The organism is Arthrobacter sp. AOP29-A2-19 (assembly GCF_058138025.1).
In genome coordinates this window covers 3,277,844-3,390,724 of record NZ_CM176894.1, presented here as the reverse complement: position 1 = coordinate 3,390,724, position 112,881 = coordinate 3,277,844, and the positions used below count along the sequence as shown (strand labels likewise).

The 112,881-nt window shown below is 69.2% G+C and carries 104 protein-coding genes, 2 tRNA genes, 3 rRNA genes and 1 riboswitch (2 of these 110 only partly in view); of the genes, 67 read left to right on the top strand and 42 right to left on the bottom strand.

Annotation, left to right across the window (positions count from 1 at the left end):
• Both AC3ZJJ_RS15645 and AC3ZJJ_RS15640 read right to left on the bottom strand, forming a co-directional pair.
• Positions 1-287 carry the 5' portion of a VOC family protein gene (locus tag AC3ZJJ_RS15645; RefSeq protein WP_489892740.1) on the bottom strand. 91 nt of this gene lie to the left of the window's left edge, so 287 of the gene's 378 nt are visible here — the first part of the coding sequence; the start codon lies at positions 285-287; its stop codon lies off the left edge, out of view.
• A gap of 11 nt (positions 288-298) precedes the next feature.
• A complete protein-coding gene (locus AC3ZJJ_RS15640) occupies positions 299-550 on the bottom strand; it encodes a cell division protein CrgA (protein ID WP_489892739.1) in 252 nt (83 codons plus the stop codon).
• A gap of 182 nt (positions 551-732) precedes the next feature.
• On the opposite strand from AC3ZJJ_RS15640, the gene AC3ZJJ_RS15635 reads away from it, so the two are divergent.
• Both AC3ZJJ_RS15635 and AC3ZJJ_RS15630 read left to right on the top strand, forming a co-directional pair.
• Complete coding sequence (locus AC3ZJJ_RS15635; RefSeq protein ID WP_489892738.1) at positions 733-1,524, top strand: class E sortase; 792 nt, start codon at positions 733-735, stop codon at positions 1,522-1,524.
• Between the two features lie 173 nt (positions 1,525-1,697).
• On the top strand, positions 1,698-2,342 hold the full coding sequence (locus AC3ZJJ_RS15630) for an anthranilate synthase component II (protein WP_489892737.1): 645 nt from the start codon (positions 1,698-1,700) through the stop codon (positions 2,340-2,342).
• A gap of 74 nt (positions 2,343-2,416) precedes the next feature.
• Here the strand turns inward: AC3ZJJ_RS15630 and pknB are convergent, their stop codons facing one another.
• Genes pknB through AC3ZJJ_RS15595 form a run of 7 tightly spaced genes read right to left on the bottom strand, consistent with a single transcriptional unit; the run spans position 2,417 to position 11,786 of the window.
• On the bottom strand, positions 2,417-4,369 hold the full coding sequence (gene pknB, locus AC3ZJJ_RS15625; RefSeq protein ID WP_489892736.1) for a Stk1 family PASTA domain-containing Ser/Thr kinase: 1,953 nt from the start codon (positions 4,367-4,369) through the stop codon (positions 2,417-2,419).
• A 22-nt stretch (positions 4,370-4,391) separates the two neighbouring features.
• Positions 4,392-6,281 (bottom strand): protein kinase domain-containing protein, encoded by a 1,890-nt coding sequence (locus AC3ZJJ_RS15620; RefSeq protein ID WP_489892735.1) that lies wholly within the window; start codon positions 6,279-6,281, stop codon positions 4,392-4,394.
• Complete coding sequence (locus tag AC3ZJJ_RS15615) at positions 6,278-7,723, bottom strand: peptidoglycan D,D-transpeptidase FtsI family protein (protein ID WP_489892734.1); 1,446 nt, start codon at positions 7,721-7,723, stop codon at positions 6,278-6,280. Before AC3ZJJ_RS15615 ends, AC3ZJJ_RS15620 begins: the two co-directional genes overlap by 4 nt.
• Positions 7,720-9,150, bottom strand: coding sequence for an FtsW/RodA/SpoVE family cell cycle protein (locus AC3ZJJ_RS15610; protein ID WP_489892733.1), 1,431 nt, complete (start codon positions 9,148-9,150; stop codon positions 7,720-7,722). Before AC3ZJJ_RS15610 ends, AC3ZJJ_RS15615 begins: the two co-directional genes overlap by 4 nt.
• Positions 9,147-10,574: a PP2C family protein-serine/threonine phosphatase gene (locus AC3ZJJ_RS15605; protein ID WP_489892732.1), complete on the bottom strand. Its 1,428-nt coding sequence runs from the start codon at positions 10,572-10,574 to the stop codon at positions 9,147-9,149. The genes AC3ZJJ_RS15610 and AC3ZJJ_RS15605 overlap by 4 nt, the downstream gene beginning before the upstream one ends.
• 1 nt (position 10,575) lies before the next feature.
• Positions 10,576-11,058 (bottom strand): FHA domain-containing protein FhaB/FipA, encoded by a 483-nt coding sequence (locus tag AC3ZJJ_RS15600; protein ID WP_489892731.1) that lies wholly within the window; start codon positions 11,056-11,058, stop codon positions 10,576-10,578.
• Entirely contained in the window at positions 11,055-11,786 is a 732-nt protein-coding gene (locus tag AC3ZJJ_RS15595; protein ID WP_489892730.1) for an FHA domain-containing protein, read from the bottom strand. Before AC3ZJJ_RS15595 ends, AC3ZJJ_RS15600 begins: the two co-directional genes overlap by 4 nt.
• A 280-nt stretch (positions 11,787-12,066) precedes the next feature.
• Between AC3ZJJ_RS15595 and AC3ZJJ_RS15590 the strand changes: the two genes are divergently transcribed.
• The 5 genes from AC3ZJJ_RS15590 (at position 12,067) to AC3ZJJ_RS15570 (ending at position 14,974) form a co-directional block, all read left to right on the top strand.
• A tRNA-Leu gene (locus AC3ZJJ_RS15590) sits at positions 12,067-12,150 on the top strand.
• 170 nt (positions 12,151-12,320) lie between these two features.
• Positions 12,321-13,376 carry a M14 family zinc carboxypeptidase gene (locus tag AC3ZJJ_RS15585; protein WP_489892729.1) on the top strand — a complete coding sequence of 352 codons (1,056 nt, stop codon included), beginning with the start codon at positions 12,321-12,323 and terminating at the stop codon, positions 13,374-13,376.
• A 185-nt stretch (positions 13,377-13,561) separates the two neighbouring features.
• On the top strand, positions 13,562-13,747 hold the full coding sequence (locus AC3ZJJ_RS15580; RefSeq protein WP_489892728.1) for a hypothetical protein: 186 nt from the start codon (positions 13,562-13,564) through the stop codon (positions 13,745-13,747).
• Between the two features lie 36 nt (positions 13,748-13,783).
• Positions 13,784-14,482 carry a dienelactone hydrolase family protein gene (locus AC3ZJJ_RS15575; protein WP_489892727.1) on the top strand — a complete coding sequence of 233 codons (699 nt, stop codon included), beginning with the start codon at positions 13,784-13,786 and terminating at the stop codon, positions 14,480-14,482.
• A 60-nt stretch (positions 14,483-14,542) separates the two neighbouring features.
• Positions 14,543-14,974: a universal stress protein gene (locus AC3ZJJ_RS15570; protein ID WP_489892726.1), complete on the top strand. Its 432-nt coding sequence runs from the start codon at positions 14,543-14,545 to the stop codon at positions 14,972-14,974.
• A gap of 104 nt (positions 14,975-15,078) precedes the next feature.
• On the opposite strand, the gene AC3ZJJ_RS15565 is transcribed toward AC3ZJJ_RS15570, so the two are convergent.
• Positions 15,079-15,486 (bottom strand): DUF5997 family protein, encoded by a 408-nt coding sequence (locus AC3ZJJ_RS15565; RefSeq protein WP_489892725.1) that lies wholly within the window; start codon positions 15,484-15,486, stop codon positions 15,079-15,081.
• Positions 15,487-15,521: 35 nt separating this feature from the next.
• Here AC3ZJJ_RS15565 and AC3ZJJ_RS15560 point away from each other — a divergent pair, with 35 nt between their 5' ends.
• Complete coding sequence (locus AC3ZJJ_RS15560) at positions 15,522-16,310, top strand: LysR family transcriptional regulator substrate-binding protein (RefSeq protein ID WP_489892724.1); 789 nt, start codon at positions 15,522-15,524, stop codon at positions 16,308-16,310.
• A gap of 105 nt (positions 16,311-16,415) precedes the next feature.
• Here AC3ZJJ_RS15560 and AC3ZJJ_RS15555 read toward each other — a convergent pair whose 3' ends face one another.
• Positions 16,416-17,816 carry a GntP family permease gene (locus AC3ZJJ_RS15555; RefSeq protein ID WP_489892723.1) on the bottom strand — a complete coding sequence of 467 codons (1,401 nt, stop codon included), beginning with the start codon at positions 17,814-17,816 and terminating at the stop codon, positions 16,416-16,418.
• Positions 17,817-17,838: 22 nt separating this feature from the next.
• A complete protein-coding gene (locus AC3ZJJ_RS15550) occupies positions 17,839-18,366 on the bottom strand; it encodes a gluconokinase (protein WP_489892722.1) in 528 nt (175 codons plus the stop codon).
• A gap of 128 nt (positions 18,367-18,494) precedes the next feature.
• Here AC3ZJJ_RS15550 and AC3ZJJ_RS15545 point away from each other — a divergent pair, with 128 nt between their 5' ends.
• Entirely contained in the window at positions 18,495-19,214 is a 720-nt protein-coding gene (locus AC3ZJJ_RS15545) for a FadR/GntR family transcriptional regulator (protein ID WP_489892721.1), read from the top strand.
• A gap of 132 nt (positions 19,215-19,346) precedes the next feature.
• Positions 19,347-20,582: an ATP-binding protein gene (locus tag AC3ZJJ_RS15540; protein ID WP_489892720.1), complete on the top strand. Its 1,236-nt coding sequence runs from the start codon at positions 19,347-19,349 to the stop codon at positions 20,580-20,582.
• Between the two features lie 9 nt (positions 20,583-20,591).
• Here AC3ZJJ_RS15540 and AC3ZJJ_RS15535 read toward each other — a convergent pair whose 3' ends face one another.
• On the bottom strand, positions 20,592-20,738 hold the full coding sequence (locus AC3ZJJ_RS15535) for an MFS transporter small subunit (RefSeq protein ID WP_489892719.1): 147 nt from the start codon (positions 20,736-20,738) through the stop codon (positions 20,592-20,594).
• Between the two features lies 1 nt (position 20,739).
• A complete protein-coding gene (locus AC3ZJJ_RS15530; RefSeq protein ID WP_489892718.1) occupies positions 20,740-22,128 on the bottom strand; it encodes an OFA family MFS transporter in 1,389 nt (462 codons plus the stop codon).
• Between the two features lie 149 nt (positions 22,129-22,277).
• Here AC3ZJJ_RS15530 and AC3ZJJ_RS15525 point away from each other — a divergent pair, with 149 nt between their 5' ends.
• The 6 genes from AC3ZJJ_RS15525 to AC3ZJJ_RS15500 all read left to right on the top strand — a co-directional run bounded on the left by AC3ZJJ_RS15525 (position 22,278) and on the right by AC3ZJJ_RS15500 (position 28,074).
• On the top strand, positions 22,278-23,606 hold the full coding sequence (locus tag AC3ZJJ_RS15525) for a carboxylate--amine ligase (protein WP_489892717.1): 1,329 nt from the start codon (positions 22,278-22,280) through the stop codon (positions 23,604-23,606).
• Positions 23,607-23,693: 87 nt separating this feature from the next.
• A complete protein-coding gene (locus AC3ZJJ_RS15520; protein ID WP_489892716.1) occupies positions 23,694-24,500 on the top strand; it encodes an enoyl-CoA hydratase/isomerase family protein in 807 nt (268 codons plus the stop codon).
• Positions 24,501-24,530: 30 nt separating this feature from the next.
• Entirely contained in the window at positions 24,531-25,319 is a 789-nt protein-coding gene (locus AC3ZJJ_RS15515) for an alpha/beta hydrolase family protein (protein ID WP_489892715.1), read from the top strand.
• Positions 25,320-25,419: 100 nt separating this feature from the next.
• Positions 25,420-26,334 (top strand): carbohydrate kinase family protein, encoded by a 915-nt coding sequence (locus AC3ZJJ_RS15510; RefSeq protein WP_489892714.1) that lies wholly within the window; start codon positions 25,420-25,422, stop codon positions 26,332-26,334.
• 20 nt (positions 26,335-26,354) lie between these two features.
• The gene (locus AC3ZJJ_RS15505) at positions 26,355-27,158 is read left to right on the top strand and encodes an HAD family hydrolase (RefSeq protein WP_489892713.1); all 804 of its coding nucleotides are present in this window, start codon (positions 26,355-26,357) and stop codon (positions 27,156-27,158) included.
• 94 nt (positions 27,159-27,252) lie between these two features.
• Positions 27,253-28,074, top strand: coding sequence for a glycerophosphodiester phosphodiesterase family protein (locus AC3ZJJ_RS15500; protein ID WP_489892712.1), 822 nt, complete (start codon positions 27,253-27,255; stop codon positions 28,072-28,074).
• 9 nt (positions 28,075-28,083) lie between these two features.
• On the opposite strand, the gene AC3ZJJ_RS15495 is transcribed toward AC3ZJJ_RS15500, so the two are convergent.
• The 6 genes from AC3ZJJ_RS15495 to AC3ZJJ_RS15470 all read right to left on the bottom strand — a co-directional run bounded on the left by AC3ZJJ_RS15495 (position 28,084) and on the right by AC3ZJJ_RS15470 (position 34,786).
• Positions 28,084-29,082, bottom strand: coding sequence for a hypothetical protein (locus tag AC3ZJJ_RS15495; protein ID WP_489892711.1), 999 nt, complete (start codon positions 29,080-29,082; stop codon positions 28,084-28,086).
• A 33-nt stretch (positions 29,083-29,115) separates the two neighbouring features.
• A complete protein-coding gene (locus AC3ZJJ_RS15490) occupies positions 29,116-30,432 on the bottom strand; it encodes a uracil-xanthine permease family protein (RefSeq protein ID WP_489892710.1) in 1,317 nt (438 codons plus the stop codon).
• 84 nt (positions 30,433-30,516) lie between these two features.
• Complete coding sequence (locus tag AC3ZJJ_RS15485) at positions 30,517-32,115, bottom strand: bifunctional hydroxymethylpyrimidine kinase/phosphomethylpyrimidine kinase (protein ID WP_489892709.1); 1,599 nt, start codon at positions 32,113-32,115, stop codon at positions 30,517-30,519.
• Positions 32,112-32,807, bottom strand: coding sequence for a thiamine phosphate synthase (gene thiE / locus AC3ZJJ_RS15480; RefSeq protein WP_489892708.1), 696 nt, complete (start codon positions 32,805-32,807; stop codon positions 32,112-32,114). The genes AC3ZJJ_RS15485 and thiE overlap by 4 nt, the downstream gene beginning before the upstream one ends.
• Positions 32,804-33,634, bottom strand: coding sequence for a hydroxyethylthiazole kinase (gene thiM, locus AC3ZJJ_RS15475; RefSeq protein ID WP_489892707.1), 831 nt, complete (start codon positions 33,632-33,634; stop codon positions 32,804-32,806). The genes thiE and thiM overlap by 4 nt, the downstream gene beginning before the upstream one ends.
• A riboswitch (TPP riboswitch) is annotated at positions 33,626-33,727 on the bottom strand. Its footprint overlaps the gene before it by 9 nt.
• 54 nt (positions 33,728-33,781) lie before the next feature.
• Complete coding sequence (locus tag AC3ZJJ_RS15470; protein ID WP_489892706.1) at positions 33,782-34,786, bottom strand: zinc-binding metallopeptidase family protein; 1,005 nt, start codon at positions 34,784-34,786, stop codon at positions 33,782-33,784.
• Positions 34,787-34,906: 120 nt separating this feature from the next.
• Between AC3ZJJ_RS15470 and AC3ZJJ_RS15465 the strand changes: the two genes are divergently transcribed.
• From AC3ZJJ_RS15465 to AC3ZJJ_RS15455, 3 genes are all read left to right on the top strand, one after another.
• The gene (locus tag AC3ZJJ_RS15465; protein ID WP_489892705.1) at positions 34,907-36,115 is read left to right on the top strand and encodes a globin domain-containing protein; all 1,209 of its coding nucleotides are present in this window, start codon (positions 34,907-34,909) and stop codon (positions 36,113-36,115) included.
• Positions 36,116-36,186: 71 nt separating this feature from the next.
• Entirely contained in the window at positions 36,187-37,656 is a 1,470-nt protein-coding gene (locus AC3ZJJ_RS15460) for an aldehyde dehydrogenase family protein (RefSeq protein WP_489892704.1), read from the top strand.
• Between the two features lie 128 nt (positions 37,657-37,784).
• Complete coding sequence (locus tag AC3ZJJ_RS15455) at positions 37,785-38,339, top strand: NAD(P)H-dependent oxidoreductase (protein ID WP_489892703.1); 555 nt, start codon at positions 37,785-37,787, stop codon at positions 38,337-38,339.
• A gap of 91 nt (positions 38,340-38,430) precedes the next feature.
• Here AC3ZJJ_RS15455 and pgm read toward each other — a convergent pair whose 3' ends face one another.
• Positions 38,431-40,077, bottom strand: coding sequence for a phosphoglucomutase (alpha-D-glucose-1,6-bisphosphate-dependent) (pgm, locus tag AC3ZJJ_RS15450; protein ID WP_489892702.1), 1,647 nt, complete (start codon positions 40,075-40,077; stop codon positions 38,431-38,433).
• A gap of 106 nt (positions 40,078-40,183) precedes the next feature.
• Here pgm and AC3ZJJ_RS15445 point away from each other — a divergent pair, with 106 nt between their 5' ends.
• Positions 40,184-40,714, top strand: coding sequence for a DUF4190 domain-containing protein (locus tag AC3ZJJ_RS15445; protein WP_489892701.1), 531 nt, complete (start codon positions 40,184-40,186; stop codon positions 40,712-40,714).
• Between the two features lie 100 nt (positions 40,715-40,814).
• On the opposite strand, the gene AC3ZJJ_RS15440 is transcribed toward AC3ZJJ_RS15445, so the two are convergent.
• A complete protein-coding gene (locus AC3ZJJ_RS15440) occupies positions 40,815-42,272 on the bottom strand; it encodes a peptide MFS transporter (RefSeq protein WP_489892700.1) in 1,458 nt (485 codons plus the stop codon).
• Positions 42,273-42,324: 52 nt separating this feature from the next.
• The gene (locus tag AC3ZJJ_RS15435; RefSeq protein ID WP_489892699.1) at positions 42,325-43,722 is read right to left on the bottom strand and encodes an amidase; all 1,398 of its coding nucleotides are present in this window, start codon (positions 43,720-43,722) and stop codon (positions 42,325-42,327) included.
• A gap of 112 nt (positions 43,723-43,834) precedes the next feature.
• Between AC3ZJJ_RS15435 and AC3ZJJ_RS15430 the strand changes: the two genes are divergently transcribed.
• The gene (locus AC3ZJJ_RS15430) at positions 43,835-44,161 is read left to right on the top strand and encodes a rhodanese-like domain-containing protein (protein WP_489892698.1); all 327 of its coding nucleotides are present in this window, start codon (positions 43,835-43,837) and stop codon (positions 44,159-44,161) included.
• Complete coding sequence (gene pheA / locus AC3ZJJ_RS15425; RefSeq protein WP_489892697.1) at positions 44,158-45,099, top strand: prephenate dehydratase; 942 nt, start codon at positions 44,158-44,160, stop codon at positions 45,097-45,099. Before AC3ZJJ_RS15430 ends, pheA begins: the two co-directional genes overlap by 4 nt.
• A gap of 30 nt (positions 45,100-45,129) precedes the next feature.
• Here pheA and AC3ZJJ_RS15420 read toward each other — a convergent pair whose 3' ends face one another.
• Positions 45,130-46,185, bottom strand: a complete 1,056-nt coding sequence (locus AC3ZJJ_RS15420; RefSeq protein ID WP_489892696.1) for a diacylglycerol/lipid kinase family protein — start codon at positions 46,183-46,185, stop codon at positions 45,130-45,132.
• 38 nt (positions 46,186-46,223) lie between these two features.
• Here AC3ZJJ_RS15420 and serS point away from each other — a divergent pair, with 38 nt between their 5' ends.
• Both serS and AC3ZJJ_RS15410 read left to right on the top strand, forming a co-directional pair.
• Entirely contained in the window at positions 46,224-47,510 is a 1,287-nt protein-coding gene (gene serS / locus AC3ZJJ_RS15415) for a serine--tRNA ligase (protein ID WP_489892695.1), read from the top strand.
• A 129-nt stretch (positions 47,511-47,639) separates the two neighbouring features.
• Entirely contained in the window at positions 47,640-48,476 is an 837-nt protein-coding gene (locus AC3ZJJ_RS15410) for an HAD family hydrolase (RefSeq protein ID WP_489892694.1), read from the top strand.
• 20 nt (positions 48,477-48,496) lie between these two features.
• Here AC3ZJJ_RS15410 and AC3ZJJ_RS15405 read toward each other — a convergent pair whose 3' ends face one another.
• From AC3ZJJ_RS15405 to yczE, 4 genes are all read right to left on the bottom strand, one after another.
• Positions 48,497-48,916, bottom strand: a complete 420-nt coding sequence (locus AC3ZJJ_RS15405; RefSeq protein WP_489892693.1) for a DUF1761 domain-containing protein — start codon at positions 48,914-48,916, stop codon at positions 48,497-48,499.
• A gap of 87 nt (positions 48,917-49,003) precedes the next feature.
• Complete coding sequence (locus tag AC3ZJJ_RS15400; protein WP_489892692.1) at positions 49,004-49,729, bottom strand: HAD family hydrolase; 726 nt, start codon at positions 49,727-49,729, stop codon at positions 49,004-49,006.
• A complete protein-coding gene (locus AC3ZJJ_RS15395) occupies positions 49,726-50,358 on the bottom strand; it encodes a hypothetical protein (protein WP_489892691.1) in 633 nt (210 codons plus the stop codon). Before AC3ZJJ_RS15395 ends, AC3ZJJ_RS15400 begins: the two co-directional genes overlap by 4 nt.
• 3 nt (positions 50,359-50,361) lie before the next feature.
• On the bottom strand, positions 50,362-51,066 hold the full coding sequence (yczE, locus tag AC3ZJJ_RS15390) for a membrane protein YczE (RefSeq protein WP_489892690.1): 705 nt from the start codon (positions 51,064-51,066) through the stop codon (positions 50,362-50,364).
• A 60-nt stretch (positions 51,067-51,126) separates the two neighbouring features.
• On the opposite strand from yczE, the gene yczR reads away from it, so the two are divergent.
• Positions 51,127-52,554: a MocR-like transcription factor YczR gene (gene yczR / locus AC3ZJJ_RS15385; RefSeq protein WP_489892689.1), complete on the top strand. Its 1,428-nt coding sequence runs from the start codon at positions 51,127-51,129 to the stop codon at positions 52,552-52,554.
• 130 nt (positions 52,555-52,684) lie between these two features.
• Here yczR and AC3ZJJ_RS15380 read toward each other — a convergent pair whose 3' ends face one another.
• Entirely contained in the window at positions 52,685-53,257 is a 573-nt protein-coding gene (locus AC3ZJJ_RS15380) for an inorganic diphosphatase (RefSeq protein ID WP_489892688.1), read from the bottom strand.
• 129 nt (positions 53,258-53,386) lie between these two features.
• On the opposite strand from AC3ZJJ_RS15380, the gene dacB reads away from it, so the two are divergent.
• From dacB to panC, 14 genes are all read left to right on the top strand, one after another.
• Positions 53,387-54,823: a D-alanyl-D-alanine carboxypeptidase/D-alanyl-D-alanine endopeptidase gene (gene dacB / locus AC3ZJJ_RS15375; protein ID WP_489892687.1), complete on the top strand. Its 1,437-nt coding sequence runs from the start codon at positions 53,387-53,389 to the stop codon at positions 54,821-54,823.
• A 53-nt stretch (positions 54,824-54,876) separates the two neighbouring features.
• On the top strand, positions 54,877-56,022 hold the full coding sequence (locus AC3ZJJ_RS15370; RefSeq protein ID WP_489892686.1) for a zinc-dependent metalloprotease: 1,146 nt from the start codon (positions 54,877-54,879) through the stop codon (positions 56,020-56,022).
• Between the two features lie 47 nt (positions 56,023-56,069).
• Entirely contained in the window at positions 56,070-57,062 is a 993-nt protein-coding gene (tilS, locus tag AC3ZJJ_RS15365) for a tRNA lysidine(34) synthetase TilS (protein WP_489892685.1), read from the top strand.
• A 104-nt stretch (positions 57,063-57,166) separates the two neighbouring features.
• Positions 57,167-57,718 carry a hypoxanthine phosphoribosyltransferase gene (gene hpt, locus AC3ZJJ_RS15360; RefSeq protein WP_489892684.1) on the top strand — a complete coding sequence of 184 codons (552 nt, stop codon included), beginning with the start codon at positions 57,167-57,169 and terminating at the stop codon, positions 57,716-57,718.
• Between the two features lie 153 nt (positions 57,719-57,871).
• Positions 57,872-59,974 carry an ATP-dependent zinc metalloprotease FtsH gene (gene ftsH / locus AC3ZJJ_RS15355; RefSeq protein WP_489892683.1) on the top strand — a complete coding sequence of 701 codons (2,103 nt, stop codon included), beginning with the start codon at positions 57,872-57,874 and terminating at the stop codon, positions 59,972-59,974.
• A 54-nt stretch (positions 59,975-60,028) separates the two neighbouring features.
• A complete protein-coding gene (folE, locus tag AC3ZJJ_RS15350) occupies positions 60,029-60,604 on the top strand; it encodes a GTP cyclohydrolase I FolE (RefSeq protein WP_489895865.1) in 576 nt (191 codons plus the stop codon).
• A 6-nt stretch (positions 60,605-60,610) separates the two neighbouring features.
• The gene (folP, locus tag AC3ZJJ_RS15345; protein WP_489892682.1) at positions 60,611-61,543 is read left to right on the top strand and encodes a dihydropteroate synthase; all 933 of its coding nucleotides are present in this window, start codon (positions 60,611-60,613) and stop codon (positions 61,541-61,543) included.
• Between the two features lie 2 nt (positions 61,544-61,545).
• A complete protein-coding gene (gene folB, locus AC3ZJJ_RS15340) occupies positions 61,546-61,926 on the top strand; it encodes a dihydroneopterin aldolase (protein ID WP_489892681.1) in 381 nt (126 codons plus the stop codon).
• A complete protein-coding gene (folK, locus tag AC3ZJJ_RS15335) occupies positions 61,926-62,435 on the top strand; it encodes a 2-amino-4-hydroxy-6-hydroxymethyldihydropteridine diphosphokinase (protein WP_489895863.1) in 510 nt (169 codons plus the stop codon). The genes folB and folK overlap by 1 nt, the downstream gene beginning before the upstream one ends.
• A gap of 6 nt (positions 62,436-62,441) precedes the next feature.
• Positions 62,442-62,945 carry a DUF3180 domain-containing protein gene (locus AC3ZJJ_RS15330; RefSeq protein ID WP_489892680.1) on the top strand — a complete coding sequence of 168 codons (504 nt, stop codon included), beginning with the start codon at positions 62,442-62,444 and terminating at the stop codon, positions 62,943-62,945.
• On the top strand, positions 62,926-63,438 hold the full coding sequence (locus AC3ZJJ_RS15325; RefSeq protein WP_489892679.1) for a PH domain-containing protein: 513 nt from the start codon (positions 62,926-62,928) through the stop codon (positions 63,436-63,438). The genes AC3ZJJ_RS15330 and AC3ZJJ_RS15325 overlap by 20 nt, the downstream gene beginning before the upstream one ends.
• A 2-nt stretch (positions 63,439-63,440) precedes the next feature.
• Positions 63,441-65,024 (top strand): PH domain-containing protein, encoded by a 1,584-nt coding sequence (locus tag AC3ZJJ_RS15320; protein WP_489892678.1) that lies wholly within the window; start codon positions 63,441-63,443, stop codon positions 65,022-65,024.
• Positions 65,017-65,892 carry a Rossmann-like and DUF2520 domain-containing protein gene (locus tag AC3ZJJ_RS15315; RefSeq protein WP_489892677.1) on the top strand — a complete coding sequence of 292 codons (876 nt, stop codon included), beginning with the start codon at positions 65,017-65,019 and terminating at the stop codon, positions 65,890-65,892. The genes AC3ZJJ_RS15320 and AC3ZJJ_RS15315 overlap by 8 nt, the downstream gene beginning before the upstream one ends.
• Positions 65,893-65,923: 31 nt before the next feature.
• Complete coding sequence (gene panC, locus AC3ZJJ_RS15310) at positions 65,924-66,865, top strand: pantoate--beta-alanine ligase (RefSeq protein WP_489892676.1); 942 nt, start codon at positions 65,924-65,926, stop codon at positions 66,863-66,865.
• Here the strand turns inward: panC and AC3ZJJ_RS15305 are convergent.
• Positions 66,777-67,634 carry an aminoglycoside phosphotransferase family protein gene (locus AC3ZJJ_RS15305; RefSeq protein ID WP_489892675.1) on the bottom strand — a complete coding sequence of 286 codons (858 nt, stop codon included), beginning with the start codon at positions 67,632-67,634 and terminating at the stop codon, positions 66,777-66,779. The genes panC and AC3ZJJ_RS15305 overlap by 89 nt on opposite strands.
• On the bottom strand, positions 67,631-68,626 hold the full coding sequence (locus AC3ZJJ_RS15300) for an NAD(P)H-dependent flavin oxidoreductase (RefSeq protein ID WP_489892674.1): 996 nt from the start codon (positions 68,624-68,626) through the stop codon (positions 67,631-67,633). The genes AC3ZJJ_RS15305 and AC3ZJJ_RS15300 overlap by 4 nt, the downstream gene beginning before the upstream one ends.
• A 579-nt stretch (positions 68,627-69,205) precedes the next feature.
• Between AC3ZJJ_RS15300 and AC3ZJJ_RS15295 the strand changes: the two genes are divergently transcribed.
• From AC3ZJJ_RS15295 to AC3ZJJ_RS15275, 5 genes are all read left to right on the top strand, one after another.
• Positions 69,206-70,731 (top strand): 16S ribosomal RNA (locus tag AC3ZJJ_RS15295).
• Between the two features lie 556 nt (positions 70,732-71,287).
• Positions 71,288-74,419 (top strand): 23S ribosomal RNA (locus tag AC3ZJJ_RS15290).
• A 239-nt stretch (positions 74,420-74,658) separates the two neighbouring features.
• Positions 74,659-74,775: ribosomal RNA gene (gene rrf / locus AC3ZJJ_RS15285) — 5S ribosomal RNA — on the top strand.
• Together the 16S, 23S and 5S rRNA genes form the textbook arrangement of a ribosomal RNA operon.
• 81 nt (positions 74,776-74,856) lie before the next feature.
• Positions 74,857-77,322: a phosphoketolase family protein gene (locus AC3ZJJ_RS15280; RefSeq protein WP_489892673.1), complete on the top strand. Its 2,466-nt coding sequence runs from the start codon at positions 74,857-74,859 to the stop codon at positions 77,320-77,322.
• Between the two features lie 156 nt (positions 77,323-77,478).
• The gene (locus tag AC3ZJJ_RS15275; RefSeq protein ID WP_489892672.1) at positions 77,479-79,461 is read left to right on the top strand and encodes a M13 family metallopeptidase; all 1,983 of its coding nucleotides are present in this window, start codon (positions 77,479-77,481) and stop codon (positions 79,459-79,461) included.
• Between the two features lie 3 nt (positions 79,462-79,464).
• Here AC3ZJJ_RS15275 and AC3ZJJ_RS15270 read toward each other — a convergent pair whose 3' ends face one another.
• A complete protein-coding gene (locus AC3ZJJ_RS15270) occupies positions 79,465-80,352 on the bottom strand; it encodes an alpha/beta hydrolase (RefSeq protein WP_489892671.1) in 888 nt (295 codons plus the stop codon).
• A 107-nt stretch (positions 80,353-80,459) separates the two neighbouring features.
• Here AC3ZJJ_RS15270 and lysS point away from each other — a divergent pair, with 107 nt between their 5' ends.
• The 6 genes from lysS (at position 80,460) to AC3ZJJ_RS15240 (ending at position 86,222) form a co-directional block, all read left to right on the top strand.
• Positions 80,460-81,989: a lysine--tRNA ligase gene (gene lysS, locus AC3ZJJ_RS15265; RefSeq protein WP_489892670.1), complete on the top strand. Its 1,530-nt coding sequence runs from the start codon at positions 80,460-80,462 to the stop codon at positions 81,987-81,989.
• Positions 81,990-81,997: 8 nt separating this feature from the next.
• Positions 81,998-82,159, top strand: coding sequence for a hypothetical protein (locus AC3ZJJ_RS15260; RefSeq protein WP_489892669.1), 162 nt, complete (start codon positions 81,998-82,000; stop codon positions 82,157-82,159).
• Between the two features lie 125 nt (positions 82,160-82,284).
• Positions 82,285-82,581, top strand: coding sequence for a histone-like nucleoid-structuring protein Lsr2 (locus AC3ZJJ_RS15255; RefSeq protein WP_489892668.1), 297 nt, complete (start codon positions 82,285-82,287; stop codon positions 82,579-82,581).
• A 105-nt stretch (positions 82,582-82,686) separates the two neighbouring features.
• Positions 82,687-85,218: an ATP-dependent Clp protease ATP-binding subunit gene (locus tag AC3ZJJ_RS15250; RefSeq protein WP_489892667.1), complete on the top strand. Its 2,532-nt coding sequence runs from the start codon at positions 82,687-82,689 to the stop codon at positions 85,216-85,218.
• Between the two features lie 96 nt (positions 85,219-85,314).
• Positions 85,315-85,827 (top strand): amino-acid N-acetyltransferase, encoded by a 513-nt coding sequence (locus AC3ZJJ_RS15245; protein WP_489892666.1) that lies wholly within the window; start codon positions 85,315-85,317, stop codon positions 85,825-85,827.
• Positions 85,828-86,000: 173 nt separating this feature from the next.
• Positions 86,001-86,222 (top strand): Rv0909 family putative TA system antitoxin, encoded by a 222-nt coding sequence (locus tag AC3ZJJ_RS15240; protein ID WP_489892665.1) that lies wholly within the window; start codon positions 86,001-86,003, stop codon positions 86,220-86,222.
• A gap of 61 nt (positions 86,223-86,283) precedes the next feature.
• On the opposite strand, the gene AC3ZJJ_RS15235 is transcribed toward AC3ZJJ_RS15240, so the two are convergent.
• The gene (locus AC3ZJJ_RS15235; RefSeq protein WP_489892664.1) at positions 86,284-86,850 is read right to left on the bottom strand and encodes a hypothetical protein; all 567 of its coding nucleotides are present in this window, start codon (positions 86,848-86,850) and stop codon (positions 86,284-86,286) included.
• A gap of 87 nt (positions 86,851-86,937) precedes the next feature.
• A complete protein-coding gene (locus AC3ZJJ_RS15230) occupies positions 86,938-87,951 on the bottom strand; it encodes an HhH-GPD family protein (RefSeq protein ID WP_489892663.1) in 1,014 nt (337 codons plus the stop codon).
• A gap of 91 nt (positions 87,952-88,042) precedes the next feature.
• On the opposite strand from AC3ZJJ_RS15230, the gene AC3ZJJ_RS15225 reads away from it, so the two are divergent.
• On the top strand, positions 88,043-88,708 hold the full coding sequence (locus tag AC3ZJJ_RS15225; protein WP_489892662.1) for a hypothetical protein: 666 nt from the start codon (positions 88,043-88,045) through the stop codon (positions 88,706-88,708).
• A gap of 9 nt (positions 88,709-88,717) precedes the next feature.
• Here AC3ZJJ_RS15225 and disA read toward each other — a convergent pair whose 3' ends face one another.
• The 3 genes from disA to AC3ZJJ_RS15210 all read right to left on the bottom strand — a co-directional run bounded on the left by disA (position 88,718) and on the right by AC3ZJJ_RS15210 (position 92,454).
• Entirely contained in the window at positions 88,718-89,794 is a 1,077-nt protein-coding gene (gene disA / locus AC3ZJJ_RS15220) for a DNA integrity scanning diadenylate cyclase DisA (protein WP_489892661.1), read from the bottom strand.
• 101 nt (positions 89,795-89,895) lie between these two features.
• Positions 89,896-91,275, bottom strand: a complete 1,380-nt coding sequence (radA, locus tag AC3ZJJ_RS15215) for a DNA repair protein RadA (protein ID WP_489892660.1) — start codon at positions 91,273-91,275, stop codon at positions 89,896-89,898.
• Between the two features lie 51 nt (positions 91,276-91,326).
• Positions 91,327-92,454, bottom strand: a complete 1,128-nt coding sequence (locus AC3ZJJ_RS15210) for an FUSC family protein (RefSeq protein ID WP_489892659.1) — start codon at positions 92,452-92,454, stop codon at positions 91,327-91,329.
• A gap of 285 nt (positions 92,455-92,739) precedes the next feature.
• On the opposite strand from AC3ZJJ_RS15210, the gene pstS reads away from it, so the two are divergent.
• From pstS to pstB, 4 genes are all read left to right on the top strand, one after another.
• A complete protein-coding gene (gene pstS, locus AC3ZJJ_RS15205; protein ID WP_489892658.1) occupies positions 92,740-93,855 on the top strand; it encodes a phosphate ABC transporter substrate-binding protein PstS in 1,116 nt (371 codons plus the stop codon).
• Between the two features lie 190 nt (positions 93,856-94,045).
• Positions 94,046-94,978: a phosphate ABC transporter permease subunit PstC gene (pstC, locus tag AC3ZJJ_RS15200; RefSeq protein WP_489892657.1), complete on the top strand. Its 933-nt coding sequence runs from the start codon at positions 94,046-94,048 to the stop codon at positions 94,976-94,978.
• The gene (gene pstA, locus AC3ZJJ_RS15195; RefSeq protein ID WP_489892656.1) at positions 94,978-96,099 is read left to right on the top strand and encodes a phosphate ABC transporter permease PstA; all 1,122 of its coding nucleotides are present in this window, start codon (positions 94,978-94,980) and stop codon (positions 96,097-96,099) included. The genes pstC and pstA overlap by 1 nt, the downstream gene beginning before the upstream one ends.
• A gap of 30 nt (positions 96,100-96,129) precedes the next feature.
• A complete protein-coding gene (gene pstB, locus AC3ZJJ_RS15190) occupies positions 96,130-96,909 on the top strand; it encodes a phosphate ABC transporter ATP-binding protein PstB (protein WP_489892655.1) in 780 nt (259 codons plus the stop codon).
• Between the two features lie 167 nt (positions 96,910-97,076).
• On the opposite strand, the gene AC3ZJJ_RS15185 is transcribed toward pstB, so the two are convergent.
• The 3 genes from AC3ZJJ_RS15185 to AC3ZJJ_RS15175 all read right to left on the bottom strand — a co-directional run bounded on the left by AC3ZJJ_RS15185 (position 97,077) and on the right by AC3ZJJ_RS15175 (position 99,611).
• The gene (locus AC3ZJJ_RS15185; RefSeq protein ID WP_489892654.1) at positions 97,077-98,093 is read right to left on the bottom strand and encodes an inorganic phosphate transporter; all 1,017 of its coding nucleotides are present in this window, start codon (positions 98,091-98,093) and stop codon (positions 97,077-97,079) included.
• 6 nt (positions 98,094-98,099) lie between these two features.
• The gene (locus AC3ZJJ_RS15180) at positions 98,100-98,717 is read right to left on the bottom strand and encodes a DUF47 domain-containing protein (protein ID WP_489892653.1); all 618 of its coding nucleotides are present in this window, start codon (positions 98,715-98,717) and stop codon (positions 98,100-98,102) included.
• A gap of 234 nt (positions 98,718-98,951) precedes the next feature.
• Entirely contained in the window at positions 98,952-99,611 is a 660-nt protein-coding gene (locus AC3ZJJ_RS15175; protein WP_489892652.1) for a hypothetical protein, read from the bottom strand.
• 113 nt (positions 99,612-99,724) lie between these two features.
• Here AC3ZJJ_RS15175 and AC3ZJJ_RS15170 point away from each other — a divergent pair.
• From AC3ZJJ_RS15170 to AC3ZJJ_RS15160, 3 genes are all read left to right on the top strand, one after another.
• Positions 99,725-99,797: transfer RNA gene (locus AC3ZJJ_RS15170), tRNA-Lys, on the top strand.
• 100 nt (positions 99,798-99,897) lie between these two features.
• Positions 99,898-100,128 carry a toxin-antitoxin system YwqK family antitoxin gene (locus AC3ZJJ_RS15165; RefSeq protein ID WP_489892651.1) on the top strand — a complete coding sequence of 77 codons (231 nt, stop codon included), beginning with the start codon at positions 99,898-99,900 and terminating at the stop codon, positions 100,126-100,128.
• A gap of 204 nt (positions 100,129-100,332) precedes the next feature.
• On the top strand, positions 100,333-101,646 hold the full coding sequence (locus AC3ZJJ_RS15160) for an endonuclease/exonuclease/phosphatase family protein (protein WP_489892650.1): 1,314 nt from the start codon (positions 100,333-100,335) through the stop codon (positions 101,644-101,646).
• Positions 101,647-101,658: 12 nt separating this feature from the next.
• Here the strand turns inward: AC3ZJJ_RS15160 and AC3ZJJ_RS15155 are convergent, their stop codons facing one another.
• Positions 101,659-102,231, bottom strand: a complete 573-nt coding sequence (locus AC3ZJJ_RS15155; protein ID WP_489892649.1) for a hypothetical protein — start codon at positions 102,229-102,231, stop codon at positions 101,659-101,661.
• Positions 102,232-102,305: 74 nt separating this feature from the next.
• Between AC3ZJJ_RS15155 and AC3ZJJ_RS15150 the strand changes: the two genes are divergently transcribed.
• The 9 genes from AC3ZJJ_RS15150 to AC3ZJJ_RS15110 all read left to right on the top strand — a co-directional run bounded on the left by AC3ZJJ_RS15150 (position 102,306) and on the right by AC3ZJJ_RS15110 (position 112,345).
• Positions 102,306-102,932 (top strand): alpha/beta hydrolase, encoded by a 627-nt coding sequence (locus tag AC3ZJJ_RS15150; protein WP_489892648.1) that lies wholly within the window; start codon positions 102,306-102,308, stop codon positions 102,930-102,932.
• 88 nt (positions 102,933-103,020) lie between these two features.
• On the top strand, positions 103,021-103,893 hold the full coding sequence (locus AC3ZJJ_RS15145) for a hypothetical protein (RefSeq protein WP_489892647.1): 873 nt from the start codon (positions 103,021-103,023) through the stop codon (positions 103,891-103,893).
• A gap of 99 nt (positions 103,894-103,992) precedes the next feature.
• A complete protein-coding gene (locus AC3ZJJ_RS15140; protein ID WP_489892646.1) occupies positions 103,993-105,042 on the top strand; it encodes a M20/M25/M40 family metallo-hydrolase in 1,050 nt (349 codons plus the stop codon).
• A 96-nt stretch (positions 105,043-105,138) separates the two neighbouring features.
• Positions 105,139-107,211, top strand: a complete 2,073-nt coding sequence (gene pta / locus AC3ZJJ_RS15135; RefSeq protein ID WP_489892645.1) for a phosphate acetyltransferase — start codon at positions 105,139-105,141, stop codon at positions 107,209-107,211.
• Between the two features lie 2 nt (positions 107,212-107,213).
• Entirely contained in the window at positions 107,214-108,356 is a 1,143-nt protein-coding gene (locus tag AC3ZJJ_RS15130; RefSeq protein ID WP_489892644.1) for an acetate kinase, read from the top strand.
• A 9-nt stretch (positions 108,357-108,365) separates the two neighbouring features.
• Positions 108,366-108,926: a P-loop nucleotide/nucleoside kinase family protein gene (locus AC3ZJJ_RS15125; RefSeq protein WP_489892643.1), complete on the top strand. Its 561-nt coding sequence runs from the start codon at positions 108,366-108,368 to the stop codon at positions 108,924-108,926.
• Between the two features lie 53 nt (positions 108,927-108,979).
• Positions 108,980-110,746, top strand: a complete 1,767-nt coding sequence (locus AC3ZJJ_RS15120) for a dipeptide ABC transporter ATP-binding protein (protein ID WP_489892642.1) — start codon at positions 108,980-108,982, stop codon at positions 110,744-110,746.
• Between the two features lie 83 nt (positions 110,747-110,829).
• Positions 110,830-111,012, top strand: coding sequence for a hypothetical protein (locus tag AC3ZJJ_RS15115; RefSeq protein ID WP_489892641.1), 183 nt, complete (start codon positions 110,830-110,832; stop codon positions 111,010-111,012).
• A gap of 235 nt (positions 111,013-111,247) precedes the next feature.
• On the top strand, positions 111,248-112,345 hold the full coding sequence (locus AC3ZJJ_RS15110; protein ID WP_489892640.1) for a hypothetical protein: 1,098 nt from the start codon (positions 111,248-111,250) through the stop codon (positions 112,343-112,345).
• A gap of 37 nt (positions 112,346-112,382) precedes the next feature.
• Here AC3ZJJ_RS15110 and AC3ZJJ_RS15105 read toward each other — a convergent pair whose 3' ends face one another.
• Positions 112,383-112,881, bottom strand: the 3' portion of a protein-coding gene (locus AC3ZJJ_RS15105) for an ABC transporter permease (RefSeq protein WP_489892639.1). 467 nt of this gene lie beyond the right edge of the window; only the last 499 of its 966 coding nucleotides appear in the window; its start codon lies beyond the right edge, outside the window — the gene reads right to left on this strand; the stop codon is at positions 112,383-112,385.

Genomic DNA, 112,881 nt, shown 5'->3' with positions numbered 1-112,881 from the left:
TCGACGCCGAGCTCGCCGAGGCGGCGGTATTCGTCCCAAACGTCCGCGACCCCGAAGACGATCGCGGGAAGCCCGAGCCGGTGGACGCCTTCCATGTAGGCCCTCGCCACCGGGTTGTCGCTGGGTTCGAGCAGCAGGCCGGGCCCCGTGGGGTCGTCTTTGGCGCGGACGATGAACAGGCTGTGCTCGGGCATCGCCATCAACGTCTCGAAGCCCAGCACGGCCGTATAGAAGTCGTGTGCCTTTTCGGGGTCGGTGACGTGCACCGACGTTATTTTGATGCGCATTGCCGGTGCCGCTAGCGCCAGCGGGTGGTCATCACGAACCCGATCATGGCCAGGCCGAAGCCGACGACGATGTTCCAGCCGCCGACCGTCACGATGGGCAGCAGACCCTCGGAGATGTAGTAGACGATGATCCAGACGAGTCCGAGCAGCATCAGTCCGAACATCACCGGCTTGTACCAAACGGGCAGCGGCTTGTACTCGCCGGCAGTGGTGGCGGACCGGGCTTCGCGGCGGTCCTTGCGGCGCGTCCTTGACTCTGGCACTGCGTCTCCTGACCTCGGTCGACGGAACAAACCCCGGTTCCGGCCGACGGACGATATTGTGGCTGGTGGAGCCCGCCGACACAGTGGACGGACGGGCGCCGCCAATGCCTTCCATACTATCCGGTGCCGAACTTTCCGGTTCCGGGCGCGCCCTGGTGCGCCAACCGAGCCGAAGGAGAGACGTGCCCACCGACCCGAGCTCCCCTGCCGGCGCCGTCCGGCGTGTGGTCGGCGTCCTCGGGGAACTGCTGATCACGTGCGGGCTCATACTCCTGCTCTTCGTCGCGTGGGAGCTGTGGTGGACCAATCTGGAGGCCGACCGCAAGCAGGAGACCGCCACGGCGCAGCTCGCCCGGCAGTTCGGCGACGTGGTGGTGCCCGCCCGCCCGGCGGCTCCCGCTGAGCGGGAGCCCGGGGCCGCCGCGCAAAGGGACCGCGAGGAATTCGGGGATCCGCCGCCGGCAACCCTGTCCTTGGAGGGATCCACCTTCGCGATCATGTACGTCCCGCGGCTGGGGGAGAACTTTGCGAGGCCGGTAACCAACGGCGTCGGACTGGATGTCCTGAACAACCTCGGGATCGGACACTATCCGTCCACGCAGCTGCCCGGCGAGCCTGGCAACTTTGCGGTCGCCGCGCACCGGCAGACGCATGGCCAGGTGTTCTACGACATCGACAAGCTGCGCGAGGGGGACCGCCTCTACGTCCAGACGGCCGAAGGGTTCTACACCTACGCATACCGGGGCACCGAGATCGTCCACCCCACGCAAACCAGCGTCCTGCTGCCCGTTCCGAACCGGCCCGACGCAGTGCCCGAAACCTCCATGCTGACGCTGACCAGCTGCGATCCACCCTTCAGCACGGCGATGCGGATCATCGCGTACGCCGAGCTCGAGTCTTGGCGGCCCGCGGAGGCGGGGCCGCCCGCCGCAATCGCGGACACCGTTGCGGCCACCATGGCCGGCCGGGGATAGGACGACATGTACGCCTGGATATTCCGCCACCTGCCGGGGCCCCTGTGGGCCCGGGTACTCATTTCCCTCATACTGATTGCCGCCGTCATACTTGTCCTGATGGAATACGTCTTCCCGTGGGCCAACCAATTCAGCCCATGGACCGACTCGACGATTGGTTTGGTGCTCCCGCGATGACCGCCCCCGCACGGATCCTCGTGATCGACAACTACGACAGCTTTGTCTACACCCTGGTGGGTTACCTCCAGGAACTCGGCGCCGAGACCACCGTGGTCCGCAACGACGACGTAACGCTGGCGGAGGCGATCGAGCTCGCCTCCAGCCGTGACGGCGTCCTCGTCTCGCCCGGGCCGGGCAACCCCGCGGAGGCCGGCGTCTGCGTGGAGATGATCAAGTGGTGCGGCCTGGAGTCCAAGCCGATGCTCGGCGTCTGCCTGGGCCACCAGGCGCTCGCGGAGGCCTACGGCGGCGTGGTGACGCATGCCGACGAACTGATGCATGGCAAAACGTCCCTGATCCACCACGGCGGGCACCCGATCTTCCACGACATCGCGAACCCCTTCACCGCCACCCGCTACCACTCGCTGGCGGCGGTGCGGGACACCGTCCCCGACGAGTTGGAAATCATCGCGGAAACCGAGGGCGGAGTTGTTATGGGGCTCGCACACCGAGACGCCCCGCTCTGGGGGGTCCAGTTCCACCCCGAGTCCGTTCTCACGGAGGGCGGCTATCAGATGCTCGGCAACTGGCTCGAGTCGCTCGGCGTCGTCGGCGCCGCGGCCAAGGCGTCCACGCTCAGCCCCCTGATCAAGGAATAGCCCGGCACGAGTCGGCTCGGACCGCCGCGCCGTCCGCTGCTTCTGCGGCAAGCAGTCGAAGGCACGACGACGTTCTAGGGCCGCCGGCCGGGCGCGTCGTCGGACTTGCCCGGTCCGTCGCCGGAGTCGTCCGCGTCGTCAGACTCGCTGGGGTCGGCGGGATCGCTGCTTTCGCTGGGATCGGCGGGCTCGCTGGAATCGGCCGGCGGTTCGCTCTGGGCCGGGTCCGATACCTCCGGCGGGGCCTTCGCCACCGTGATGACCACCGTCCCACCCTGGGCTATGGCCTTGCCCGCCTGGGGCTCCTGCCGCGTGATGGTTCCGGGCTCCAGCACCGAGTTTTCCTGCTCGACGATGTTGGGGGTCAGACCCACGGCCTCGTCGGCCAGCGCCTCTCGCGCCTGCTCAAGGGTCAGGTCCATAACGTTTGGCACCAGCACCTCACCGGTGGAAAGCACCAGATCCACGGTGCTGCCGGCCTTGACCTGCTCGCCGAGCTTGGGATTGGTGGTGATCAGGCGATCCACCCGGACGCTGGCGCTGTTCTCCTGGGTCACGTTGCCGACCGTTAGCCCCAACTCCTGCAGGACGCGCGCAGCGGAGGCCTCAGACTGCCCGGCTAGGTCCTCCGGCAGGGTCACCTGCTCGGGGCCCTTGGAGATGAGCAGGCGCACCTGACTGCCCACCAGCGCCGGCTCGGTCGCGGCGGGATCCGTGCCGACCGCGGTGCCCTCGGGCACGGATTCGTCGTAGACCTCCTCCGCGCTGGGGACCAGATTGACCGCCAGCAGGGCGTTCTGCGCCTGCGTCTGGTCCATCGAGGCCACGTTGGGGACCGGGACCGTGGCCGTGCGCGCGAGCTCCTGCTGGTTCCAGGTCCAAAACAGCCAGGCACCCACCCCGACGACCAGCAGGGCGATCACGGAGAACACCGTGATCCACGCCCGGCGGCGGCTCGTCTCGTACCGGCGGCGCTCCTCCAGGGCAGACGGCCGGTTTTCGGCCAGCGCCTCCGGCGCGGCGATCAGGCCGAGCGCCCCCGTCTGCGCGAGGGAGTCGTCCTCCGGTCCCACGGCGTACGATGTCGGCGCGTCCTCGATCGTGCCCAACGCCTGCGTGGCGGCGGCGGAGACGGCCAGCGCGGTGGTCGCGTCGCCGAGGTCCTCGGGCACGGGCTGGCCGGCACCCGCCGCCTCAAGTGCCGCGGCGAAGGCGCCGGCATCCTGGTAGCGGTCCTCGCGGTCCTTGCGCAGGGCCGTTGCAACGACCTTGTCCAGCTCCGGGCCGACGGCGGCGTTCAGCGCGCTCGGTGCCGGCGCCTCCTCGCTGACGTGCTGGTAGGCGACGGATACGGGACTGTCGCCGATGAAGGGCGGACGCCCGGTCAGCAGTTCGTAGAGCAGGCAACCGGCCGAGTAGAGGTCGCTGCGCGCGTCGACACTCTCGCCTCGCGCCTGCTCCGGCGAGAGGTACTGCGCCGTGCCAACGACCGCCTGGGTTTGCGTCATGGTCGCGGCGGAGTCGGCGAGGGCGCGTGCGATGCCGAAGTCCATAACCTTGACCGCGTCGTCGGCGGTGACCATCACGTTCGCCGGCTTGATGTCGCGGTGCACAATCCCCTTGCGGTGGCTGTAGGCCAGGGCCGCCAGCACCCCCAGCGTGTACCGGACGGCCGAATCCACGGTGAGTTCCCCGGAGTGCACCATGTCCCGGAGCGTGCGGCCGTGCACGTACTCCATCACAATGAAGGGGGCCCGGACATCGTGCTCGTGCGCGTCCGGAACCTCCTCCTCGCCCGTGTCGTAGACGGCGACGATGGAGGGGTGGTTCAGCCCGGCGACGGCCTTTGCCTCGCGCCGGAATCGGCTCTGGAACATGGGGTCCCGGGCCAGGTCCCGCCGCAGAAGCTTGATGGCCACCTCGCGTCCGAGACGAACGTCGGTGCCTTGGTGCACGTCGGCCATGCCGCCGCGTCCAATCAGGTCGCCGACGGCGTAGCGGTCGTTGAGAATGCGGGCTTCAGTCACAGAGTTCCTTTGGATGCCGTTCCTAGCCGTCGGCCGGAGTCGAGCTGGATCCGGTCGGAGCGGCCGACGGCGTCGCGCTCGGGGATGCTTCTTCGCTGGCGCTCGGCGCCGGGGTAGACGAAGGGCTCGGGCTTTCCTCGGGTCCCTCGGAGATCGTGAGGGCGACCTCCGAACCCGGGTCCACGTCGGAACCCTCTCCGGGTTCCACCGAGACGACGGTTCCCTCCGGCTGGTCGCTGGCGACGCTGCCCGAGGAAACGGGGATGAGGCCGGCGCTGCGGATCGCGGCCGCAGCCTCCTGCTCGCTCTGCCCGATCAGCCCCGACGGCACGCTGACCGTTTCCTCCTCTTCGGCCGGCACGGCGTAAACCAGGTTGATGCTGTCCCCGGGGCTCCGCTCACCGGTGGGCGAGATGGCGATGACGGTGTTTTCCGGCTCCTCGCTCTCCCTCGGTTCCACGGTGACGTCGAAGCCGAGACCCACGAGTTCCGCGCGTGCGTCCTCGAGCGTCCGGCCCAGGTACTCGTTCTCCCGCACCGTGATGGTCTCCGGCTCGGACGAGGTGGGCGAGGCCGACGACGGCGGCGGGCTGCTGGACGACGAGGACGAAGACGAGCTGCTGCTGCTGGAGGACGAAGAGGACGAGGACGTGGCCGGCGTGTTGGTCGGCGAGGGTTCGTCGTCGCCCGGGTTGATCAGCGGCAACAGCAGGGCGCCGAGGACGGCGAAGACGATCAAGGCGATGAGGGCGACCAACGGCCAGGTCCACGGGCTGCGGCGCCGCTTCGCGGGCTCCTCGTCCGGGCCGTACTCGGACTCGTCGTTCGCGTCCGGGTCCCATGTCCGGCTGGCCCCGACGACCCCGTCGAAGTCGTCGGCCTTGGAGGCTCCCGCCGCTCCGGCTGCGGCGCCGGCGGCTGCCGCACCCGCGGCGACTGCCGGCAGCGCGCTGGTGCTGGGCTGGGATTTGTTTCCGGCGCCGGTTGTCGGGGTGGCCCGGGTGGCGATGTCCTCCGCGGCGACGGCCTGCGTGGGGGACGTTTCGGCCTCGAACAGGAGCATGCCGGGCACGGCGGCCTCGGCCGCGCGGACGTTTCCGGCTCGGATGGCCTCAGCGGCCTCGGCCAGCTTGGTGGCGTTGGCGGGGCGGTCGGAGGGGCTCTTGGAGAGCATCGACATCAGCAGCGCCCGCACGGGGGCGGGGATGGAGTCCGGCAGCGGCGGCGGGGCGTCGTTCACCTGGGCCAGCGCGATCGCGATCTGCGATTCCCCGGAGAACGGCCTGCGGCCCGCGAGGCACTCGTAGCCGATGACGCCGAGGGAGTAGATGTCCGAGGAACCGGTGGCCTGCTGCCCCGTCGCCTGCTCCGGCGCCAGGTACTGGGCGGTGCCCATGACCTGTCCCGTGGCCGTGAGCGGGACCTGGTCCGCGATGCGCGCGATGCCGAAGTCGGTGATCTTCACGCGGCCGTCCGGGAGGATCAGCAGGTTGCCGGGCTTCACGTCGCGGTGGACCAGGCCCTGGGCGTGTGCCACGGCGAGGGCCCGCGCGGTCTGCGCGATGATGGAAAGCGTTCGGTCCGGCGACATCACCTTCTCGCGCTCGATGATCGCGGACAGTGGCTGGCCGGGCACAAGCTCCATCACGAGGTAGGCGGAGCCGCCCTCTTCGCCGTAGTCGAAGACATTGGCGATGCCGCTGTGGTTCAGCAGCGCGGTGTGCCGGGCCTCGGCGCGGAAGCGCTGGAGGAATCCGGGGTCGCCCGTGTACTCCTCCTTGAGGACCTTGATGGCCACGATGCGCCCGAGGATCTGGTCCCTGGCCTTCCAGACTTCACCCATGCCACCGATGGCGATGCGGTCCGTTAACTGGAACCGTCCGCCCAGGGTGATTCCCGATGTTGGCCTCACTTGTTGAACACCGCCTCTAGGATCTTCTTCATGTTGGGACTGGTCAGGTTGTGACCGGTCTCGTAGTCGATTTTTTCAATAACGATCGTCACGGCAACCTGCGGGTTGTCGGCCGGAGCGAACCCCGTGATCCACGAGTTCACCAGCCCCGAGTCGCCGATCTCCGCGGTGCCGGTCTTGGCGGCAATGTCCAGCCCCGGGATGGCCGCGGCGGTGGCGGTACCGCCCTTGAGCGGGCCGCGCATCAGCTCGGTCACCTGGTCCGCGACCTCCGCGGTCGTTGCCGTGCTGAACTCCTCCGGCTGGGTCTCCTCGAGCACCCGAAGGTCCGGCGCCACCACCTTGCTGACGAGGTTCGGCTTCATGATGACCCCGTCGTTGGCGATGCCCATGGCCACCATGTTCATCTGCAGCGGCGTCGCCTTGACGTCGAACTGCCCGATGGCGGACTGCGCCAGCTGCGCGCTGGTGAGCTCCGGTGGGAACACGCTGGGGGTGACCCGCAGCGGAATCTCGAGTTGCTGACCGAACCCGAAACGTTCCGTGACGTCCCGCAGGGCGTCCTCGCCGACGTTCTGGCTGATTTCCACAAAGGGCGTGTTGCAGCTTTGGGCCATGATGAACGACAGCTTCGCCTGCGGCTGCTGCGTGCAGATACCCTCGCCGAAGTTGCTCAGTTTCGCGGTGGAGCCGGGTAGCGTGACGGTCGCCGGGTTGTCGATCACCGTGTCGAGGTCGTACTGCCCGGACTCGAGTGCCGCGACGATGTCCAGTACCTTGAACGTGGAACCCGGGGCGATGAGGTGCCCGATCGCGGGATTGATGTTGGGGCTCAACCCGGGCGTCTCGAGGATCTCGTTCATGTTGGCCTGGGCGCGGCTGGTGCTGTGGACCGCGAGCTTGTTCGTGTCGTAGGACGGCTTGGAGACCATCGCCTTGATGTTCCCCGTGGCGGGGTCGGACACGATCGCCGTCGCCTGGACGCCGTCGGGCAGGATGTCGTAGACGGCCCGCTGCAGCCCCGAATCGATGGTGAGCTCCACCGAGGCGCCCTCGTTCGTGCCCCCGGAGAGCAGCGCGATCATGCGGTCGTAGAACTGGCTGTCGCTCTGACCGGTCAGCTCCCGGTTCATAGCGAACTCAAGATGCCGGGAACCAAAGGCCAGCGAGTAGAACCCCGTGAGGTGCGAGTACAGCTCCGGGTCGTTGTAGACGCGCTGAAAATCGAACTGGCCCTCGGATTCGACCGACTCGGCGACGGGTTCCCCGTCGACCAGGATCGCGCCGCGCGCCAGGTCGAAGTCGCGGTAGAGCTGGCGGTTGTTCAGCGGATTGGCGTTGAGGTCCCCCGCCGCGAAGAACTGGATGTAGCTCAGGGAGCCGAGCACCAGCACGAAGAGCAGCATCACGGCGATCCATACGTTACGAATGGCCTGGTTCATGCCGGTCCTCGCTTGCCGACCGGCGAGCCGGCCTCTTTCGTGGTGGTGTTACTGCCCGCGGTGGAGGGGGCGGCGGTCGCCTGTTCAAGGTCGGTCATGGGTCCCGTGGCCGCCGGGCGCCGCGCGTTGTGGGACACAAGCAGCAGGAGGGCCACGATGATCCAGTTGGAGAGCATCGACGAGCCGCCGGCGGACATAAAGGGCGTGGTCAGGCCCGTGAGCGGGATGAGTCGGGTGACGCCTCCCATGACCACGAAACACTGGAGGCCGATCGTGAAGGACAGCCCGGCCGCCAGCATCTTGCCGAAGGCGTCGCGGGTCCCGAGGGCGGCGCGGATGCCCCGACTGACGAGCAGCACGTACAGCAGGACGACGGCGGTGATGCCGATCAACCCCAGCTCCTCGCCCAGCGCGGCGACGATCATGTCCGAGTTGGCCAGGGGCACGAGGTCCGGGCGGCCATTGCCGATGCCGGTTCCCGCGAGCCCGCCGTTGGCGAGCCCGAACAGGCCCTGGACAATCTGGCGGCTGCCGCCGTAGCGGCGCTCGTAGATGTCCGGGTCGAAGGCGTTCAGCCAGGAATCCATGCGCAGGGTCACGTGGGACATAAAGCGGGCGGCCAGCACGCCGGCGACGGCGATCATGCCCAAGCCGATCACGATCCAGCTGATGCGGGCCGTGGCGACGTAGATCATCACCATGAACAGGCCGAAGAACAGAATGGACGAGCCGAGGTCGCGCTGGAAGACCAGGATGCCGATGCTGACGAGCCAGGCCACCACCATGGGCCCCAGGTCGCGGGCGCGGGGCAGCTGCATGGGTCCGAACTTCCGCCCGGCCAGCAGGATCAGGTCCCGGTTGCTGGAGAGGTAGCCGGCGAAGAATATCGACAGCGTGATCTTGGCCAGTTCGCCGGGCTGGAAGGAGAACGGGCCCAGCCCCACCCAGATCCGGGCGCCGTTGATCTCGACCCCGAGCCCGGGGACGAGCGGCATCAGAAGCAGTACGGCGCTCAGCGCCAGGAAGATGTAGGTGGCGCGGCGGAGGACCCGGTGGTCGCGGATGGCCCAGAGGGTGATCATTGCGGCGGCCATGGCGACGCCGGTCCACAGGAGCTGGCGGGTCGCCGCGGTGTCGTCGTTGACCAGGTCCAGCCGGTGGATCATGGCCAGGCCGATCCCGTTCAGGGCGACCACGCAGGGCAGGATGATCGGGTCAGCGTACTTGGCCCAGATGCGCAGCACCACGTGCATGGCGACGGCGAGTCCGGCCAGGATGCCGCCCTGGGTCACGAAGTCGGGGTCGAGCCCGTCGGGGTTGCTCAGGCTGACCAGATAGTTGGCGCCGACACCCACGGCGAGGGCCAGCAGGAGCAGGACAAGCTCGGTGTTGCGGCGTGCGACCGGCGCGGTTTGGACGTCCGTCATGGTGCCACCTCCTCACAGTAGGACGGCAGGGTGGGGGGCCGTTGGCCGGATCCGGGCTGGCCCGGAACGACGACGGGGCAGGACTGCTTCGCGGTGATCGTCAGTTCGCCGACGATGTCCTGGGCGTGGCCGAGGTCCCGGGCGGGCAGGGAGGTCCTGAGGCGCTGCTGGGTGTACGCGGGCAGCGCGTCCAGCGGGATCTCGGTGACCGTGTCCACGTGCGAGAGCTTGATCGGCCCCAGATCCTGCGAGACCCCGTTGAAGATGGCGACGCGGCCGCTGTAGTTCCCCACGTAGTACTGGGTCTGGGTCCACGCGTAGCCGAACCACAGTACCGAGGCCAGGATCAGGCCCATGATGGCGAGGAACGCCGGGATGAGCCAACCCCGGAAGGGGGGACGACGCCGGTCGTCCGCAGTGTCCGTGGCGTCAACCGCGTCGCCGGACGCCTTCGTGGCCGACTTGTGGGTGAGGATTGCCGCGGCGCGCTTTTCCGCGGAGCGCTGGGTGACCACGGGAATCTGTCCCGTTCGGGTGGCCAGTTCGGCGGCCCCGACCAGGGCGTGCGGACGGTTGGAGAGCTCGTGGCGGATAACCGCGGCGCTGGCCTCGACGTCGCCCTCGCGTGCGATCTCGAGGGTGCCGGTGTCCGGGGCCGTCTCGTAGGTAGGCGACGGAGACGCGGGGGTGGCGCCGACGCCGTCGTCCTGGCCGACCTCCACCACGATGATGGTGACGTTGTCCGGCGAGCCGTTGGCGAGCGTGATCTCCACGAGGTCGTCGACGGTCTCCTGCAGCGACGCCGTGCCGCGCATGATCTGTTCGGTGATGGAGTCGGGGACCACGGCGTTCAGGCCGTCCGAGCACAGGAGCCAGCGTTCACCGGGCTCCACGGGGTACTGCTCGATGTCCAGCTCCGGGCTGGCGTCCGAGTCGCCCAGGACGCGCATCAGCACGTTCTTGTGCGGGTGGTGCTCGGCCTCCTCCGGGCGCAGACGGCCCTCGTCGACGAGCCGTTGGACGAAGGTGTGGTCCTTGCTGATCTGTTCGAACACGCCGTTCTTGAGCCGGTAGGCACGCGAGTCGCCGATGTGCGCGTACTGGAACCGGTCCCCGGTCAGCAGCAGCGCGGTGACGGTGGTGCCCATGCCGGAAAGCTTCGGGTTGGCGTTGACCAGCTCGTTGAGGATGGAGTTCGCAGTCTGGATCTCGTCCGGGAGCACCGTCTCGGCGCCCGTCGTCGTGTCCTGGTCCAGGTGCACCAGGTCCAGGACGGTGGACGCGGACGCGACGTCTCCGCCGACGTGCCCGCCCATGCCGTCGGCCACCACCGCGAGGTAGCGCCCGGCATAGCCGGAATCGTCGTTCTTGGCACGGACCTTGCCTACATCGGACCGCGCCGCGAACCGCAACGTGAGGGCCATGCTACGGCCTCAGCTCCATAACCGTTTTGCCGATCCGGATCCGCTGACCCGGCTCCACCGGCTGGGCGCGTGTCAGTTGGTTTTCGCCGAGGTAGGTGCCGTTCGTGGAGCCGAGGTCCTCGATGAACCAGCGGCTGCCCTGGGGGAACAGGCGCGCGTGGCGACCCGAGGCGTAGTCGTCCTCGAGGACAAGGGTGGCCTCCTGGGCGCGTCCCAGGAGGATGGGGCTCGCCGCGAGGTCCACGGTGGTGCCGGTGAGCGGTCCCTCGAGGACCGCCAAGGTGCGCAGCGGCTGCTTGGCGGGCTGTTCCGCCTCGGCGGCGGGCTGGGCGTTGCCGCGCGACTCGCGGGCAGTGGCCGCGCCGGTGCGCTCCCGCTTGCCCACAACGAGGTCCCGGCGCAGAGCGCCGACGATGCTGAGGACGAGGACCCACAAGAGGATGAGGAAGCCAAGGCGAAGCGCGGTCAGGACAAGTTCGGTCATGGGCGGCCTCCGTTGCGCTGCGGCAATAGGCGGAAAGTGATGCGGGTCCGGCCCATCGCGATAATGGAGCCGTCGAAGAGTTCCGCACGGCCGTTGACCCGCTGGCCGTTGACGTAGCTGCCGTTCGTGGAGCCGAGGTCGACCGCGTAGACGGATCCGCCGTCGCGGAGGATCTCGATGTGCCGGCGCGACACGCCGGGGTCGTCGACGGGAATGTCGGCGTCCGAGGCCCGGCCGAGGACGATCGAGTCCGCGTTCAGGGCGTAGCGCTGCCCATTCAGGTCCAGGACCGGCTGCAGTCGGGTGGGCTGGCGGGCCGGGGCGGCGGGGGCCGCCGCGGTCTTGGGAGGACCGGCCTCCTTGGACATGGTCGCGTCGACCGTGAAGTGGCCCTGCTTGAGGGCCTTGTCCTTCTTGAAGGAAACCCGGACCGGTCCTTGCAGCGTGTAGCGCTGGCCCTTGGCGTGCTCGATGGCCACGTCACAGAGTTCCTCGGCCAAGGTTCCACCCCATTGGCGCGCCTTGGCGAAATCGTCCTCGCTGAGCTGGATGGCGAAGACGTTGGGCGCGAGGGTGCGTCCCTGGGCCAGCGTGAGCGACCTTGTGTCCATCTCGTGGCGCAGCCGACTGGCGATCTCCACGGGTTTTACGTCGGAGGAGCCGGATCCCCGGAACACGCTGGTCACCAGCTTTTCCAGGCCGCGCTCAACGTTGTCAACCAAGCCCATCGGCGCCGCTCCTCTCGCTGTCCTTGGTGTGCTTTGTGGTCCGCCGCGGTGCGCGGCGGAACGGCGGGCCGGACGGCCCGTGCCTTTCCGATACTACTTGCCCCACCTTGGAATGGGTTCGAGGGTGGTCAATCGCACCCATATGGATATGTGCGGAACGAGGGTAGGGCGTCCGTCGGGCGGTGGTCCTCGGGCCGGCGGCACCCGATTAGGAATCGGGCGGTTCTGCTGGGTATGCTTAGTCTCGCTGTTCGGGGGGAAACTCCCGCTTCGGTGATTTGCGCGAGTGGCGGAATTGGCAGACGCGCTGGCTTCAGGTGCCAGTGCCCGCAAGGGCGTGGGGGTTCAAGTCCCCCCTCGCGCACACAGGAGAAAACCGGTCATCCCTTGGGGGTGGCCGGTTTTTTCGTGCGCCCGAGACGCTTCAGGCGATTTGTACGCGGCCGGGTGCGGGGCAAAAGAATCGTTGACAGGGGCAACGGTTTAAGGATTGACTGATGATGTCACTACCCTGACTCATCATGAGGAGAAGCCATGGCCAAGTCTCGACGCCCCCTACTTCATCGCACGGCCACGCTCACCGCGGTGCTTGCGCTCGCCTGCGCCGGCGCGTTGGGTGCCCAGCCGGCGTCGGCCGTGGGCAACGGGCCCGGATACGGCGGCAATGAGACGATCAACACTTCCATCCTGCACACGTACGACGAGCTGGTCGCAGAGCTAAAAAAGCAGGACGCCCGGCAGCAGGCCATGGAACTCGAGGTGATCGGGCAATCGGTCAAGGGTCGCGACCTTTACCTGGCCAAGTACATCTCGGACCCGGACAACCCAACGATCCTGTTCCTGACCCAGCAGCACGGGAACGAACAGCTGACCACCGAGGGGGCGCTGGAGTTCATCAAGCACCTTGGGACGGGCAAGACCGGCCGTGTGTTGGATGGCGTCAACGTGCTGATCGTTCCGATGCTCAACCCCGACGGCGCCATGGGCGACGTCGACTTCTCGCTGGACGACTACATTGCCGACGGCGGCCGGCACCTCACGCGGTACAACGCCAACGAGGTGGACCTCAACCGCGACCACGTGACGAAGATCGAGCCCGAGACGCGCGCGCTGCACTCGAACGTGATGCGCGCCTACGACATCGACTACATGGTGGACCTGCACCACCAGGGAACCCGGAGCGAGCGCGACGGCAAGCTGGTGTCCGGGTCGATCCTGTATCCCACCACGCCCAACGTCGATCCCGCCGTGCTGGAGGGCTCGAAGCGATTGGGAGGGGTGGTCTTCGATGCCGTGGACTCCACCGGCTGGGGCCACCTCGGCCGGTACGTCGGTGGCACGGCCGAGACGATCAGTCGCAACGGCATCTCGGTGGAATACGGCATCTCTACCCTGCTCTTCGAAATGCGCGGCATGAGCGACCACTCGAACCCCGACGCGGTTCTCGGCCAGAAGAGCAACGGCTACCTGATCACGCAGACCGTGACCACGCTGGACGCGACGGTGCGCGCCATTTCCGACGGGTCGATAGCCGACGTGGACACCACCTTCTGGGACACTCTCGCGGAGCAAACCGTCCGCGGGGAATGACGGGCCGGAGCGATCGCGTGCCGCGTGGCGCGAGACTCCGAGGCGGCCGCCGACCTGAGGAGAAGCCGGGTGCTCGTGGATCGCCTTCCCGCCCTCCCTTTCAGCGTCCCGCGCTCAATGGCGGGGCCTGCCGGGGAGGGGGTCTGGCCGTTCCGACCGAGCGCATTGAAGGCGAGCCCCATCCCATGGGCTCGGGCGACCCGGTTGCCCTGCGGCAACTCGTCGACGCAATCCACGGGTTGGACGTGGAACCGCTGTCCGCCCACACGGCCCAGCCCAGGTCCTTTTGCGGGGGCGCCGACTGGGAAACGGTGCTTGGCGACGGAGTGGTTCGGGCCGTGGGCGGCATCGGGCGCGTGTGCATAGACTAGTGACGCATCCGACATTCGATCACGAGGAGCGTTTGAGTGGCAGAGAAGACCCCGCACCAGAACACGACGTTTGAATCCGCCGGCGGACAGGCCCACGGCTACCTCGCCCTTCCCGACTCGGGATCCGGTCCAGGCGTCATCGTGATCCAAGAGTGGTGGGGCCTGACGGACCACATCCGCGACGTGGCGGACCGCCTCGCGGCCGAGGGTTTCGTGGCGCTGGCGCCGGACCTCTACGGGGGCTGGATCACCCACGACGGAGCGGAGGCGGGGAAGATGATGTCCAAGCTTCCCGCCGAGGAGGGTGCGCGGCTCCTTGCGGGCGCGGTCGACCATCTCCTGTCCCTCGACGCCGTCGCGGGCGACGCCGTCGGGGCCATCGGCTTCTGCATGGGTGGCGGATTCGTCCTGGCGCTCGCGGCGCAGCAGGGCGACCGCATCGCCGCCGCCGTGCCGTTCTACGGCGTCGGGCAGGGGGTTCCGCAGAGCTTCGCTGGCGTCAAGGCGGCCGTCCAGGGCCATTATGGCGAGCAGGACACGTCCTACCCGGCAGAGAAGGCGCGCGAACAGGAACAGCAGATCAGGCGCGAATCGGGCGCCGACGTCGTGTTCCATTTCTACGACGCGCCGCACGCCTTCCACAACGACGACAATCCGCAGGGCAACTACCGCCCCGAGGCCGCGAAGCTGGCCTGGAGCCGGGCCGTCTCGTTCCTCCGGGAACGCCTCGCCTGAGGGCACGCGCACATCCATCCCGCCGGCACCCCGCCGGCGCACCGCATCAGAGGAGTCACCATGTCAGGAACAGTCATCGTCGGGGTCGACGGCAGCGACACGTCGTTCAAGGCCGCGGCCCGGGCAGCCACCATCGCGGCGGGACTGGGGGCGGACCTCTCCGTCGTCACGGCCCACGCGAAGGACAACACCGAGGTCGTAAGGATCGGCAGCGACACGTGGATCCTCGACGACGCGGAGCAGGCCAAGAAGCTCGCCGAGAAGACGGCGGGCAAACTGCGCGAGCTGGTCCCCGGAGCGAAGATCGCTTCCGTCGCGGTGAAGGGCAAGCCACAGGAGGCGCTCGTCGACGAGGCCGTCCGCTCCGGCGCCCAGCTCATCGTCGTCGGAAACGTCGGCATGAAGGGCCTCGGCCGCGTCCTTGGGAGTGTGGCGAGCAGCGTGGCCCACTCCGCTCCCTGCGACGTCTACATCGTCAAGACCGCCCAGTAGTCCCAGCCCGGCCCAAACCGCCGGCTCCACGGGCAAAAGGGAAGCCCGCCGATCCCCGCACTGGGCGGGATCGGCGGGCTTTTCCGCGCGACGGCGGGAGGCGCCTAGGCGTCCTTCTCCGCCTTGGCATCCTTCGCGGCCTTGGCCGCGGCGGCGTCGCGGATGCGCTTCTCCTCCGCGCGGACGGCGGCCATGTTGGAGCGCTCCTCCTGCAGCCACTCGGGGCGGTCGGCCAAGAGGGCCTCGATCTCCGCGGTGGTCAGCGCGTCGGTGATTCCGCCGCGCGCCAGCCCGGAGATGGAAACGTTCAGCTTCTGCGCGACGACGGGGCGCGGATGCGGCCCGTTCTGGCGCAGGTCGACCAGCCACTGCGGCGGCTCGTTCATCAGTTCGTTCAGGGCGTCGCGGCTGACCGGATTCTCCTGGAACTCCGCAGGCGCGCCCGGGAGGTAGATACCGAGCTTCTTTGCGGCGGTCGCCGGCTTCATGGTCTGCGGGGTCTTCTGCGTCATCCCTCCAGACTACCGGTAACGGTAGGCTGGGCCGGGTGTCAGGACTGAAGATCGCGTACGTACCCGGGGTGACCCCCGGCAAATGGCTGGACCGCTGGCAGGAGCGCTATCCGGACGCCCCGGTCCAGGCCGCCCTGCACGACGCCGGCGACCCGTTGCCCCTGTTGGTGGACGGCCGGGCGGACCTGGTGTTCGTGCGCTTCCCCGACGGGCAGTCGCCGGCGGACACGACGACGCACGTGGTCCCGCTGTACGAGGAGCTCCCCGTGGTCTGCGCCCCGCGGGACCACGAGGTCGAGCTCTACGACGACGACGTTCCGCTGTCCGAGCTTGCCGGCGAGGCCTTCCTGGACCTCGCGGACTACCCCAACGACGTCGGCGGCACGGCCATGGCCATGGAGGTCGTCGGGACCGGGGCCGGGCTGCTGGTCGTGCCCATGTCGGTCGCGCGGCTGTACCAGCGCAAGGACGTTGTCAGCCGGCGGCTCCTGGGCGCCCCCTCCACGCGGATCGGGCTAGCGTGGAGCCGACCCCAGGGAGACGACCCCGAAAACCCGTTGATCGAGGAGTTTGTGGGCATCGTGCGCGGGCGCGCGGCCAACTCCTCGCGCCAGCCGTCCGTCCAGGAACGGCAGCAGCAGGAGGCCGCCAAGGCGCTCAAGAAGCGCCAGTCGGGCGGCGCCAAGTCCTCCGGCGGGGCAGCAAAGGGCGCCAAGTCGGCCGGCGGCCCCAAAGGCGGCACCCGCTCGTCCGGCCGCGGCGGCCGCCCGGGCAAGTCGGGCGAGGCGGGCAAGCCCGGAGGGTCCGGGCGCGGCAAGCGCTGAGGCACACCGAAGGCGCCCGCGGCCCCGATACGCCACCATACGACGACGGATGCCCGCCCCCTTGAGGGGCGGGCATCCGCCGTCGTGCGCTGGTTTTGCCGGTGCCTAGCCGATGGACGCGAGCGCGAAGATCGCCGCGGCGATGGCGAACCCGCAGACGCCGATCAGGGTCTCCAGGACGGTCCAGGTCTTCAGCGTGGTCTTGACGTCCATGTTGAAGAAGCGGCCGACCAGCCAGAAACCGGAGTCGTTCACGTGCGAGACGATCACCGAGCCAGCGGCCACGGCGATCACCATGGTGGCCAGCTGGATGTCGTTCAGCCCGGCGGACGCGACGGCCGTGGACAGCAGGCCGGCGGCGGTGGTCAGCGCGACCGTCGCCGAGCCCTGGGCGATGCGCAGGATGCCGGAGATGAGGAAGCCGGCGAAGATCAGCGGCACGCCGAGATCGCCGAGGACGTCCGCGAGTGCGTCTCCGATGCCGGAGGTGCGCAGCACGCCGCCGAACATGCCGCCGGCGCCGGTGATCAGGATGACGGAGCAAACCGGGCCGAGCGCCTTCTCCATGATCTGTTCGATCGCGGAGGACTGCATGCCGCGGCGCCGACCGAGGACAAACGCCGCGACGAGCAGGGAGATCAGCAGCGCCACCGGGGTCTCGCCGATGGCGCGGAGGATTTGGTACCAGTTGGCATCCGAGGTCCCCTCCGGCAGGACGCCGGAGGAGGAGAGCGTGTTGAGGCCGGTGTTCATGAAGATGAGGATCAGCGGCAGGAGGAGGACGGCGACGACGGTGCCGAACTTCGGCGGGTTGGCCTCGTGCTCGGCGTCGGCCTGTCCCAGGATGGAGGGGATCGGGAGGACCCACTTCTTGCCGGCCCACTTGCCGAACAGGTAGCTGGTGACGTACCAGGTTGGCAGCGCCACGATGAGCCCGATGATCATCACGTAGCCGACGTTTGCGCCGAAGAACTCGCTGGCGGCCACCGGTCCCGGGTGGGGCGGGACAAAGATGTGCATCACGGAGAACGCGCCTGCGGCGGGCAGGCCGTAGAGCAGGACGGAGCCGCCCAGGCGGCGGCCCACCGCGAACACCACGGGAAGCATGACCACCAGGCCGGCGTCGAAGAAGATCGGGAAGCCGAAGATCAGTGACGCGACGCCGAGGGCGAAGGGCGCCCGCTTCTCGCCGAAGACACGGATCAGGTAGTCGGCGAGCACCTTGGCGCCTCCGGACATTTCCACGATGCGGCCGAGCATGGCACCGAGGCCCACAAGCAGCGCGACACTGGCCAGCGTGGAGCCGAACCCGGTGGTCAGGACGGACACGACGCTGCCCGCCGGAATCCCCGTGGCGAACGCGGTCAGGAGGCTGACCATGATCAACGCGATGAATGCGTGGATCCGAAGCTTCATGATCAGGAACAGCAGCAGGAGGATTGCGGCGGCAGCGATGCCGAGAAGGGGTCCTGCGCCCAGGGTTTGGGTCCAGCCTTCGATGGTCATGTTCTCTCCGTTGAGTGTGGGGTTAGCGGCAGCCGAGGCCCGCGAGGGCGCGGGCGGCCAAGTCTTCGGGGGTGGTGTTGTTGACCAGCGTGAGCCCGTCCTCGTCCGCCTCCAGCGGCTCCAGCGTCTGGAGTTGGCTGGGAAGCAGGGTGGCGGGCATAAAGTGGCCCGAGCGGTGGTCCATGCGCTCGGTCAGGGTCTGCGTGTCCGCCGTGACATGGATGAACCGGACCACGCCGGGCGCTTGGCGCAATAGGTCCCGGTACTCTCGTTTGAGCGCCGAGCAGGTGACGACACTGCCGGTGCCGGCCTCCGCGTTGGAGCCCATCCAGTCCCGGATGGCGGCGAGCCAGGGCCAGCGGTCCTCGTCCGTGAGGGGCGTCCCGGAGGACATCTTCGCGATGTTCGCCGCGGGGTGGAACTCGTCGGCCTCCGCGACGGGGCAACCGAGGCTCGTACCGAGGAGCCCGGCAAGTGTGGTCTTTCCCGATCCCGAGACGCCCATCACCACCACGTGGGTGGTTGGCGCGGGTATTGCTGAAGTTTTCATGTCTGCTCCCGGAAGGACGTCGTTGGCCCCGTGCTGTGTGTCGTGCGTAACAAAAGATAGCACCTTTGGGATCGTAAAGGTAGCACCTTATTGCTATTTTTCGGTGGTGGTCTGTCTACGATGGGGGCATGAACAGGCCCGCCGGAGCAATGGTGCTTCAGGAACCCATCGTCGAGACGCTCGGCCGTGAGATTGTCGACGGATTGTTGCCCCCCGGGGAAAGGCTGACGCTGGAGAGCCTCCAGCAGCGGTTCGGCGTTTCCCGGACCGTCATGCGGGACTGCATGCGCGTCCTCGAGTCGCTTCGCCTGGTCTACCCGAAGCGCAGACTGGGGTTGGTGGTCCAAGAGGCCCGGTTTTGGAATCCGCTGGATCCGCGAATCATCCGGTGGAGACTGGCCGGCCCGGGAAGGGAGCGCCAGTATGCCGAACTCACCGAGCTGCGCGTCGCGGTCGAACCCCTCGCGGCGGCGCGGGCCGCGCTGAAGGCCCCGGACGCCGCGCGCGTGGAGATCGTTGCGTTGGGAGCCGAACTCCGCCGCCTCGGTGAGGCCGGGGAGCTCGAGGCGTTCCTAGCGGTGGACATCGCGTTCCACAAGCTGCTGCTGGAATCCAGCGGAAACACCATGTTCGCGGCCCTTAACAATGTGGTCGCCGAAGTGCTCGCCGGCAGAACCCACCAGGGCCTGATGCCGTTCAAGCCGCTCGCGGAGGCGTTGGACGAGCACGAGGCCGTGGCCGCAGCGGTCGCCGCTGGAGACCAGGCCGCGGCCGAGTCACACATGCAAAATCTCGTCAACGAGGTCCGGGCCGCCCTGGAGGAGGGGCTGGAACAGCCGCCGCGATAGGTCACCCGCGGACACCCGGTGGGTGATTGCTGATTTACTCGGGTTAAGCCGTTTTCGCCCAGAATGATTGCAGAGGATGTCATGTCGCTTGGCCACGCACTGCGGGGAAGCCACCTCCCAGAAGAGAACAGCGTGATCCAGACCGGCCCCGAGGCCGAACGGCAGCTCAGACTGGCCGCCTACGGCCTGCCCCACGGGAGGCGCCGCGGCCCCGGCACCGGCGCCGTGACTCCGGCGGCGGACGTGGCCCTTGACCCCGCGCTCGGCCAGCTGCGTGCCCTGGCGCGGACCGCCGCGAGGGCCGGCGGGCTCCCCTACGCGGTGGTCAACGTCATCACCGTGGACGAGCAGCACCAGGTGGCGGCCTTCGGCGTCGAACCGGGCGTGTGCTCGCGGGAAGACTCCATGTGCGCCCGCGTCTTCCTCTCCGGCCACCCGACCGTGGTCCCGGACGCCACCGTAGACGAGCGCTTCCGGGACAATCCGTTCGTCACCGGAGGCGGCGTCCGCTTCTACGCGTCGATACCGCTGGTCGCCGACGGCGTGCCGCTTGGCTCGCTGTGCGTTTTCTCCGACCGTGCGGGGACCTTGGAGGACGCGGCGCTCGAGGTGCTCGAAAGCCTGGCCAGCCACATCGTGGACGTCCTGGACCTGCAGCTGCGGACGCGGGAACTCGACGCGGCCATGGCAAGGGTGGTGGGCAACAACGAGAGACTCAGCGGATTCACCGGACACGTCAGCCACGATCTTCGCGCGCCGCTCACCAGCATTCTGGGCCACCTCGAGATGGCCGAGGACGAGGGGGCGGACGGCCTGGTCCTCGCGCACGTCTCCCAGGCGGGTAACGCGGGTCAGCGCATGTTGGGCATGCTGGAGGACCTCCTCGAGTACTCGACCGCGGGCCACAGCCTGCCGTGGGACGGCATCGACCTTCCGGAGCTTGTGCTGGAGGTCGTGGAGGACCTTGGCGGCATGATCGACCGTTCCGGCGCGAAGGTGTCCTGCGCCGCGGGGACCGTCCTCGGCAACAGGGCCCAGACCCGCGCGGTTGTGCAGAACCTGGTGGTCAATGCCGTCCGCTACTGCCCGACGGGCCGTGCCCCGTCCATCGTCGTACGGCCGGTCGACCAGGACGGGCTGACGGGGCTGACCGTGGCGGACAATGGACGCGGTATAGCGGAGGAGGACCGGGCCACCGCCATCGCTCCGATGTCCCGACTCCACCTGCCCGGAGATCCGCCGGGCACCGGGCTGGGCCTGTCCATCTGCGTCCGGGTTGCGGAGTCCCACGGTGGGTCGCTCACCATCACCGACGCTCCGGAGGGCGGCGCGGCGGTCACCGTGGCGTGGCCGGCGTCCGTCCGCTGACCGGGTGGCCTACTGAAAAAGCTGGGCCACGCGCGTGAGCGTCTGGAAGATTCCGTAGAGGAGTGGAACGCCGACCAGCAGCCACCCGGCCGCCAGCCGTCCGACCGCCGGATTCGTCGGAACGTCGTGGGCCATCGCTTCTGTCTTCGAGGCCATGTCAGGACTCCTTCGCATACTCGGGGGCGGGGTCCTTCTCGGGTTCGTGGAACTTCGCGTCCACCGGCTTGATCAGCAGGTTGGCCACGAAGCCGACGACCAGCAGTGCGACCATGGTCAGCAGCACCGGCTGGTAGTTGTGGGCGGCCAGCGTGCCCGGCTTTCCCTGGGCGTCGAGCATGCCGTTGACGATCATGGGCCCGGCGATTCCCGCGGCCGACCATGCCGTCAGCAGCCGCCCGTGGATGGCGCCGACCTGAAAGGTGCCGAACAGGTCCTTCAGATAGGCCGGCGCGGTCGCGAAGCCGCCCCCGTAGAAGCTGATGATGGCGAACGCAAGCAGGATGAACAGCAGTGTGGAACTGCCGCCGAAGAGGGACAGGACCAGGTAGAGCACGGCCCCGACGCCCAGGTAGACCATGTAGATGTTCTTCCGCCCGATCACGTCCGAGGTGCTCGACCAGATGAAGCGGCCGGCCATGTTGCCGATGGACAGCAGGCCCACAAAGCCGCCGGCGACCGCGGCGTTCATCGCGGAAGTGCCGTCGGCGGCGCGGAAGAAGTCCTGGATCATCGGCGAGGCCTGCTCGAGGATGCCGATGCCGGCGGTCACGTTCAGGAACAGTACGGTCCACAGGAGCCAGAACTGCCGCGTCTTGATGGCGTTGCCGGCCGAGACGTGGTTCCGGGTAACCAGCTCGGAGTGCTTGGTCATCGACGGGTCCCAGCCGTTCGGACGCCAGCCGTCGGCCGGGACGCGGATGCTGAACACTCCGTACATCATGACCAGGAAGTAGACGACGCCGAGGGTCAGGAAGAGCCGCCCGACGGCGTCGCCGCTGGCGACCCAGTCCTGCGCGCCCGAGTTCGGGTCGAACGCCCGCAAAAGCTGGGTGGACAGCGGCGAGGCGACCAGGGCCCCTCCGCCGAAGCCCATGATGGCCATCCCGGTGGCCATTCCGGGCCGGTCCGGGAACCACTTGATAAGAGTCGAGACCGGGGAGATGTAGCCGATGCCCAGGCCGATACCGCCGAGGAACCCGTAGCCGAGGTACACGAGCCACAGCTGGCCCGCGAAAATGCCCGCCGCGCCCACCAGGAAACCGGCCGCCCAGAAGGACGCGGCCGCGAACATCGCCTTGCGCGGGCCGCTGCGCTCCACCCAGGTTCCCATGATGGCCGCCGAGAGCCCCAGCATCACGATGGCGATGGAGAAGATCACACCGATCGCCGTCTGGCTGGTTCCGAAGTGCTCCACCAGGGAGATCTTGTAGACGCTGGTGGCGTAGGCCTGCCCGATGCACAGGTGGACCGCCAGCGCCGCCGGGGGTATGAGCCAACGATTAAATCCCGGCGGGGCGATTGAATGTGATCTGTCGAGCCAACCCATGGTGCCTCCTGCTGCTCCGCGTGCGAACGGCCGCGCCTGGCGCGCGGCCGATAGTTGCCTCTGGACATTGTGTTATGGATCACTCCGAATGCATAGCCGCCCCTCCGGTGAGTCGCCGCGGGTGCGCGCCGCCCAGTAGGTTGGATGCCATGCGCATTCCCGATTCACAGCCCTTCGTCCCCGTGATCCTGGGCGGGGACATCGGCACCTACTCCTTGGCGAGGGAGTTCCACGAGGCCTACGGCGCCGTCAGCGTCGCCGTGCCCGCCGGATCCAACGGCGTGCTCGAGCACTCGGTCGCCATCGATGTCCGCCCCGCCGGCACCATGGTGGACGACGCCGTTGTGGTCGCCCACCTGCTGGCCGTCGCCCGCGAGCTGACCGGGGACGGCCGGAATCCCCGGCCGCTGCTGCTCTGCGGATCGTTGGATCTCCAGGTCATGCTCATCACCCGGCACCGCGAGGTCCTCGGCGAGTTCTACACCATTCCGTACGTGCCGCTGGAGACCATGGAACGCGCCGCGCTTAAGCAGAACTTCTATGCCATGTGCACGGAGTTGGGTGTGCCGCATCCGCGCACCGTCGCCTACGACACCTCCGCCCACCCGCAGCCGCTGCCGGACGACCTGCCCTACCCCCTGATCGGGAAGCCGGCCGACTCGTCCACCTGGGTGCGGGCCAAGTTCGCGGGCAAACAGAAGATCCACACCATCAACGGCCGAGCCGAACTCGACGACTTGCTCGCTCGAATCGCCGGTTCCGGCTACGCGGAACCCTTCATCCTCCAGGAACTGGTCCCCGGCGGCGACACCAATATGCGCTTGTGCACATATTTTAGCGACCGCTCCGGAGCGGTTCGTTTCGCCGGTTACGGAGAGGTCGTCGTCGAGGAGCACGCGCCGATCGTGTTGGGAAACTCGGCGGGTATCGTCACCGCCGTCAACGACGAGGTGATCGAGCAGGGCCGGCGCATCCTCGAGCACCTCGGCTGGGCCGGATTCGGCATGTTCGACGCCAAACTGGACCCCCGGGACGGCGTCGTCAAGTTTTTCGAGCTCAATCCACGGCTTGGCCGGAACCACTTCTACCTGACGGCGGCCGGTCACAACGCGTCGAGGTTCTACGTCCGCGAATACCTGGGGGAGCGGTACGACGCGCTCGCGCTGCCGGGTTCAGGGGCGGCTCCGCTCGGCGCCGACGTCGAATCCGGGACGCCGGACGCGGCCGCATCCCCAGACGACTCCGGGTTCGACGTCGTCCGCGAGGAGGTGCTGTGCACGGTGCTGCCACTGGCGCTGTTGCGCCGCCACCTGCGGGGCCCCGTGGGGGAGAAGGCCGCGAGGCTGATCAAAGCGGGTCGCGTGGCCAACCCGTTGCGCTACAAAGCCGAACGGCACCCCCGGCGCCTGCTGTACATCGCCTTGAGTGCCGTCAACCAGTTCCGCAAGTTCCGGCAATACCCGCCGCGCGAGGCATAGCGGGGCGTACGCCCCCGGACATCCCGGCCGTCGCCCGCGCCGGGGCCGTCTGGCATGCTTGAGCGAAACGACGACGAAGGAGCGGACATGGACTGGGGCACGTACAAGACCTTGCGCGTGGAGGCGGATGGGCCCGCGCTGATCGTCACCCTCGACAGGCCGGAGGCGATGAACGCGCTGGCGGGCCAGATGGTGGACGATCTCCTGGCCCTGACTGGGCTCCTCGCCGCGGTGGGCCGCGACGGCGACTGGCCGGTGCGCGGCGTGGTCCTCACCGGGGCGGGCAAGGCGTTCGTGGCCGGCGCGGACATCCGGGAGATGTCCGCCATGGACGCGGACTCCGCCGAGGCCTACGGTCGGCGGATGCACGATGTGACGCTGCGGCTCGAGTCCCTCCCCGTTCCCGTCGTCGCCGCCGTGAACGGCTTCGCCCTGGGGGGCGGTTGCGAACTGGCGATGGCCTGCGACTTCATCTACGCCTCGGCCAACGCCAGCTTCGGACAGCCGGAGGTCAACCTGGGCCTGGTGCCCGGATTCGGCGGATCCGTCCGCCTGCAGCAGCGCGTGGGCGTCGGGCAGGCCCGCGAGCTGATCTTCACAGGTCGCCGGATCCCCGCCGAGGAGGCCCTGCGGATCGGGCTGGCCAACGCCGTGTTCCCCGACGCCGACGCGCTGCTGGCCGCGGCGAAGGCCACGGTCGCGGAGATCGCCGGCAAGGCGCCCTCGGCCGTGGCCAACGCGAAGGCGGCCATGGGCGACGCCTACGGCCTACCCGTCCGGGAGGGGCTGGAGGTGGAGGCGCGGAGCTTCCGCGCGGCCTTCACCACGGAGGACTCCGTCGTGGGACGCGCGGCCTTCCTCGCCAAGGAAACCCCCGACTTCCCGGGCCGCTAAGCGGTGCCCGCCGCCGAAGCCACGGGGCCTGTGCCGTCGCGGCCGTCTGTCCACCGGTACGGCGACGCCGCGAGCCAGTACGCGGAACTGACACTGCCCGCACGGCGAACCCGCCCCGGCGTCGTGGTGGTGATTCACGGCGGCTATTGGCGCGCGGCCTACGACGCGGCGCTGGGCCGGCCGCTGGCGGCGGACCTCGGCGCGCGCGGTTGGGTGGCCTGGAATCTGGAGTACCGCCGCACCGGGGCCCCGGCCGGGGACCGGGGAGGCTGGCCGCAGACCTTCGACGACGTTGCCGCGGGGCTGGACCTGCTCCCGAGCGCGCTGCGGGACCAGGGGCTCGAGACGGGTCCGATCGTCATCCTCGGCCACTCCGCCGGCGGACACCTCGGCGTCTGGGCCGCCGGGCGCCACACCCTGCCCCCGGGAGCGCCGGGGGCCGGCCCGGCGGCGCGGGTGGCCGGGGCGGTGAGCCAGGCCGGCGTGTTGGACCTGGGAATGGCGGAGCGGCTGGGACTCAGCGGCCGCGCCGCCCGCCTGCTGATGGGCGCCGGTCCGTCCGCCGATCCGGAACGCTGGCGCCTGGCCGACCCCGCGCGGATGCTGCCCATCGGCGTGCCCGTGGTCGCGCTGCACGGGGACGCCGACACCGACGTTCCGGCCGCGCTATCGCGGTCCTACGCGGATGCCGCCGCCGCGGCCGGGGATCCGGTGCGCCTGGAAACGACGCCGGGGGACCACTTCGCGCCGATCACGCCGGGCACCGAGGCCTGGGCGGCGTGCGTCCGGTCGCTCGAGGTCCTGACAGGCGCGTCCTAGGTCCTGTGCCGCAGCGCACATCGGTCCGGCCGGTGGCCGGCGGGAAGCCGCGCACCGGTATATTGAGTGCACCACGTCAACGCCGAGGTGAGGTTGAGTTGTGCTGACAGTCATTGGTGAGGCCCTAGTGGACGTCCTGTCCGGTGGAATGTCCGCACCCCAAAGTTATGTGGGCGGAAGCCCCATGAACGTCGCCGTCGGGCTTGCCCGTCTGGGCCACCCGGTCACGTTTGTTGGACGCTACGGCGACGACGAGTACGGCCGTATGATCCACGAACACCTCCGCGGCAACTCCGTCCAGGAGGTGCTCCCGCCGGACGGCCACCCCACCAGCACGGCGCACGGCGTGCTGGACCCCGTGGGAGCCGCAACCTACGACTTCGATCTGGTCTGGGACCTCGCCGGCTTCGGCGCGGTGGCCGGGCGGGCCCTCGACGACGCCCAACTGCTGCACACCGGATCGATCGCCACCATCCTGGAGCCCGGAGCCAGCACGGTCCTGGAGGCCGTCCGCCGCGCCCGACCCCACGCGACCATCACCTTCGATCCCAATGTCCGCCCGAGTTTCGTGGAGGACCACGCCGAGGCGGTCGCCCAGGTGGAACGGTTCGTGGAGCTCAGCGACGTCGTGCGCGCCAGCGACAGCGACTTGGAATGGCTGTACCCGGGCCGCAGCGTCGAGGAAACGGCGAAGCAATGGCTGGCGCTGGGGCCCGCCATGGTCATCGCGACCTACGGTTCCCGGGGGCCCTGGGGGCTGGTGGCCGGCGGGCCGGCGAAGGCCGCCGCTCCCGTGGTGGACGTGGCGGACAGCGTCGGCGCCGGAGACTCCTTTATGGCCGCGCTCGTGTCCGCCCTCGTCGACCGCGAGCTGGTGGGCGCCGCCCGCCGGGACGCTCTGCACGAGCTCACGCCGGGCCAGCTCGGGGAAATCCTTTCCTATGCCGCCCGCGCGGCCGCCATCACCGTCTCGCGGCCCGGCGCCAACCCGCCGTACCGCGACGAGATCCGCTAGCCGGGCACGGCCGACCCCCCATGCGACTCATCGCCTGCGACCTCGACGGGACCATCCTCCACCCCGACGAGACGATCTCCGAACGCACCGTCCATGCCTTCCTCGCGGCGCGGGACGCCGGCGTGGAAATCGTGTTCGTGACGGGACGGCCCTTCCGTTGGCTCGGTCCGGTCCAGCGGGCCTTCGGGCACCTCGGAACCGTGATCTGTTCCAACGGTGCCCTCGTCTACGATCTGGAGGAGGAGACGGTCCTCGAGGCCAAGACGGTGGACGGGGACCTGGTCCGGGACGCCCGGCGGCTCATCCTCGGCCTGGAGCCCGGCGCGCGCTTCGCCGCCGAGACCACGAGCGGCCTCTACCTTGAGCCGGGGTTCGTGGAGCCGGGCGAGGCGCGCCTTCTGGAGGGCGTTGTCCCGGCGGAGTTCCCCATGGACCGGCTCAGCGAGGAGGGCGTCGTCAAGTTCCTGGCCAAGTCCGACGAATACACGGCGGACGAGTTCCTGCGGGCGGTGCACCCGACGATCGGGCATCTGGTCTCCGTGACGCATTCCGCGCCGCGCGTCGCGCTGCTGGAGATGGCGCGCCACGACGTCAACAAGGCGGCCTCGCTCGAGGTCTACGCGGCCGGGCTCGGGCTGGAGGCGGCCGACGTCGTCGCCTTCGGGGACATGCCGAACGACGTCGAAATGCTGGCCTGGGCCGGGCGCGGCTACGCCATGGGCTCGGGGCACCCGCTGGCCAAGGCCGCGGCCGGCTCCGTCGCCGAAACGCTCGCAAACGACGGCGTCGCGCGCGTGATAGAGGACCTCCTGCGGCGGGGTTAGGACTCTCGATTCGCATATGCCTAGCTGGGAATGCATACAAGTCCGGCCGTGAAACGCGGTTCCGAAGAGTCCCGGCGCCGGTAGAGTCGGTTCCGTGAACGCCGCACCGCGGGACGAGGTCCCGTATCTGCACAGCACCCTCGACGGGCCGCTCCGCGGCTGGCCCCTCGCCTTCGCGCACCGCGGCTATTCGCCCGCCGGCGAGGAGAACACGATGGCGGCGTTCCGCGCCGCCGTCGAGCTCGGGTACCGCTATTTGGAACTCGACGTCAGGACCAGCAGCGACGGCGTCCTGATGGTCTTCCACGACGAGACGCTGGACCGCACCACCGACGGAACGGGCCGCATCGGCGACCACACGTTCGAGCAGTTGCGGACGGTGCGCGTCGCGGGCCGCGAACCCATCCCCACGTTCGACGAGTTGCTGGAGGCCTGGCCCGACGTCCACCTGAACGTCGACGTCAAGGACCCGTCCGGCGTCGTGCCGCTGGCGCGCAGCGTGGAGGCGCACCGCGCCCACGCCCGCGTGATGGTGGCGTCCTTTTCCGACGCGCGGCGGCGCAGCCTGGCCGCCGCCCTGCGCGAGCCGGTCGCCGCCAGCGGAGGGGCCTCCACGGTGGCGATGGTCACCCTCCTTGGCCCCGTGGGGCTGACGCGGCTGCTTCGCCGGCGGCTGGCCGGCATCGCCGCGCTTCAGGTGCCGGTGCGCAAGGGGCCCCTGCGCGTGGTGACCCCCGCCTTCGTCCGGCGCGCCCACGCGGCCGGACTGCACGTGCACGTCTGGGTGATCGACGACCCCGACGAGATGCGGCGGCTGCTGGACATGGGCGTCGACGGGCTGATGGCCGACCGCGCGGACCTGCTGGCCGGGGTAATGGCCGAGCGCGGCTACTGGCCGCAGCGGAACCCCGGCTGACGGCGCTCCCTAGCCGAGCGCGGGCCCGGCCAGTTCCGCCAGCGGCCGCAGGACGTGGTGGGCGTATCGTTCGACGTCGGACTCGTCGGCGCCGGCGAGGATGCGCATCCACGTCCCGTGAGCCTGCATCTTGCCCACGCGGAGCGCCGGTCCCACGTAGGGGCGGAGCTCCTCGACCGTCCCGTAGTCCCTCCACTGCTCCAGATAGGCGCTGACCACGCGGCGCACCCGGGGGTCCTCCGGCGTGGTCCGCAACTCCTCGCACATCACCCGGATGGGTATGCCGAGGGAGGAAAAGGGGTGCGCCCAGTAGGCGTCTCCCAGGTCGAGGAACCTCAGCGGCTCGTCGGGCGAGACGGGCAGGAAGGCCTTGCCCCGGTGCAGGTCGTTGTGGTCCAGGGTCAGCGGCACGGGCCCCGAGGCCAGGAAGAGGCTCGTCTCGCCGATAGAGCCCAGGCGCGCGTCGAGGTACTCCGCGTCGCGGGCGGGCAGGTGCAGCGGATGCTCCGGGGGCATGGAGGCGTGGAGCATGATCTGTCCGTCGATGTAGCCGGGCAGCCACGCCGGATCCAGCTGCAGCAGCCCGGCGTCGAAGAGCGCGTCGCCGAACGGGGCCAACTCGCGCTGCAGCCTCGCGAAGTCCCGCACGATCCGGCTCCACAACCGGTAGTCGTTGGAGGGCAGCGAGAGCAGCGTCTCGCCGTAGTCCGGGGAGATCATCCAGCCCCGTAGCGGCTCGATGGCCAGCGGCATCACCAGCTGCCCGGGCGCCAGGCTGGCCGCGGTGGACGTGACCGCCACCTCGGCGACCTGTCCCGGGTTGTTTGCCTTGAAGAACAGTTTGCCGTGGTCCGTGGGCACCATGATCCGCGTGGACCATAGGCGGATCCGCCCCTGTTCGGCGGGGCCCGTCTGGCGCAGCGAGTAGGAATCGAGCACCATCGAGATCCACTGGTGGGCGTCGGCCCGCCACTGTTCGGTCCGCCACTCGGCGTTCCAATCGGCCACCCGGCAATCCTACCGGCGGCTCCCAGCCGACACTCAGCCGAGCTTGCTGGGCTCCGCGCCCTCGTCCTCCGGCGCGTCGGTGGGCTCCGTGCCGCGGGCGCGGGCGATTGCCCCCATGGCGTGGAAGATCACCAGCGTGGCGGCGGTGCCCAAGGCGATGCCACCGAACTGCATGCCGCCGATGGAGAGCGTCGGGTTGGCGATGGCGATGATCAGGCCTGCGCCGGCCGTCATGAGGTTGATCGGGTTGGAGAAGTTCACCCGGTTCTGCACCCAGAGCCGGGCCCCGATGATGCCGATCATGCCGTACAGCACAATCCCCGCCCCGCCGGTGACGCCCGCGGGGATCGTGTTGATGACCGCGCCGAACTTCGGCAGGAAGGCCACAAGGATGGCGACGACGCCGGCCACCCAGTAGGCGGCGGTGGAGTAGACGCGGGAGGAGGCCATCACGCCGATGTTCTCCGCGTAGGTGGTGGTGCCCGAGCCGCCGCCGAACCCGGCGACGACCGTGGCGGCGCCGTCGGCCATCAGCGCCCGCCCGTTGATGCCGTCGAGGTTGCGCCCGGTCATCAGGCCAACGGTCTTCACGTGCCCGATGTTCTCGGCCACCAGCACGAACACAACGGGCAGGAAGAGGGCCAGGACGTCGATGTGGAAAGAGGGGAAGGCGAACGGTGGCAGCCCCAGCCAGCCGGCTTCTCCCACCGCGGCGAACGCCACCTGGCCCTGCGCGAGTGCCACGAGGTAGCCGACGACGATCCCGACCAGGATGGAGAGCCGGCCGAGGAGGCCCTTGAACAGGACCGCGGACAGGACGATCGCTGCGACCGTCGTGAAGGTGGTCAGGGGGACCTCCTGCATCGCCGAGGTCGTTGTGGTGGCGAGGTTCAGCCCGATCAGGGCCACGATGGTGCCCATCACCACGGGCGGCATCATGGCGTGGATCCATCCGGCGCCCGCCTTCTGCACCACCAGGCCCACCAGGAAGAGGGCGACGCCGGCCACGACGATCCCGCCGAGCGCGCCCCCCATGCCGTGCGACCCCATGGCGGCGCCGACCGGCGCGATGAACGCGAACGAGGATCCCAGGTAGCTGGGGACGCGCCCGGCCGTGATGACGAGGAACAGCAGCGTCCCGATGCCGGAGAACAGCAGTGTGGTGGTGACGGGGAATCCGGTGATGGTTGGCACCAGGACGGTCGCCCCGAACATGGCCATCACGTGCTGGACGCCGATTCCGGTGGTCTGGAACCAGTTCAGCCGCTCGTCCGGCGCCACGACGGTGCCCGGCCTGATGGTCTTGCCGTCGCCGTGCAGGGTCCAGCCGAAGCCGAGTTTGTTGCTCATGGGGGGCCTTCCGAAAAGGGTGCTGTGGGTGGGGCGGCGGGTCGGTGCCGTGGGCACGGACCCGCCCGAAACCCTCACGGAATCCTACTCCGCGCGCGCCCCGGCCATCTGTGATGCCCCGGCCGCGGGCTCGCGGCGGCCCGCGGCGAATTCCGCGCCCGCGCCGCCGGGATCGCCGTCGGCCGCCGTCTGGGCAAAGAACAGCAGCTCGTGGCGCGCCGACTCGAGGAACGCGCGGCGCATGCCCGCAACCTCCTCCTGGCCACACCGCAGCGCCACGGCCTGCACCACCGCGACGGCTTCGCGGGTGGCCTGGTCGAACTCGTCGGAGGAGTAGGCCGCGAGCCAGTCGGCGTAGGGATGGCCGTCCCGGTTTGCGTCCGCCAGCCGCGACCCGGTGTCCTGGTAGAGCCAGAAGCACGGCAGGATGGCGGCCACCAGCAGCGGGTAGGTCCTTCCGGAGGCCGTCAGGTGGTTGAGGTACGCGGCCGTGGTCGCCGTGGGCTCCGGCAGGGGACCGGACCCGAGGCGGGTCCGGTGGAGTTCGAGTTCCTCCTCCAGGCAGCCCGCCGCGGCCGCGGCCCAGAACCGCTGCTCGGCGGCGGTGGGCGCCAGCTCCGACGCGCGTGACAGGACCTGCGCGTAGGTCCTCAGGTACAGGGCGTCCTGCCACAAGTAGTGCTCGAAGTCCCCGCGCTCCAGCGTGCCGTCCTTGAGGCCGCGGATGAACGACAGCGAGTCGATCCCCTCCCGCACGCCGGCGATCCCGTCCCACCACGTGTCCACGAGCGCGTCCGCGGAGGGCGTGCGCTGCCCGGCCCACAGCCCGGCGAAGTGGTGGACGGGCCCGTGCCCGGCGCCGGACCCGACGTCGAGCGCGTCTGCGGCGACCAGCGCCTGCCCCAGCCAGGCCTTGGACAGCCGGAGCGCGTCGGGCCAGTTGCCGGTGCGCGCGTAGAGGGTCGCCAGGGCGGAGGAAAGCGAGCAGCCGGTTCCGTGGGTGTTTCGGGTCCCGACCCGCTCGGCCACGACCTGCAGCACAACGCCGTCGGCATTGACCAGCGCGTCGGGGCACCCGCCGGGGTTCCCGGGCAGATGGCCGCCCTTGGCCAGCACCAGGACGTCGAATGCGGCCGCCAAGGACCGCGCCTGCTCCAGGGCGCGTGCCCAGGACTCGGCCGGCGGCTTCCCGGCGAGCACGGCGAGCTCGGCGACGTTGGGGGTGACGACGTCGGCCAGGCGAAGGAGCGAGAGCAGGGCGTCCTCGGCGTCGGCCTCGAGCAGCCGGTCGCCGCTCGTGGCGACCATGACGGGATCCAGCACCACAACGGGCCCCCCGCCCCGGCCCGAACCCCGACCGCGCCCCCGAACCGGACTCCCACCCGCGCGGAGGGATTGGAGCCAGGCGGCCACTGCCCGGACGGCCTCGGCGTTGCCGAGCATGCCGATCTTGACGGCGTCGATCCTCACGTCGGCCGCGATGGCGTCCAGCTGGGCCGTGAGGAAGCCGGCGGGAGGGATGTGCACGCCGCTGACGCCCCGCGTGTTCTGGGCGGTGAGCGCCGCGACGGCGGCCATTCCGTAGCCCCCGCAGGCGGCGATCGACTTGAGATCCGCCTGGATGCCGGCGCCGCCCGACGGGTCGGATCCGGCGATGGACAGGACGTTGGGAACCGCGTTCACGCGTGTGCCCCCACCCGCGGGGCCGGCGCCGCGGCGTCCCACTCGGCACGCAGCAACCGGGCGGCCGCCCTCGGGTCCGCGGCCGCGCAGACCGCGCGGACCACCGCGATTCCCGCGGCTCCCGCGGCCGCAGCCTCGGCGGCGTCGCCGTGGCCCAGCCCGCCGATGGCCACGCACTGCAGCGGCGCGGCGGCCGCGAACTCCGCCAGTCCGGCCCAGCCGAGGGGCTCCGGGTGGTCCTCCTTCGTCGGGGTGGGCCGCACCGCGCCCGTGCCCAGATAGGAGACGGTCCCGGCGGGCATGGCCGCAAGGGCGTCGAGCTCGGACAGCGTCGACGAGCTGAGCCCGAGGATCGCGTCCGGCCCGATCAGGCGGCGCACCAGCGCCGCCGGTAGATCGGACTGTCCGATGTGCACGCCGTCCACGCGCGCGCCGGCCGCAAGGGCCGCCAGGTAAACGTCCACGCGGTCGTTGACGACCAGTGCCGCCCGGCCCGCTGCGTGCCGCGCGCTCGCCACGACGTCGTCCAGGAATTCGCGCGCGGGTGCGTCCTTGCACCGCAGCTGGACGAACGTTGCGCCGCCGTCGACCGCCGCGGCGACGATCTCGGGAAGGGGACGGCCGTTGGTGCTGCCCGCGTTGGCGACCAGGTAGAGGCCCAAGTCGAACGACGTGTGGCCAAACGCGTTCATCGCAGCACCGCCCGTGCCGCGACGGCTTCCGGGGTTGTGGTGAACAGGGCGTCCAGGAACGCGACGGCGAAGCTGCCGGGCCCCGTGGACGCCTCTTCGGCCGTCTCGGCGGCGACGGAATAGAGGGCGTGGGCGCCCACGCTGCCCGCGAACGGGTCCCCCGCCGCGGCACTGAAGGCCGCGACCAGCGCGCCGAGGGCGCAGCCGCCGCCGGTCACGCGGGTGAGCATGGCGCTGCCCCCGTGGACCCGGACCGTCCGTTCTCCGTCGGTGACGAGGTCGGCCACGCCGGACACGGCCACCACGCCGCCGGTTCGGCGCGCCAGCGCGGTTGCCGCCTCGTGGGCCGCCTCGACGTCGTCCGTCGCGTCCACGCCGCGCCCGCCGGCGCCGACACCGGCCAGCGCCATGACCTCCGAGGCGTTGCCGCGCACGACGCCGGGGCGCAGCTCCACAAGCAGGCTGGCGAATTCGGTGCGCAGGCCAAGCGCCCCGACGGCGACCGGATCCAACACCCAGGGGGTGCCGGCCCCGTGCGCCGCGCGCGCGGCCTCCAGCATGCCCTCGCGCTGCCCGCGGTGCGGCGTGCCGAGGTTGACCAGCACCCCGGAGGCGACGCGGGCGAACTCCGCCGCCTCGCCCGGGACGTCCACCATGGCGGGCGCGGCGCCGGCGGCGAGCAGAACGTTGGCCGTGAAGTTGGCGACGACCGTGTTGGTCAGGCACTGGACGAGCGGCGTCGTGGCGCGGACCCGCTCCAGACACTCCGCCGCGAGGGCAGGGGAGACGGATGGTGGGGCAAGGTGTGAAGGCGCAATAGAAACCATGGGCGACATCCCTCCGCTAGTGCTAGCTAGATCAGGTGAATACGGGTTTCATCTCAGTCCCGGCCGGCGGCCGGGACACCCCGAGTCGATGCCAAGGAGCCTACCGCGGCGCGTTGCCGGCGGCGAATGTTGCGTCCGGGCGCACGGTCACGGCATCAGGGAAGCCACGAACTCCAGCTTGTCCAGGACGGTGTCCGGGATGCCGAACGGATAGAGGTCGTTGGCGCCCATGCTGCGGTTCACCTCGTTGAGGGCGATGGACAGGGGAAGCCACTCGCCGAGGACGATGTCCCGGAACGTGCTGGCCCCGCCAACGGCGCCCGCCGTGCCTGCCGCCGTCTCAGGCGCCAGCCCGTGCTCGCGGGCGGTGTCCAGGGTGTCCCGGATGTGGAGGTAGTGGGCGAACGTCTCAGCGAAGTCCTCGTAGGGGTGCATGGTGGCATACCGGGAAATGTGGCTCCGTGGCCAGTCCTCGGGCGCGCCCTGCGCGTAGTGCCGGTCGATCTCCGCCTGGTAGTCCTTGGTGTCGTCGCCGAACAGTTCGCGCGCCGCGCGGGTCCGCTCCGCGTCGGCGAAGACCAGGACGGTCTCGAAGTAGTGGCCGACCTCGTGGCGGAAGTGCCCCAACATGGTCCGGTACGGCTCGTCGAGTTGCGCGCGCATCCTCTCCCGGTAGGCGTCCTCGGTTTCGGCGAGGTCGATGGTGATCACGCCGTTGGCGTGGCCTATGACCACGTTCGCGTCCGCGCTGGAGAGCAGGTCGAACGCCAGGCCGCCCTCCGGGTCCTCGGCCCGCGTGGTGATCGGCAGGCCCAAGGCGTCCAGCTCGGCCACCAGCCTGCGTTTCGCGCGCTCGCCGACCACAAACTGGGTCATCCCGGCGGCGTCGTCGTCGTTCGGCCGGGTGCGCGTCAGGCCGCAGCCGAAGCACTGGTCGCCTGACCGGACCGCCAGCCACGTGCAGCCGGAGAGCCCCAGGTTCCTGCAGACGTGCCAGGTGTTCCCGTCCGCGTCGACGTAGGCGCCGGACGCGTCCACGGGGACGATGGCGCGTTCCTTCCGGGAGTAGCCGAGGGCGGTGCCGCAGCCCACGCAACGGGAGTTTTCGAAAAAGAGGGTCGACCGGCAGATCCCGCACGCATGTTTCTTCACCCGCAGAGCGTACAGGCGCCGCGCCGCGGAATTGGGCGCCGCCCTGCCGGGGCCCTTCCGCCCCGCCGGTGTTAGCTTGGTCGCATCCGGCAACCACCCCACCAGCCAGAGGAGCATCCCGTGCTCTCAGATACCGCCCTCCCCGTCATCAAGGCCACGTTGCCCGCCGTCGGCGACAACATCCAAGAGATAGCAAGGCGCTTCTACGGGCACATGTTCGCGGCGCACCCCGAACTGCTGGACGGACTCTTCAACCGCGGCAACCAGGCGGACGGCAGGCAGCAGCAGGCGCTCGCCGGGTCGATCGGCGCGTTTGCCGGCTATCTGGTGGACAGGCCGAACGACCTGCCGGACCACCTCCTTTCCCGCATCGCGCACAAGCACGTGTCCCTCGGCCTGCGCCCGGGCCAGTACCAGATCGTCCACGACAACCTCATGTGGGCCATCGTGGACGTGCTTGGGGAGGCGGTGACCCCCGAGGTGGCCGCCGCGTGGGACGAGGTCTATTGGCTTATGGCCAACACGCTCATCAACAAGGAGCGGGGCCTCTATGGGGCGCTGAGGCTGGGCCCGGAGACCATCTGGCGGACCTGGCGCGTGGCCGAACGGATCCGGGAGACGGATGACGTGCTGACGTTCGTGGTCGAGCGGACGGACGAGCGGGAGGTGAAGCCGTCGCTGCCCGGACAGTACGTCACGATCAAGATGGAGATGCCCGACGGGGTCCACCAGCCACGGCAATACAGTCTCACCAGGGCCGACGACGGCCTGCACCGCCAGTTCTCCGTCAAGCGGGTCCACGGGGGAGGGTCGCCGGACGGCGAGGTCTCCAACCTCCTGCACAACCGCGTCCAGGTGGGCGACGAGGTGGTGCTCAGCGCGCCGTTCGGCGACGTGGTCCTGGAGTACTCGGACCGCCCGCTGGTGCTGGCCAGCGCGGGCATCGGCATCACGCCCATGGCGGGAATGCTGTCCCACCTGGTCCAGGCCGGGAGCCGGCGGCAGGTGCTGTTCCTGCACGCGGCCAATTCGCCGGAGACGTTCGCGCTGCGCCAGCAGGTCACTGCGGACCTCGAGAGCCTGGCCGATGCGTCCCTCGTGACCTGGTACGCGGAACAGTCGGACGCCACCCAGCTGGCCGACGGCGAGATGGTGGGTTTTATGGACGTCGGGGCGGTCGACCTGCCCCTGGACGCCGAGTACTACCTCTGCGGTCCGCTGGTGTTTATGCAGGCCGTCCGGAGCGCCCTCGTCAAGCGGGGCGTTCCGGCCAAGGACATCCAGTACGAGGTGTTCGGCCCGGACCTGTGGCTCGCCGACTTCCAGTAGGACGCCCGGCGCCGCAGTGCGTGACGGGACGCGCGCCACGAACGGGCGGCGTCGCGGCTAATCTCGGGAGCATGGGTATTTTTTCTCGCGGCAAGGGCACGACGGCGGACCGGTCGGACGAGGGCGCGGCAGCGCGCCAGGCGCCGCTGGACCACGGCGTGGGCATCAACGAGGCCGTGGGCCGGCTGCGCGACTCCGTCGCCTCCCGCCTGGCCCACCCGCGCAAGTTCCGGGCCGGGCAGCTACGCGCGCTGGAACGGATGCTGGAGGCGCACGAGGCCGAGTTCCTCGGGGCGCTGGCCGCGGACCTCGGCAAGCCGGAGGTGGAGGCGCGGCTGACCGAGCTGGACCTGGTGCGCTCGGAGATCGACCACGCCCAGCTGTACCTGACCGAGTGGATGGAGGCCAAGCACGTCCGCGTTCCCCTCGCGTACCAGCCGGCCGCCGCCAAGGTGGAGCCGCAGCCACTCGGACTGGTCCTGGTCATCGGGCCGTGGAACTATCCCCTCAACCTCGTTTTCGCCCCGCTTGTGGGGGCGCTCGCCGCCGGAAACTGCGTTGTCCTGAAGCCCTCGGAGCTGGCCCCGGCCACATCCGCGCTCATCGCCCGCCTGGTGCCGCGCTATCTGGACCCGCGCGCCGTCGCGGTCGTGGAGGGCGGGGTCGAGGCCAGCCAGGCGCTGCTGGCCCAGCGGTGGGACCACATCTTCTACACCGGCGGCGAACGCGTGGGCCGTATCGTGGCGGAGGCCGCCGCGCGCAACCTGACCCCCGTGACGCTGGAGCTGGGAGGCAAGAGCCCCGCCGTCGTTGTGGACGGCAACCCCTCCGCCATCGCCCGCCGCCTCGCCTACGGCAAGTTCCTCAACGCGGGCCAGACCTGTGTGGCGCCCGACTATGTCCTGGCCGTCGGGCCGGCGGCGGACGCCATGGAGAAGCACCTCCCCAAGGCCATCTCCTCCTTCTACGGGCGCAACCCGGCGAAGAGCCGCGACTACGGGCGGATCGTTAACCGCCAGGCCCTTGAAAGGCTGGCCCGATTCGTCGAGCATGCCGCCGCGGGCGGCGGACGGATCGTGAGCGGCGGGGCGACCGACGCCGACGCGCTCTTCATCGAGCCGACAGTGCTGGCCGACGTCGACCCGGCCTCCCCGGTCATGTCTGAGGAGATCTTCGGGCCCGTGCTGCCGATCGTCCGCGTGGCCTCCTTCGACGACGCGGTGCGGTTCATCAATTCCCGGCCATCGCCGCTCGCCGCCTACCTGTTCAGCGACAAGCCGCGCCTGCAGGCGGCCTTCGAGGACCAGGTGCGCGCGGGCGCGATCGCGCACAACATCTGCAACGCGCATCTCGCCGTCCCCGGCCTTCCGTTCGGCGGGGTGGGCGCCTCGGGCCACGGGAGCTACCACGGCCGCGCGGGTTTCGAGACGTTCAGCCAGTACCGCTCCGTGCTGTCCAAGACCGCGATGCTGGACACCCTGCGGGCCGTCTACCCCCCGTACGGGCGCGTGAAGTCGGGACTGCTGCGCAGGGTCCTCTGAGGCAGGTCCCCGCGGCAGTGTCCAGCGTCACAGGGTGGTTGGGGAACACCTCCGGAATGCATGCGGTTGCATGTAGTGGAAGATCCACCGGCACCATGCCGGTTCCCCCCACCCTTTTAGGAGCACCCATGGCAACCACCGTCCTGACCCTCGTCGGCTCGCTGCGCAGCGGATCCACGAACCGCCAGCTGGCCGAGGCCACCGTCGCCAACGCCCCCGAGGGCGTCGACGTCAGCGTCTTCGAGGGCCTCGAGAACCTGCCGTTCTACAACGAGGACGTCGACGTCGAGGGCCAGGTTCCGGCCGCGGTGGCCGAGCTCCGCGCCGCCGCCGGTGCCGCCGACGCGCTGCTGCTCGTCTCCCCGGAGTACAACGGGACCATGCCCGCCGTCCTGAAGAACGCCATCGACTGGCTGTCCCGCCCGTTCGGCGCCGGCGCCGTTTCCGGCAAGCCGGCCGCCGTCATCGGCACCGCCTACGGCCAGTTCGGCGGCGTGTGGGCCCAGGACGAGGCACGCAAGGCCATTGGCATCGCGGGCGCCACCGTCCTCGAGGACGCCAAGCTCTCCATCCCGGGCTCGCTGGTCCGCTTCGCCGAGACCCACCCGAAGGACGACGCCGAGATCGTCGGCCAGGTCGCCGGTGTGCTCGAGGTCATCCGCGCCGCCGCCGAAAAGAACTAGCGCGACGCCGGCGAAGGCCGGCGCGACGAGGGCCCGGACTCCCCCTTGGGCGGGAGACCGGGCCCTTTGCCGTCTCTGCGCTCCGCGCCGCCTAGGCGATGACGCCGTCGACCAGTGCCTTCGCTTCCGCCTGCACCTGGGCGAGGTGTTCGTCGCCCTTGAAGGACTCCGCGTAGATCTTGTAGACGTCCTCGGTGCCGGAGGGGCGGGCCGCAAACCAGGCGTTCTCGGTGGTGACCTTCAGCCCGCCGATGGAGGCGCCGTTTCCGGGGGCCTCGGTCAGCTTCGCCGTGATGGCCTCGCCGGCAAGTGTGGTGGCCGTGACGTCGCCGGCGGACAGCTTCCCGAGGGCCGCCTTCTGTTCGCGGGTCGCCGCGGCGTCGATGCGGGCGTACGACGGCGCCCCGAACTCGGCCGTCAGCTCGGCGTAGCGCTGGCTGGGCGACTTTCCCGTCACGGCTTGGATCTCCGAGGCCAGAAGGGCCAGCAGGATGCCGTCCTTGTCCGTGGTCCACGGCGATCCGTCGAAGCGCACAAAGCTGGCCCCTGCTGACTCCTCGCCGCCGAAGACGCCGGTGCCGTCCAGCAGGCCGGGCACGAACCACTTGAATCCGACCGGAACCTCGACCAGCCGCCTGCCGAGGGAGGCCGCGACCCGGTCGATCATGGACGAGCTGACCAGCGTCTTGCCGACCCCGGCGTCGGAGGGCCACTGCGGCCGGTGGCGGTAGAGGTAGTCGATGGCAACGGCCAGGTAGTGGTTGGGGTTCATCAGGCCCGCGTCCGGGGTGACGATGCCGTGCCGGTCGGCGTCGGCGTCGTTGCCGGTCGCGATGTCGTAGAGGTCCCCGCCGTCGCGCACCTTGGCGATCAGCGACGCCATGGCCGAGGGCGAGGAGCAGTCCATGCGGATCTTCTCGTCCCAGTCCAGCGTCATAAAGGCCCAGCGGGGATCCACCTCGGGGTTCACCACCGTCAGGTCCAGCCGGTGGCGTTCGGCGATGGCCGCCCAGTAGTCCACCGAGGCGCCGCCCATCGGGTCCGCCCCGATGCGCACGCCGGCGTTGCGGATGGCGTCGATGTCCAGCACCGAGGGCAGATCGTCGACGTAGCCGGCCAGGAAATCGTATGACCCCACCGACTCGGAGAGCTTGGCTTGTCCCAGCGGGATCCGCTTGACGCCCTGCAGGCCCGCCTCAAGGAGTGCATTGGCGCGGTCCGCGATCCAGCCGGTGGCGTCCGAGTCCGCGGGGCCGCCGTGCGGCGGGTTGTACTTGAATCCGCCGTCTCCGGGCGGGTTGTGCGAGGGGGTGATGACGATTCCGTCGGCCTGCGCGGCCCCGCCGGCCCGGTTGTGGGCCAGGATCGCGTGGCTGACCGCCGGGGTGGGCGTCCAGCCGGTCCTGGCGTCGAGCAGGACGCGGACGTTGTTGGCCGCGAGCACCTCCAGGGCCGTGTCCTGGGCGGGATCGGACAGCGCGTGGGTGTCCTTGCCGACGAAAATCGGCCCCGTGATGCCCTGGCCCGCGCGGTACTCCACGATCGCCTGGGTGATGGCGGCGATGTGGTTCTCGTTGAACGATCCGTTCAGCGACTTGCCGCGGTGGCCGGACGTACCGAAGGCCACCCGCTGGACGGGATCCGCCGGATCCGGGGTGATGTCGAAGTACGCGCCGCGCACCGCGTCGACGTCGATCAGGTCCTGGGGGAGGGCAACTGTGCCCGCTCGGTTCGCCATGGGTACAGCTTTGCAGATCAGTGCCGAATTTCAGATGCGTCGGCCAACATTTCGCCATCCTAGAATTGGTCCAGGCAGCCGGAACGAACTTAAGGACGCAGGGACCATGGGCAACGAGCAGGAACGGCCGTTCAACGATCCGCAACACCCGTCCTGGTACTCCGAGCCGGGCCGGTCCGCGCCGGGCAACCCGTACGCGGATCCGGGCTCCGGGGCGACGGACCAGCAGGCATACGGTCAGCACCACAACCAGCCGCCGCAGTACGGGCAGCCGCACCAGGCGGCAGAGCAGTATCCCGCGCCGCCCTACGCCGGCCAGCCCTACCCGGGCCAGCCGGCCGGGCAGTACGGCGCCTACCCGCGGGCAGGCTACCCCCGGGCCGAACCGAAGACGCTGAGCATCATCGCGCTGGTGCTGGGAATCGTGGGCATCGCCAGCGGAGGCTTCCTGTTCATACCGCAGATCGGAGCCATCGTCCTGGGCCACATCGCCCTGCGTCGGGAGCCGTCAGGACGCGGCATGGCCATCGCCGGGCTGGTCCTGGGCTATCTGGTCATTGCCCTGTGGCTGCTCTTCCTGGTCTTCATGGCGGTGGTCTTCCAAGGTTTCTCGACCACGTCCGGGGACGTCACCTAGGGGCAAGAAGTGGTGGGCGAACAAGAAGGGCCGGGCCGCCGCGCCTTGTGCGCGGCCACCCGGCCTTTCCGTGTGCGGCGGGGCCGCGGGGGTTTCGGTACTACTTCACGCCGGACATCAGGCGCTTGATCGCCGGGGTTCCGGCGGCCAGCGCGATGCCCAGGACGATCGACGTGCCGCCGAGCGCGACGAAGTACGGGATCTCGTTGCCCTCCGTGTAGAAGCCGGCCAGGACGCCGGCGAGCGTCGTCCCGAGCGAGACCGAGAGGTAGAACAGCGCGATCATCTGGGTCGTGAACGCCACCGGCGCCAGCTTCGTGGTGACGGACAGTCCGATCGGGCTCAGGAGCAGTTCCGCGAGCGTGCACAGCAGCAGGATGCCGACGAGGGCCAGGAGCGGGGTCTTCTCCAGCGACTCCAGCGGGATGAACACCAGGTACGCGATGCCGATGATCACGAGCGAGCCGGCGAACTTCAGCGCGGTCGAGGGCTGCCTGTCGCCCAGCTTGGTCCAGAGCGCCGCGAAGACGGCGGCCAGCACGATGATGAAGACCGGGTTGATGGACTGCACCCAGGTGGCCGGCATCTCCCAGCCGAAGAGGTTGCGGTCCAGGCGCTCCTCCGAGTACACGGCGATGAACGTGAACTGCTGCTGGAACAGGGCCCAGAATGCGGCGGAGGCAACGTAGAGCGGCATAAAGGCGGTGACTCGGCGACGCTCGACGGCGGTGACCTGCTTCGAGCGCAGGATCACGACGAAGTAGACCACGGTCGCCGCGATGACGAGGTACGCGATGCTCATCGCGAGGTTCGCCGCGTCGACGGCTCCTGTGGCGAAGAGGATGGCGACGGCGGCCAAGGCCAGCAGCACGCCGACCACGTACCGCGCGCGAAGGTTCCGCGGCAGCGGGTTGGCCACGTGGTGCGTGGACTCCGGCAGGTTGCGGCGCCCGCTCGCGTAGACGGCGAGGCCGATGGCCATTCCCACCGCGGCCAGGCCGAAGCCGTAGTGGAACCCGAGGTTTTCCTGAAGGAGCCCGGTCAGCAGCGGCCCGACGAGCCCGCCGATGTTCACGCCCATGTAGAAGATGGAGAACCCGGCGTCGCGGCGGGGATCCTTCTCTGCATAGAGCGAGCCGACCAGCGACGAAGCCGTGGCCTTCAGGCCGCCGGATCCGAGAGCGACCAGGACCAGGCCGACTGCCAGGCCGACTCCGCCCGGGAGGACCGCCAGGGCGATGTGGCCGCACATGATCATGATGGCGGTGAAGAACAGCACGCGTTCGGAGCCGAGTAGCCGGTCGGCGACCCACGCTCCGAAGATGGTGCTCAGGTAGACGCCGCCGCCGTAGGCGCCGACGAGGCTCAGGGCCAGCGTCTGGTCCATCCCGAGGCCGCCCTCGGCGACCGAGAAGTACATGTAGTAGGCCAGGATGGCCTGCATGCCATAGAAGGAGAAGCGCTCCCACATCTCGACATTGAAGAGTGTGAAGAGCTTCCGGGGGTGTCCGAAGAGGGTGTTTTCGGACGCCTCCTGGGTTGGGGTTTGTGTGGTCATTTACAAAATTTTGCGCCTGTTTGTGACAAGATGCCCACTTACGTGACCTGGGTCACGTCAGGGCGAGCTGCGCGGCGAGCGCCAACAGTCCGGCTTCGCTGCCCGCCCGTCCGATGAGTTGGACGCCCATGGAGAGGCCGCCGGGGGTGGTCAGCGTAGGCAGCGAGATGGCGGGAACGCCGGCGACGTTCACGACCGAGGTGTAGGGAGTGTACTGGCACTGCAGCCGGTAGTCGTCGTCGGCGTGGTGCGCCGTGTAGTAGCCGATCGGCCGCGGTGTCTGCGCCAGTGCCGGCGTGAGCACGGCGTCGTACCGGCCCCACTGCGCCCGGCAGTCCTCCGCGATCCGCTGGAGGATGCGCGCCGCGGACGCCTTCTGGTCGTCGGGCCGTGCGATGGCGCGGTCGCGGAAGGTGCGGGTGAGCCGGGTCAGGTGGGGCTCGCCGGCCCGCGTGATCCGGGCGTCGGCCAGTCCCGCGGTCCAGATGGCCTGGAACGCCGGCGCGTAGCGGTTGTCGTAGCGGATGTCCGCCTCGTCCACATGGTGTCCGGCCCGTTCCAGCAGTGCGACGCCGGCCCATAGGGCCGCCTCGGCCTCTGGCTCCAGGGCGATCTCGTAGTGGGAGGCGAACGGGGACGCCGTGGAGACCCCGATGCGCAGGGGGCGCCCGCCGGCCGGCGCCGCGGCCAGCGCCGCGGACAGGTACGCCCCGCCCGTGTCGCCGACCATCGAGTCCAGCAGCAGGCCCGCGTCCGCGGCGTTGCGCGCCAGCGGACCGGAGACCACAAGGCGCGGCGCGCCCCAGGCGTCCACCGTTCCGTTGGCCAGGTCCGTGGCGACCGTTCCGAAGCCGGGCTTGAGCCCCACGAGCCCGCAGGCCGCCGCGGGAATGCGGATCGATCCGCCACCGTCGCTCCCGGGCGCGAAAGGCAGCATGCCCGCCGCCACGGCTGCCGCGCTGCCCCCGGAGGAACCGCCGGGGGAGAGCCGTGGATCCAGCGGGTTGCGGGCGGGAGGGGCGATCCGGTTCTCCGAGTACGAGTTGAGGCCGAACTCGGGCACCTGCGTCTTGCCCAGGCTCAGGGCGCCGTCGGTGTGGACGCGGGCCACCAGCGGGTGGTCCGCGTCGGCCGCGACGTGCTCGAGCGCGGCGGTGCCGTACGTGGTGCGCACGCCCTCAACCTCCCAGAGGTCCTTCCACGCAAGGGGCATGCCGAGAAGCGGCGGGGCGTGCGTCCCGTCCCTCCTCGCGGCGAACAGTGCGGCGTCGGCGCGGTCGGCGTCCTGGAGGGCGCGCTCGCCGGTGACGGTGGTGAAGCTACCCAGGCGGGGATTCAGCTCGGCGATCCGCGCCAGATAGTGTTCCACGGCCTCGCGGGCGGAGACGGCGCCGGCCACCAGAAGGTTGCGCAGCTCAAGCGCGGTGTAGGGGTGCTTCTGTGAATCCATGGTCTGCCAGTGCCCGCCGTGTGGGCTCTCGGGACCCCTTCATGTTGAGTGCCGGCCGTTTCCCCCACTATAGGCTTGGGTGGTTGGGGAGGATCCCACCGAAAGGATGAACATGAGCGAGTTCGAGACCGTCGAGGTCAACGAGATTCCCGCGGGTGCCGCGGTGCTGGACGTCCGCGAGGACTACGAGTGGAACGAGGGCCACGCCGCGGGCGCGCGCCACATTCCGATGTCCGAGGTTCCGACCCGGCTGGACGAGCTGGATCCCGACGAGGACACCTACGTGATTTGCCGGACCGGCGGACGGTCGGCGCAGGTCGCGGCGTTCCTGGTGGGTCAGGGCTACACGGCCTTCAATGTGGCCGGGGGGTCGGGGGCCTGGCTCGAGGCGGGCCTCCCCATGGAAAGCGAGAACGGCCAGGTGCCGAACGTTCGATGATCTACACCTATCTGGGGCCCTCCGGGACCTTCACGGAGTCGGCCCTGCTCCAGGTTCCCGGCGCGGAGGATGCCGAACGGGTGCCGGCCACCAGCGTGAACGCCGCGCTGGACAACGTGCGGTCCGGCGCCGCCGATGCGGCGATGGTGCCGATCGAAAACTCGGTGGAGGGCGGCGTCTCGGCCACGCTGGACGCGATCGCCACCGGCGTCGCGCTGCAGATCGTCGGAGAGGTCCTGGTGCCCATCACGTTCGATCTGGTGGTGCGCGACGGCATCGACTCCCTGGACCAGATCCGCACGGTGGCCACCCACGGGCACGCCTGGGCGCAGTGCCGGAACTGGGCGGGCGAAAACATGCCGGGCGCGGAATTCGTGCCCGCCTCCTCCACCGCGGCCGGCGCGCTGGCGCTGCTGGACGCCGACAACGGCTACGACGCCGCCATCTGCTCGCCGCTGGTTGCCGAGCAGAACCCGCTGAAGGTCCTGCGCTCGGGCATCGAGGACAACCGCGGCGCCGTGACGCGCTTTGTGCTGGTCCGCCGGCCCGGGGCGCTGCCGGCGTCGACGGGTTCCGACAAGACGACCGTCGTCATCCCGCTCCCGGAGGACCACCCCGGCGCGCTGATGGGCATCCTCGAGCAGTTCGCGGCGCGCGGTGTGAACCTCAGCAGGATCGAGTCGCGTCCGACGGGCGAGGGATTGGGATCCTACTTCTTCTCCGTCGATGCGGACGGGCACATCGACGAGGCGCGGATGTCGGACGCCCTCGCGGGGCTGCACCGCATCAGTCCGCAGATCCGCTACCTGGGCTCGTACCCCAGCGCCCAGCCGGAGCCTGCCGTGTCGCGCCCGTCGGTGGCGCGGCACAACACCGACAGTGCGTTCGACGAGGCCCGCCAGTGGGTCGACCGCCTGCGGTCCCACCTGCCGGGCTGACCGGCAGCAGGCCCGAGCCGAGGACGTGCCCTACGGAACGCGGATGCGCAGGGCCTTCGGCAGGACCTTGACGGTCAGGGCGGCGACGTCGCCCGTGGTGTCGCCGTCGAGCTGCGAGCTGATCGGCTCGGGCGCGGACATGCGGACCTTGCGCGCCTGGTAGTAGTCGATGACCGGGATGCCGCCACGGTGGCGGAGCGCGGTCTTCGCCGCGATCCACGCCCAACCGGCGACCGACCGCGGGCTCATCACCACAATGTCGAGCTTGCCGTCGTCGACCAGGGCGTCGGGCACCAGGTCCAGGCCGCCCTGTAGTTTTCCGCAGTTCGCGAAGATGACCGAGCGGATCTTGCGGGTCTGTTCCGGACCGTCGTCGATGGAGATCACCACGTTGCGGCGCTTGCCGGGGAGGTGGCGCATGCCGGCCTCGGCATAGGCCAGCGGTCCGACCTTCGCCTTGAGCTCGTCGTTCGTGTCGTTCATCATGTCGGCGTCGAACCCGATGCCGGCCATGACCAGGAAGACGTGCTCCTCCGTGGACCCGTCGGTGCGCTCCAGAACGATCTGGGCGGCGTCGATGGAGCGGTGCGTCCCGTGCAGCGCGATGCGCACGGCGTTCTCCATGTTCTCCACATCGAAGTCCAGGTTCCTGGCGAGCAGGTTCCCGGTTCCCAGGGGAAGCAGCGCCATGGTGGCCTCGGTGCCGGCCAGCACTTCGGCGACCTCGCGGACGGTTCCGTCGCCGCCGGCGGCGATGACGACGTCGCACCCCTTCTCCAGCGCCTCGAGCGTCATGGCGTGGCCGGGATCCTCCACCGTGGTCTCCAGGATTAGCGGTTCGCGGAACCCCGACCCGGAGCAGGCGGCCTTGATGGCCAGGATGGCGTCGCCCGCGCCGGTCTTGGACGGATTTACGATCATGGCCACGGTCTGTGGAGGGGCGTCGTGGCCGATGGACCCGGCCACCACCGGAGCCTCCTCGATGTCGGCGACGCGTCCCCGCAGCTTGCGGACGGAAAACAGGCTGACTCCGGCGATCACGAGCGCTGCGGCAACCAGGATGAGGGCAAGGATCTCTAGGGTCATAGTGCTCTTACGATAGCCGCCTTCTGTAACCTGTACTGGTGATCGACGTAAAAGAACTCGCAGAGCATCCCGACAAGTTCCGCGCCTCGCAGCGCTTCCGTGGCGCCGACGAGTCGGTGGTGGACAGCATCGTGGCCGCCGACGCCGCACGCCGCGAGTCGATCACGTCCTACGAGAACCTCCGAGCCGAACAGAATGCCTTCGGCAAGCGGGTGGCCCAAGCCCAGGGCGAGGAGAAAAAGGCGCTTCTTGCCGAGGTCCGAGAGCTCTCCGCCCGCGTCAAGGCGGCACAGGCCGCGGCCGACGCCGCGCAGGAGGAGCTGACCTCGCTGCAGCGTTCCGTCCCCAACCTCATTCAGGACGGCGCCCCCGCCGGAGGCGAGGACGACTTCACGGTGGTCAAGACCGTCGGCACGCCGCGCGACTTCGCAGCCGAGGGCTTCGAGCCGCGCGACCACCTGGAGTTGGGCGAGCTGCTCGGCGCGATCGACATGGAGCGTGGCGCCAAGGTGTCCGGATCCAGGTTCTACTTCCTCCGCGGAGTCGGGGCCCGGCTCGAGATCGCCTTGATGAACATGGCGCTGGACCAGGCCGTGTCCAACGGCTTTATTCCCATGATCACGCCCACGCTCGTTCGCCCCGAAACCATGCAGGGCACGGGCTTCGACGTGGCGCACGACGACGAGATCTACCGCCTCGAGCGGGACAACCTCTACCTGACCGGCACCTCCGAGGTGGCGCTGGCCGGCTACCACGCCGACGAGATCCTGGACCTCGCGGAGGGCCCCACCCGCTACGCCGGCTGGAGCTCCTGCTACCGCCGGGAGGCCGGATCCGCCGGCAAGGACACCCGCGGAATCATCCGCGTGCACCAGTTCAACAAGCTGGAGATGTTTGTCTACTGCACCCAGGAAGACGCGGCCGCCGAACACCAGCGGCTGTTGGCCTGGGAAGAGGAGATGCTGGCCAAGGTCGAGCTGCCGTATCGCGTCATCGACACCGCCGCGGGCGACCTGGGCATGAGCGCCGCGCGCAAGTTCGATTGCGAGGCGTGGGTGCCCACCCAGGACGCCTACCGCGAGCTGACCTCGACGTCGAACTGCACCACCTTCCAGGCTCGGAGGCTGAACATCCGCGAACGCGGCGTCGATGCCGACGGCAAGCCCGGACGAACGCGCGCCGTGGCCACGCTCAACGGGACGCTGGCGACCACACGCTGGATCGTCGCGATCCTCGAACACCACCAGAACCCCGACGGCTCCGTCAACGTGCCGGCGGCGCTGCGCCCCTACCTGGGCGGGATGGAAGTCCTCCCGCTCGTCTAGGCCGCAGTCGAGGATGGCCCAAATGTGAATACCCACACTGTGGGTTGCCTGTGGATATTCACCGGCATTTCACCCGGTGAGTGATGCGCGTTATGTCGCATTGACGGGGCGGGGTGGTTCACTGGGGGAATGACACTTACGACTGGCACCGGCATCGAAGACCGGTTCGAAACCCTGAACAAGAAAATGGTCTGCCTGGACGTTGACGGCACGCTCGTCAACCACGAGGGGCACATGAGCCCGGCGGTGAAGACGGCCGCGCGCGCCGTCATCGGGGCCGGGCACGAGGTGGTGGTCTCCACCGGCCGCTCGCTCGGCGCGACGCTGCCCATCCTCGAACTCCTCGGCATCGACACCGGGTTCGCGGTGTGCTGCAACGGCGGCGTCACCGTGCGCCTGGATCCGTCCCTCGAGGACGGCCTGGAAATTATCGACCGCAAGACCTTCGACCCGGCTCCGGCGCTCCTCGCCCTGCGGGAGGCGCTGCCCGCGGCGAAGTACGCACTGGAGGACCACGACGGCAATTTCCTGTCCACGGAGCGCTTCCAGGACGCGAGCTTCGGCGTGGTCGCGACCGGCGTCCCGTTCGAGGAGCTCCTGGACGCCACCGCCGTGCGCCTGGTGGTCTTCTCCACGGATTCCACCGCCGAGGAGTTCGGCGAGGCAGTCGAGAGCATCGGCCTGCACGGCGTCACCTACTCCGTGGGCTGGACGGCGTGGCTGGACATTGCGGCCGACGGCGTCAACAAGGCCAGCGGCATCGAGGTGCTGCGCGACCGGCTCGGCATCGAACCCGAGCACACGGTGGCGGTCGGGGACGGCCGCAACGACATCGAAATGCTGCTTTGGGCCGGGCGCGGCGTGGCCATGGGACAGGCCCCCGACGAGGTGAAGGACGCTGCCAACGAGGTCGCCCCCGGAGTGGACGAGGACGGCCTCGCCGCCGTCCTTCACAGCCTCCTCTAGGGCCTCCCCGGGGGGCGGCCCTACACCCCGAAGAGGCCGATCACGAGGCACATCACCAGGACGGTCACGAGCTCGTGTGCGCAGTTCAGGACGGTGAGCCCCGCGGGGCGTCCCTCGAAGGCGTCGTGCGTGACGAACCGCGCGGCGGTGAAGCCCGCCCACAGGATGATGCCGGTCACGAAGGTGTTGGCGAGGAAGCTCCCTCCGTAGAACTCGTGCGCGATGAACGCCGATCCCGCCAGGACCCAGGCGCTGATCGCGCTGACCACCAACGTGATGAGGATCGGCCGTATGGCGTCCTTCGAGTCTCCGCTCATGCTGACCTTCGCGACCCGCATCCAGTAGTTGCCGAAGACCTTGGGCGTGTACCAGACGGAGCCCACGACCATGGTGGAGAGCGTTGCGACGATCACCGCCCAGACGTTGATGTCGGGAACCATGTGTTGCTCCTTGATGTCGGCCCACCCGGTGTTCGGGAGCGCCGAAACCGGCGCTGACTAGAGTGTACGGGCGCCGTTCGCGCGGAACTAGTGACGCCTCGAAACGGCGTCTCGGTTGACCGGCGCAGCAGAGCGTGGCGGCGGCCGGCCGCGCCCCGCGCGGATGAGGTCGGGCAGCTCGGCCATCGCGCCGAAGGTCTTGGCCCCGGCCCCGGCCAGCGCGTCCGCGTCCGCCAATCCACCGGAATAGCCCAGCACGTCCATCCCCGCCGCCACGCCCGCCAGCACGCCGCTGACGCTGTCCTCGACAACGACGCACGCCCGCGCCGGGTGTCCTTGGGCTGCGGCCGCGTGAATGAACACGTCGGGCCAGGGCTTGCCTCGCCCGACGTCGTCCGCGGAATAGATGCGCCCCTCGAGCCTGCCCCACAGTCCGGTCGCGCCCAGCGTCGTCCGCATGCGTCGATGGGATCCCGACGACGCCACGCAATAGGGGCGGCCCTCCGCGTCGAGCGCGTCCAAGACCTCGGCCACGCCCGCTACGGGGGCCAGATCGGTCCGGAAGGCCTCCCGGGTCTCTTCGGTGGCCCGGGCGTCGAATTCCTCCGCGCCCCGCTCGCCCATCAGCTCCACGATGCGGGCGAAGTTGTCGCCGTCGGTGCGCCCCATGAACCGTGCGACGACGTCGGCCTGCGTGTGCGGGAAGCCCATCTCCGTGAGCAGCCTGGCCTCGATCTCGGTGCAGAGCACCTCCGAGTCGACCAGGACGCCGTCGCAGTCGAAGACCACCAGCGAGTAGGGGTTCGCCGTCATCGCGCGTAGGCGTAGGTGGATTCCGGGAGCGTGGCGGGCCCACCGACAAGATCCAGCAGCCGGGCGGCGGCGGGGCGGCAGGCCCACTCCTCGTTCCAGTGGGAGCGGACCACCGCCTTGGAAACGGCCTGCGTGGTGATGCCAAGCGCGTCGGCGATGGCCCGCTGTTGGCCCCTGACCCCGGGGACCATCAGGTCCAGGACCGCCCACTCGGCGTCCGTCCGGGTGGCGACGATCTGGCCGATCAGCCTGAGGACTGCCTGCGCCTCCTGGGCGATCCGGGAGTCCGGGCCCGCGACGGCCAGGGGGACGCGCTCGCCCGTCTTCCTGGCGCGGTCCACCGCACGGCGGGCGTACACGAGGCCGTAGCCCTCCGCGTTGTGGACGTCCGCCGGCAGGGGCACATGGAGGGAGCCGACGCCGATCCCCACGTGCCAGCGGCGGGAGCGAAGGGCGAGCATTGCGGCGTCGACCGCCGTGCCGGCCTCGGAGACGACGCCGATGGCCTCGTCTCCCACGGAGCGCTGGAAGTCGATGGCGGCCGGGAGGTGGGCCAGTCCGGCGACCAGTTCGTCGACGCGGTCGCCGGACTCACGGGAGTCGCGCTGATTGATGGTGAGGACGTACATGCATCAAGTATGCCGGTCTGCAACCGGATCAGGTTGATTCGCGGGCGTGCCGACCGTCTGGGGGATAGGCAGTCGGACGATGGTCCAGCGCAGGAAGAACTGGGTCAGGGGCCCGATCAGCAGGGCGTAGGCGATCGTACCGACGCCGACGATCCCACCGAGGAGCCAGCCCAGGACCAGGACGGAGAGTTCGAGCGCGGTGCGCACCAGCCGCAGGCTGATGCCGGTCCGGTGGTGGAGCCCGGTCATCAGCCCGTCGCGCGGGCCGGGGCCGAGCTGGCTGCCGATATACAGGCCGCCGCCGAGTGCGTTGAGCACCAGCGCGGCCGCGAACAGCCCCCATTGGGCGGGCCAGGTGTCGACCGGCGGGATAAGGGCCAGTCCGATGTCCGTCGTCACGCCGATCCAGACGACGTTGGCGATCGTGCCCAGGCCCGGCCACTGGCGCAGGGGGATCCACAGCAGCAGGACCAGAAAGCCCACGAGCACGATGACGGTGCCGAGCGTCAGTGGCAGCTTGGTGGCGACCCCGTAGTGGAAAACGCCCCAGGGCTCGAGCCCCAGGCCGGCCCGGACGAACGCTGCCATGGCGAATCCGTAGAGGGACAGGCCGACGAACAGCCTGGCAATGCGGCGGGGAAGCAGTCCCGCGCGGAGTTGCCCGAGCGGCGTCAGGGCGAGGAGTTGGGGGTGGGTTGAAGCGGACATGCCTCCATCATTCCCACTATTGGCCATTGAATACATAGCCAATTGAGGGAGAATGGACCCATGACCCCTCCCGTACGCCGCCTGCCTGCCCGTCGCCTCAGCGCCATGCTCGGCGAGCCCGACCGGGACCGTCCCGCCTACGCCTGGCTGGCCGACGGCGTTAGGGGCCTCGTCGCCAACGGCCGCGTGATCCATGGGACGGCGCTGCCGAGCGAGCGCGACCTGGTGCAGGCCATCGGCCTGAGCCGCACCACGGTGACGCGCGCCTACGCGGAGCTCCGCGACAGGGGCTATGCGACCGCCCGGGTGGGCTCGGGAACCGTGGTCCAGGTTCCCGGCGGGCCGGCCGGCGGCGGCGCGGAGCCTATGCCTTTGGGCGGTTTCGGGCCCGCCGAGGGCTCACTCGCCGTCGATCTGACCTGCGCGGCGCCGTCGGCGCCCCTGGGACTGGCCGCCGTCTTCGAGGAGTCCTTGGACCAGCTCCCGGCGTACATCGGCGGCATGGGCTATTTCCCGCTGGGACTGCCGCCGCTGCGGCACGCGATCGCCCGGGCCTACGAATCGCGCGGACTGCCCACGTCGCCGGACCAGATCATCGTCACCGGCGGGGCGCTGGCCGGTGTCGCCGCCGTCGGCCGGGCCATGCTGGGCGCGGGTTCGCGCGTGCTGGCGGAGAGCCCGTCCTATCCCAACAGCGTCATCTCGCTCAGGCACCACGGGGTGCGGGTGTCCCCGGTCCCGATCGGCCCGGAGGGGACGGACCTGGACGCGGTGGCCGACGCGCTGCGCACGGTGGATCCCGCGGCCATGCTGTGCCTTCCCGATTTCCACAACCCCACGGGCACGCTGCTCGACAACGCCGGCCGGCAGCGGTGGGCGAGGGAACTGGACCGCCATTCCGCCGTCGGCATCGTGGACGAGACCTCCGCCGGCCTGTGGCTGGACGAAGAGCCGGACGTGCTGCCGCTGGCGGCCTTTTCGGAGAACATCGTGACCATCGGCAGCGCCAGCAAGTCGCATTGGGGCGGACTGCGGCTGGGCTGGATCAGGGCGCCGAAGTCCATGGCCGCGGGGCTGGGCCGGATTCGTATGACCCTGGACCTCGGCGCGCCGGTGGTGGAGCAGCTGGTGCTCGCAAAGCTCCTGGACGCCGGCGTCGGCCTCTCGGAGGAGTCGCGCACCCGGCTGCGCGGCAACCGGGACTGGCTGCACGCCGAGTTGGGCGGGCGGCTGCCCGGCTGGCGGGCGGAGCTGCCCCCGGGCGGCCTGTCGCTGTGGTGGAACCTGCCGGCCCCGCGCTCGACGGCCCTGGCGGCGGCGGCGTCGCGGGACGGCGTGCTGCTGGCCCCGGGCTCGACGTTTGCCGTCGAGGACCATGGCCTGGAGCGGTGGATCCGCATCCCCTACGCGCTTCCCCGCGAGCAGCTGGAGGCCGCGGTCCCGGTCATCGCCGCGGCGTGGGACAAGGTCCAGGGCCGAACCGCCTAGCGCCTCCCACAAGAAAAAATCCCCGCGAAGTGGACAATTCCACGCCTAACAAGCGTAGGAAATGTCCACTTCGCGGGGTGGGGGGGGTGCGAGTAGCGCGGTGGTGAGGCGGGCGGAACCGGGGCTTGGGCTAGCGGCCCTGCGGCTCGTCCGCGCCGGCCGGGGCGGGGGATTCGGTCTCGACGTTGCGGCCCTGCGGCTCGTCCTCCTCGGACTCCTCGCCCAGCTTCGCGAAGCGCACGATCGACCGCTCCAGCTCGGCCTCGGCGGCCTCGCGGCCCTCCCAGCCGTCGGCCTTGACCCACTTGCCCGGCTCCAGGTCCTTGTAACGGAGGAAGAAGTGCTCGATCTCCTTGATCAGCCAGCCGTCGATGTCCTCGAGCTCCTGGATGTGGTCGAAGCGCTTGTCCGACGGGACGCAGATCAGCTTCGCGTCGCCGCCGCCGTCGTCCGTCATGTTGAACACGCCGATGGGGCGGGACTCCACGAGGACGCCCGGGACCAGGTCGACGCCGGGGATCCACACGAGCGCGTCCAACGGGTCGCCGTCCTCGCCGAGGGTGTCCTCGAAATACCCGTAGTGCGTGGGGTACTGCATGGACGTGAACAGGACGCGGTCCAGCCGCAGGCGGTGGGTCTCGTGGTCGATCTCGTACTTGACGCGGGATCCGGCCGGGATCTCGATGGTGACGTCGTGGCTCATGCTGGGTCTCCTCGACTTTCGGTGTCTGCGGGCGCCAGGGCATGGGGATGCCGTTGCGCCGTCTAGGCTTAAGGTGCTGTGCCCAGCGTATATTGCGGCGCGGTGCAACAACTATTTCGAAAGGTGCGCATGAACCGGGGCCTGCGCGTGCTCACCTCGCTGCTGTTCGTGGCGGTCTTGGGAGCCCTGTTGGGGGTCCTCGCGCTCAACCTTGTCCCGGCCTTCAACCCGGCCGCGCCCACCCCCGCCGCCACGGCGCCAGCCCCGTCGCTGCCCGCCGCCACGGTCACCGCGCTGCCGCCCGTCGGCGCCGGCGCGCCCCTGCCTGACGCGGCAACGCTGAAGAAGACGTTGGACAAGGCCCTCGGGCACGACGGCGGGGGACGCTTCTCCGCCGCGGTCACCGACATGGCCACCGGCAGCCCGCTCTACGACCGCAAGGCCTCCGTCCCCTCCGTGCCGGCCTCGAGCCTGAAGATCGCGACCGCCGCCGCCGTCCTCGCGGAACTCGGCGCCGACACCACGCTGCCGACCTCGGTGGTGCGCGGCGAGGGAAACTCCGTGGTCCTGGTCGGCGGCGGCGACGTGCTCCTAGGTGCCGGGCCCTCGGGGGAGGGCGTGGTGGGCCACGCGGGCCTGAAGACCCTCGCCGGGCTCACCGCGGACGCCGTACTGGCCGAGGCGCGCACGGGCGTGGGGCCGGCGGGCGGAACGCTCGAGGTCATGCTCGACGATTCGCTGTTCACCGGTGCGGCCATCAATCCCGTGTGGGACGAGTCGCTGATGACGACGTCCAACATCACCGCCGTTGGACCGATCGCCCTCTATGGCGCCCGCCAGAACGCGAAGCCGAACAGTCCGCGCGTCGCGGATCCCGCCCTGACCGCCGCCTCCACCTTCCGGAACCTGTTGGCCGCCGCGCTCGCCGAGGGCGCCGCCGGCGCGGACGGTGCCGCGCCCGGCGTCGCCAAGACGGTCGTGCGCGCCGCGGCCCCCGAGGACGCCCGGGAACTGGCCACGGTGGAGTCCGCCCCGCTGCGCGACCAGCTGCGCCACATGGGCCTCGAGTCGGACAACTACGTCGCCGAGGCCATGGGCCGGCTCGTGGCCATCGAGGTGGGGAAGCCCGCCACTTTCGGCGGCGCGGTGCAGGCCGTTCAGGAGGCGCTCGCGAGGCTCGGGGTGGACACCACCGGCATGTCGCTCTCGGACACGTCCGGGCTCTCCGCGGCCAACCGCGTCAGCCCGGGGCAGCTTGCGGGGACCCTCCGGGCAGCGGCCGCCTCCACCGAGCCCGACCTTCGGGACCTTAACTACCTGCTGCCCATCGCGGGCGCCACCGGGACGCTGACCGGCAGGCTGGAGGGCGACGCGACGCGCGGCCTGGTCAGGGCCAAGACCGGGTCGCTCAGCGGCGTCGCAACGCTGACGGGCACCGTGGTGACCCGGGACGGCCGGCTGCTGGCCTTCTCCTTCTTCGCGCACGATGTCCCCGGCTCCCTGGCCCCGGCCCGCGCCGTCCTGGACCGGGCGGCCAGCGCGCTCGCCGGCTGCGGGTGCCGCTGAACGGCCTCAGCCGTCGACGAAATCCCGCCGATCTCACAGCCTTCCGTGATCTCATGGATTCCATGGACACCCCCTCAGCCCCCCTGCGGCTCATCAACTGGGAACTGGCCGCCGGAACGGCCGCGCGCCTGGCCTCGCCGGGCCCGAAGCTGACGCCTGCGGAGGCGGCCGCCGTGGTCGATGACCTGCGCCGGCACGCGGAGGAGTCGGTCGGCCACGTCCATCGGATCACCCGCCTGGAGGCGGCCCGCGACCTGCGGGACTCGCAGGTGCTGGTGGTGGACCGGGCCACGTGGGCGCGCGCCAACGTGCAGAGCTTCGAGGCCCTGCTCGAACCCGCCATGCGGCACCTCGCCGAGACCAAGGGCGACAAGCTGGGCCCCAACGCCGCGCTGCTTGGCGGGACGGTGACGGGCGCCGAGATGGGCACGATCCTGGCGTTCCTCTCCTCCAAGGTCCTCGGCCAGTACGATCCCTTCGCGGGACTCCTGCGGCCAGACGTGTCCGCGGGTGGCCGGCTGCTGCTGGTGGCGCCCAACATCGTCGAGATCGAGCGTGACCTCAACGTGGAGCCGGCAGACTTCCGCCTGTGGGTGTGCCTCCACGAGCAGACGCACCGCGTGCAGTTCGCCTCCGCGCCGTGGCTCCGCGACCATCTCCGCGAAAACATCGGCAAGCTCACGGGGGGCCTCTTCGACAAGGCGGACGGGCTCGGGGAACGGCTGAAGGCGGCGGCCCGGGAGGCCATCGAGGCGCGCGCCGGGCGAGCCGACGGCACGACGCCGGAACCCGGGTCCGGCCCCGGCCTCCTCGCCGCCATCCAAGACCCCGAGGACCGGGCCGTGATGAGCCACCTCACGGCCGTGATGAGCCTGCTCGAGGGGCACGCCAACGTGGTGATGGATGCCGTGGACGCCTCGATCGTCCCCTCGGTCAAGACCATCCGCCAGCGCTTCAACAATCGGGGCGCCAACCGCGGGGCCCTCGAGACCTGGCTGCGCCGGTTCCTGGGTTTGGAGGCCAAGATGCGCCAGTACGCCGACGGCCAGCGGTTCGTCTCGGCGGTGGTGGACAGGATCGGCATGGACGGCTTCAACGCCGTGTGGGAGGGCCCCCAGAACCTGCCGACCGAGCACGAGCTGCACCACCCCGAGGAGTGGATCTCCCGCGTGGCCGGCGTCGAGTCCGCCGCGCGCTAGCCGTGGGGGGGCACCTTCCGCCGGTCCTGGCGCGCGCGCGGAACGCCGTGCGCGGCACCGTCCGCGAGGCGGGCGGGAACGCCGGCACGCTGTGTTTGGTGGCGTGCAGCGGCGGAGCCGACTCGCTCGCGCTGGCGGCCACAGCAGCGTTCCTTGCGCACAAGGGCGAAGTCCGGGCGGGCGCCGTCGTTGTTGACCACGGCCTGCAGCCGGGCAGCGCCGACGTCGCCGGACGGGCCGCGGAGCAGGCGCGAAGCCTCGGGCTGGATCCCGTCCTCGTCGAGCGCGCCACGGTGCGCGGCAACGGGACGGAGGACGACGCGCGGCGGGCGCGCTACGCCGCGTTCGAATCCGCCGCGTCCCGCACGGGCGCCGCGGCTGTCCTGCTGGGCCACACGCTGGACGACCAGGCCGAGCAGGTGCTGCTGGGTCTGGGTCGCGGATCCGGGACGCGCTCGCTCTCCGGCATGCCGCGGGCGCGCGGGCGGTACCTGCGGCCCTTTCTGGGGCTGCGCCGGGCGGACACGGAGGCGATCTGCGCGCACGAGTCGCTGGAGTACTGGGAGGATCCGACCAATGCCGAGCGGCACGCCACCCGCAACAGGGTCCGGCTGGACGTGATGCCTGCGCTGGAGTCCGCGCTCGGCCCGGGAACCGCGGAGGCGTTGGCGCGCACCGCCGCCCTCGCCCGCGAGGACGCCGACTACCTGGACCGCGTGGCCGGGGCCGCGTTGCGGGACGCCCTTCTGCCGGTGACCGCCCGGGGCCTGTCCCTCTCCATCCCGTCCCTCCTGGGGCTGGACCCGGCGGTGCGGAGGAGGGTGCTGCGCTCCGCCGTCGTGCTGGCCGGCGGGGAGCCGCCGACGTTCGAACGCGTGTCCGCGCTCGGCCGCCTGCTCGAAGGCTCCGATTCCGCCGGGCCGGTCCAACTCGCCGGACCGGTTTCCGCGTTCAGGACCCGGGTGCGCGGACCTGGCGGCGTGTCGTCGGCCACACTCGACCTCCGCCCCGGCGCGGACCCGCGCCGCCCCGGCCGCTGACCGGCCCCTGCCGTTCCCCACCCGGGCCCGGCCTGTGGCACTCTAGATCCCAGTAGCGCATCCCCAACGCCCCCCGCACGGGCAGCAACGATCAGGAGCCATTCGTGGATTCGAACGACGTCACCGCAGACCTCCAACACGTCCTCTTCACCAAGGAAGAGATCCAGCAGAAGATCAACGAGCTGGCTGCCCAGATCGACAAGGACTACGAGGGCCGCGACATCCTGGTGGTCGGCGTCCTGAAGGGCGCCGTGATGGTGATGGCCGACCTGGTTCGCGCCCTCCACTCCCACGTTTCCATGGACTGGATGGCGGTCTCTTCGTACGGCTCCGGCACGCAGTCGTCCGGCGTCGTGCGGATCCTGAAGGACCTGGACACCGACCTGATGGGCAAGCACGTCCTGATCGTCGAGGACATCATCGACTCCGGACTGACGCTGTCCTGGCTCAAGGCCAACCTTGTCTCCCGCGGGCCCGCCTCCGTCGAAATCTGCACCCTGCTGCGCAAGCCGGAGGCGGCCAAGGTGGAGATCGACGTAAAGTACGTCGGCATGGAGATCCCGAACGAATTCGTGGTCGGCTACGGCCTGGACTTCGACGAGAAGTACCGAAACCTGGACTTCATCGGCACGCTCGCGCCGCACATCTACGAGTAGCCTCCGCCGGCCCGTCCCTTACGCCCACAGGGGAACTACCGGGCGGCCCCGTGCGTGGAATCTACTGGAACGTGTACCAATGAAGGTACAAATCGGGATCCGGGCGCCCTCGCGTCCGCGAGCAGGAGGGACGGGGGACAGGACCCCCTAAGCATGAACGCCAAGAAAATCCTCAACAGCTGGGTCATTTGGGTCCTGGTCGGCGCGGTTGCGCTGCTCGTTTTCCTGCCCTCGCTCACATCCGGCAACACCGGCCGCGTCGACACGAGCGTGGGGCTCCAGCTCCTGACGGAGAAGAAGGCCAGCGAGGCGAAGATCTTCGACGGCGACCAGCGCGTGGACCTTTCCCTCAAGGAGGACTTCACCCTCGACGGCGTGGACAAGGGCAAGAAGGTCTCCTTCTACTACTCCAACGCCCGCGCCGAGGACGTCGTGAAGGCGATCGACGCCGCGGACCTGGAAGGCTTCACCGACCAGCCGGTGGAGAGCAACTGGTTCCTGAGCATGCTCGGCGTCCTCATCCCGTTCATCCTCATCGCCCTGCTCTTCTGGTTCCTGCTTTCTCGCGCCCAGGGCGGCGGATCCAAGGTCATGCAGTTCGGCAAGTCCAAGGCAAAGCTCATCACCAAGGACATGCCGCAGGTGACGTTCAACGACGTCGCCGGCGCCGAGGAGGCCGTCGAGGAGCTCCACGAAATCAAGGAGTTCCTGCAGGAGCCGGCCAAGTTCCAGGCCGTAGGGGCCAAGATCCCCAAGGGCGTGCTGCTCTACGGCCCCCCCGGAACCGGCAAGACCCTGCTGGCCCGCGCGGTTGCCGGCGAGGCCGGCGTCCCCTTCTATTCGATCTCCGGATCCGACTTCGTCGAGATGTTCGTCGGCGTCGGCGCGTCCCGCGTGCGCGACCTCTTCGAGCAGGCCAAGAACAACGCGCCGGCCATCATCTTCGTCGACGAGATCGACGCCGTCGGGCGGCACCGCGGCGCGGGCGTCGGCGGCGGCAACGACGAGCGCGAACAGACGCTGAACCAGCTCCTGGTGGAGATGGACGGCTTCGGGGCCAACACCAACGTCATCCTCATCGCGGCCACCAACCGTCCGGACGTCCTGGACCCGGCCCTGCTGCGCCCGGGCCGCTTCGACCGGCAGATTCCCGTCGAGGCGCCCGACTTCATCGGACGCGAGCAGATCCTCCGGGTCCACGCCCAAGGCAAGCCCATGGCGGACAACGTCGACCTGCGCGCCGTCGCCAAGAAGACCCCGGGCTACACGGGCGCCGACCTGGCCAACGTGCTCAACGAGGCCGCGCTGCTGACGGCGCGCTCGAACGCGCAGCTGGTCGACGACCGGGCCCTGGACGAGGCGATCGACCGCGTGATGGCCGGGCCGCAGAAGCGCTCGCGCCTGATGAAGGAACACGAGCGCAAGATCACGGCGTACCACGAGGGCGGGCACGCCCTCGTCGCGGCCGCGCTGCGCCACTCGGCGCCCGTCACGAAGATCACCATCCTGCCCCGCGGCAGGGCCCTGGGCTACACCATGGTGGTGCCGGACGACGACAAGTACTCCGTCACCCGCAACGAGCTGCTGGACCAGCTCGCCTACGCCATGGGCGGCCGCGTGGCCGAGGAGATCATCTTCCACGATCCCTCCACCGGCGCGTCCAACGACATCGAAAAGGCCACCGGCACCGCGCGGAAGATGGTCACCCAGTACGGGATGAGCGAGCGAATCGGCTCCGTGAAGCTGGGTTCCGGCGGAGGAGAGCCGTTCCTGGGCCGCGACGCCGGGCACGACCGCGACTACTCGGAGCGGATCGCCGCGATCGTCGACGAAGAGGTCCGCGCGCTGATCGACGCCGCGCACGACGAGGCCTACGCCGTCCTCACGGAAAACCGCCACGTGCTTGACCGCCTCGCTTTGGCGCTGCTGGAGCGCGAGACGCTGAACCAGAAGGACCTGGTGGAGATCTTCGCCGACATCGTCAAGCGTCCGGAGCGCAAGGTGTGGCTCTCCAAGGACAGCCGCCCCGTCCATGCGAACGGCCCGGTCATGTCCCCGGTCGAACTGCGCCAGCAGGCCGAGGGCCAGGCCAACCGGAACGGCGAGGGCCACCCAGACGTGGTCGTCGACCCGGCCAGCGGCCCGCGGCTTCCCGGCGGCCACCCCGGACCCGACTCCGGAACCGAGGGCGGCTTCGGCCCCGGCGGCGGTTCCGGCCCAGACGGCGGCGGCCTCCCAGTGCCCGACCGCGTGTAGCGCGGGCAAGCTAGGATCGACATCGTGACGGAAATCGACGAGCAGTACACCGACATGCCCGCAGCGGCAGTGGACCAAGGGCGCATCGCGCGCGCCGTGCGGGAGATCCTCGAGGCAATCGGGGAGGACCCGGACCGCGACGGTCTCAAGGAGACGCCGGCCCGCGTGGCCAAGGCCTACGCGGAATTCTTCGCGGGGCTCCACATGGATCCGGGGGAGCTGCTGTCGACGACCTTCGACATCGACCACGACGAACTCGTCCTGGTCAAGGACATCCCGTTCTACTCGACGTGCGAGCACCACCTGGTTCCGTTCCACGGCACGGCGCACATCGGCTACATCCCCGGCCGCGACGGCAAGGTGACCGGGCTCAGCAAACTCGCGCGGCTCGTCGAGTTGTATGCGCGCCGGCCCCAGGTGCAGGAGCGCCTGACCACGCAGATCGTCGAGGCCCTGATGAGCCACCTCGATCCGCGGGGGGCCATCGTCGTCATCGAATGCGAACACCTGTGCATGTCCATGCGGGGGGTCCGGAAGCCCGGAGCCAAGACCGTCACCAGCGCCGTCCGCGGCCAGCTGCGTGAGCCGGCAACCCGCGCAGAGGCCATGGGCCTCATTCTCGGAAAGTAGGCCACCATGTCCCTCGGAGCGATCCCCGGAACCGGACCCGCAACCTCCCCCCTTCCCGTCATCCGGCCCGTCAAGGCGCCCAAGAGCTTCGCCGACCTCCCCTCCGGCCGCACGCTGGTGATGGGCATCCTCAACGTCACCGAGGACTCCTTCAGCGACGGAGGCCGCTACCTGCGCGCCGACGACGCGATCGGACACGGCCTGCGCATGCTCTACGCCGGCGCGGACATCATCGACGTGGGCGGGGAATCCACGCGGCCCGGAGCGGACTTCGTCTCATCCGAGGACGAGCAGACCCGAGTCATCCCGGTCATCCGCGCCCTGGTCAAGGCCGGCGCGGTGGTGTCCATCGACACCATGCACACAGCCACGGCGCGCGCCGCCCTGGACGCCGGCGCGCACATCGTCAACGACGTCTCCGGCCTGACGCACGAGGCCGACATGCCGGCGCTCATCGCCGAGCGGAAGGCTCCGTACGTGCTGATGCACCGGCGGGGCGACGCCCAGACCATGACCACGGAGGCGAACTACTCCGACGTCGTGGCCGAGGTCGTCGCGGAGCTCGCCGAGCTGCGCGACCGCTTCCTGGCGGCCGGGGTCCCGGCGTCGTCCATCATCGTCGACCCCGGACTCGGCTTCGCCAAGAACCCGGAACACAACTGGGCCCTGCTGCAGGGCATCGACAAGCTCGCGGCGCTAGGCCACCCGGTGCTGATCGGGACCTCCCGGAAGCGTTTCCTCGGCTCCCTGCTGGCCGAAGCCGGCAAGCCGGCCCCGCCCGCCGAACGCGACGTCGCCACGGCCGCCACCAGCGCCCTCGCCGCGGCGGCCGGCGCCTGGTGCGTCCGCGTGCACGACGTCGAGTCCACGCTCGACGCGGTCAAGGTGGCCACCGCGTGGGCCAACCCGGCCGTCGTCCCGGCCCGAACCGGGGCCTAGGCATGGCCGTGGGAGCCGCGCCCCGCGACACCATAGCGGTCAGCGGGATCACTGCCATCGGCCACCACGGGGTCTTCGAACACGAGAAGCGGGACGGCCAGCCGTTCGTCGTCGACGTGGTTCTGCACACCGACATCCGTGCCGCCGCGGCCTCGGACAACCTCGAGGACACGGCGAACTACGGGGCGCTGGCGGAGACGGTCGCCGAGGTCGTCGCCTCGGGCCCGTACGACCTCATCGAGACCCTGGCGGAGAAGTTGGCGGCTCGGGTCCTGGCGGACTACGGGGTCGAAGCCGTCGGCATCACGGTCCACAAGCCGCAGGCTCCCATTCCGGTCCCGTTCGGCGACGTCGCCATCACGATCCACCGGGAACGCCAGTGATCCCGGCAGCCTCGACCCTCGCCGTGCTGGCCCTGGGCAGCAACCTGGGGGATCGTGGGGACACGCTGGTTAGCGCCGTTGCCGAACTCGCCGACGGGGACGCGGTCACCCTGCGCAGGATCTCCCCCGTTGTGCAGACCGAGGCGGTCGGCGGGCCCGCCGACCAACCCGATTTCCTGAACATGGTCATCGAAGTGGAGACCGTCCTCGGACCACTCGAGCTGCTGCGCCGGTGCCAGTTGGTGGAGCAAAACCACCACCGTGTCCGCGACGTCCGCTGGGGTCCGAGGACCCTGGACATCGACGTGATCACCTACGGGGACCAGAGCATCGACAGCGAGGAGCTGACCGTCCCGCACCCCCGAGCCGCGTCCCGCGCCTTCGTGCTGCAGCCGTGGTCGGAGATGGATCCCGGGGCGGTGCTCGGCGGCGTGCCGGTCGCCGAGCTCGCGCTCCGCGCCCCCGACCTGGGCGGGCTGCGCCCCTACCGGCCCGAAGGGGACGGATAGCGGCCCATGAGCACCATCCGCCCCCTGTGGCTTCTGATGATCTGCCTTGGCGCGGCACTGGCCGGGTGGGCCGCGCAGTTGCTGACGTCGGCGAACGGGCTGCCCGCCCCGGTGCTCCACTGGACGTCCCTGATCACGATGGGCGCCGGCGTGCTGATCACCCTCGGCTTCGGGCTGAGGGTCAGGCGCTACCAACAGGGCAAGCTGAAGAGGATGCTGGATCCCCTGCAGGCCGCGCGCACCTTGGTTCTCGCGCAGGCCACCGCCTATGCCGGCGCACTGATCGCGGGCTGGCACGCGGGTATCCTGATGGACCTGCTGGCCGCCAGCGGACTGCGCAGCGCGGCCGCGATGTCATCCCTGGTGATGATCGCGGCGTCCGCGTTCATGGTTATTGTGGGATGGGTGGTGGAGCAGTTCTGCAAGCTGCCGCCGGACGATCCGTCCGCACCCGACGCCAGTGCGCGCGACAGTGAGGAAAACGAAGGGTATGCCCCAGGAACCAGTTGATCCCGCCGGTGTCGAATGGATGCGGGTCTCGCCAAAGTACGCGCGGGTCCGGATCGTCGGCTGGTTGATCGGCGCCGTGGTCTCGGTGGTCGTCCTGAGCGTGCCGCTGGTCCTGCACCTCACCGGCGTGTGGCCCGGCTACCCGGCCTGGCTCGCGTGGGGGCTTCCGGCCGTGGTCCTGGCCCTGGACGTGGTGAGGCTGTCGCTGATCCCCCGCCAGGTGCGGGCCATCGGCTACGCGGAGCGCGAGGACGACCTGCTGGTGCGCAGCGGCATACTCTTCCAGAAGGTCCTCGTGGTCCCGTACGGCCGGATGCAATACGTGGACGTCGCCGTCGGCCCGATCGACCGCTCCATGGGACTGTGCAAGGTGCAGCTGCACACCGCCGCCACCGCGGCGAGGGCCGAGATCCCCGGACTGCCGGCCGCCGAAGGCGCGCGGCTGCGCGAGCAGCTGTCCGCCCGCGGCGAGGCCAGGCTGGCGGGACTGTGAGCGTGCCGGAAACGCCGCCCGCCGCCGGTGAACCGGACGTCCCCTGGTACCGGGTCCACCCCGTCTCCCCGCTGGTGCGGGGTTGGATCGCCGTTGTGGCCATCGCCTACTTCTGGGGACAGAACTGGCTGGAGAACATCTTCTCGCGGGGCCAGGAATCGGACTCCGACGGCGGTTGGCACTTTACGCCGGACGTGCTGCTCACCGTGGTTGTGGGCTTCGGCATCCTGCTGCTCATCGTGCTGGGATTCTTCCTGTCCTGGTACTTCACCCGCTACCAGATCACCGAGCGGCACGTGAACGTCAACTCGGGAATCGTCTTCCGCCAGCAGCGGCAGGCGAGGATCGACAGGGTGCAGGCCATCGACATCGCGCAGCCCCTTCTGGCCCGCATGTTCGGCCTGGCTGAACTCAAGTTCGAGGTCGCCGACGCCGGCGAGACCGCCATGAGCCTCGCGTTCCTCAAACTCGACGACGCCAAGCGGCTGCGCAACGCCATCCTTGCCCGCGCGGCCGGACTGAAGTCCCAGCCGGCCCGGTCCGCGGAACCGGAGGTCGCCTACCCGGCGGACGCCGCCCCAACGGAAGGCGCGCCCGAGGGTGTCGTGGTTTCCGGGGGACCGGCCCGCCAGGAACCGGCGAGGCCCCACGGTGGCCTGCGTCCCGAGCCCTTGCCCTTCGACGAGCCGGAGGCCCCCGAGACGGTCGTCGCGGTCGTTCCGCCGGGCCGGCTGATCGGCTCGGTGCTGCTCAGCCCGTGGGTGTGGATCACGGTCCTGGCGCTCATCGGGGGCGCGATAGCCATGCGCGTCACGGACGGCGGATTCTCGCTGCTCTATCTCTTTCCCTTTTTCCTCGGCGTTGTGCCCGCCATGTGGGGCCAGTTCAACCAGGGCTACAACTTCCGCGCCGGCATGAGTCCGGACGGCTTGCGGCTGAGCTACGGATTGCTGGACACCAGGCACCAGACAGTCCCGCCGGGCCGGGTCCAGGCAGTCCAAGTCAGCCAAGGCATCATCTGGAAGGCCTTCGGCTGGCACAAGGTGGTCGTCAACGTTGCCGGCTACGGGGGAGCGGCCGGCGGGGACGCCGCCCTGCGGTCCACCCTGCTGCCGGTCGGCACGAGGGCCGACGTGTTGAGCGTGCTGGCCGTGGTGCTCCCGGACCCCGGAACCGACCGCCCGCTCGAGCTCATCGACGCCGGTATCGCGGGATCCGGGCCGGATTGCGGGTTCACCAACACGCCACGCGGCGCCAGACTGTTGGCGCCGCTCGCCTGGAGACGTCAGGGGTTCGCCGTGACCCGAACGGCGCTCTTCGCCCGATCGGGCGTCCTTGTGAGGCGGCTGATCATGGTTCCGCACGAGAGGACTCAGGGCCTGGTGCTGAGCCAGGGACCGCTCGCCCGCCGCCTCGGCGTCTGCGACGTGCAGCTGGCGACCACCAACGGGCCGATCGATCCGCGTGTGCTCCAGACCGACGTCGAATCGGGTCGAGCGCTTTTCCTCGAGCAGGCGGACCGCGCCGCAACCGCGCGCCACCTCGCGGACCGCGACCACTGGCTGGAAGGGGAGCCCAATGCCTAAGCCCGGAAGACTCGGAATCGGGATCATCGGCGCCGGCCGGGTGGGGGCCGTGCTGGGAGCAGCGCTGCGCGCCGCCGAGCACGCGGTCGTCGGGGTCCACGCCGTGTCGGAGGAGTCGCGCGAACGCGCCGACGTGTTGCTGCCCGGTGTCCCGATCCTGCCGATTCCCGAAATCCTCCGCCGGGCGGAGCTGGTCCTGATCGCTGTGCCGGACGACGCGCTCGGCCCACTGGTGAAGGGATTGGCGGACGCGGGGCACTGGCAGACCGGACAGCTCGTGGCGCACACCGCCGGGCGCTACGGCGTCGGGATCCTCGAACCGGCCCGCGCCGCCGGCTCCATCCCGCTCGCCATCCACCCGGCCATGAGCTTCACGGGCCTCAGCCTGGACCTGACCAGACTGCAGGACTGCATGTTCGGCGTGACGGCGGACAGGATGATGCTTCCGATCGCCCAGGCGCTGGTTGTGGAGATGGGCGCCGAGTCCGCGGTCGTCGAGGAGGACGACCGCGGGCTCTACCACGCGGCGCTCGCGCACGCCTCGAACCATCTGGTGACCATTGCCGGCCAGTCGGCGGAGCTGCTGCGCTCCGTGGGGATGGACCGCCCCGACCGCGTCCTGGGTCCGCTGATGCGCGCGTCCCTGGAGAACGCGCTTTCGGCCGGCGAGGGGGCGCTGACGGGGCCGGTGGCCCGCGGAGACGTCGGGACGGTGGCGATCCACCGGGCCGCGCTGGAGCGCGAGTCCGTCACCGCGGACGTGCGCGAGGCCTATCTCGCGATGGCCCGGGCCACCGCGCAGCGGGCCGTGGGACGCGGCCTCCTCACCGATGCGCAGGCGGCGGCAATCCTTGACGCCCTCGCATAGGGCTTCGCCGGGGCGGGACTAGACTCTTCGCGTGAATACCTCCGCGCCCGCCGGACCACCGCGGATTGTCCGCACCGTCTCCGAGCTCAAAGACGCCACCCGATCGCTGCTCGAGGCCTCGCTGGAGCAGCCCGGGAAGCCGCGGCGGCTCGCGCTGGTCCCGACCATGGGGGCGCTGCACGAGGGACACGCGAGGTTGGTCCGCACGGCGCGGCGGGAGAACGACGTCGTTGTGGTTTCGCTCTTCGTCAACCGGCTTCAGTTCAATGATCCGGCGGACTTCGAGCGCTACCCGCGCACGCTGGAGGCCGACGTCGAACTGCTCGCCGGGGCGGGGGCGGACCTGGTGTTCGCGCCGGACGAACCGGAGGTCTATCCGGACGGGGCGCCGCTCGTGGCGCTGTCCAGCGGAGCCCTGGGCGCGAAATTCGAGGGCGCCTCCCGCCCCGGCCACTTCGACGGCGTGCTGGCCGTGGTCGCCAAACTCCTGCACTACGGGGCCCCGGCCCTGAACACCGCCGTCGCCGTCCACTACAGCGCCTACTTCGGGCAGAAGGACGCGCAGCAACTGGCGATCATCCGGCGGATGGTCGCCGACCTGGCCTACCCGGTGAGGATCCGTGCGGTGCCGATCGTGCGTTCCCCCGAGGGGCTGGCCCTTTCCAGCCGCAACCGCTTCCTCTCGGAGGAGGAGGCCGAGGCCGCCCTGGTCCTTTCGCGGGCGCTGGGACTGATGCGCCGGCGCGCCGACGCCCACGAACCGTTGCGGCCCGAGGACGCCGAGGCCATGATCCGCAGCCAGCCCCTGGCCGAACTGGACTACTTCGAGGTCGTGGATCCCACGACGCTCGAGCCGTTGGCGTCCAACTGCCGGGAGACCCCCTTCACCGGCGAGGCCCTTGCCCTGGTGGCGGCGCAGGTCGGGACGGTGCGCCTGATCGACAATATGCCGCTGGGAACAACGGACGACTGACGCGCCGAAGCACGAACCGCCGGCCGCGCGGGGCGTCGGCTTCTGGGCCGTACCCGTCCAACAGGGAGCGGCGAAGGTCGTTGCGGCCGACGAATTCCTGGTGCTCCAGCCGAACCAGATCGGTGTACCAGGGGCGCAGCTCCGCGCGGCCGAAGTCGATCAGCGCCAGCGTCCCGTCCGCCCGGACCAGCCAGTTGCGAGGATGGAAGTCCCCGTGGGTGGGGACCAGGTCCACCGGCGCGGGCGTGAAGCGTTCCAGCCAGGCGGAGGCCTCCGCGAGCTGCCACCCCGGCGCAAGCCCCACCGACCGTTCCGCCAGCGAGGCGGCCTTGCGCGCCACGGCGGCCTCGTAGCGGGTGGACAGCCTGGGCGCGCCAGTGTCGCCGCGGTGCATGCGGGCCAGCAGCGATCCCGCCTGCCGGTACGTGTCCGGGGCAAGCTCCTGGGGCGCCCCTTTGGCCAACTGCCCAGGGATGTACCGCGTGACCAGCAGTCCGGCCGCGGCGTCGTACAGGACGAACTCCGGGACGTCGCCGGTCAGTTGGCCCAGCCATTCCCGGTGGGCTCGGGCCTCCCGGGCGAGATGGTGCGAGTTTTCCGCCGCCTTGAGGATGTAGCGTCCGGCCGAAGCGGTGAACTCAAGAACCGTGGCCCCGCCCGGCCAGGTGTGGTCCGCGCGGAGGCGCACGTCGGCGAAGCGGGTCGCCAACGCCGCCTCCTGAAGCCGCGTCAGGGAACCGCGGATCCGTCCGGCGGCCGGCACTTTCACCAGCGCGTCGACGCCGCGCGCAGGTGGGTGCGGAAGCGCGCAAGGTCGGCGACGATCTCTGCGGCGGTCTCGCCGCCGGACGTCATTCCGGCAGATTGGCCGGCGTAGACGGGGGCGAGAGCGGTGTCTCCCTTGGCCCGGGCACCTTCGATGCCGGCCGTGATCGAGGGATCCTTGGCCACTTCCCGTTCCAACTGGTCTTCGTCTCCGGCCCAGCGCGCGCTGAACTCGTTGCGCAGGGCCCGTCCCCCGAACTCGCGCGGCCAGGGAATGCGCTGCGCGATGTCGAAGGCACGTGTATAGACCGTGTCCCCGACGCCGGCCGCCGCGATGGCCTCCTTGGACCGGGCGTGGCTCAGCGATTCGGCGCACGCCGCGAACCGCGTGCCCACCCAGGCGCCCTGCGCCCCTGCGCCCAGCACGGCGGCGACCCCGCGCGCGGTCGCGATGCCTCCCGCCGCCAAGACCGGCTTGTCAGTGGTGTCGAGGACCAGCTGCAGGAGGGGAAGGGTGGCGACGTCGTGCCGTCCGTGCCCGCCGCCCTCGCTCCCGCGGCACACAACGACGTCGACGTCGTCCTCCAGCGCCCGGCGGAGCTCGGCGGCGGTGCCGACCTGCATGGCGGTGAGCGCCCCGGCCCCCTTGGCCAGCGCCAGCCCGGGACCCGGATCGCCGAAGCTGACGCACACCAGCTTGGGGCCTTGCTCCAGTGCGGCGCGCAGCGGATCCAGCGACTCCTCTAGCACCCAGGCCATCAGGCCAACCCCCCACGCGCCGCCCGATTCCGCCGCGAGGCCGGCCTGGCCCGCGATCCATTCGGGTGAGACGCCCGCGCCGATGCCCAGCATCCCCAGTCCGCCGGCGGCGGTGACGGCCGCGGCCAGGCGGCCGCCCGCAGCGCCGGCCATGGGTGCGTTGAGCACCGGCTCGGCGAGTCCGAGCCGTCGGGTCAGATCGAGCGGTTGGGCTTCGGCGCGTGAGGGGGTGTCCATGGGCCCAGTCTAGGATTCCGTGTGACGCAGCGCTCAGAAAGTGGATCCGGTGCGGCCCGCCCGCGGAAGGTGCCTGTGGGCCCCGCATCCCAGTGTTTGCGGGGTTTCCCGCCGACGGAGCCCCCGATTTGGCGTGGCGCCCGAATCCATGTAAAGTTTTCTGAGTCGCCGGGACGAGGACAGCGGAAACGCTGAAGATCGCAGGCGGCCAAACCCTACAAAACCAGTCCAAAATGGACCGGGGCGTCCTGCGCCCCAAACCTGGACTGAGGGACAGCGCATCGTAGTCGCGAACAGCCGGAAACGGTGGATTTGCACAGCGACACGCGGTAGGGTAAGTTAGACAAGTTGCTCCAGAGCGAAGCGCCGGTTACCGGGTCGTGGAGGTTGGAAGCGTCTGTTGCTTGAGAACTCAATAGTGTGCCATGTTTGTTGACACCGATTTTTTATCGATTATTGGTGAATGGCCTTTCTTGTCGCATCCCGTGCGGCGGGAGGGGTTTTTTGCCGGGATTGTTTTGCTTGGTGCAGCCGTTGGCCCGATTTTCCTTGGGCCTTCCTGGTTGTGTCTGTAATTTTTTTACGGAGAGTTTGATCCTGGCTCAGGATGAACGCTGGCGGCGTGCTTAACACATGCAAGTCGAACGATGACCCCAGCTTGCTGGGGGATTAGTGGCGAACGGGTGAGTAACACGTGAGTAACCTGCCCCCGACTCTGGGATAAGCCCGGGAAACTGGGTCTAATACCGGATATTCTCCTTCCGCCGCATGGCGGGGGGTGGAAAGCGGTTTAGCGGTCGGGGATGGACTCGCGGCCTATCAGCTTGTTGGCGGGGTAACGGCCCACCAAGGCGACGACGGGTAGCCGGCCTGAGAGGGTGACCGGCCACACTGGGACTGAGACACGGCCCAGACTCCTACGGGAGGCAGCAGTGGGGAATATTGCACAATGGGCGAAAGCCTGATGCAGCGACGCCGCGTGAGGGATGACGGCCTTCGGGTTGTAAACCTCTTTCAGTAGGGAAGAAGCGAAAGTGACGGTACCTGCAGAAGAAGCGCCGGCTAACTACGTGCCAGCAGCCGCGGTAATACGTAGGGCGCAAGCGTTATCCGGAATTATTGGGCGTAAAGAGCTCGTAGGCGGTTTGTCGCGTCTGCCGTGAAAGTCCGGGGCTCAACCCCGGATCTGCGGTGGGTACGGGCAGACTAGAGTGATGTAGGGGAGACTGGAATTCCTGGTGTAGCGGTGAAATGCGCAGATATCAGGAGGAACACCGATGGCGAAGGCAGGTCTCTGGGCATTAACTGACGCTGAGGAGCGAAAGCATGGGGAGCGAACAGGATTAGATACCCTGGTAGTCCATGCCGTAAACGTTGGGCACTAGGTGTGGGGGACATTCCACGTTTTCCGCGCCGTAGCTAACGCATTAAGTGCCCCGCCTGGGGAGTACGGCCGCAAGGCTAAAACTCAAAGGAATTGACGGGGGCCCGCACAAGCGGCGGAGCATGCGGATTAATTCGATGCAACGCGAAGAACCTTACCAAGGCTTGACATGGGCCGGACCGCCGTGGAAACACGGCTTCCCCTTTGGGGCCGGTTCACAGGTGGTGCATGGTTGTCGTCAGCTCGTGTCGTGAGATGTTGGGTTAAGTCCCGCAACGAGCGCAACCCTCGTTCCATGTTGCCAGCGGGTTATGCCGGGGACTCATGGGAGACTGCCGGGGTCAACTCGGAGGAAGGTGGGGACGACGTCAAATCATCATGCCCCTTATGTCTTGGGCTTCACGCATGCTACAATGGCCGGTACAAAGGGTTGCGATACTGTGAGGTGGAGCTAATCCCAAAAAGCCGGTCTCAGTTCGGATTGGGGTCTGCAACTCGACCCCATGAAGTCGGAGTCGCTAGTAATCGCAGATCAGCAACGCTGCGGTGAATACGTTCCCGGGCCTTGTACACACCGCCCGTCAAGTCACGAAAGTTGGTAACACCCGAAGCCGGTGGCCCAACCCCTTGTGGGAGGGAGCCGTCGAAGGTGGGACCGGCGATTGGGACTAAGTCGTAACAAGGTAGCCGTACCGGAAGGTGCGGCTGGATCACCTCCTTTCTAAGGAGCAGCTAGCAAACGCCGTCCACACGCAACGTGTGGGGGGTTTTGTTCAGTGTTTGCCCGTTGCGGCCGCGTTTGTCGGCCGGCGGGCGCTCATGGGTGGAATGTCAACGGATTGTGGCCTGTCTTCGGCGAGTGTCGGGACCTGCGAGTACGCCCCCCTGGGGGTTGGAAAGCGGTGTTCCGTCCGGTGCCGGGCGGGTCCATGGCACACTGTTGGGCCCTGAGGCAACAGGCCCGCGGACACGGCGAACGCTTTTGTGGCGTTGGTTGTGGACGGGGGGCTGGTTTTGTCTTGGTTGTCCCCGCGCACGGCCTAGGCCCACGTAAGTCCCGCACCGGTTGGTGCGGGTGGTGGGGTGTGGGTGTGTTGGGGTTGTTGTTTGGGAACTGCATAGTGGACGCGAGCATCTTGTACCGGGACGCCCTTTGGGGTGTTCCCGGGCAAAAAGCAATTTCTTTGATTTGAGAACCCCGGTGGCCGGGCCCTGGTGGTCTGGTTTCCGTGTGGTTTTCTCGATTTGTAGCAATGCTCTTTGCTTGGCCTGTTTGTGGTCAAGTTTTCAAGGGCGCACGGTGGATGCCTTGGCATTAGGAGCCGAAGAAGGACGTGGGAATCTGCGATAAGCCTGGTCGAGTCGATAACCGGACGTTGACGCCAGGATTTCCGAATGGGGAAACCCCGCACAGCGCGCGAGTGTCTGTGTGACCCGCAGCTGAACACATAGGCTGCGTGGAGGGAACGCGGGGAAGTGAAACATCTCAGTACCCGCAGGAAGAGAAAACAACAGTGATTCCGTGAGTAGTGGCGAGCGAAAGCGGATGGGGCTAAACCGAGCCATGTGTGATAGCCGGCGGGCGTTGCATGGCCGGGGTCGTGGGACCATCCATACCAGTTCTGCCGGACTGGTGGGGCGAGGTGCGGAAGTATAGGCGAACCGGTTTGAATGCCGGACCATAGGGGGTGCGAGTCCCGTAGCCGTAATGCTTTCCGCCGCCCTGTGAAGGTATCCCAAGTAGTACGGGGCCCGAGAAATCCCGTGCGAATCCGCCAGGACCACCTGGTAAGCCTGAATACTACCTAATGACCGATAGCGGACAAGTACCGTGAGGGAAAGGTGAAAAGTACCCCGGGAGGGGAGTGAAACAGTACCTGAAACCGTGTGCCTACAATCCGTCGGAGCCTCCATTGTTGGGGTGACGGCGTGCCTTTTGAAGAATGAGCCTGCGAGTTAGTGTTACGTCGCGAGGTTAACCCGTGTGGGGAAGCCGTAGCGAAAGCGAGTCTGAATAGGGCGACGCAGTGGCGTGATCTAGACCCGAAGCGAAGTGATCTACCCATGGCCAGGTTGAAGCGCGTGTAAGAGCGCGTGGAGGACCGAACCCACTTCAGTTGAAAATGGAGGGGATGAGCTGTGGGTAGGGGTGAAAGGCCAATCAAACTTCGTGATAGCTGGTTCTCCCCGAAATGCATTTAGGTGCAGCGTTGCGTGTTTCTTGCCGGAGGTAGAGCTACTGGATGGCCGATGGGCCCCAAAAGGTTACTGACGTCAGCCAAACTCCGAATGCCGGCAAGTGAGAGCGCAGCAGTGAGACTGTGGGGGATAAGCTTCATAGTCGAGAGGGAAACAGCCCAGAACGCCAACTAAGGCCCCCAAGCGTGTGCTAAGTGGGAAAGGATGTGGAGTTGCCCAGACAACCAGGAGGTTGGCTTAGAAGCAGCCACCCTTGAAAGAGTGCGTAATAGCTCACTGGTCAAGTGATTCCGCGCCGACAATGTAGCGGGGCTCAAGCACACCGCCGAAGTTGCGTCATCCAGATTTACAGGCAGGCCTTCGTGGTCCAGCCGTCTGGGTGGGTAGGGGAGCGTCGTGCCGGCAGTGAAGCAGCGGTGTGAACCAGCTGTGGAGCCGGCACGAGTGAGAATGCAGGCATGAGTAGCGAAAGACGGGTGAGAAACCCGTCCGCCGAATGATCAAGGGTTCCAGGGTCAAGCTAATCTGCCCTGGGTAAGTCGGGACCTAAGGCGAGGCCGACAGGCGTAGTCGATGGACAACGGGTTGATATTCCCGTACCGGCGAAGAACCGCCCATACCGAGCTGGCGATGCTAACCGCCCCAGACGCCCACCGGGTTCCCTTCGGGGAGCCCACCGGGCGCGCGGCGCGGGACCCGAGCCAGGGAGGTAAGCGTATTAACAGGTGTGACGCAGGAAGGTAGCCGGGCCAGGCAATGGAATCGACCTGGTCCAAGGGTGTAGGGCGAACGGTAGGCAAATCCGCCGTTCACGATGCCTGAGACCCGATAGGCGCCCCCCTTGGGGGGTGATCCGGTGATCCTATGCTGCCAAGAAAAGCATCGACGCGAGGTTCCAGCCGCCCGTACCCCAAACCGACACAGGTGATCAGGTAGAGAATACTAAGGCGATCGAGAGAATCATGGTTAAGGAACTCGGCAAAATGCCCCCGTAACTTCGGGAGAAGGGGGGCCCCAACCTTGAACGGTACTAGCGACCGGGAGGGGATCGGGGCCGCAGAGACCAGGGGGAAGCGACTGTTTACTAAAAACACAGGTCCGTGCGAAGTCGCAAGACGATGTATACGGACTGACTCCTGCCCGGTGCTGGAAGGTTAAGAGGACCGGTTAGCCGCAAGGCGAAGCTGAGAATTCAAGCCCCAGTAAACGGCGGTGGTAACTATAACCATCCTAAGGTAGCGAAATTCCTTGTCGGGTAAGTTCCGACCTGCACGAATGGAGTAACGACTTCCCCGCTGTCTCAACCATGAACTCGGCGAAATTGCACTACGAGTAAAGATGCTCGTTACGCGCAGCAGGACGGAAAGACCCCGAGACCTTTACTATAGTTTGGTATTGGTGTTCGGTGCGGCTTGTGTAGGATAGGTGGGAGACGTTGAAGCCCGGACGCCAGTTCGGGTGGAGTCATCGTTGAAATACCACTCTGGCCGTACCGGATTCCTAACTTCGGCCCATGATCTGGGTCAGGGACAGTGCCTGATGGGTAGTTTAACTGGGGCGGTTGCCTCCTAAAGAGTAACGGAGGCGCCCAAAGGTTCCCTCAGCCTGGTTGGCAATCAGGTGTCGAGTGTAAGTGCACAAGGGAGCTTGACTGTGAGAGCGACAGCTCGAGCAGGGACGAAAGTCGGGACTAGTGATCCGGCGGCACGTTGTGGAACGGCCGTCGCTCAACGGATAAAAGGTACCTCGGGGATAACAGGCTGATCTTGCCCAAGAGTCCATATCGACGGCATGGTTTGGCACCTCGATGTCGGCTCGTCGCATCCTGGGGCTGGAGTAGGTCCCAAGGGTTGGGCTGTTCGCCCATTAAAGCGGTACGCGAGCTGGGTTTAGAACGTCGTGAGACAGTTCGGTCCCTATCCGCTGCGCGCGCAGGAAATTTGAGAAGGTCTGTCCTTAGTACGAGAGGACCGGGACGGACGAACCTCTGGTGTGTCAGTTGTACTGCCAAGTGCACCGCTGATTGGCTACGTTCGGATGGGATAACCGCTGAAAGCATCTAAGCGGGAAGCCCGCTTCAAGATGAGATTTCCATACCATTTATGGTGAGAGGCCCCCAGCAGACCACTGGGTTGATAGGCGGGACGTGGAAGCGAGGACGAAAGACTCGTGAAGCCGACCCGTACTAATAGGCCGACAACTTACACCACAAACACCACACCGAGCGTGTGGCAAGAAACGCTGCGTCCACTATGCGGTCCCGAAACAACAACCCGTTTCGGAACGACCACAACCGAATACGCCGCCACCACGGCACCCCGCACGAACCGCCCCCCCCGGGGGGCGGGGACCGATGGGGTAGAGTGGTGGGCGGCAACGTCACGGAACTAAATCCCGTGGCCCACAGTTTTCCCACCCCCAACCAGGTTGGCGGGCAGGGAGCAAGGGTTACGGCGGTCATAGCGTGGGGGAAACGCCCGGTCCCATACCGAACCCGGAAGCTAAGACCCACAGCGCCGATGGTACTGCACTCGGGAGGGTGTGGGAGAGTAGGACACCGCCGGACAACCATTACCAGGACCCCCAACACCACGTGTTGGGGGTCCTGACGTTTAACCACCCGCGGGGGCCGGGTACGCTTCGGCGTATGACTAGCTCCCACGGTGAATCGTCGGCCCTCACGCCGGCAGGCACTTCCCCCGACGTCACGGCGGCCAGTTCCTCGCCGCCCAACGCCACGCCAGCAGATGCCCCGCCGGTCGAGTTCCCTGTGGACGTCGACGCCCTGGAGCGTTGGTGGAGGGCCGCGAACTACATCTCGGTGGGACAGATCTATCTGCGCTCGAATCCGCTGCTGCGGCGCAAGCTTGCGGCGGCCGACGTCAAGAAGCGCCTGCTGGGGCACTGGGGCACCACCGCGGGCCTCAACTTTATGTACGCGCACCTGAACCGGGCCATCCGGGAGCGCGGTCAACAGATGCTTTTCGTCACCGGTCCCGGGCACGGTGGCCCCGCGAATGTCGCCAACGCCTATCTGGAGGGCACCTACACCGAGGTCTACCCGGACATCACCCTCGATTCCGCCGGCCTCGAGAAGCTCTTCCGCCAGTTCTCCTATCCCGGCGGCATCCCCAGCCACGCCGCGCCGGAGACCCCGGGTTCGATTAGCGAGGGAGGCGAGCTCGGCTATTCCCTGGCCCATGCCTACGGGGCGGCGTTCGACAACCCGGCCCTGGTCGTCGCCTGCGTCGTCGGCGACGGTGAGGCCGAGACCGGTCCGTTGTCCGGCTCCTGGCAATCCACCAGTTTCATCGACCCCGTTCACGACGGCGCCGTGCTGCCGATCCTGCACCTTAACGGCTACAAGATCGCGAACCCCACCGTCCTGGCCCGCATGCCGGAGGAACGGCTCGGCAAGTACTTCGAGGGACTGGGCTACGCGCCGCGGTTCGTCACCGTCCAGGATCCGGACGACCACGCCGGGGCCCACGTCGCGTTCGCCGCGGCGCTCGACGAGAGCCTGGACGCGATCCGCGCCATCCAACTGCGCGCGCGCGACGAGGGGACGATCGATGGCCAGCCCGCATGGCCGATGATCGTCCTGCGTTCCCCCAAGGGCTGGACCGGCCCACGCGTCGTCGACGGGCTGAAAGTCGAGGGCACGTGGCGGTCGCACCAGGTTCCGCTCTCCGGCATCCACGAGGATCCAACACACCTTGCCCAGCTGGAGGAATGGCTGCTGTCATACGCGCCCCGGGAGCTCTTCGACGACGACGGCGCCCCGCGCGCCGACGCCTTGCGGCTGGCGCCGGAGGGGGAGCTGCGCATGAGCGCGACGGCGCACGCCAACGGCGGCCGGCTCCTCGAGCCGCTGGATCTTCCCGATCCTTCGGCGCACCTGGTTGACGTTGGCGCGCCGGGCATCGAGCGCCTGGGCGCCATGGCCAACCTCGGCGGCTGGATGCGGGAGGTTGTCCGCCGCAACCCCCACAACTTCCGGCTCTTCGGGCCGGACGAGACGGCCTCCAACCGTCTCTCGGCCGTCTTCGAGGCGACCGACAAGGTGTGGCAAGCCGAGATCCACGAGGTCGACGAGCACCTGGCCCGCGCCGGGCGCGTGATGGAGGTCCTCAGCGAGCACCTGTGCCAGGGGTGGCTGGAGGGTTACCTGCTCACCGGCCGCCACGGCGTGCTGAATTCTTACGAGGCGTTCATCCACATCGTCGACTCGATGTTCAACCAGCACGCGAAGTGGCTCAAGGTCCACCGCGAGCTGGCTTGGAGGCAACCGGTCGCCAGCCTGAACTACCTTCTCTCATCGCACGTGTGGCAGCAGGACCACAACGGCTTCTCGCATCAGGACCCCGGGTTCATCGACCACGTGGTCAACAAGAAGGCGGAGGTCGTGCGCGTCTACCTCCCGGTCGACGCGAACACGCTGATCCACACCATGGACCACGTGATGCGCACCCGGGACTACGTGAACGTCGTTGTGGCGGGGAAGGCCCCGTCCCTGCAATGGCTGGGCCCCCGGGAGGCGGCGGACCACTGCGCCGCCGGGATCGGTGTCTGGGACTTCGCGGGGAGCGAGGTGGACGGCCACGAGCCGGACGTGGTCCTCGCCTGCGCCGGAGACGTGCCGACCACCGAGGTGGTCGCGGCGGCGGCCATGCTGCGCGCCGACGATCCGAAGCTCCGCATCCGCGTGGTGAACGTGATCGACCTGATGCGCCTCCAGGACGACAGGGCCCATCCGCACGGGCTGGCCGCGGCCGCGTTCGACGCGTACTTCACCAGGGACCGTCCGGTGGTGTTCGCCTACCACGGGTATCCGTGGCTCATCCACCGGTTGGCGTACCGCCACACCAACCACGACAACTTTCACGTCCGCGGCTACATCGAGGAGGGAACCACCACCACGCCCTTCGACATGGCCATGCTCAACCGAATCGACCGCTTCCACCTGGCGCTGGACGTGCTGGACCGGGTCCCGGCCGTCGAAGCGCGGCACCCTGAGCTGCGCGCTCTCTACGAACAGCGGCTGCGGGAGGCCCGCGCCCACACCCGGGCGCACGGCGAGGACTCCGAGGGGATCAGCGACTGGACGTTGTAGGGAATTTCGCGCTGAGATGAACGCCGGCAAACCGTGGGCCATACACGGCCGAAACCGGAGGAACGCCAGTAAAGTGGATGTTTCAGAGCGTAATCCACGCCACAGTCCGCCCCTTGCCGGCGGGCACGGCGGCACCACCACGATCTACGGGGAGCCATGACAGCAGAACCCACAGCCCTGCCCACGCCACGGCAGGACCACAGCGACCAATCGGTCCGCCCGCAGGACGACCTGTACCGGCACGTCAACGGAGGATGGTTGTCCACGGCCGAGATCCCCGGCGACCAGGGGAGCTATGGTTCGTTCATGCAGCTCCGCGACGAGTCCGAGGCGGCAGTGCGCGAGATCATCGAAGAGGCGCGGGCCGCCGGCGCGGCCGGGACGGGCGACGACCGCAAGGCCCGGATCGGTGCGCTCTACACAAGCTTTATGGACGAGGACGCGATCGAGGCCCGCGGCATGGACCCCATCAGGGAGGACCTCGCCGCGGTCTACGCCCTTGGCGACCTCGAGTCCCTGGTGCGCCTGACCGGCGCCCTGCAGCGGCGCGGGGTGTCCGGCTACTTCCAGGCCGGGGCCAGCAGCGACGCCGGCCGGCCGGACCGCAACCTGCTCACCCTCTTGCAGTCCGGCCTCGGCCTGCCCGACGAGTCCTACTACCGCGAGGAGCAGTTCGCGGAGCTCCTCGCCGAATACCGGACACACTTGGGGCGCCTGCTCTCGCTCGCCGAGGTGCCGGATGCCGACGAGGCGGCCGGTGCCGTCGTGCGGCTGGAAACCGCGCTGGCCCTGCACCACTGGGACCGCGTGAAGTGCCGAGACGCCCAGGCGCGCTACAACCTGCTCACGGCGGACCAGCTCTTCGAGCTGCACCCGTCCGCGCGGCTGTGGTTCGAGGGCGCCGGCATCGAACCCAGGTATTTCGCGGAGGTCGACGTGTGGCAGCCCAGCTACCTCGAGGGCCTGGAGCGTGTCCTGGCGGACCAGCCGCTCGACGCCTGGCGCCACTGGCTGGCGGTGCAGGTGGTCCGCAGCAACGCGCCGTACCTGTCCAAGGCGTTTGTGCTGGAGAACTTCTCCTTCTATTCCGCCAAGCTGGCGGGGACGAAGGAGCTCAAGGAGCGCTGGAAGCGGGGCGTCGCCTTCACGGAGGGCGCGGTGGGCGAGGACATCGGCCAGCTGTATGTGGAGCGCCACTTCCCGCAGCGGAGCAAGGACCTCATGGAGGGGCTTGTCGCCAACCTGACCGAGGCCTACCGCCACTCCATTTCCGAGCTGCCCTGGATGGGTCGGGAGACCATCGGCAAGGCCCTGGAGAAGCTCTCCATGTTCCGGCCCAAGATCGGCTACCCGGTGAAGTGGATCGACTACTCGGCCGTCGCGGCGGATCCCGCGGACCTGATCGCGAACGTCGCGAGCGCCAACGCTTTCGAGTTCGCCCGCGAGCTGAAGAAGATCGACGACGGCGTGGACAAGGACCTCTGGTTCATGTACCCGCAGACCGTCAACGCCTACTACCACCCGCTGCTGAACGAGATCGGCTTCCCGGCCGGCATCCTCAGGTCGCCGTTCTTCGACGCGGACCGCGATGCCGCCTCCAACTACGGCGCGATCGGCGCGGTGATCGGACACGAGATCGGCCACGGCTTCGACGACCAGGGATCGCAGTTCGACGGCACGGGAGAGCTGAAGAACTGGTGGACCGAGGACGACCGCATTGCGTTCGAGGAACTGACGGGCAGGCTCGTGGCCCAGTACGACGCGCTGGTTCCCCCCGAGGCCCCGGAACACCAGGTCAACGGCCGGCTCACCCTGGGCGAGAACATCGGAGACCTCGGAGGCCTCGGGATCGCCTACAAGGCCTACAAGCTGGACCTCGCGGAGCGCGGACTGGCCGAGGACGAGGTCATCGACGGGCGCAACGGGGATCAGCGGTTCTTCTACGCGTGGGCCGAGTGCTGGCGTTCGCTCACCCGCCCGGAGACCATGGTCACGCGCATCACCACCGACCCGCATTCGCCGGGCGAGTTCCGCTGCAACCAGGTTCCCAAGAACATGGCCGCCTTCCACGAGGCCTTCGGAACCCGGCCGGGAGACGGCATGTGGCTGGATCCCGCCGACCGGGTGGAGATCTGGTAGCGGCTATTCCGCCTGGAAGTACTCGGCCACGTCGCTGACCAGCTCCCCGACGGCGGCCGGCACGGACGCGTGGATGCCTTTCGGGGACTCCTCGTATCCGGAGCCGGCCACCGTCCGGTGGAGGCGCTGGGCCGTCTCGCGGAAGTAGGCGGGACTCTTGGCCCCCGCCATAAAGCGGGTGTTCGACGGCAGTCGCGAGAAGTGGGCGGCGGTGTCCTCCTCCTGCAGCGCGGCGCGCAACTCGCCGACCCCCGTGGGGATCAGTTGCCTGAACATCCGGCCGGACCTGGTGAAGGCGGTGCCCGCGAGCAGCAGGGCGAGGATAGGCTCGGGCACCTTGGACAGGGTGGGCGAGTGGCGTGTCCCGCGCTGGAGCCGGGCCAGCGCGAGCCGCCACTTTCCGGCGTCGGCCGCCTCGACGAAGCCTTCCAGCCATTGGGCGTCGATGCTGCCGTCGATGTTGATGGCGGGATCGTAGACGGCGAGGCGATCCGGGACCAGCGACGGATCAGCAAAGCGGCGGTCGTCCCGGTCGTCGCCCTGGAAGGCCTGCACCGCGTTGAGCACCACGGAACCGCCGAGCGAGTGGCCGAACAGGTTGCGCGCGCCGGTGATCCGCAGCATCAGTGCCAGGTCCGAGATTTCCGTCTCCATGCAGTAGTCCCCGGGCTGCCCGGACGAACGTCCCCGGCCGCGTCTGTCGTAGACGTCCACGGCCCACTCGTCGCCGAGACACTTGCTCAGCGACCTCGCGAAGGGGCGGTAGATCAGCGCGGTGATGAACGCGCCCCCGACCACCAGGACCCGGCGGTCCCCGGGGGCGTCGAAGAGGCCGTACGTGAACAAGGCCAGGTGTCCGCCGTCGACGGTGGGGACTATGCGTTCTTTCATGGTGCACCCATCCTATTGAAGCGGGGGAGCGCGGCACGGACCGGCGTGCCGGGGCGGCGGCCGGCGCGTTGGGGAGCCGCCGGTGTCAGCACGTAGAATTGTCTACCGTGACTGCCGACAACAAAACCGCCCCCGCCGCGACGAGCGCGCCCATCGACACCAGCGACCAGCGACAGGTGCGCCTGGAGAAGCGCGCCGAGCTGCTGGCCTCGGGACGCGAGGCGTACCCCGTCGGCGTCGAGCGCACACACACGCTGCAGGAGGTCCGGGAGGCGTATGCGCACCTGGAGCCCGGCGAGGAGACCGGAGACGTCGTCGGCGTCGTCGGCCGCGTTGTCTTCCAGCGCAACACCGGCAAGCTCTGCTTCGCCACCCTCCAGGAGTCCGGCCCCTCCGGCGCCGCCGTGCGGCTGCAGGCCATGCTGTCCCTGGCCAACGTGGGCGAGAAAGCCCTCGCGGACTTCAAGCGCCTGGCCGACCTCGGGGACCACCTCTTCGTCAAGGGCGCGGTGATCTCCTCCCGCCGCGGCGAGCTTTCGATCATGGCCACCGAGTGGCAGATGGCGTCCAAGGCCATCCGGCCCATGCCGGTCCTCCACGCCGACCTCAACGAGGAGACCCGCGTGCGCCAGCGGTACGCGGACCTGATCGTTCGCGACGAGGCACGCGAAATGATCTACAGGCGCGACGCCGTCACCCGAGCGATCCGCGACACCCTCTACGGCCACGGCTACGTGGAGGTCGAGACCCCCATGCTGCAGCTGGTGCACGGCGGCGCCGCGGCCCGCCCGTTCCGCACGCACCTGAACGCGTTCGACCAGGACATGACCCTCCGCATCGCCACCGAGCTCTACCTCAAGCGCACGGTCGTGGGCGGAATCCCGCGCGTCTTTGAAATCGGGCGCCTGTTCCGCAACGAGGGCGTCGACTCGACCCACTCCCCGGAATTCACGACGCTCGAGTGCTACGAGGTCTACGCGGACCAGTTCGTGATGGCCGAGCGCATGAGGGAGATCATCCTGAACGCGGCCGACGCGGTCGGCGCCGGCCGCAGCATCGACACGTCCAAGGGAACCATCAACCTCGACGGCGAATGGCGCTGGCTGGGCGTGTACCCGGGGCTGTCCGAGGCCGTCGGCGAAGAGGTCACCCCGGAGACCCCCGAGGCGGCCCTGCGCGCGATCGCCGAGAGGCACGACGTCAAGACCGACCCGAAGTGGGGTGCCCAGAAGCTGGTCATCGAGCTCTTCGGCGAGATCGTCGAGCCCACGCTGATGGACCCGACATTCGTGTTCGACTATCCGCCGGCCGCGCAGCCCCTCGCGCGCCCGCACCGCTCCAAGCCCGGCGTGATCGAGGCTTGGGACCTTATCATCGGCGGCATGGAACGCGGGACGGCGTTCTCCGAGCTGATCGACCCGGTCATCCAGCGTGAACGGCTCACCGAACAGTCCGCGCTTGGTGCCGGGGGCGACGACGAGGCCATGCAGCTGGACGAGGACTTCCTGCGGGCGCTCGAGTACGGCGCCCCGCCGATGGGCGGCATCGGGCTCGGCGTGGACCGCCTGGTCATGCTGTTCACCGACGCCGGGATCCGCGAAACCATCCTGTTCCCCCTCCTCAAGCCGGAAGCGTAGGCGCCCGCATGCAGTACGTTGAGGTCCTGGCGCCGACGATCGTCGTCGCACTCATCTTCTGGTTCGTTGTCCGCTCGCTCTTCAGGGTCGACCGCAACGAACGTCGCGCCGAGGCCGAGGCGGACGCGCGCGGCATCGCGGAAAACCCAAAGGACGACGCCGGAAATTAGGTTTTCCGCCCCGACAAAGCTGGTTGCCGCGCGGGAGAAGTGCATAGACTGCGAGCGTCGCCGGGCAACCGGCGGCGCCCCGCGAACCCGCCGGATCGCCGGCAGCAACAACACAAGGAGCCACCGTGGTACGGAAAGTCGAAATCACGCTGGTCGACGACCTCGATGGGTCGCCCGCGGACGAAACGGTGCACTTCGGGCTCGACGGCAACCACTACGAGATCGACCTGGGCGAGGCCAACGCCGCGCGGCTGCGCGAGGTGCTGGCGCCCTACGTGGATGCGGCCCGGCGCTCCAACGCGTACTCCTCCGCCGAGGCGCCGGCCATCAGGGCATGGGCCGCTGACAACGGGTTCCACGTCAGCGAACGCGGCCGCCTGCACTCCGAGGTCATCGAGGCATACCGCGCCGCGCATCCCTAGTCGCGCGCCCGCGGTGCGGGGCGTGTTATCCCTACGGCGAACAAGCGCCCGAACGGTGGATTTGGTGCGTAGCATCGAGGTACGCGTTAGCTAGGAGTGTGCCGCATGTTTGAGAGATTTACCGACCGTGCCCGTCGCGTTGTCGTGCTCGCCCAAGAAGAGGCGCGCATGCTCAACCACAACTACATTGGAACCGAGCACATCCTGCTCGGCCTGATCCACGAGGGCGAAGGGGTCGCCGCCAAGGCGCTCGAGTCGTTGAACATCTCGCTGGGGGCCGTGCGGGAGCAGGTTCAGGAGATCATCGGCCAGGGCCAGCAGGCGCCCTCCGGCCACATCCCGTTCACGCCGCGCGCCAAAAAGGTCCTCGAGCTCTCGCTGCGCGAGGCGCTCCAGCTCGGCCACAACTACATCGGGACCGAGCACATCCTGCTTGGCCTGATCCGCGAGGGCGAGGGCGTCGCTGCCCAGGTCCTCGTGAAGCTCGGCGCCGACCTGAACCGGGTGCGCCAGCAGGTCATCCAGCTCCTCTCCGGCTACCAGGGCGGCAAGGAAACCGCCGGCGCCGGAGTTGGCCAGAGCCAGCAGGAGGGCACCCCGGCGGGCTCCGTGGTCCTGGACCAGTTCGGCCGCAACCTGACCGCCGCCGCGCGCGAGGGCAAGCTCGACCCGGTGATCGGCCGCGAGTTCGAGATGGAGCGCGTGATGCAGGTCCTCTCGCGCCGCACCAAGAACAACCCGGTGCTCATCGGCGAGCCCGGCGTCGGCAAGACCGCCGTCGTGGAGGGCCTGGCCCAGTCGATCGTGCGCGGGGACGTCCCCGAGACCATCAAGGACAAGCAGTTGTACACGCTTGACCTCGGGTCCCTGGTGGCAGGCTCGCGTTACCGCGGCGACTTCGAGGAACGACTGAAGAAGGTCCTCAAGGAAATCCGCACCCGCGGAGACATCATCCTGTTCATCGACGAGATCCACACCCTCGTCGGGGCGGGAGCGGCCGAGGGCGCCATCGACGCGGCCTCCATCCTCAAGCCCATGCTGGCCCGCGGCGAGCTGCAGACCATCGGCGCCACCACGCTGGACGAATACCGCAAGCACATCGAGAAGGACGCCGCGCTGGAGCGCCGCTTCCAGCCGATCCAGGTCAAGGAGCCGTCCGTGGAGCACACCACGGAGATCCTCCGCGGCCTGCGCGACCGGTACGAGGCGCACCACCGCGTGTCCATCACGGACGACGCGCTGGAGGCGGCCTCCCAGCTGGCCCACCGCTACATCTCCGACCGCTTCCTTCCGGACAAGGCGATCGACCTGATCGACGAGGCCGGGGCGCGCCTGCGCATTCGTCGCATGACGGCTCCGCCGGCACTGAAGCTGATGGACGAGGAGATCGCCAACGTGCGCCGCGAGAAGGAGGCGGCCATCGACTCCCAGGACTTCGAGGGCGCCGCGTCGCTGCGCGACAAGGAGCAGAAACTCCAGGACGCCCGCGCGGAGAAGGAGAAGGCCTGGAAGAACGGCGACATGGACGAGATCGCGGAGGTCGACGCCGAGTTGATCGCCGAGGTTCTCGCGAACTCGACGGGCATCCCGGTCATCAAGCTGACCGAGGAGGAGTCCAGCCGCCTGCTCAACATGGAAGCGGAGATCCACAAGAGGGTCATCGGCCAGGACCAGGCCATCAAGGCCATCTCCCAGGCGATCCGCCGCACCCGCGCCGGCCTGAAGGACCCGAACCGCCCCGGCGGTTCGTTCATCTTCGCCGGCCCGACCGGAGTCGGCAAGACCGAGCTGGCCAAGGCGCTCGCCGAGTTCCTGTTCGGCGAGGAAGACGCGCTGATCACCCTGGACATGTCCGAGTACTCGGAGAAGCACACGGTCTCGCGGCTCTTCGGTGCGCCTCCGGGCTACGTGGGCTACGAGGAGGGCGGCCAGCTCACCGAGAAGGTACGCCGCCGCCCGTTCTCAGTGGTGCTGTTCGACGAGGTGGAGAAGGCCCACGCGGACCTCTTCAACTCGCTGCTGCAGATCCTCGAGGACGGCCGCCTGACCGACTCGCAGGGACGCGTCGTGGACTTCAAGAACACGGTCATCATCATGACGACCAACCTTGGAACCCGCGACATCTCCAAGGGCGTTATGACCGGCTTCCAGTCGGCCACGGACACCAAGACCGGCTACGACCGCATGCAGGCCAAGGTCCAGGAGGAGCTGCGCCAGCACTTCCGCCCCGAGTTCCTGAACCGCGTGGACGACGTTGTGGTGTTCCCGCAGCTGACGCAGGAGGAGATCGTCAAGATCGTCGACCTGTTCGTCGCCCGCCTGGAGAAGCGCATGGTGAACAAGGGCATGCACGTCACGCTGACCCCCGCGGCGAAGGTCCTGTTGGCCACGCGCGGCTACGACCCCGCCATGGGCGCCCGTCCGTTGCGCCGGACCATCCAGCGCGAGATCGAGGACCAGCTCTCGGAGAAGATCCTCTTCGGCGAGGTCATGACCGGCCAGACCGTCACGGTGGACGTCGAGGGCGAGGGCGACACGGCGAAGTTCACCTTCATCGGCCACGTGGAGGACGCGGCGCTGGAGGGCGAGACCCTGCCGGCCGCCATCGAGAGCCACGCCGGTCACGGCAGCAAGTAGCCGGCGGCACACCGGCAACGCCACGAGGCCCGTCCCGCGACCACGCGGGGCGGGCCTCGCCGCATCCTCCCCAACCTCCCGCCTAAGATGGGGCCCATGACTACCTTCTCCATTCGACGTGCCCGCACACCGGACGTCGCCGGCATCCGCACGCTCGTCAAGCCGCTCGCCGACGAACGGGTCCTGCTGGAAAAGGAAGCGGTCGCCTACTACGAGAACCTTCAGGAATTCTTCGTTGCGGAGGCCTCCGACGGCACGATCGTCGGCTGCGGAGCGCTGCACGTGATGTGGGAGGACATCGCGGAGGTGCGGACCCTGGCCACCTCGGGGGAATGGCGCGGCCGCGGCGTGGGCAAGGCCCTGCTGGCACGGCTGATGCGGGAGGCCAGGGACATCGGGGTCCAGCGCGTGTTCTGCCTGACCTTCGAGGTCGACTTCTTCCGCGCCAACGGGTTCGAGGTCATGGCCGACCAGACCGCCGTGGACCCCACGGTGTACTCGGAGCTGTTGCGGTCCACCGACGAGGGCGTGGCCGAGTTCCTCGACCTGGCGCGCGTCAAGCCGAACACACTCGGCAACACCCGTATGATCGCCCATTTCCGAGACTAGCGGCGGTGCCGCCGCGGGGATGCGCGGGGGCGGCGCCAACGCCATGGATGCTGGACACGGCGCGCCGAAGGTGCCTATCGTGGCTAGCGCGCACTGCCCGGGACGCCAAACGAACCGGGCGCTGCGCGGAACCGATGGCAACCACGGGAAACACCAACGAAAGTAGGTCGACAATGGGCTTCGGAGACAACCTTGGCGGACTGGGCGAGAACCTGGAAAACCTCAAGAACGAACACGGCGACAAGATCAACGAAGGCGTTGACTCGCTCCAGGAGCAGCACGGCGACAAGCTGGGTGAACATGCCGGCAAGGCGAACGACTTCGTCGATGGCGCCCAGGAGCAGCATCTTGGCGGCCAGCCGGGCGAGGAAAACCCGGAGAACCAGCAGCGGTAGAGCTCGCAGCACACACCAAGCCCCCGCCGGTCACGAACTGGCGGGGGCTTCTTGCTGCCGGTCAGTCCGGAGGGGCCGCCGCGTCGCCCGCCGCGGTGAGTTCTCCCCCGGAGACGCGAAGCGTGGTCTGGAAGGCGGTCTGCGAGCACGCGCCGGTTCCGGACCGGGCCTCCGTACCCTCCAGCGCCTCCTTGTAGGGACCGAATCCGGTGGCCGAGACAGTCGCCGTCAGCGGCCCGGGCGAGAAGTCCGCGGTGGCCCACGTCCCGACCAGGGTCCCGTTGGGCACCGCGGCCGCCGAGCAGACGGAGTCCGGCCCGGTCCCCTCGCAACCCTGGTCGACGGAGTCGGTTCCGGGAATGAGTTCGACGTCGGCCGTGCGGCAGGTGCCGTCCTGGCAGACCTTCACAACCACGCGTGCGGGCGGATCGGCCGGAACCGAGTCCGCCTCCACCACCACGTTGAAGCCGCGCAGCAGGGCGATCTCGGGGCACGCGGCCGTCGGCGGCGCCACGGCGCATCCGGCCAGCGCGGCCGTCGCGACAAGCAACGCTCCGCGGGCGGCCGCGGTCCGCGACGTGCCCGCCCGCTTCGCCGCCTTCGATGTTGCCGGGAAACACGGGGACATGGCACCAGAGTAGGTCCGCGCACCCGGGAAGGGAGTCTCCAAGGAATAACGAACGGGGCACCGTACGGACTCGGCGCATTGCGGGTGCTAGTGGGGCAGCGCGATCCCGGCCGGGCCCTCGTGCGCCAGGCCGTCGGCGAGGAGCCCGGCCAGGCTCCGCTCGCGCTGGGGCGCCGCGGCGGCGAGTTCGGTCAGGAGCCGCCACGCCGGCGCCGCTTCCGTACCGCCGGGCAGCAGGTCACCGTCGCGGGCGGCAGGGAACACCACGTCGACGCCGCCGAGCAGCAGGTCCCTCGGCACCGGTGCGTCGCAGGCGCGCAACACGCCCATCATGGCCCCGCGCACCTGGCGGTCCGTCCCGGCCCACGGCTGCCCCTTGGGCACATAGTGCGGCTCGGGCCGGCCGGCCGCCACCCACGCGCAGGACTCGAGTACGGGGCAGTCGGCGCAGCGAGGCGACCTGGCCGTACACACCAGCGCGCCCAGCTCCATGACCGCCGCGTTCCAGGCGTTCGCCAGCCCGCCGTCGTCGTATGCCGCCTCGGGCATCAACGCATCGGCGAGCCGGGCCTCGGCCGCCGTGTAGCTGGGCTCGGGCAGCGCGCGCCCGGTCACAAGCCGGGCATGGACACGGCGGATGTTCGTGTCCACGACCGTCTCCGGGCTGCCGAACGCAAAGCTGGCGATTGCGGCCGCGGTGTACGAGCCGACCCCGGGCAGCGCCAGCAGCTCCGCGCGCGAGGCGGGAACCACGCCGCCGTGGTCCTCGGTGATGCGCTGTGCGGCCGCATGCAGCCGCAGCGCCCGCCGCGGGTAACCCAGCCGCCCCCATGCGCGCAGCGCCTCGCCGGCCGGCTCCGAGGCGAGGTCGGCGGCGGAGGGCCATCGCTCCATCCACTCCGTCCAGACGGGGAGGACGCGCACCACCGGGGTCTGCTGCAGCATAAACTCGCTGACCATCACGCCCCACGGAGAGCACTCCGCGCGGCGCCAAGGCAGGTCGCGGGCATTCGCGGCGTACCACGACGTGACGCTCGCGTGGACGCCGGCGAGTCCCGCGGCGGGCAGTTCCGGCCGGAAAGTGTCGACTGGGCGGGGCACGTTGCTCCTGGATTGGTGGATGCGGCACCAAATACTCTAGTGCCCGGCGTGGGAACCGGCACTTGGTTGGGCCCTTCCATAGCCTAGAGGCATGGCAAACCAGCAGTCGCGCACGGGTGCCGCGCGCCCCCGCCCGGAGGTCTATCGGAGACGGCGCACCCTGGCGGCCGTGCTGGCGGTCCTCGTTGTCGGGTTGCTGGTCTGGGGAATCGTGGCGCTGGCGGGTCTCTTCGCGGGCGACGGGGATCCCGCCGCGACCGGCGGCTCGTCACCCGCCGCGGCCGCCCCGTCGTCCGAGTCCGCGGCCCCGCCTTCGGGCCCGTCGCCGTCGGGCGCTCCCGAGTCCGCCTCGCCGTCCGGGGCCTCGGGACCGGAGTGCGCGGCCGGGGACATCGCCGTCTCAGCCGACACCGACAAGGGCTCCTACGGCGCGAACGAAGACCCGGTCCTGGTCATGTCGATCCAGAACACGAGCGGTTCCGACTGCTCGGTGAACGTGGGAACCACCCAGCAGGAGTTCACCGTCGTCAGCGGATCCGACCGCATCTTCTCCACCACGGACTGCCTGGCCGATGCCACCGACGTACACGTGTCGATCGCGGCAGGCGAGGAAGAGACCGCGCGGTTCACGTGGGAGCGCCTCCGCAGTGCGCCGGGGTGCCAATCCGTGGCCGCGAACCCGCGCCCGGGGACCTATGTGTTCACCGCCAAGCTGGGCGACGTCTCCAGCAACCGGGCCACGTTTTCCCTGCAGTAGCCGTCCGCGCTACATAAAGCGGTCGAGCAGGCTGGATTCGGCCACCCGCGACAGCCCCTCGCGGACCGTCCGCGCGCGCTGCTCGCCGATGCCGTCGACCGCCATCAGGTCCTCGATGTTGGCGGCCATCAGCCGCTGTAGGCCACCGAAGTTTGCCACCAGCCGGTCCGCCACCGCGCGCGGCAGGGCCTTGATCCCCGCGAGCAGGCGGTAGCCCTTGGGATGCAGGACGGCGTCGAGGGAGTCCGTGCCGGGCGTGAAGCCCATGATGGTGGAGATCTTCCCCAGATCGATCATGTCCGCGGAGGAGAAACCGTGCAGCGTCGCCAGCGCGGCCTCGATCTCCTGCGGTTCGGTGCCGAGCTCGGAGTAGTCCTTCAGCAGCAGGTCGCCACCCGCGCCCAACCCCGCACTGAGCTCGTCGAGTTGCAGCGCCAGCAGTCGCCCGTCGACGCCCAGCTCCAGGACGTACTGCGCGATCTCCTCGGAAATGCGGCGAACCATCTCTTGGCGCTGGAGGACCACCGCCACGTCGCGGACCGTCACCATCGCCTCGATCTCGAGCGCCGAGAGGGAGCTGGTGACCTGGTCGAGCCTGGTCCGGTAGCGCTCCAGGGTCGCGAGGGCCTGGTTGCCGCGCGCCAGGATCGGCTCGGATCCCTCGAGGACGTGCCGAATGCCCTGGATGTAGATGGCGATGATCTGCATGGACTGGGAGACGGAGATGACGGGGAAACCCGTCTGGATGGCCACGCGCTCGGCCGTGCGGTGGCGGGTGCCGGATTCCTGCGTGGGGATGGTGTGGTCCGGAACCAGCTGGACCGCGGCCTTCAGGATGTTGGAGCCGTCGCGGTCGCAGACGATTGCTCCGTCCATTTTCGCGAGCTCGCGCAGGCGCGTGGGGGAGAAGACGATGTTGATGTCGAAGCCGCCCGAGGAGATGCTGTCCACCGTGCGGTCCGAACCCAGGACGATCAGGGCGCCCGTGCGTCCGCGCAGGATGCGCTCGAGCCCGTCACGCAGGTGCGTCCCGGGGGCGACGCGGGCAAGCGTCGTCCGCAGCGCTTCTTCTGGGCTCTTGGGCATGGACCGTTCCTTCCGGCGGGTACCACCATCGTAGGTGCCACCCGATGCGGCGGGCGATCAGCGGCACGCCGGGCGGGATCTGGTACCCGTTCGTTACGCGGTCAGGCCCGGAAGGCGACCTCGAGGGCCTCCGCGAGCGTGCTGACCTCCCACACGCGGAATCCGGCGGGCACCTGCCCGGGGCCATTGGGGGAGGAAGGCACCACGGCGTAGCGGAAGCCCAGCCGCTCGGCCTCGGTGATGCGCCGAGCGATGTCAGGCACGGGCCGGACCTCGCCCGCCAGGCCCACCTCGCCGAAGGCGATGAACTGGGACGGGAGCGGGCGGTCCAGCTTGGCCCCGGCGATGGCCAGGGCCGCGGCCAGATCCACGGCGGGCTCGCTCAGGCGCACGCCGCCCACCGTGGCGACGTAGGAATCCAGCGTCGAAAGGTCCAATCCCGCGCGGCTCTGCAGGACCGCGAGGATCATGGCCGTGCGGGCGGAGTCCAGTCCGCTCGTGGCCCGGCGGGGCTGCGAATTGGCGGTCTTCGCCAACAGCGACTGGACCTCGGCCACAAGCGGACGACGGCCCTCAAGCGTGACGGTGATGCAGGTCCCCGAGACGGGTTCCTTGGTCCGTGTGACGAAGAGGCCGCTGGGATCGGTGAGGCCCTCGATGCCGGTTTCCGTGAGGTCGAAGCAGCCCACCTCGTCTGTGGGCCCGTAACGGTTCTTGATGGCGCGCAGCAGGCGGAGGCGCGAGTGGCGCTCGCCGTCGAACTGGCACACGACGTCCACCAGATGCTCCAGCAGCCTGGGACCGGCGATGGAACCCTCCTTGGTCACGTGGCCCACCAGCAGAGTGGTCATGTTGCGCTTCTTCGCGGCGTTGATCAGCGAGGCGGCCACCTCGCGGACCTGCGTGACGCCGCCCGCGGTGCCGTCGGTCTCCGAGGAGGACAGCGTCTGCACCGAGTCGACGATGAGCAGTTCGGGGTCCAGCAGCTGGATCTGCCCCAGGGCGATCCCCAGGTCGGTTTCCGCCGTGAGGTAGAGGGTGTCCGCGACGGCGTTGATCCGCTCGGCGCGCATCTTGACCTGGGCGGCAGACTCCTCGCCCGTGATGTAAAGGACGCGGCGGTTGCCGCGCGCGGTCCGGGCGGCGACGTCCAAGAGGAGGGTCGACTTGCCCACTCCCGGCTCGCCGGCGAGCAGGATCACGGCGCCGGGAACCAGCCCGCCTCCGAGGACCCTGTCCAACTCGCCGACCCCGGTGGGGCGGTAGGAAGCCACCGAGGCGTCGACGTCGGCGATCGGTTGGGCGGGACGGGAGATGGTGGCGGCCGCCGTCGTCTTGGCGGTGACCTGCCCGATCTCCCCGACGCTGCCCCAGGCCTGGCACTCGCCACAGCGGCCCACCCACTTTGCGGTGGTCCACCCGCACTCGGCACAGCGGTAGGCGGGGCCGGACTTGGGGCGCGCGGAGGTCTTGGTGGCCATGGAGCACGACTCTATCGGTTCGTCCCGACAGTCGGGACGGCGGCATGCCGCCTAGAGCTTCGGTAGGTATCCGGCGGCCTCGTCGTGCCCGATCCCCGCGGCCTCCATCAGGTCCACGACCAGCGGCCGCAACAGCAGGACCAGCCCCTCGCCCTGCACGCCCGAGACGTTGAAGCCCCGCGGACTCAACTGCGTGGCGCACGCGGCGAGGTCCTTCCTGGCCGTGTGCTCGGCGCGGTCCCTGCCGGCCTGCTGCGGCTCCGACACCGAACGGGCGAGCACGTCCACGGCGTCCGCCAACTCGTCGAGGAAGGGCGAAAGCTCCTCGATCGCTTCGTCGCTCAACGCCGCGTGGTTGATCACGGAGGCCAGCCTGCGCGCGAAGACCCGGGAATTGCGCACGGCCAGGTCGGCCTTGTTCGCGATCCGGCGCAGGCGCTCGAGTTCCCCGCGCTGGCGGCGGAAGGCGGGCGACATGGTGGCGACCTCCTGCGCTCCGCGCACGGAGGCGGGGATGGCGTTCATCAGCCCCTGCGTGCCGCGCGCCCTGACGAGGGCGTGCCAGGCCAGGGTCGAGTCGGACTGGCGCATCGCCGTTGAACTCTCGCGGAGGACGCCCGAGAGCTCGTGCAGCAGCTTGCGGACGTCGTGGGCGGGCTCGCGGCGCGGGTCCCGTGGTGTCAGGACGGTGATCACCAGGGCGATGAGCCCGCCAACCACCGCATCGGCGCTGCGCGCGAACACCCCGTCCGACGGCGCGGGCAGCAGGACCACCAGCAGCGCCTGGAGCCCCAGCTGTGTGCTGAAGATCGTCCCGCTGTCCAAGAACCGAGCGACCACCAGGGAGACGAAGACGACGATGGCGGCCTGCCACAGCCCGGTGCCGAGGATGGAGAGCAGCACATCGCCGATGAGGATGCCGAGCGTGCAGCCGAAGGCGACCTCCAGCGTGCGGCGCATGCGGGTGTCCCGGCCGAAACCCAGCGCGATCATGGCCGATGTCGCCGCGAAAAGGGGTCCCTCGTGGCCCAGCACGATCTCGGCGAACCAGTACGCGGTCACGGCGCACACCGTGATCTGCACGATCTTCAGCAGCGAGGAGCGCACCCGCAGGACGCCGACCCGCGTGCGCCGCCGGGCGAACGCGGCGAGCCGGGGGAGGGGCTTGGCCTGGGTCATGGTTACAGTCTGCACGCGTGGGCGGTGGTGACGCGAATCTCATGGCGTCCCCTGCGCCCCGTAAAGTCGCGGAAAACCGGGCCACGAAGGCCCGCGGGAGGGCCAGCGCGGCGTCTGTTAACCCTCCGTTCACCTTTGCCGGAGCATCCCTTTACCTCGCCCGCATAACTTCTCTAGGGAGCGGATCGAATCATGCTGGATCCGCCTGCCTGGGGAGGCGCGGCAGCAACGCCATCCGCGCCACCAAGGCCGATCCCCACCGATCCGTTCAAAGAAGGAAAACTCGTGAAGGTTACCCGCCTCGGCAAAGCCGCAGCCGTTCTCTCCGTCGCCGCGCTTGGCCTGACTGCCTGCGGCTCGGACAACGCCACCGGCACCACCCCGTCGTCCGCCGACGGCTCCCCCTCCGGCGCGTCGGTCACCGGTACGCTCACCGGCATCGGCGCCTCGTCGCAGAAGTCCGCCATGGACGCCTGGAAGGCCGGCTTCGAATCCGCCAACTCCGACGTCACCGTGCAGTACTCCCCGGACGGATCCGGCGCGGGCCGCGAGGCGTTCCTCGCCGGCGGCGCCCAGTTCGCCGGTTCCGACGCATACCTGAAGGACGAGGAGCTGGAGAGCGCCAAGGAGTTCTGCGGACCGGACGGGGCCTTCAACATCCCGGCCTACATCTCCCCGATCGCCGTCGCGTACAACCTCGAGGGCGTCGACGAGCTGAAGCTGGACGCCGACACGATCGCGAAGATCTTCAAGAAGGAAATCACCACCTGGAACGACGAGGCGATCGCGGCCCAGAACGAGGGGGTCGAGCTCCCGGACACCGCCATCACCGTGGTGCACCGCAACGACGAGTCCGGCACGACCGAGAACTTCGTCGAGTACCTCGCCGCCGCCGCCAAGGACGTCTGGACCTACGAGGTCTCCGGCGACTGGCCGTCCGACATCCAGTCCGAGAACGCCAAGGGCACCTCCGGCGTCGTCTCCACAACCACCTCCACCCCGGGCGCCATCACCTACGCGGACGCCTCCGCGGTCGGCGACCTCGGCGTCGTCTCCGTCAAGGTTGGCGAGGAGTACACCCAGCTGTCCTCCGAGGCGGCCGCCAAGGCCGTCGAGACCGCGACTGCGGTCGAGGGGCGCAGCGACGTCGACATGTCCCTGGATCTGGAGCGCGACACCACCGAGTCGGGCGCCTACCCGATCATCCTCGTGAGCTACCACATCTACTGCTCCACCTACAAGGACCAGGAGACTGTCGACCTGGTCAAGGCCTGGGGCGAGTACGTCGTAAGCGAAGAGGGCCAGGAAGCGGCCGCGGGCTCGGCGGGCAACGCCCCGATCTCCGACTCGCTGCGCGAGAAGGCCCTCGCGGCCCTCGAGTCCATCAAGGTCGCGTCCTAGCCGGAGGAAATCGCGCGGGCTCCGCCCCTGCCCGTGTTGTACTGAAGAAGAAGTAAACGAAGTGGGCGGTCCCGCCCCGAGCGACGCTGGTCGCCGGGACGGGACCGGCCGTTCGTCCCCTCAAGATAGTGCGGCCGCCAGCCGGATCCCCCCATTGGCAGCGGACGCCACCACGGACCGAAAGGTCAAAATGACTACCAGTGCGCTGAAAAGCCGCGGAACGTCCGGACAGGCCGGAGACAAGATCTTCTCCCGCCTCTCCCTGTCCGCCGGCATCCTCATCCTGGTGACGCTGTTTGCCGTTGCCATGTTTCTCCTTGTGCAGGCCCTCCCCGCCTTCCAGGCGGATCCCGCCGACATCAGCGGGGGCGAAGGCTTCCTCAACTACATTTGGCCCATCGTTGTGGGCACGATCATCGCGGCGGCGATCGCGATCCTCATCGCGACGCCGATCGGCATCGGCGTCGCCCTCTTCATCTCCCACTACGCGCCGCGGCGGTTCGCCGCCGGCCTCGGCTACGTGATCGATCTCCTCGCGGCGATCCCCTCCGTGATCTACGGAGCGTGGGGCTACATGGTCCTGGCGCCCGCCCTGGTTCCCGCCTACGAGTGGCTCGCGCAGAACATGGGCTTCATTCCACTGTTCGAGGGGCCCGCGAGCCAGACGGGCAAGACGATGCTCACCGCGGGCATCGTGTTGGCCGTGATGGTGCTGCCCATCATCACCTCGCTCAGCCGGGAGATCTTCCTGCAGGCCCCCAGCCTCCACGAGGAGGCCGCGCTGGCGCTCGGCGCCACGCGCTGGGAAATGATCCGCATGGCGGTGCTGCCCTTCGCCCGCCCCGGCATCATCTCCGCCGTGATGCTGGGCCTCGGGCGCGCGCTGGGCGAGACCATGGCAGTCGCCCTGGTCCTCTCCACCGGCAGCCTGATCCCGTCGCTGATCAAGACCGGCAACCAGACCATCGCCGCGGAAATCGCGCTGAACTTCCCCGAGGCGTTCGGTCTGCGCCTTGCCGAGCTCATCGCCGCGGGCCTGGTGCTGTTCGTCATCACGCTCGCCGTCAACATGATCGCCCGCTGGATCATTGCCCGGCACAAGGAATTCTCGGGAGCCAACTGATGAGCAACGCAACCACGACCCTTCCCGAAACCACGCCGTCCCGGCGCAATCGGCTCTCCAAGGGCCGGCTCCCGTCCTGGGCCATCCCCGCGGTCGGCGCGGGCTCCCTGATCCTTGGCGCGGCGCTGTCCTCGCTCGCGGGCTTCAGCATCGCGACGTTCCTGATCTTTTCCGCCGTCGTCTTCGTCGTCGCGGCGACCGCCACCACCGTTGTGGTCGAGGGCGGCCGGCAGGGCCGGAACGCCTTCGCCACCTACCTCGTCTACGGCGCGTTCCTTGTGGCGCTCGTCCCGCTGATCTCGGTCATCTGGACGGTGCTGGAGCGCGGCATGCCCGGCATGACCTCGGACTTCCTGTTCACTTCCATGAACGGCATGACGGGTGCGGTGGACAACGAGTCCGTCGAGGCCGGAACCGGTGTGCTCGGCGGCGCGTACCACGCCGTCGTCGGAACGCTCCTGATCACGCTGTGGTCCACGGTCATCTCCGTGCCCATCGGCATGCTGACGGCCATCTACCTCGTGGAATACGGCAAGAACGGCGCCCTGTCGCGGGGCATCACGTTCTTCGTCGACGTGATGACCGGCATTCCGTCCATCGTGGCGGGCCTGTTCGCGGCCGCGCTCTTCGGCATCCTGTTCGGGCCCAGCACCCGCATGGGCATCGTCGCCGCCGTCGCCCTGTCCGTCCTGATGATCCCCACCGTGGTCCGTTCGACGGAGGAAATGCTCAAGATCGTGCCGAACGAGCTGCGCGAGGCCGCCTACGCCCTCGGCGTGCGCAAGTGGCGCACCATCACCAAGGTGGTCATCCCGACGGCGATCTCCGGCATCGCCTCCGGCGTCACCCTGGCCATCGCCCGCGTCATCGGCGAAACCGCGCCGATCCTCGTGACGGCCGGCCTGGCGGACAACATCAACTGGGACGTCTTCGACAACTGGATGGCGACCCTGCCGACGTTCATCTACTACCAGATCCTGACGCCGACGTCGCCGACGAACATCGACCCCAGCGCGCAGCGCGCGTGGGCCGCGGCCCTGCTGTTGATCGCCATGGTCATGGTGCTCAACCTCGGCGCCCGCCTGATCGCACGCATGTTCGCCCCCAAGACCGGCCGCTAGGCCCCAAGAATTCAGCTAAGGAATATCCCCATGTCCAAGCGCATCGACGTCAAAGACCTCAATGTCTTCTACGGCAACTTCATGGCCGTCGAGGACGTCAACATCAATATCGAAGCCAAGTCCGTGACGGCCTTCATCGGCCCGTCCGGCTGCGGCAAGTCCACGTTCCTCCGCACGCTGAACCGCATGCACGAGGTCATCCCCGGCGCCCGCGTCGAGGGCGAGGTCCTCCTCGACGGAGACAACCTCTACGACTCCGGCGTGGACCCGGTGACGGTCCGCAGCCAGATCGGCATGGTCTTCCAGCGGCCCAACCCGTTCCCAACCATGTCCATCCGCGACAACGTCCTGGCCGGCGTCAAGCTGAACTCCAAGCGCATCAGCAAGTCCGACGCCGACGAACTGGTCGAGCGCTCGCTGCGGGGAGCGAACCTGTGGAACGAGGTCAAGGACCGGCTCGACAAGCCGGGCTCCGGGCTGTCCGGCGGACAGCAGCAGCGCCTGTGCATCGCCCGGACCATCGCGGTGAAGCCCGAGGTGATCCTCATGGACGAGCCGTGCTCGGCCCTGGACCCGATCTCGACGCTCGCCATCGAGGACCTCATCAACGAGATGAAGAACGACTACACGGTGGTGATCGTCACGCACAACATGCAGCAGGCGGCCCGCGTCTCCGACAGGACCGCGTTCTTCAACATCGCGGGCACGGGCAAGCCGGGCAAGCTCATCGAGTTCGACGACACCGCCACCATCTTCAGCAACCCCTCCGTCAAGGCGACGGAGGACTATGTCTCGGGCCGCTTCGGATAGGCCCCACAGCGTTCCCCGCCGAGTGTAGCCACCCGGCGGGGACGGCCCTGAAGGGGGATCTTCAGGGGATCTTGAGGGGGATCGACGGCGGGTGCCGGCTTCTGGCCGGCACCCGCCGTTTCCTTGTGTGGCGGCAGCCGCAGTGGCCGCCGTGCCGCCGGCGGGCGCTACGCGAGCAGCGGGTGGATGGCGAGGAACAGGATGCCCGCGAGGGCCCCGCAGACCAGGGGCGTGGCGAGCCAGTACCGGATCACGAGCAGGGCGTTGCGCCACATGACCGTCTCGAAGGGCTGGTTGGCGCCGGCACCAACGGTGGCACTGGTGACCGCCTGCGTGGTGGACAGCGGCAGGTGCAACACCATGGAGCCCAGGTACAGCATCGCCGCGGAGACCGTGTGGGCCGTCATGCCCCGCATCGGGTCCACGGAGACCAGCCGGTAGCCGATGGTGTGGGCGATCCGCCAGCCGCCGCCCAGGGCGCCCGCCGCCAGGAACGCCGCGCCGGCGAGCTGCGCGCCGAGGGGAATGGCTCCGGGTTCGACGGCGTGTGCCGTCACCAGAGCCAACGTGATCAGGGCGCCGGTGCGCTGCCCGTCCTGCAAGCCGTGGCCCAACGCGACGGCGCAGGCCCCGATGCCCTGTCCGGCACGCCCGATGCGGTTGACGTCCCCAGACGTGGAGTGTCGCAATAACCACGTCGCGGGCACCACAAGAACGTACGCGACGAGGTAGCCCACCACGGGGGTCACGACCAGCGGGAGCACAACGCCGAGCAGGATCATGGTGACCGCGCCGTGCATGCCGTCGCCGCCCAGGATCGCGGAGGCACCGCTCGCCCCGGCCAGCGCGGAGATCACGGCGTGGGTGGAGGACGTGGGCATGCCCTTCCACAGGCAGTACAGCCCCCAGCCGCCGGCCGCCGCGAGCCCCGCGAGCAGGAGCCCCAGGCCCAGCGTCCCGTCGGGCACGTTCAGTGCCACGGCGGACACCAGATAGGTTCCGAAACTGGTGCTGAGCATGGTGCCCATAAAGACGAACAGGGCGGTGGTCAGCACGGCGACCGTGGGTGTCAGTGCCCTGGTCCGCACCGCGGTCGCCACGGAATTGGAGGCATCGCGGAAGCCGTTCAGGAACGCGTACCCACAGGTGGCCGCGACAACGACGGCCAGCAACGCGGCATCCATTCCCGCTCAGGATTCCTTGACCAGGACCCGGCCGAGGTGGTCGGCGACCGCCCGGAGGGAATTGGCGGCGCCCAGGAGCTGTTCCGCGACCGAGCGGTGCTTGATGACCGTCGACGCCTTCTGGAGGTCGCTGAGCTCGCCCATCCACGTCCTGTGGGTGCGGAAGGCGCGCTTGGTGGTCCGAACCATCTGGAGCCACGTGTCCTCGAGATCGTCGAGGCGGTCCAGTTCGCCGATCGCTGCCGTGGTCAGCTCCGCCTGGCGTCCCAGGATCTCAAGCTGCTCGCCGGCGCGTTCGGACAACCACTTGACGCCCGGGTGGCCCATCAGTTCGCCCGCGCCGCACAGCCCCGCCACCACCTCGTGGAGGAGACGCGAGAACGTGTACAGGTCCTCCCGCGGCAGCGGGTTCACGAAGCTGGTGCGGAGATGTGTCAGCAGTGCGTAGTGCAGGTCCGTGGCCCGCGTCTCGGCGCGGTTCAGCTCGTCCGTCAGGTCCGGGCGGTCCTCGGAGATCGCCCCCAGTAGCTGAGACAGGATCTGGATGCAGTTCTGGACCTCCGCGCACAGGCCGAGCAGCAGTTCCAAGCCGCGGGTTTCCGAGGGAAACAGGCTGAATTTCACGAAGTAACCGCCAGTGTGTTTTCAAGGGGGAGCACGGATCGTCTCTCAGTGTACGCACCGCGGCTTAACGCGCCGTCCCGACATCTGGCGGTTTACGAGGGGCGGTGCCGAACCGGGAACGCCTCTCGGCGGAAGGCCGCTCGAAGCGGCTGCATGTTGGAGCCCGGGGTTACCGCGGTCCGACACCGCCTACAGTTTTCTCCCCGGCCGCCGGTCCTGTCAACACGGTCCGTCTCAGGCCAGTTCGTCTCGGCGCCATGCCTGCGCGGCGGCCTCGAGATCCTCCGCGGTCTTGACCAGCAGGTGGGAGTTGCGCGTCAATTTGCTCGCGTGGCCCTCGTTGGAGTGCTGAGCGGCGTCCGCGTGGTTCACCTGGCCAAGGGCCACGACCCTGCAGAACGCGGCGGCCCGCTCCAGCGCAACGTCGAAATCGCCGTCGAAAGCGCCCGAAAGGATCGAGTCTGCCATCGTGCGGAGCTCTTCGGCCCCGGGCGGCTCCGCGACGCCGGCCACCACGTGCTCCACCTGGGCGCGCTGGCGCCCCGCTGAGAAGTACGCGGACATCCGTTCCGGATCCTGGACGGTCACGGCCCGCAGGGCATAGAGGCGCCACAGCGCGCCGGGAAGGGACCTTGCCGGGCTCTCGGCCCACATTTCGGCGATCGCTTCGAGGCCCTCCTTGTCCGCCAAGGCCACGAGCCGTTCCGTGATGGCGGGGTCCTCGCTCGCCCGGCCGTGGTGGACCAGCGCCTGCGCGGCCAAGTGCGCGGCCTCCGAAACCCGGGCGGGGTCGGCGCCTCCGACGAACGGCTCGAAGTCCGCCGGAGCGAAGGGCTTGGGCTTGTGGTGTCGCGGAGGCCCTGATCCGCGACCGCGGGAATCGTTCGCTTCCATGGCAGGAACGATACTCCGAACGCGCCTCCGGATCGGCGCACGGGAGGGCGGGGTCACAACGCGGGACCGCCCTCCGCTTGCGCTAGCATGGTGTTCGGCCGTTTTGCGGCCGAGGGCCTTTAGCTCAGTTGGTAGAGCATCGGACTTTTAATCCGCGGGTCGCGGGTTCGATCCCCGCAGGGCCCACCCTCGGCGCCCCCGCGCCGGCCACGGCCGGCGCTGGGGGCGTTTTTTTGTGCGCGGCGGATCCCCGGATCCGCCGGCGCGGGACCGTAGGCTGGGCCACATGAACGAGCTCTTCAGGGACGGCAGCGTGGCGGCCGAGGGAGGCCACCGCGGCCCGAACAGGCACGGGCCCTGGAGGTTCTTCCATCGAAACGGCCTGCTCGCGTCCGAGGGCGAGTACGACGACGGAGTGCGCACCGGGACGTGGTCCACGTATTCGGAGGCCGGGAAGTTGCTGGAACGCGCCACTTTCCCCGGCCGGGCACACGCGGCGGACGGCGGCATGCGGTAGATATCGATCCCGCAACGATGGCGGAAGGCCGCGGGCAGGTTGCGGCCGCCGCCCGACTGAAGCATCAAGCCGCGGAAAGTCGGGCAAGGCGGCGGGTGGATCGCGTCCGACGGTCGGCCCCCCACAGGTCCGAACGGGCCTCGGGCGTCCACAGGGACCGCCGGCGGACATCTTGCCGCAATGCGGACGCCCTAGGCTTGCATCATGCGTTCGTTCCCCCGGGCGGTTCTTGCCCTCGTGTTGACTGCCTTGATGGCGGTCGGTGCGAGCGCGCCCGCATTCGCGGAACACACCACCTCGGATGAGCGGGACTTCATGAGCCAGAACATCGGCGCGGGCGGGGCCTGGAAGTGGTCCGAGCAATCCTCCCCCCACGCATCGGCGCCGGCGGGGGATCTCCGCGTGGCCACCTATAACGTCGCCCTCAACCGCGCGGCGGAGGGCGACCTGGTCTCGGACCTGACCAGCCCCAACAACGCGCAGGCGCAGGCGGTCGCCGAGGTCATCCAGCGCACCAACCCGGACGTGGTGCTGCTGAACGAGTTCGATTACGACGAGGGCCACGAGGCGGCCGGACTCTTCCGGGACAACTACCTCGCGGCCGGCCAAAACGGCCAGGACGGTGTCTCCTACCCGTACATGTACACGGCACCATCCAATACCGGCGTGCCCATCGGCGCCGACCTCGACGGGGACGGAACCGTGGGCGGGGCGGCGGACTCGTTCGGATTCGGCGACTTCCCCGGCCAGTTCGGCATGGTCCTCTACTCGAAGTATCCGATCCTCCAGGACCAGGTCCGCACCTTCCAAGGGTTCCTGTGGAAGGACATGCCCGACAACCTCATGCCGGCCGGCTACTACGGGCCTCTGGTGCGCAACGTCTTCCGGCTGAGCAGCAAGTCGCACTGGGATGTGCCGGTCGACGTCCACGGCGAGACCGTCCACTTGGTCGCGGCCCACCCCACCCCGCCGGTGTTCGACGGCGCCGAGCGCCGCAACGCCCGGCGCAACCACGACGAGATCCGGTTGCTGAACGACTACGTCGCCGGCGGCAGGGCCGCCTCCTACATCTATGACGACTCCGGCAAGACCGGAGGGCTGAGGGCCGGCGAGCGTTTTGTAGTCCTGGGGGACCTCAACGCCGATCCGGTGAACGGCGATTCGTATCGGGGCGCGGTCAACAAGCTGCTGGCCAATCCGGACCTGACGGACCCCCTTCCGTCGTCCAACGGGGCAGCCGCCCGCGTGACCGGCACCGGGTCGACGTCGGGGGCGCCGGAACTGTTGCCGAAGGACACCTCGAACGGCGCGGCACCGCTTCGGACCGCCGACTTCAGCGGTTCGGCGGGTCCCCTGCGCGTGGACTACGTCCTCCCGTCCAGAACGCTTGCGGTCGGCGCGGCGGGGGTCTTCTGGCCCGCCGCCGGCGAGGACGGAGCCGACCTGGTGGACGGCACACCCTCCCGCACCAGCGACCATCGACTCGTGTGGGTGGACGTCAGGCTCTCCGGCTCCTAGCCTTTCCCGCAGTTAGGCGGAGCCCGGCTCCGCGGGGTTGCGTCGCCACCGGAACGCATGGACGGTAAGCGCCGCGGTCATGGCCAGAGCCGCCGCCGTGATCAGCGCCGTCGTGATCGACGGAAGATACTGCAGCCGGGCCATCCTTTGCTGGGTCTCCGCCTCGTCCAAGGCCAGGCCGATCGGCTCGAGGCCGAAGTACATCGCGGCGTAGCCGGACTCCAGCTCACGGGTCGTCCACACGGCGGCGGCCGCGAAGATCGCACACACGACCCAGAGGGCCACCAGAAACGGATTCGGGAGGGGCCGGCTTCGCCTCGCTCCCGGGACCGGTTCGGCCGGCGGCGCGGCCTCGCCGTGCATGCGGATGCTCCCGGGCTCGTTGCCCTGCGGCTCCAACCCCTCGCTGTCGTCGTCCGCGTCCCGTGCGGTCGGCGCCGGACGTGCGTCGGCGGGTGGTGCGACCGCCGGAGGCATCCGTTCGGCGGTCCTTCGGGCGTCGGCCGGCCGACCGGTGTCCACCGGCGCGGATCCGGGCCGCTGGTAGGCGGCGTAGTGGAGACCGTCGGATTCGGCGTCGTTCATGTGGCCACCCTATGCCGCAGCGTGCGCGCGGGACAGCGGCCGCACCGCCGCGGCCCGCGGCCTAGGATGGCAGCATGCCCGACGCGATCTTCTCCAGGCCGCCGTCCGAGCGCCCCGGGACGCATCTGCTCCTGATGCTCCACGGCTATGGATCCTCCGATGCGGCCATGGCGCGGCACTTCGGGACGATGCCGCCGAACGTCACCGGTGCGGCGCTCCGCGGCAGCCTGGACGTGGGCGGGGAGCGCGGCTGGTTCTTGCTCGACTACTTCCTCACCCACGACTTCGCTGCGGTCGTCGCCTCGGCGCAGACGGTGCTGGACTTCCAGGACGCCCATGCGGGCACGTTCGCCTCGGTCAGCCTCCTCGGCTATTCGCAGGGCATGGCAATGGCCACGACCCTGCTTCGGCTGCGGCCCGGCGCCTACAGGGCCGCCGTCGGACTGAGCGGGTTTGTGCTGGACAACGACCTCCTGGCCATGACCGACCCGGACACCGGCGACCCGGCGGGCCGCACGCCGTTCTTCTGGGGGCGCGACCCGCTGGACCCCGTCATCAACCGGGCCGCCGTCGAGCACACCGCGCGGTGGCTGGAGGGGCACACGCGGCTGACTTCGCGGACCTACCCGGGCATGGGCCACACGATCGGCGCCGACGAGCTCCGGGACGTTGGCGCCTTCCTCCGCCACTATCTGGCCTAGTCCGCGGCCTCCGGTAACGCCGCGAAGGTTCCCGCGCCGAGCCAAGCCCTCGCCGTGCGCGCCCCGCGCCCCTAGAGTGGTGGATGTTATGAAAGACAAGATCACATCCGTAGTCCTCGGCCCAGACGGTAAGCCGGTACCGGGCATCCAAGGTGCCATTCTCAAGGCCATCGGCGTCCAGCGCCCGCTGGTCCTGGCGTATCTGGCCCGCCTGCGCCGGAAGCATCCGACCGACAGTGCGGCAGAACTGGCGCGCCTGATCGAACGCGACTACCTGGTGGCGGTCACCGGCGGCGGAGCGGCCGTTGGCGCCACCGCCGCCGTGCCGGGTGTGGGAACTGCAGCCTCGCTGGGCCTGTCGGCCGCGGCGACCGTGGGCTTCCTCGAGGCGAGCGCGTTGTACGCACAATCGCTGGCGGAGCTCCACGGCATCACGACGGACGATCCGGACAAGGCGCGCGCCCTGGTGATGGCCGTCCTGATGGGCGACGAGGGCAGTTCCATGATCGCCGCGCTGACCAACCAGGCGGCCGGCAAGGGAGTCGGCCCCGTCCAGGGTTGGGGCGCCGTGTTCGGCTCGAGTGGGCAGTCCGGCCTGTGGAGCGGAATCTCCGGGAACATCCAGAAGCAGTTCCTGCGGAAGATGCTCACCACGCAGGGCGCCTCGATGCTGGGCCGCGCCATTCCCTTTGGGATCGGTGCCGCCGTCGGCGGGGCGGGCAACCGCTTCCTGGGCAAGAAGGTCGTGGAGGCGGCGGCGCTGGCCTTCGGCCCGGTCCCGACGACCATCCCGGGGGAGCTGACCCGGGACGTCGAGCGCGCGGCCGGCCGGACGCCTCCCGGGCTGGTGCGGGGGCGGTCGGCCCGCCACAACGACGGCGACGACGCGGGCCGGCTCAGCGCCGAGGCGGACGTCGAGCGGGAAATCGAGGCCGAGCGCCGGCGTCGTTCCGGCCTCTGATCCTCACAGAAAGTTGTCAGGGGCACACACTTACCATCGCGCGAAGCGCGGCATAGGGTAACCGCACAAGCAACATTCCATGCCGACCGCGGAGCGCCCATGGCCACAACGTTGAACCGCCGGCGTCCCGCGGGGCGCCCCTTCCGGGCGATGGCCTGGGTGGCCGCCGCGGCCGCCGCGTCCCTGATGCTGGGGGGCTGCTCCACGCGCCCGGTGCTGGTGGTGGGCGCCGCGCCGGACAGCTCCGCGCTTCGGGAAGCGGTGACGCGGGACGCACTGGTGGAGCACCTGCAGGTGCTTCAGGATGCGGCCGACGCCAACGGCGGAAACCGCGCGTCGGGAACACCCGGCTACGAGGCCTCCGCCGCCTACGTCGAAACCCGCCTGCGGGAGGCCGGCTACGAACCGGTCCGCCAGGCGTTCAGCCATGAGGGCAGGGGCGATTCCGTCGTCGAAAGCTTCAATATCCTGGCGGACACGGGAGGGGACCCGGCGCGCACGGTCGTCATCGGCGCGCACCTGGACTCCGTCAGGCAGGGGCCGGGCATCAACGACAACGGCAGCGGGGTGGCGGCCGTTCTCGAGGTGGCGATCCGCCTGGCGGAGTCCGGTACGGTTCCCGCGAACATGATCCGCTTCGCCTTCTGGGGCGGGGAAGAGGATGGCCTCTACGGCTCCACGCACTACGTCGACGGGTTGTCCGACGCGCAGGCCAGGGAGCAGCTGGCGAACCTGAATTTCGACATGGTCGGATCGCCCAACGGGGCAGTCATGGTTTACGACGGCGACGCCGGACCCTTGGCCTTCGACGACCCGGCGCCCAAAGGATCCGCGGACGTCGAAAGGATCTTCCTGGACTACTTCGCCGCCCAGGGTGCCGCGGTGGAAAGCGTGGACTTCAACGACGATTCGGACTACCAGCCGTTCCTGGACCGGGACATACCGGTTGGCGGCCTCTTCACCGGCGACGAGGAGGCAAAGTCGGGTCCGGAGGCCGCGGCGCACGGCGGGACCCCGGACCTTGAGTACGACCCCTGCTACCACCGGAGCTGCGACACCCTGGACAACGTGGACGCCGACCTCCTGGAGGACATGGCCGACGCGTTGATGCACGCCGCGCTGGCACTGGGCTCGACCAAGTCCGGCTAGTCCGTTCCCGTGGCGCGGGGGGCCGCCGGGCCAAGCGGGAGGCGCCTGAGGCTACATTGGATAGGTAGCACCGCCACCCGCAGCAGAAGGAGCACCATGGCCCGCGGCCTGTACGTCAGCGCATCGACGTCGTCGAGCGGAAAGTCGCTGGTCACCCTCGGGCTGGCCGACATGCTCCACCGGCGGGCGGACCGGATCGGCTTTTTCCGGCCCATCGTCGAGGGCGGGGACGCGGGCGAGGACTCCGTCGTCGCGCTGATCAGGGACCTCTTCGGGATCGACGGGGCGCACGCCATCGCCGGGATGACCCGCGCGGAGGCCAGGGAACTGATCGTCGGCGGCAGGATCGAGGAGATCTATTCGCGATCGCTGGCGGCCTACGAGCAGATCGCCCGCGACGTCGACGTGGTCATCGTGGAGGGCACGGACCTGACCGGCCACGACTTCGCCGTCGAATTCGACCTCAACGCGCGCCTGGCCAACCACCTCGGCTGCCACGTGGTAGCCGTCGTGAGCGCGGCGGGCAAGACGGTCGCGGAGGCGGCCGACGCGGTCGACGTCGCGCGGGAGGCGTTCCACGAGGAGAAGGTCTCGCTGCTGTCGGTGATCGTTAACCGGGCGCGCACCGAGGACGCCGAGGACATCCGCGAGGCGGTCCGGCCGGGCCTGCACCGCCGGAAGGTCTACGTCCTGCCCGAACTCGAGGAGATCGTCCGCCCGACCGTCGGCGAGGTCTCGAAGGCGCTCGGCGCGCGGCTGATCGCCGGGCTGCCGGACCTCGACCGCGACGTCCGGCACGTGATCGTGGCCGCGATGAACGTGGGCTACCTGTTGGAGCGCTACCGCGACGGCGCCTTGGTGATCACCCCCGCCGACCGCTCGGACGTGATGGTCACCGCAGTCGCCACGTCCCGGACGCCGGGCTTCCCGTCCACCGCCGCCATGCTGCTGACCGGGCCGCGCCCGGTCGAGGACTCCGTGCTGCCGCTGCTGGCGGAGGCGCCCTTCCCGGTGTTCGCGGTCGAGGACGACACCTACACGTCAGCCCACCGCGTGTGGGACGTCAGCGGCGCCCTGAAGGCGGGCCAGCCCCGGAAGACGGCGGCGGCGCTGGGCAGCTGGTACCGCGAGGTCGACGAGGACGAGCTGCTGGAGCGCATCAGCCTGCCGGCGCCGGAGACCATGACGCCGCTGCGCTTCCTGCACCAGCTCATCGAACGCGCCCGCGCGGATCGGAAGCGGATCGTCCTCCCCGAGGGCGAGGACCTGCGTATCCTGCGCGCGGCGGAGATCATCCGGCGGCGGGACGTCTGCGACCTGGTCCTCCTGGGCCGCGCGTCCGAGGTGCGCGAGCTGGCGGCGCGGCACGGTGTGGACCTGGCCGGGATCGACGTGGTGGACCCGGAACGCAGCGACCTCCTGGAGCCGTTCGCCGCCGAATACGCCAAGCTGCGCGCCCACAAGGGAATCACCGCGGACCAGGCGCGCGAGCGGATGCTCGAGCGCTCCTACTTCGGGACCATGATGGTGCACCTGGGCGACGTGGACGGCATGGTGTCCGGCGCCGCGCACACCACGGCGAACACCATCCGGCCGTCTCTGGAGTTCATCAAGACCAAGCCCGGGGTGTCCATCGTCTCGTCGGTGTTCCTGATGCTGATGGCCGACCGCGTGCTGGTCTACGGGGACTGCGCGGTCAACCCCGAACCCAACGCGGAGCAGCTGGCGGACATCGCCGTGGCCTCCGCGGCGACCGCGAGGCAGTTCGGCGTCCGGCCGCGCGTGGCGATGCTCTCATACTCCACCGGAACGTCCGGTTCGGGCGGATCGGTCGACGATGTGCGGTCCGCCACGGAACTCGTCAGGGACCGCGAGCCGGACCTCGACATTGACGGCCCCATCCAGTACGACGCCGCCGTCGACGCCTCGATCGGCGCCTCCAAGCTGCCTGGGTCCGCCGTCGCGGGACAGGCGACGGTCTTTGTGTTCCCGGACCTCAACACGGGCAACAACACCTACAAGGCCGTTCAGCAGTCCGCCGGCGCCGTCGCCGTCGGGCCCGTCCTACAGGGACTGAACAAGGCCGTTAACGACCTTTCCCGCGGCTGCACCGTGGACGACATCGTCAACACCGTCGCCATCACGGCGATCCAGGCCCAGGAGTCCTAACCATGCGCGTGCTCGTCATCAATTCCGGCTCCTCCTCCCTGAAATACCAGGTCAGGGATACCGACACCCACGAGGTTCTGCTCTCCGGGCTGGTCGAGAAGATCGGCGAGGAGGTCCCGGACCACTCCGCCGCCTTGGACACCGTCGATGCGCATGTCCGCGACGTCCTCGGCGACACCGCCGTCGACGCCGTCGGGCACCGCGTGGTGCACGGCGGCGAGCGCTTCGCCGAGCCGGTGCTGATCACGTTCGAGATCACGCGCGCCATCGAGCGCCTGGCCCCGCTGGCGCCGCTCCACAACCCGGCCGCCGCCCTCGGCATCCGCGCCATCCTGGACCGCTGGCCGAAGATGCCCCAGGTGGCCGTGTTCGACACGGCCTTCCACCGGACGCTCCCGGAACACGCCTGGCGCTACGCCGTCCCGGACGCCCTTTACAAGGAGCACGGGGTCCGCCGCTACGGGTTCCACGGCACCAGCCACGACTACGTCACCGGCCGGGCCGCGGAACTGCTGGGGGTGGACCGCGGCAGCTTCAACGCGGTCGTCGCGCACCTCGGCAACGGGGCTTCCGCGACCGCCATCCGCGGCGGCCGCAGCGTGGACACGTCCATGGGGTACACGCCCCTCGAGGGGCTGGTGATGGGCACGCGGTCCGGCGACCTGGACCCGTCGATCATCACGCAGCTCATCATCCGCGGTGAATATACCGCCGAGGACATGGACCGGATCCTCAACAAGGACTCCGGACTCAAGGGGCTGTCGGGCAGGAACGACATGCGCGCCGTGGTCGAGGCCGCCGCCGAGGGGGACGACCGCGCCGAGCTAGCCCTGTCCATCGCGGCGTACCGGCTGCAGAAGTACATCGGCGCCTACCATGTGGCCGTCGGCGGGGCCCAGGCTATCGTCTTCACGGCCGGCATCGGCGAAAACTCGTGGCAGTTCCGGGAGCGCGTGGTCGCGGGACTGTCCGCGCTCGGGGTCGCCCTGGACCGGATGTCCAACGTCGAACGCTCCTCCGCCGCCCGGGTCGTCTCCGCCCCCGGGTCCGTCATTCCGGTGCTGGTTGTTCCCACCGACGAGGAGGCGGAGATCGCCCGGGCCACGGCCGAACTCGTGGGGGCGGACGGCGCGCCGCGGCCCTAGGCTAGTGCCATGACGACCGATTCCCCGCGGGCCGCACCGCGGCTGATTGTGTTCTGCGGGTTGCCCGGCGCGGGCAAGTCCTCGGTGGCGAACGCCCTGGCGCGCCGGATGGGGCTCCCCGTCCTTGGGGTCGACCCGCTGGAGGCTTCCCTGGTGGCCGCCGGAATCAACCAGAACCGGCAGCCCACCGGCCTGGCCGCATATTCTGCGGCGGAGGCCATGGCGGAGGCGCAACTGCGCAACGGTCTCGGCGTCGTGGTCGACGCGGTCAACGACGTGGCGGAGGCGCGCGGACAGTGGGTGCGGCTCGCGGCCCGGACCGGCGCCCGGCTCTCCTGGTTCGAGGTCGTCTGCTCGGATCCCACCACGCACCGCATGCGCCTGCAGAAGCGCCAGCGCACGGAGGATCCGCTGATCGGTGCGCCGACATGGGAATCGCTGAACCGGCGTCGTCGGCAGCTGGCGATCTGGCGGGATCCGCGGACGGTCTTGGATTCCCTGCACCACTCGCCCGAGGAGCTGGCCGTCATCGCCGAGCGTGCCCTGGAGCCGGTCGACACGACGGTGTGACGCCTCCTGTGACCACACTCACTTTTGGCGCGATCTAGGGCAGGATGGAACCCATGACCGAGAACCGCGCCGAGCCCGTCGACATCACACCGCAGGACAGCCCCGCCGGCGGCTCGCCGACCACCGTGTCCGCCCCGCCCTCCGCCCTCTTGGAGATCACCGACCTCGCGGTCAGCTTCACCACCATGCACGGAGAGGTCAAGGCGGTGGAGAAGGCGTCGCTGCGGCTTGAGGCCGGCCGCACGCTGGCCATCGTCGGGGAATCCGGCTCCGGAAAGTCGACGACCGCCATGGCGGCGATCGGCCTGCTCCCGGGCAATGGCCGCGTGGCCGCGGGCAGCATCATGTTCGACGGCCAGGAGCTCGTGGGCCTGCCGGAGTCCCGCATGCGCCCCATTCGGGGGCGGCAGATCGGCCTGGTGCCGCAGGATCCCATGTCCAATCTCAATCCGGTCACCAAGATCGGGCAGCAGGTCGCCGAGACGCTGCTGGTGCACGGCATGGCGACGTCGAAGGACGTCGACCGCAAGGTCATCGAGACGCTCGAGGCGGCCGGCCTGCCCGACGCCAAGGAGCGCGCCAAGCAGTACCCGCACGAGTTCTCCGGCGGCATGCGCCAGCGCGCCCTGATCGCCATCGGCCTGGCCTGCCGGCCCAGGCTGCTGATCGCCGACGAGCCCACCTCGGCGCTGGACGTCACGGTCCAGCAGACCATCCTCGACCAGATCCAGCGTATGACCGACGAGCTCGGGACGTCCGTCCTGCTGATCACCCACGACCTGGGCCTGGCAGCCGAGCGCGCCTCGGACCTGGTGGTCATGCACCGCGGAAAGGTCGTGGAGTCCGGCCCCGCCCGGCAGCTTCTGGAGGACCCGCAGCACCCCTATACCCGGTCCCTCGTCCGCGCGGCGCCCTCCGTGGCGGCAGTGCGGCTGCGGCCCGGCGCGTACACCGGCGATTCGGCGGCGCGCGCCGAGGCCGCGGCGGAGGCCGTCACCGGGACCGTTGGGCCGGAGGCGGCCACGGGAAACATCGTGGAGATCCGCGACCTGAACAAGGTCTACCGCCGCCGGGGGTCGAAGGAAGACTTCTACGCGGCCAAGGACGTGAGCCTGGACATCCCCCGGGGGTCCACCGTGGCCATCGTCGGAGAGTCCGGATCCGGCAAAACGACGACGGCCCGTATGCTGCTGAAGCTGATCGAGCCCACGAGCGGGACGATGACCTTCGACGGCATGGACGTCGCGACGCTCTCGAAGGCGCAACTGAAGGACTTCCGCCAGCGGGTGCAGCCCGTGTTCCAGGACCCGTACTCCTCGCTGAATCCGATGTTTACGATCGGACGGATCGTCGAGGAGCCGCTCACCACGTACAAGCGGGGCAACGCCAAGGAGCGCGCCGTCCGCGTCCGCGAGCTGATGGACCAGGTGTCCCTGCCCCATTCGATGCTGCGGCGGTACCCGGCCGAGCTTTCGGGCGGCCAGCGGCAGCGCGTGGCGATCGCCCGGGCGTTGGCGCTGAAGCCCGAACTGATCGTGTGCGACGAGCCCGTCTCCGCCCTCGACGTCCTGGTCCAGGCACAGATCCTCAAGCTCTTGGGGGAACTGCAGTCGGAGCTGGGGTTGAGCTACCTGTTCATCTCCCACGATCTCGCCGTGGTGCGCCTGATCTCCGACTACGTGTGTGTCATGAAGGACGGCGAGCTGGTGGAGGCGGCCAGCTCCGAGGAGATCTTCACCAACGCCCGGCACCCCTACACGCGGCGCCTGCTGGCCTCCATCCCGGGCAACGAGCTCGAAATCGATCCGGATGCCGCCTGATCCCCAGCGCCCCGACCAGGACGACGACGACCTCCGGCCGGAGCCGCAGGGCTTCGGCTTCCGGACGGGCGTGCGCAGCGCGCGTGGCGTTCGGGATAGCCGTCTTCCTGCTTGCGGTGGCCACCATGCTGCTGCTGCTCGGCGCAATCCTGGCGATCCAGGCCGAGGCCTGGTGGGCCTTGGCGGCCCTCGGCCTGTTGGAGCTCGGGTTCATCGGAGCGTTCTTGGCCCTGGCCGCCCGCGCCCGAGCCCGACGAAACCGCTAGCGCCCCGCCCCGTCCAACCCGGCCCCACTCAAACCTCCGGAAGTGGACATTTCCTAGCCTTATATGGCTTGGCACTGTCCACTTCCGGTGGCGTTGTAGCCGGGTGGAGGCGATGACGGCGTTGACGGCTCGGGCGGCGCCCGCACAGGCGGGCCCTCCGCCTGCGGTGGCCGGCATTTTCCACACCGGGCGCGTGCGTGCGACAGTGCTCCGGCTGTCCCGGCAGGGTGGTGCCATGGAGTTTCCGAAGGCCCGCATTGTCACGTCAGCATCCGTCCGGAGGGCCGGCGGCAGCCAGCGGTCCCTCAACCGCGAGTACGAATCGGGTGCCCTGGTCCGCCTGATGCGCGGCGTGTACGTCGACACCGACGCCTGGCTCGCCGCCACGCCCTGGGGCCGGTACGCGCTGACGACGGCGGGGCTGGCCCTCGCCGAGCACCGCTACGTCTTCTGCCGGGAGACCGCGCTTGCCCTGATGGGACTGCCGCTTACCTCCGTTCCGGAGCGCGTGCACGTCCTCGTCGGGCATCCCGCTCGGGTCGGCGCGCGCCGTGGCACCGTGTCCTATGCGACGCCGGAGCGCTCGCTGCTGCGCTGGCGCGGGTTGGCATCCTCCGGGGACCAAGACCGGTCGATGCCCGCGCGACTGCCCTCGGGCTTTCCGGTCACGGGCCACCTGCCGGACGGGCCCGGCAGGACACACGTGGACGCCGGCGCGCACGGGGTGCGGCTGCGGTGTACGGACCTGGAGGCCACCCTCGGCGACACGCTGGCCGAGCTCCGGCTCGACGCCGCCGCCGTCGTGCTGGATGCCGTGTTGGCGGGCGCCGTCCCTCTGGGCGGCGGCACCGTCACCCGCGACCGGCTGGTGGAACTGGCGCGGGCGCAGGCCTCCCAGGCGGCCACGAGGCGCGTGCTCGCCGCGGTACGTTTCGCCGACCCGGCGTCGGAATCCGCGGGGGAGTCCCGGAGCCGGGCGGTCATCCACCAGCTTGGGTTTGAGGCGCCGAGGCTGCAGCACGAGGTCTGGGACGCGAGGGGGCTCGTGGGCCGGGTCGACTTCTGGTGGCCCGGCTCCCGGGTGGTCGGCGAGTTCGACGGGCGGTTGAAGTACTCGCGCTCGCGGGAACTGTCCGGCATGGATGCCGCGGACGTGGTAGTCGAGGAGAAATTGCGCGAGGATCGGCTGCGCTCGGCCGGGTGCGGCGTCGTTCGTTGGGATTGGTCCGACCTGGAGGACCCGGCGCGCGTGTCGGCAAAGCTGGAGGCCGCCGGCATCCCGCGCTTCCGGCGCAAGAAACCCCGCGAAGTGGACATTTCCCCGGCTAACTAACCGTTGGGATGTCCACTTCGCGGGGTGGGGTGGTGAGCTAGCGCTGGCGGGACTTCGGGTCCAGCGCCTCGCGTAGGGACTCGCCCAAGAGGGTGAAGCCCAACGCCGTGATGGCGATGCAGATGCCCGGCAGGAACGCGAGCTGCGGTGCGATGCCGAGCTCCGACTGCGCGTACGTGAGCATGCGCCCCCATTCGGCCGTTTGCGGCAGCCCGCCGCCCAGGCCCAGGAACGACAGGGCGGCGGCGTCGATCACGGCCGTGGCCAGGGTCAGCGTCGCCTGGACGATGACCGGGCCCACGGAATTCGGCAGCAGGTGGCTCATGGTGATGGTCCGGCGGCTCAGTCCCAGGGTCTGCGCGGCCAGGATGTAGTCGGCACCCTTCTGCTGAAGCATGGAGGAGCGCAGCAGCCTGGCGAAGATCGGGACGGCCGAGACACCAATGGCGATCATCACGGCGAAGGCGCCCTGGCCCAAAACCGCCGCGATGGACACGGCAAGCAGCAGGTTCGGAACGGAGAGCAGGATGTCGACG

Bases quoted from the DNA above. Each gene is read 5' to 3' on its own strand.
- AC3ZJJ_RS15595 (WP_489892730.1), bottom strand. From the start codon at position 11,786: ATGGGCTTGGTTGACAACGTTGAGCGCGGCCTGGAAAAGCTGGTGACC.
- radA (WP_489892660.1), bottom strand. From the start codon at position 91,275: ATGGCCACCAAGACCTCCGCGCGCCCCAAGTCCGGCCCCGCCTACCGC.
- AC3ZJJ_RS15125 (WP_489892643.1), top strand. From the start codon at position 108,366: ATGACGACCGATTCCCCGCGGGCCGCACCGCGGCTGATTGTGTTCTGC.
- yczE (WP_489892690.1), bottom strand. From the start codon at position 51,066: ATGTCCGCTTCAACCCACCCCCAACTCCTCGCCCTGACGCCGCTCGGG.
- AC3ZJJ_RS15555 (WP_489892723.1), bottom strand. From the start codon at position 17,816: ATGACCATCGAAGGCTGGACCCAAACCCTGGGCGCAGGACCCCTTCTC.
- AC3ZJJ_RS15395 (WP_489892691.1), bottom strand. From the start codon at position 50,358: ATGTACGTCCTCACCATCAATCAGCGCGACTCCCGTGAGTCCGGCGAC.
- AC3ZJJ_RS15505 (WP_489892713.1), top strand. From the start codon at position 26,355: ATGCGACTCATCGCCTGCGACCTCGACGGGACCATCCTCCACCCCGAC.
- AC3ZJJ_RS15145 (WP_489892647.1), top strand. From the start codon at position 103,021: ATGAAAGACAAGATCACATCCGTAGTCCTCGGCCCAGACGGTAAGCCG.
- AC3ZJJ_RS15460 (WP_489892704.1), top strand. From the start codon at position 36,187: ATGGGTATTTTTTCTCGCGGCAAGGGCACGACGGCGGACCGGTCGGAC.
- AC3ZJJ_RS15550 (WP_489892722.1), bottom strand. From the start codon at position 18,366: ATGAAAACTTCAGCAATACCCGCGCCAACCACCCACGTGGTGGTGATG.
- AC3ZJJ_RS15235 (WP_489892664.1), bottom strand. From the start codon at position 86,850: ATGTCCCCGTGTTTCCCGGCAACATCGAAGGCGGCGAAGCGGGCGGGC.
- AC3ZJJ_RS15630 (WP_489892737.1), top strand. From the start codon at position 1,698: ATGACCGCCCCCGCACGGATCCTCGTGATCGACAACTACGACAGCTTT.
- AC3ZJJ_RS15615 (WP_489892734.1), bottom strand. From the start codon at position 7,723: ATGAACCAGGCCATTCGTAACGTATGGATCGCCGTGATGCTGCTCTTC.
- AC3ZJJ_RS15370 (WP_489892686.1), top strand. From the start codon at position 54,877: ATGGATTCCATGGACACCCCCTCAGCCCCCCTGCGGCTCATCAACTGG.
- AC3ZJJ_RS15110 (WP_489892640.1), top strand. From the start codon at position 111,248: ATGGAGTTTCCGAAGGCCCGCATTGTCACGTCAGCATCCGTCCGGAGG.
- pstB (WP_489892655.1), top strand. From the start codon at position 96,130: ATGTCCAAGCGCATCGACGTCAAAGACCTCAATGTCTTCTACGGCAAC.
- AC3ZJJ_RS15410 (WP_489892694.1), top strand. From the start codon at position 47,640: ATGACACTTACGACTGGCACCGGCATCGAAGACCGGTTCGAAACCCTG.
- AC3ZJJ_RS15440 (WP_489892700.1), bottom strand. From the start codon at position 42,272: ATGACCACACAAACCCCAACCCAGGAGGCGTCCGAAAACACCCTCTTC.
- AC3ZJJ_RS15270 (WP_489892671.1), bottom strand. From the start codon at position 80,352: ATGAAAGAACGCATAGTCCCCACCGTCGACGGCGGACACCTGGCCTTG.
- pstA (WP_489892656.1), top strand. From the start codon at position 94,978: ATGAGCAACGCAACCACGACCCTTCCCGAAACCACGCCGTCCCGGCGC.
- AC3ZJJ_RS15185 (WP_489892654.1), bottom strand. From the start codon at position 98,093: ATGGATGCCGCGTTGCTGGCCGTCGTTGTCGCGGCCACCTGTGGGTAC.
- AC3ZJJ_RS15275 (WP_489892672.1), top strand. From the start codon at position 77,479: ATGACAGCAGAACCCACAGCCCTGCCCACGCCACGGCAGGACCACAGC.
- AC3ZJJ_RS15380 (WP_489892688.1), bottom strand. From the start codon at position 53,257: ATGAGCCACGACGTCACCATCGAGATCCCGGCCGGATCCCGCGTCAAG.
- AC3ZJJ_RS15600 (WP_489892731.1), bottom strand. From the start codon at position 11,058: ATGACCGAACTTGTCCTGACCGCGCTTCGCCTTGGCTTCCTCATCCTC.
- AC3ZJJ_RS15155 (WP_489892649.1), bottom strand. From the start codon at position 102,231: ATGAACGACGCCGAATCCGACGGTCTCCACTACGCCGCCTACCAGCGG.
- AC3ZJJ_RS15490 (WP_489892710.1), bottom strand. From the start codon at position 30,432: ATGAGCAACAAACTCGGCTTCGGCTGGACCCTGCACGGCGACGGCAAG.
- AC3ZJJ_RS15570 (WP_489892726.1), top strand. From the start codon at position 14,543: ATGTCAGGAACAGTCATCGTCGGGGTCGACGGCAGCGACACGTCGTTC.
- AC3ZJJ_RS15610 (WP_489892733.1), bottom strand. From the start codon at position 9,150: ATGACGGACGTCCAAACCGCGCCGGTCGCACGCCGCAACACCGAGCTT.
- AC3ZJJ_RS15420 (WP_489892696.1), bottom strand. From the start codon at position 46,185: ATGACCCTAGAGATCCTTGCCCTCATCCTGGTTGCCGCAGCGCTCGTG.
- AC3ZJJ_RS15210 (WP_489892659.1), bottom strand. From the start codon at position 92,454: ATGACCCAGGCCAAGCCCCTCCCCCGGCTCGCCGCGTTCGCCCGGCGG.
- AC3ZJJ_RS15405 (WP_489892693.1), bottom strand. From the start codon at position 48,916: ATGGTTCCCGACATCAACGTCTGGGCGGTGATCGTCGCAACGCTCTCC.
- AC3ZJJ_RS15435 (WP_489892699.1), bottom strand. From the start codon at position 43,722: ATGGATTCACAGAAGCACCCCTACACCGCGCTTGAGCTGCGCAACCTT.
- AC3ZJJ_RS15525 (WP_489892717.1), top strand. From the start codon at position 22,278: ATGCGCATTCCCGATTCACAGCCCTTCGTCCCCGTGATCCTGGGCGGG.
- AC3ZJJ_RS15535 (WP_489892719.1), bottom strand. From the start codon at position 20,738: ATGGCCTCGAAGACAGAAGCGATGGCCCACGACGTTCCGACGAATCCG.
- AC3ZJJ_RS15120 (WP_489892642.1), top strand. From the start codon at position 108,980: ATGACCGAGAACCGCGCCGAGCCCGTCGACATCACACCGCAGGACAGC.
- yczR (WP_489892689.1), top strand. From the start codon at position 51,127: ATGACCCCTCCCGTACGCCGCCTGCCTGCCCGTCGCCTCAGCGCCATG.
- thiE (WP_489892708.1), bottom strand. From the start codon at position 32,807: ATGAACGCGTTTGGCCACACGTCGTTCGACTTGGGCCTCTACCTGGTC.
- AC3ZJJ_RS15245 (WP_489892666.1), top strand. From the start codon at position 85,315: ATGACTACCTTCTCCATTCGACGTGCCCGCACACCGGACGTCGCCGGC.
- pstC (WP_489892657.1), top strand. From the start codon at position 94,046: ATGACTACCAGTGCGCTGAAAAGCCGCGGAACGTCCGGACAGGCCGGA.
- AC3ZJJ_RS15225 (WP_489892662.1), top strand. From the start codon at position 88,043: ATGGCAAACCAGCAGTCGCGCACGGGTGCCGCGCGCCCCCGCCCGGAG.
- AC3ZJJ_RS15545 (WP_489892721.1), top strand. From the start codon at position 18,495: ATGAACAGGCCCGCCGGAGCAATGGTGCTTCAGGAACCCATCGTCGAG.
- AC3ZJJ_RS15585 (WP_489892729.1), top strand. From the start codon at position 12,321: ATGGCCAAGTCTCGACGCCCCCTACTTCATCGCACGGCCACGCTCACC.
- AC3ZJJ_RS15400 (WP_489892692.1), bottom strand. From the start codon at position 49,729: ATGACGGCGAACCCCTACTCGCTGGTGGTCTTCGACTGCGACGGCGTC.
- AC3ZJJ_RS15240 (WP_489892665.1), top strand. From the start codon at position 86,001: ATGGGCTTCGGAGACAACCTTGGCGGACTGGGCGAGAACCTGGAAAAC.
- AC3ZJJ_RS15140 (WP_489892646.1), top strand. From the start codon at position 103,993: ATGGCCACAACGTTGAACCGCCGGCGTCCCGCGGGGCGCCCCTTCCGG.
- AC3ZJJ_RS15455 (WP_489892703.1), top strand. From the start codon at position 37,785: ATGGCAACCACCGTCCTGACCCTCGTCGGCTCGCTGCGCAGCGGATCC.
- AC3ZJJ_RS15430 (WP_489892698.1), top strand. From the start codon at position 43,835: ATGAGCGAGTTCGAGACCGTCGAGGTCAACGAGATTCCCGCGGGTGCC.
- AC3ZJJ_RS15605 (WP_489892732.1), bottom strand. From the start codon at position 10,574: ATGGCCCTCACGTTGCGGTTCGCGGCGCGGTCCGATGTAGGCAAGGTC.
- AC3ZJJ_RS15160 (WP_489892650.1), top strand. From the start codon at position 100,333: ATGCGTTCGTTCCCCCGGGCGGTTCTTGCCCTCGTGTTGACTGCCTTG.
- AC3ZJJ_RS15300 (WP_489892674.1), bottom strand. From the start codon at position 68,626: ATGGACACCCCCTCACGCGCCGAAGCCCAACCGCTCGATCTGACCCGA.
- AC3ZJJ_RS15250 (WP_489892667.1), top strand. From the start codon at position 82,687: ATGTTTGAGAGATTTACCGACCGTGCCCGTCGCGTTGTCGTGCTCGCC.
- folP (WP_489892682.1), top strand. From the start codon at position 60,611: ATGTCCCTCGGAGCGATCCCCGGAACCGGACCCGCAACCTCCCCCCTT.
- AC3ZJJ_RS15280 (WP_489892673.1), top strand. From the start codon at position 74,857: ATGACTAGCTCCCACGGTGAATCGTCGGCCCTCACGCCGGCAGGCACT.
- AC3ZJJ_RS15520 (WP_489892716.1), top strand. From the start codon at position 23,694: ATGGACTGGGGCACGTACAAGACCTTGCGCGTGGAGGCGGATGGGCCC.
- disA (WP_489892661.1), bottom strand. From the start codon at position 89,794: ATGCCCAAGAGCCCAGAAGAAGCGCTGCGGACGACGCTTGCCCGCGTC.
- AC3ZJJ_RS15580 (WP_489892728.1), top strand. From the start codon at position 13,562: ATGGGCTCGGGCGACCCGGTTGCCCTGCGGCAACTCGTCGACGCAATC.
- pgm (WP_489892702.1), bottom strand. From the start codon at position 40,077: ATGGCGAACCGAGCGGGCACAGTTGCCCTCCCCCAGGACCTGATCGAC.
- dacB (WP_489892687.1), top strand. From the start codon at position 53,387: ATGAACCGGGGCCTGCGCGTGCTCACCTCGCTGCTGTTCGTGGCGGTC.
- AC3ZJJ_RS15565 (WP_489892725.1), bottom strand. From the start codon at position 15,486: ATGACGCAGAAGACCCCGCAGACCATGAAGCCGGCGACCGCCGCAAAG.
- thiM (WP_489892707.1), bottom strand. From the start codon at position 33,634: ATGGTTTCTATTGCGCCTTCACACCTTGCCCCACCATCCGTCTCCCCT.
- AC3ZJJ_RS15260 (WP_489892669.1), top strand. From the start codon at position 81,998: ATGCAGTACGTTGAGGTCCTGGCGCCGACGATCGTCGTCGCACTCATC.
- AC3ZJJ_RS15445 (WP_489892701.1), top strand. From the start codon at position 40,184: ATGGGCAACGAGCAGGAACGGCCGTTCAACGATCCGCAACACCCGTCC.
- AC3ZJJ_RS15315 (WP_489892677.1), top strand. From the start codon at position 65,017: ATGCCTAAGCCCGGAAGACTCGGAATCGGGATCATCGGCGCCGGCCGG.
- AC3ZJJ_RS15130 (WP_489892644.1), top strand. From the start codon at position 107,214: ATGCGCGTGCTCGTCATCAATTCCGGCTCCTCCTCCCTGAAATACCAG.
- ftsH (WP_489892683.1), top strand. From the start codon at position 57,872: ATGAACGCCAAGAAAATCCTCAACAGCTGGGTCATTTGGGTCCTGGTC.
- AC3ZJJ_RS15325 (WP_489892679.1), top strand. From the start codon at position 62,926: ATGCCCCAGGAACCAGTTGATCCCGCCGGTGTCGAATGGATGCGGGTC.
- AC3ZJJ_RS15530 (WP_489892718.1), bottom strand. From the start codon at position 22,128: ATGGGTTGGCTCGACAGATCACATTCAATCGCCCCGCCGGGATTTAAT.
- AC3ZJJ_RS15150 (WP_489892648.1), top strand. From the start codon at position 102,306: ATGCCCGACGCGATCTTCTCCAGGCCGCCGTCCGAGCGCCCCGGGACG.
- pta (WP_489892645.1), top strand. From the start codon at position 105,139: ATGGCCCGCGGCCTGTACGTCAGCGCATCGACGTCGTCGAGCGGAAAG.
- pheA (WP_489892697.1), top strand. From the start codon at position 44,158: ATGATCTACACCTATCTGGGGCCCTCCGGGACCTTCACGGAGTCGGCC.
- folE (WP_489895865.1), top strand. From the start codon at position 60,029: ATGCCCGCAGCGGCAGTGGACCAAGGGCGCATCGCGCGCGCCGTGCGG.
- AC3ZJJ_RS15165 (WP_489892651.1), top strand. From the start codon at position 99,898: ATGAACGAGCTCTTCAGGGACGGCAGCGTGGCGGCCGAGGGAGGCCAC.
- AC3ZJJ_RS15330 (WP_489892680.1), top strand. From the start codon at position 62,442: ATGAGCACCATCCGCCCCCTGTGGCTTCTGATGATCTGCCTTGGCGCG.
- folB (WP_489892681.1), top strand. From the start codon at position 61,546: ATGGCCGTGGGAGCCGCGCCCCGCGACACCATAGCGGTCAGCGGGATC.
- AC3ZJJ_RS15175 (WP_489892652.1), bottom strand. From the start codon at position 99,611: ATGGAAGCGAACGATTCCCGCGGTCGCGGATCAGGGCCTCCGCGACAC.